At 39.0% G+C, this 115,343-nt stretch carries 107 protein-coding genes (2 of these 107 running past the window's edge); 52 read left to right on the forward strand and 55 right to left on the reverse strand.

Translation table 11 applies throughout. From position 1 onward, the window contains the following. The 3 genes in view from EHQ52_RS03355 to EHQ52_RS03365 are tightly spaced (at most 14 nt apart) and all read left to right on the forward strand, a layout consistent with a single transcriptional unit that may run on beyond the window. Positions 1–190: the final stretch of an MbnH family di-heme enzyme gene (locus EHQ52_RS03355; RefSeq protein WP_425269376.1), read on the forward strand. 956 nt of this gene lie to the left of the window's left edge; only the last 190 of its 1,146 coding nucleotides appear in the window; its start codon lies off the left edge, out of view; its stop codon occupies positions 188–190. 14 nt (positions 191–204) lie between these two features. Then, positions 205–1,074, forward strand: coding sequence for a hypothetical protein (locus tag EHQ52_RS03360; RefSeq protein ID WP_244244775.1), 870 nt, complete (start codon positions 205–207; stop codon positions 1,072–1,074). Beyond that, positions 1,065–2,096 carry an LIC11086 family outer membrane transporter gene (locus EHQ52_RS03365; protein WP_135613857.1) on the forward strand — a complete coding sequence of 344 codons (1,032 nt, stop codon included), beginning with the start codon at positions 1,065–1,067 and terminating at the stop codon, positions 2,094–2,096. Before EHQ52_RS03360 ends, EHQ52_RS03365 begins: the two co-directional genes overlap by 10 nt. A 177-nt stretch (positions 2,097–2,273) precedes the next feature. Here EHQ52_RS03365 and EHQ52_RS03370 read toward each other — a convergent pair whose 3' ends face one another. After that, a complete protein-coding gene (locus EHQ52_RS03370; RefSeq protein ID WP_135613858.1) occupies positions 2,274–2,555 on the reverse strand; it encodes an LIC_11321 family protein in 282 nt (93 codons plus the stop codon). Positions 2,556–2,700: 145 nt separating this feature from the next. Here EHQ52_RS03370 and EHQ52_RS03375 point away from each other — a divergent pair, with 145 nt between their 5' ends. Beyond that, a complete protein-coding gene (locus EHQ52_RS03375) occupies positions 2,701–3,699 on the forward strand; it encodes an LA_0442/LA_0875 N-terminal domain-containing protein (protein WP_135613859.1) in 999 nt (332 codons plus the stop codon). On the opposite strand, the gene EHQ52_RS03380 is transcribed toward EHQ52_RS03375, so the two are convergent. The 3 genes from EHQ52_RS03380 to EHQ52_RS03390 all read right to left on the reverse strand — a co-directional run bounded on the left by EHQ52_RS03380 (position 3,696) and on the right by EHQ52_RS03390 (position 7,484). Then, positions 3,696–4,676, reverse strand: a complete 981-nt coding sequence (locus tag EHQ52_RS03380) for a cysteine synthase A (protein WP_135613860.1) — start codon at positions 4,674–4,676, stop codon at positions 3,696–3,698. The two genes, EHQ52_RS03375 and EHQ52_RS03380, sit on opposite strands and share 4 nt — an antisense overlap. 143 nt (positions 4,677–4,819) lie before the next feature. After that, entirely contained in the window at positions 4,820–5,875 is a 1,056-nt protein-coding gene (locus EHQ52_RS03385) for a class I fructose-bisphosphate aldolase (RefSeq protein WP_135613861.1), read from the reverse strand. Positions 5,876–5,990: 115 nt separating this feature from the next. Further along, positions 5,991–7,484, reverse strand: a complete 1,494-nt coding sequence (locus EHQ52_RS03390; RefSeq protein WP_135613975.1) for an ATP-binding response regulator — start codon at positions 7,482–7,484, stop codon at positions 5,991–5,993. A 348-nt stretch (positions 7,485–7,832) separates the two neighbouring features. On the opposite strand from EHQ52_RS03390, the gene EHQ52_RS03395 reads away from it, so the two are divergent. The 3 genes from EHQ52_RS03395 to EHQ52_RS03400 all read left to right on the forward strand — a co-directional run bounded on the left by EHQ52_RS03395 (position 7,833) and on the right by EHQ52_RS03400 (position 9,206). Continuing rightward, positions 7,833–8,273, forward strand: coding sequence for a CBS domain-containing protein (locus EHQ52_RS03395; protein WP_086449248.1), 441 nt, complete (start codon positions 7,833–7,835; stop codon positions 8,271–8,273). A 247-nt stretch (positions 8,274–8,520) separates the two neighbouring features. Then, positions 8,521–8,697: a hypothetical protein gene (locus EHQ52_RS20030; RefSeq protein WP_167492164.1), complete on the forward strand. Its 177-nt coding sequence runs from the start codon at positions 8,521–8,523 to the stop codon at positions 8,695–8,697. An 8-nt stretch (positions 8,698–8,705) separates the two neighbouring features. After that, positions 8,706–9,206, forward strand: coding sequence for an LIC_12238 family plasminogen-binding lipoprotein (locus EHQ52_RS03400; protein ID WP_135613862.1), 501 nt, complete (start codon positions 8,706–8,708; stop codon positions 9,204–9,206). An 84-nt stretch (positions 9,207–9,290) separates the two neighbouring features. Here the strand turns inward: EHQ52_RS03400 and EHQ52_RS03405 are convergent, their stop codons facing one another. From EHQ52_RS03405 to EHQ52_RS03440, 8 genes are all read right to left on the reverse strand, one after another. After that, the gene (locus EHQ52_RS03405; RefSeq protein ID WP_135613863.1) at positions 9,291–11,231 is read right to left on the reverse strand and encodes a hypothetical protein; all 1,941 of its coding nucleotides are present in this window, start codon (positions 11,229–11,231) and stop codon (positions 9,291–9,293) included. Further along, complete coding sequence (locus tag EHQ52_RS03410; RefSeq protein ID WP_008591961.1) at positions 11,228–11,692, reverse strand: chemotaxis protein CheW; 465 nt, start codon at positions 11,690–11,692, stop codon at positions 11,228–11,230. The genes EHQ52_RS03405 and EHQ52_RS03410 overlap by 4 nt, the downstream gene beginning before the upstream one ends. A gap of 10 nt (positions 11,693–11,702) precedes the next feature. Next, entirely contained in the window at positions 11,703–12,434 is a 732-nt protein-coding gene (locus EHQ52_RS03415) for a hypothetical protein (RefSeq protein WP_135613864.1), read from the reverse strand. Between the two features lie 281 nt (positions 12,435–12,715). Continuing rightward, positions 12,716–13,777 (reverse strand): mannose-1-phosphate guanylyltransferase, encoded by a 1,062-nt coding sequence (locus EHQ52_RS03420; RefSeq protein WP_135613865.1) that lies wholly within the window; start codon positions 13,775–13,777, stop codon positions 12,716–12,718. Next, entirely contained in the window at positions 13,778–14,653 is an 876-nt protein-coding gene (locus EHQ52_RS03425) for a hypothetical protein (RefSeq protein ID WP_135613866.1), read from the reverse strand. Continuing rightward, positions 14,654–14,905, reverse strand: a complete 252-nt coding sequence (gene hfq, locus EHQ52_RS03430; RefSeq protein ID WP_008592014.1) for an RNA chaperone Hfq — start codon at positions 14,903–14,905, stop codon at positions 14,654–14,656. It lies immediately after the preceding gene. A 14-nt stretch (positions 14,906–14,919) separates the two neighbouring features. Beyond that, the gene (miaA, locus tag EHQ52_RS03435; protein WP_167492172.1) at positions 14,920–15,792 is read right to left on the reverse strand and encodes a tRNA (adenosine(37)-N6)-dimethylallyltransferase MiaA; all 873 of its coding nucleotides are present in this window, start codon (positions 15,790–15,792) and stop codon (positions 14,920–14,922) included. Positions 15,793–15,812: 20 nt separating this feature from the next. Then, the gene (locus tag EHQ52_RS03440) at positions 15,813–16,250 is read right to left on the reverse strand and encodes a TIGR02300 family protein (protein ID WP_135613868.1); all 438 of its coding nucleotides are present in this window, start codon (positions 16,248–16,250) and stop codon (positions 15,813–15,815) included. 114 nt (positions 16,251–16,364) lie between these two features. Here EHQ52_RS03440 and EHQ52_RS03445 point away from each other — a divergent pair, with 114 nt between their 5' ends. After that, on the forward strand, positions 16,365–17,111 hold the full coding sequence (locus EHQ52_RS03445) for a pyridoxine 5'-phosphate synthase (RefSeq protein WP_135613869.1): 747 nt from the start codon (positions 16,365–16,367) through the stop codon (positions 17,109–17,111). An 89-nt stretch (positions 17,112–17,200) separates the two neighbouring features. Here the strand turns inward: EHQ52_RS03445 and EHQ52_RS03450 are convergent, their stop codons facing one another. Continuing rightward, complete coding sequence (locus tag EHQ52_RS03450) at positions 17,201–18,079, reverse strand: hypothetical protein (RefSeq protein WP_135613870.1); 879 nt, start codon at positions 18,077–18,079, stop codon at positions 17,201–17,203. Between the two features lie 133 nt (positions 18,080–18,212). Between EHQ52_RS03450 and EHQ52_RS03455 the strand changes: the two genes are divergently transcribed. After that, positions 18,213–20,033 (forward strand): S41 family peptidase, encoded by a 1,821-nt coding sequence (locus EHQ52_RS03455; RefSeq protein WP_135613871.1) that lies wholly within the window; start codon positions 18,213–18,215, stop codon positions 20,031–20,033. 44 nt (positions 20,034–20,077) lie between these two features. Continuing rightward, positions 20,078–21,694 (forward strand): L-aspartate oxidase, encoded by a 1,617-nt coding sequence (gene nadB / locus EHQ52_RS03460; RefSeq protein WP_135613872.1) that lies wholly within the window; start codon positions 20,078–20,080, stop codon positions 21,692–21,694. A 1-nt stretch (position 21,695) separates the two neighbouring features. Here nadB and lsa25 (EHQ52_RS03465) read toward each other — a convergent pair whose 3' ends face one another. From lsa25 (EHQ52_RS03465) to EHQ52_RS03500, 8 genes are all read right to left on the reverse strand, one after another. Continuing rightward, the gene (gene lsa25 / locus EHQ52_RS03465; protein ID WP_135613873.1) at positions 21,696–22,382 is read right to left on the reverse strand and encodes a surface adhesin Lsa25; all 687 of its coding nucleotides are present in this window, start codon (positions 22,380–22,382) and stop codon (positions 21,696–21,698) included. A gap of 10 nt (positions 22,383–22,392) precedes the next feature. Continuing rightward, entirely contained in the window at positions 22,393–23,910 is a 1,518-nt protein-coding gene (omp85, locus tag EHQ52_RS03470) for an Omp85 family outer membrane protein (RefSeq protein WP_135613874.1), read from the reverse strand. A gap of 242 nt (positions 23,911–24,152) precedes the next feature. After that, complete coding sequence (gene lsa25, locus EHQ52_RS03475; protein WP_135613875.1) at positions 24,153–24,839, reverse strand: surface adhesin Lsa25; 687 nt, start codon at positions 24,837–24,839, stop codon at positions 24,153–24,155. A 10-nt stretch (positions 24,840–24,849) separates the two neighbouring features. Beyond that, positions 24,850–26,373 (reverse strand): Omp85 family outer membrane protein, encoded by a 1,524-nt coding sequence (omp85, locus tag EHQ52_RS03480; protein ID WP_135613876.1) that lies wholly within the window; start codon positions 26,371–26,373, stop codon positions 24,850–24,852. A gap of 225 nt (positions 26,374–26,598) precedes the next feature. Next, positions 26,599–27,078 carry an acyl-CoA carboxylase biotin carboxyl carrier protein subunit gene (locus tag EHQ52_RS03485; RefSeq protein ID WP_135613877.1) on the reverse strand — a complete coding sequence of 160 codons (480 nt, stop codon included), beginning with the start codon at positions 27,076–27,078 and terminating at the stop codon, positions 26,599–26,601. Beyond that, positions 27,075–28,550, reverse strand: coding sequence for an acetyl-CoA carboxylase biotin carboxylase subunit (locus EHQ52_RS03490; RefSeq protein WP_135613878.1), 1,476 nt, complete (start codon positions 28,548–28,550; stop codon positions 27,075–27,077). The genes EHQ52_RS03485 and EHQ52_RS03490 overlap by 4 nt, the downstream gene beginning before the upstream one ends. Beyond that, positions 28,547–29,344: a lysophospholipid acyltransferase family protein gene (locus EHQ52_RS03495; protein WP_135613879.1), complete on the reverse strand. Its 798-nt coding sequence runs from the start codon at positions 29,342–29,344 to the stop codon at positions 28,547–28,549. Before EHQ52_RS03495 ends, EHQ52_RS03490 begins: the two co-directional genes overlap by 4 nt. Before the next feature lie 198 nt (positions 29,345–29,542). Further along, complete coding sequence (locus EHQ52_RS03500) at positions 29,543–30,652, reverse strand: LIC11274 family protein (RefSeq protein WP_135613880.1); 1,110 nt, start codon at positions 30,650–30,652, stop codon at positions 29,543–29,545. Positions 30,653–30,786: 134 nt separating this feature from the next. Between EHQ52_RS03500 and EHQ52_RS03505 the strand changes: the two genes are divergently transcribed. Genes EHQ52_RS03505 through EHQ52_RS03520 form a run of 4 tightly spaced genes read left to right on the forward strand, consistent with a single transcriptional unit; the run spans position 30,787 to position 34,634 of the window. Then, positions 30,787–31,668, forward strand: coding sequence for a DUF2225 domain-containing protein (locus tag EHQ52_RS03505; RefSeq protein ID WP_100711437.1), 882 nt, complete (start codon positions 30,787–30,789; stop codon positions 31,666–31,668). A 58-nt stretch (positions 31,669–31,726) separates the two neighbouring features. Next, positions 31,727–32,554 carry a tRNA pseudouridine(38-40) synthase TruA gene (truA, locus tag EHQ52_RS03510; RefSeq protein ID WP_135613881.1) on the forward strand — a complete coding sequence of 276 codons (828 nt, stop codon included), beginning with the start codon at positions 31,727–31,729 and terminating at the stop codon, positions 32,552–32,554. Beyond that, complete coding sequence (locus EHQ52_RS03515) at positions 32,551–33,372, forward strand: hypothetical protein (protein ID WP_135613882.1); 822 nt, start codon at positions 32,551–32,553, stop codon at positions 33,370–33,372. Before truA ends, EHQ52_RS03515 begins: the two co-directional genes overlap by 4 nt. Continuing rightward, positions 33,369–34,634, forward strand: coding sequence for an LIC11270 family surface protein (locus EHQ52_RS03520; RefSeq protein WP_135613883.1), 1,266 nt, complete (start codon positions 33,369–33,371; stop codon positions 34,632–34,634). The genes EHQ52_RS03515 and EHQ52_RS03520 overlap by 4 nt, the downstream gene beginning before the upstream one ends. On the opposite strand, the gene EHQ52_RS03525 is transcribed toward EHQ52_RS03520, so the two are convergent. From EHQ52_RS03525 to EHQ52_RS03540, 4 genes are read right to left on the reverse strand one after another with little or no spacing between them, the layout of a single operon-like run. Beyond that, on the reverse strand, positions 34,631–35,626 hold the full coding sequence (locus tag EHQ52_RS03525) for an adenosine kinase (RefSeq protein ID WP_135613884.1): 996 nt from the start codon (positions 35,624–35,626) through the stop codon (positions 34,631–34,633). The two genes, EHQ52_RS03520 and EHQ52_RS03525, sit on opposite strands and share 4 nt — an antisense overlap. Positions 35,627–35,662: 36 nt before the next feature. Next, positions 35,663–36,571 (reverse strand): 50S ribosomal protein L11 methyltransferase, encoded by a 909-nt coding sequence (locus tag EHQ52_RS03530; protein ID WP_135613885.1) that lies wholly within the window; start codon positions 36,569–36,571, stop codon positions 35,663–35,665. Continuing rightward, complete coding sequence (locus EHQ52_RS03535; protein WP_135613886.1) at positions 36,568–37,350, reverse strand: PrsW family glutamic-type intramembrane protease; 783 nt, start codon at positions 37,348–37,350, stop codon at positions 36,568–36,570. Before EHQ52_RS03535 ends, EHQ52_RS03530 begins: the two co-directional genes overlap by 4 nt. Further along, entirely contained in the window at positions 37,347–39,026 is a 1,680-nt protein-coding gene (locus EHQ52_RS03540) for a TonB C-terminal domain-containing protein (RefSeq protein WP_135613887.1), read from the reverse strand. Before EHQ52_RS03540 ends, EHQ52_RS03535 begins: the two co-directional genes overlap by 4 nt. Before the next feature lie 114 nt (positions 39,027–39,140). Between EHQ52_RS03540 and EHQ52_RS03545 the strand changes: the two genes are divergently transcribed. Further along, positions 39,141–40,538, forward strand: coding sequence for a glycine--tRNA ligase (locus EHQ52_RS03545; protein ID WP_135613888.1), 1,398 nt, complete (start codon positions 39,141–39,143; stop codon positions 40,536–40,538). Here the strand turns inward: EHQ52_RS03545 and EHQ52_RS03550 are convergent, their stop codons facing one another. Beyond that, on the reverse strand, positions 40,539–41,357 hold the full coding sequence (locus EHQ52_RS03550; RefSeq protein ID WP_135613889.1) for a hypothetical protein: 819 nt from the start codon (positions 41,355–41,357) through the stop codon (positions 40,539–40,541). It abuts the gene before it with no gap. Positions 41,358–41,486: 129 nt separating this feature from the next. On the opposite strand from EHQ52_RS03550, the gene EHQ52_RS03555 reads away from it, so the two are divergent. Next, positions 41,487–41,969: a GNAT family N-acetyltransferase gene (locus EHQ52_RS03555; RefSeq protein ID WP_167492173.1), complete on the forward strand. Its 483-nt coding sequence runs from the start codon at positions 41,487–41,489 to the stop codon at positions 41,967–41,969. Between the two features lie 202 nt (positions 41,970–42,171). Here EHQ52_RS03555 and EHQ52_RS03560 read toward each other — a convergent pair whose 3' ends face one another. Beyond that, positions 42,172–44,286: a sodium-translocating pyrophosphatase gene (locus EHQ52_RS03560; RefSeq protein ID WP_086449276.1), complete on the reverse strand. Its 2,115-nt coding sequence runs from the start codon at positions 44,284–44,286 to the stop codon at positions 42,172–42,174. Positions 44,287–44,387: 101 nt separating this feature from the next. Here EHQ52_RS03560 and EHQ52_RS03565 point away from each other — a divergent pair, with 101 nt between their 5' ends. After that, positions 44,388–45,569, forward strand: coding sequence for a tetratricopeptide repeat protein (locus tag EHQ52_RS03565; protein ID WP_135613890.1), 1,182 nt, complete (start codon positions 44,388–44,390; stop codon positions 45,567–45,569). A 77-nt stretch (positions 45,570–45,646) separates the two neighbouring features. Next, on the forward strand, positions 45,647–46,291 hold the full coding sequence (locus tag EHQ52_RS03570) for an LIC12231 family lipoprotein (RefSeq protein WP_135613891.1): 645 nt from the start codon (positions 45,647–45,649) through the stop codon (positions 46,289–46,291). Positions 46,292–46,293: 2 nt separating this feature from the next. Here EHQ52_RS03570 and EHQ52_RS03575 read toward each other — a convergent pair whose 3' ends face one another. After that, positions 46,294–47,430, reverse strand: coding sequence for a hypothetical protein (locus EHQ52_RS03575; RefSeq protein WP_208653442.1), 1,137 nt, complete (start codon positions 47,428–47,430; stop codon positions 46,294–46,296). A 161-nt stretch (positions 47,431–47,591) separates the two neighbouring features. Then, positions 47,592–47,918, reverse strand: coding sequence for a TRL domain-containing protein (locus EHQ52_RS03580; protein ID WP_135613892.1), 327 nt, complete (start codon positions 47,916–47,918; stop codon positions 47,592–47,594). 486 nt (positions 47,919–48,404) lie between these two features. On the opposite strand from EHQ52_RS03580, the gene EHQ52_RS03585 reads away from it, so the two are divergent. From EHQ52_RS03585 to EHQ52_RS03600, 4 genes are all read left to right on the forward strand, one after another. Further along, a complete protein-coding gene (locus EHQ52_RS03585) occupies positions 48,405–48,899 on the forward strand; it encodes a DUF3015 family protein (RefSeq protein ID WP_135613893.1) in 495 nt (164 codons plus the stop codon). An 11-nt stretch (positions 48,900–48,910) separates the two neighbouring features. Continuing rightward, positions 48,911–49,390, forward strand: a complete 480-nt coding sequence (locus EHQ52_RS03590) for a DUF3015 family protein (protein ID WP_135613894.1) — start codon at positions 48,911–48,913, stop codon at positions 49,388–49,390. Between the two features lie 74 nt (positions 49,391–49,464). Then, positions 49,465–51,501 (forward strand): Lnb N-terminal periplasmic domain-containing protein, encoded by a 2,037-nt coding sequence (locus EHQ52_RS03595; RefSeq protein ID WP_135613895.1) that lies wholly within the window; start codon positions 49,465–49,467, stop codon positions 51,499–51,501. Further along, positions 51,467–52,342, forward strand: coding sequence for an alpha/beta hydrolase (locus EHQ52_RS03600; protein WP_135613896.1), 876 nt, complete (start codon positions 51,467–51,469; stop codon positions 52,340–52,342). The genes EHQ52_RS03595 and EHQ52_RS03600 overlap by 35 nt, the downstream gene beginning before the upstream one ends. Here the strand turns inward: EHQ52_RS03600 and EHQ52_RS03605 are convergent. Next, on the reverse strand, positions 52,339–52,878 hold the full coding sequence (locus tag EHQ52_RS03605) for a hypothetical protein (RefSeq protein ID WP_135613897.1): 540 nt from the start codon (positions 52,876–52,878) through the stop codon (positions 52,339–52,341). The genes EHQ52_RS03600 and EHQ52_RS03605 overlap by 4 nt on opposite strands. On the opposite strand from EHQ52_RS03605, the gene EHQ52_RS03610 reads away from it, so the two are divergent. The 6 genes from EHQ52_RS03610 (at position 52,877) to EHQ52_RS03635 (ending at position 60,370) form a co-directional block, all read left to right on the forward strand. Beyond that, complete coding sequence (locus tag EHQ52_RS03610; RefSeq protein WP_100707761.1) at positions 52,877–53,320, forward strand: hypothetical protein; 444 nt, start codon at positions 52,877–52,879, stop codon at positions 53,318–53,320. The two genes, EHQ52_RS03605 and EHQ52_RS03610, sit on opposite strands and share 2 nt — an antisense overlap. 3 nt (positions 53,321–53,323) lie before the next feature. Further along, positions 53,324–54,667: a class I SAM-dependent RNA methyltransferase gene (locus EHQ52_RS03615; RefSeq protein WP_135613898.1), complete on the forward strand. Its 1,344-nt coding sequence runs from the start codon at positions 53,324–53,326 to the stop codon at positions 54,665–54,667. Between the two features lie 59 nt (positions 54,668–54,726). Further along, positions 54,727–55,848, forward strand: coding sequence for a SpoIID/LytB domain-containing protein (locus EHQ52_RS03620; protein ID WP_135613899.1), 1,122 nt, complete (start codon positions 54,727–54,729; stop codon positions 55,846–55,848). Positions 55,849–56,158: 310 nt separating this feature from the next. Further along, a complete protein-coding gene (locus EHQ52_RS03625; RefSeq protein WP_135613900.1) occupies positions 56,159–56,866 on the forward strand; it encodes an ABC transporter ATP-binding protein in 708 nt (235 codons plus the stop codon). Continuing rightward, positions 56,863–59,370, forward strand: coding sequence for an ABC transporter permease (locus EHQ52_RS03630; protein ID WP_135613901.1), 2,508 nt, complete (start codon positions 56,863–56,865; stop codon positions 59,368–59,370). Before EHQ52_RS03625 ends, EHQ52_RS03630 begins: the two co-directional genes overlap by 4 nt. Positions 59,371–59,419: 49 nt before the next feature. After that, entirely contained in the window at positions 59,420–60,370 is a 951-nt protein-coding gene (locus EHQ52_RS03635; protein WP_135613902.1) for a hypothetical protein, read from the forward strand. On the opposite strand, the gene EHQ52_RS03640 is transcribed toward EHQ52_RS03635, so the two are convergent. Continuing rightward, positions 60,357–61,076 carry a hypothetical protein gene (locus tag EHQ52_RS03640; RefSeq protein ID WP_135613903.1) on the reverse strand — a complete coding sequence of 240 codons (720 nt, stop codon included), beginning with the start codon at positions 61,074–61,076 and terminating at the stop codon, positions 60,357–60,359. The two genes, EHQ52_RS03635 and EHQ52_RS03640, sit on opposite strands and share 14 nt — an antisense overlap. Continuing rightward, positions 61,076–61,633, reverse strand: a complete 558-nt coding sequence (gene pyrE, locus EHQ52_RS03645; protein WP_135613904.1) for an orotate phosphoribosyltransferase — start codon at positions 61,631–61,633, stop codon at positions 61,076–61,078. Before pyrE ends, EHQ52_RS03640 begins: the two co-directional genes overlap by 1 nt. Before the next feature lie 176 nt (positions 61,634–61,809). On the opposite strand from pyrE, the gene EHQ52_RS03650 reads away from it, so the two are divergent. The 5 genes from EHQ52_RS03650 (at position 61,810) to EHQ52_RS03670 (ending at position 67,007) form a co-directional block, all read left to right on the forward strand. Further along, the gene (locus EHQ52_RS03650) at positions 61,810–62,898 is read left to right on the forward strand and encodes an acyl-CoA desaturase (RefSeq protein ID WP_135613905.1); all 1,089 of its coding nucleotides are present in this window, start codon (positions 61,810–61,812) and stop codon (positions 62,896–62,898) included. A gap of 883 nt (positions 62,899–63,781) precedes the next feature. Further along, on the forward strand, positions 63,782–64,570 hold the full coding sequence (locus EHQ52_RS03655) for a hypothetical protein (RefSeq protein ID WP_135613906.1): 789 nt from the start codon (positions 63,782–63,784) through the stop codon (positions 64,568–64,570). Positions 64,571–64,818: 248 nt separating this feature from the next. Further along, positions 64,819–65,640, forward strand: a complete 822-nt coding sequence (locus EHQ52_RS03660) for an Ig-like domain-containing domain (RefSeq protein ID WP_135613907.1) — start codon at positions 64,819–64,821, stop codon at positions 65,638–65,640. Positions 65,641–65,649: 9 nt separating this feature from the next. Further along, a complete protein-coding gene (locus tag EHQ52_RS03665) occupies positions 65,650–66,099 on the forward strand; it encodes a hypothetical protein (RefSeq protein WP_135613908.1) in 450 nt (149 codons plus the stop codon). A 74-nt stretch (positions 66,100–66,173) separates the two neighbouring features. After that, positions 66,174–67,007, forward strand: coding sequence for a porin family protein (locus tag EHQ52_RS03670; protein ID WP_135613909.1), 834 nt, complete (start codon positions 66,174–66,176; stop codon positions 67,005–67,007). A 250-nt stretch (positions 67,008–67,257) separates the two neighbouring features. Here EHQ52_RS03670 and EHQ52_RS03675 read toward each other — a convergent pair whose 3' ends face one another. The 7 genes from EHQ52_RS03675 to EHQ52_RS03705 form a co-directional block, all read right to left on the reverse strand. After that, positions 67,258–68,163 carry a transglutaminase family protein gene (locus tag EHQ52_RS03675; protein WP_135613910.1) on the reverse strand — a complete coding sequence of 302 codons (906 nt, stop codon included), beginning with the start codon at positions 68,161–68,163 and terminating at the stop codon, positions 67,258–67,260. Next, on the reverse strand, positions 68,156–70,672 hold the full coding sequence (locus tag EHQ52_RS03680) for a circularly permuted type 2 ATP-grasp protein (protein ID WP_135613911.1): 2,517 nt from the start codon (positions 70,670–70,672) through the stop codon (positions 68,156–68,158). The genes EHQ52_RS03675 and EHQ52_RS03680 overlap by 8 nt, the downstream gene beginning before the upstream one ends. A gap of 33 nt (positions 70,673–70,705) precedes the next feature. Continuing rightward, positions 70,706–73,126 carry a TonB-dependent receptor family protein gene (locus EHQ52_RS03685; protein WP_135613912.1) on the reverse strand — a complete coding sequence of 807 codons (2,421 nt, stop codon included), beginning with the start codon at positions 73,124–73,126 and terminating at the stop codon, positions 70,706–70,708. Further along, on the reverse strand, positions 73,126–74,397 hold the full coding sequence (locus EHQ52_RS03690; RefSeq protein WP_135613913.1) for an imelysin family protein: 1,272 nt from the start codon (positions 74,395–74,397) through the stop codon (positions 73,126–73,128). Before EHQ52_RS03690 ends, EHQ52_RS03685 begins: the two co-directional genes overlap by 1 nt. A gap of 110 nt (positions 74,398–74,507) precedes the next feature. Then, positions 74,508–77,795 carry a transglutaminase family protein gene (locus EHQ52_RS03695; RefSeq protein WP_135613914.1) on the reverse strand — a complete coding sequence of 1,096 codons (3,288 nt, stop codon included), beginning with the start codon at positions 77,793–77,795 and terminating at the stop codon, positions 74,508–74,510. Between the two features lie 2 nt (positions 77,796–77,797). Continuing rightward, a complete protein-coding gene (locus tag EHQ52_RS03700) occupies positions 77,798–78,742 on the reverse strand; it encodes an alpha-E domain-containing protein (RefSeq protein WP_135613915.1) in 945 nt (314 codons plus the stop codon). An 83-nt stretch (positions 78,743–78,825) separates the two neighbouring features. Further along, complete coding sequence (locus tag EHQ52_RS03705; RefSeq protein ID WP_135613916.1) at positions 78,826–80,250, reverse strand: circularly permuted type 2 ATP-grasp protein; 1,425 nt, start codon at positions 80,248–80,250, stop codon at positions 78,826–78,828. Between the two features lie 432 nt (positions 80,251–80,682). Here EHQ52_RS03705 and EHQ52_RS03710 point away from each other — a divergent pair, with 432 nt between their 5' ends. From EHQ52_RS03710 to EHQ52_RS03730, 5 genes are all read left to right on the forward strand, one after another. Then, entirely contained in the window at positions 80,683–81,657 is a 975-nt protein-coding gene (locus EHQ52_RS03710; protein WP_135613917.1) for a hypothetical protein, read from the forward strand. Positions 81,658–81,796: 139 nt separating this feature from the next. Then, a complete protein-coding gene (locus EHQ52_RS03715) occupies positions 81,797–82,357 on the forward strand; it encodes a hypothetical protein (protein WP_135613918.1) in 561 nt (186 codons plus the stop codon). A gap of 788 nt (positions 82,358–83,145) precedes the next feature. Continuing rightward, positions 83,146–83,382, forward strand: a complete 237-nt coding sequence (locus EHQ52_RS03720; RefSeq protein ID WP_135613919.1) for a hypothetical protein — start codon at positions 83,146–83,148, stop codon at positions 83,380–83,382. 55 nt (positions 83,383–83,437) lie between these two features. Then, positions 83,438–83,629 carry a type II toxin-antitoxin system VapB family antitoxin gene (locus EHQ52_RS03725; RefSeq protein ID WP_135613920.1) on the forward strand — a complete coding sequence of 64 codons (192 nt, stop codon included), beginning with the start codon at positions 83,438–83,440 and terminating at the stop codon, positions 83,627–83,629. Then, the gene (locus EHQ52_RS03730) at positions 83,626–84,012 is read left to right on the forward strand and encodes a PIN domain-containing protein (RefSeq protein ID WP_135613921.1); all 387 of its coding nucleotides are present in this window, start codon (positions 83,626–83,628) and stop codon (positions 84,010–84,012) included. The genes EHQ52_RS03725 and EHQ52_RS03730 overlap by 4 nt, the downstream gene beginning before the upstream one ends. A gap of 13 nt (positions 84,013–84,025) precedes the next feature. Here the strand turns inward: EHQ52_RS03730 and EHQ52_RS03735 are convergent, their stop codons facing one another. The 3 genes from EHQ52_RS03735 to EHQ52_RS03745 all read right to left on the reverse strand — a co-directional run bounded on the left by EHQ52_RS03735 (position 84,026) and on the right by EHQ52_RS03745 (position 86,741). Continuing rightward, positions 84,026–84,925 carry a hypothetical protein gene (locus EHQ52_RS03735; protein WP_208653443.1) on the reverse strand — a complete coding sequence of 300 codons (900 nt, stop codon included), beginning with the start codon at positions 84,923–84,925 and terminating at the stop codon, positions 84,026–84,028. A gap of 1 nt (position 84,926) precedes the next feature. Continuing rightward, positions 84,927–85,601 carry a hypothetical protein gene (locus EHQ52_RS03740; protein ID WP_244244776.1) on the reverse strand — a complete coding sequence of 225 codons (675 nt, stop codon included), beginning with the start codon at positions 85,599–85,601 and terminating at the stop codon, positions 84,927–84,929. Positions 85,602–85,679: 78 nt separating this feature from the next. Beyond that, the gene (locus tag EHQ52_RS03745; protein ID WP_135613922.1) at positions 85,680–86,741 is read right to left on the reverse strand and encodes a saccharopine dehydrogenase family protein; all 1,062 of its coding nucleotides are present in this window, start codon (positions 86,739–86,741) and stop codon (positions 85,680–85,682) included. Between the two features lie 168 nt (positions 86,742–86,909). Here EHQ52_RS03745 and EHQ52_RS03750 point away from each other — a divergent pair, with 168 nt between their 5' ends. Continuing rightward, positions 86,910–88,244 carry a sterol desaturase family protein gene (locus tag EHQ52_RS03750; RefSeq protein ID WP_135613923.1) on the forward strand — a complete coding sequence of 445 codons (1,335 nt, stop codon included), beginning with the start codon at positions 86,910–86,912 and terminating at the stop codon, positions 88,242–88,244. A 62-nt stretch (positions 88,245–88,306) separates the two neighbouring features. Then, positions 88,307–89,077, forward strand: a complete 771-nt coding sequence (locus EHQ52_RS03755; protein ID WP_135613924.1) for a phytanoyl-CoA dioxygenase family protein — start codon at positions 88,307–88,309, stop codon at positions 89,075–89,077. Between the two features lie 2 nt (positions 89,078–89,079). On the opposite strand, the gene EHQ52_RS03760 is transcribed toward EHQ52_RS03755, so the two are convergent. The 3 genes from EHQ52_RS03760 to EHQ52_RS03770 all read right to left on the reverse strand — a co-directional run bounded on the left by EHQ52_RS03760 (position 89,080) and on the right by EHQ52_RS03770 (position 91,074). Further along, entirely contained in the window at positions 89,080–89,571 is a 492-nt protein-coding gene (locus tag EHQ52_RS03760) for an SRPBCC family protein (RefSeq protein ID WP_135613925.1), read from the reverse strand. A gap of 115 nt (positions 89,572–89,686) precedes the next feature. Then, the gene (locus tag EHQ52_RS03765; RefSeq protein ID WP_135613926.1) at positions 89,687–90,892 is read right to left on the reverse strand and encodes an LIC_12337 family protein; all 1,206 of its coding nucleotides are present in this window, start codon (positions 90,890–90,892) and stop codon (positions 89,687–89,689) included. Continuing rightward, positions 90,889–91,074, reverse strand: coding sequence for a hypothetical protein (locus tag EHQ52_RS03770; RefSeq protein WP_100711477.1), 186 nt, complete (start codon positions 91,072–91,074; stop codon positions 90,889–90,891). The genes EHQ52_RS03765 and EHQ52_RS03770 overlap by 4 nt, the downstream gene beginning before the upstream one ends. A 183-nt stretch (positions 91,075–91,257) precedes the next feature. Between EHQ52_RS03770 and EHQ52_RS03775 the strand changes: the two genes are divergently transcribed. The 6 genes from EHQ52_RS03775 to EHQ52_RS03800 all read left to right on the forward strand — a co-directional run bounded on the left by EHQ52_RS03775 (position 91,258) and on the right by EHQ52_RS03800 (position 97,694). Continuing rightward, positions 91,258–91,890 carry a TIGR04282 family arsenosugar biosynthesis glycosyltransferase gene (locus EHQ52_RS03775; protein ID WP_135613927.1) on the forward strand — a complete coding sequence of 211 codons (633 nt, stop codon included), beginning with the start codon at positions 91,258–91,260 and terminating at the stop codon, positions 91,888–91,890. Between the two features lie 179 nt (positions 91,891–92,069). Continuing rightward, the gene (locus EHQ52_RS03780; protein WP_135613928.1) at positions 92,070–92,879 is read left to right on the forward strand and encodes a hypothetical protein; all 810 of its coding nucleotides are present in this window, start codon (positions 92,070–92,072) and stop codon (positions 92,877–92,879) included. A 120-nt stretch (positions 92,880–92,999) separates the two neighbouring features. Beyond that, entirely contained in the window at positions 93,000–93,584 is a 585-nt protein-coding gene (locus EHQ52_RS03785) for an ABC transporter substrate-binding protein (protein WP_135613929.1), read from the forward strand. Beyond that, entirely contained in the window at positions 93,584–96,496 is a 2,913-nt protein-coding gene (locus tag EHQ52_RS03790; protein ID WP_135613930.1) for an efflux RND transporter permease subunit, read from the forward strand. Before EHQ52_RS03785 ends, EHQ52_RS03790 begins: the two co-directional genes overlap by 1 nt. Then, positions 96,493–97,131: an MXAN_6521/LA_1396 family lipoprotein gene (locus tag EHQ52_RS03795; protein ID WP_135613931.1), complete on the forward strand. Its 639-nt coding sequence runs from the start codon at positions 96,493–96,495 to the stop codon at positions 97,129–97,131. The genes EHQ52_RS03790 and EHQ52_RS03795 overlap by 4 nt, the downstream gene beginning before the upstream one ends. A gap of 281 nt (positions 97,132–97,412) precedes the next feature. Continuing rightward, positions 97,413–97,694 (forward strand): hypothetical protein, encoded by a 282-nt coding sequence (locus EHQ52_RS03800; RefSeq protein ID WP_100711483.1) that lies wholly within the window; start codon positions 97,413–97,415, stop codon positions 97,692–97,694. A gap of 48 nt (positions 97,695–97,742) precedes the next feature. Here EHQ52_RS03800 and EHQ52_RS03805 read toward each other — a convergent pair whose 3' ends face one another. Further along, the gene (locus tag EHQ52_RS03805; protein ID WP_208653444.1) at positions 97,743–98,660 is read right to left on the reverse strand and encodes an NAD(P)H-dependent flavin oxidoreductase; all 918 of its coding nucleotides are present in this window, start codon (positions 98,658–98,660) and stop codon (positions 97,743–97,745) included. Between the two features lie 82 nt (positions 98,661–98,742). Between EHQ52_RS03805 and EHQ52_RS03810 the strand changes: the two genes are divergently transcribed. Next, the gene (locus EHQ52_RS03810) at positions 98,743–99,054 is read left to right on the forward strand and encodes a putative quinol monooxygenase (RefSeq protein ID WP_008597036.1); all 312 of its coding nucleotides are present in this window, start codon (positions 98,743–98,745) and stop codon (positions 99,052–99,054) included. 64 nt (positions 99,055–99,118) lie between these two features. Further along, positions 99,119–100,126 carry a S1C family serine protease gene (locus EHQ52_RS03815; RefSeq protein ID WP_135613933.1) on the forward strand — a complete coding sequence of 336 codons (1,008 nt, stop codon included), beginning with the start codon at positions 99,119–99,121 and terminating at the stop codon, positions 100,124–100,126. A 189-nt stretch (positions 100,127–100,315) separates the two neighbouring features. On the opposite strand, the gene EHQ52_RS03820 is transcribed toward EHQ52_RS03815, so the two are convergent. The 7 genes from EHQ52_RS03820 to EHQ52_RS03850 form a co-directional block, all read right to left on the reverse strand. Next, positions 100,316–101,029 carry a pirin family protein gene (locus EHQ52_RS03820; RefSeq protein WP_135613934.1) on the reverse strand — a complete coding sequence of 238 codons (714 nt, stop codon included), beginning with the start codon at positions 101,027–101,029 and terminating at the stop codon, positions 100,316–100,318. A gap of 121 nt (positions 101,030–101,150) precedes the next feature. Then, positions 101,151–101,498, reverse strand: coding sequence for a hypothetical protein (locus EHQ52_RS03825; protein WP_135613935.1), 348 nt, complete (start codon positions 101,496–101,498; stop codon positions 101,151–101,153). Next, on the reverse strand, positions 101,495–101,791 hold the full coding sequence (locus tag EHQ52_RS03830) for a hypothetical protein (protein WP_135613936.1): 297 nt from the start codon (positions 101,789–101,791) through the stop codon (positions 101,495–101,497). Before EHQ52_RS03830 ends, EHQ52_RS03825 begins: the two co-directional genes overlap by 4 nt. Positions 101,792–101,833: 42 nt before the next feature. Beyond that, positions 101,834–102,982, reverse strand: a complete 1,149-nt coding sequence (locus EHQ52_RS03835; protein ID WP_135613937.1) for a DUF445 family protein — start codon at positions 102,980–102,982, stop codon at positions 101,834–101,836. After that, on the reverse strand, positions 102,982–105,459 hold the full coding sequence (locus tag EHQ52_RS03840) for a hypothetical protein (RefSeq protein ID WP_135613938.1): 2,478 nt from the start codon (positions 105,457–105,459) through the stop codon (positions 102,982–102,984). The genes EHQ52_RS03835 and EHQ52_RS03840 overlap by 1 nt, the downstream gene beginning before the upstream one ends. A 95-nt stretch (positions 105,460–105,554) precedes the next feature. Next, positions 105,555–105,689, reverse strand: a complete 135-nt coding sequence (locus EHQ52_RS20305) for a hypothetical protein (RefSeq protein WP_008589440.1) — start codon at positions 105,687–105,689, stop codon at positions 105,555–105,557. Between the two features lie 146 nt (positions 105,690–105,835). Continuing rightward, positions 105,836–107,881, reverse strand: a complete 2,046-nt coding sequence (locus tag EHQ52_RS03850; protein ID WP_244244777.1) for a PP2C family protein-serine/threonine phosphatase — start codon at positions 107,879–107,881, stop codon at positions 105,836–105,838. Between the two features lie 192 nt (positions 107,882–108,073). On the opposite strand from EHQ52_RS03850, the gene EHQ52_RS03855 reads away from it, so the two are divergent. From EHQ52_RS03855 to EHQ52_RS03870, 4 genes are all read left to right on the forward strand, one after another. Next, the gene (locus tag EHQ52_RS03855) at positions 108,074–109,123 is read left to right on the forward strand and encodes a sulfate ABC transporter substrate-binding protein (protein WP_135613940.1); all 1,050 of its coding nucleotides are present in this window, start codon (positions 108,074–108,076) and stop codon (positions 109,121–109,123) included. Positions 109,124–109,227: 104 nt separating this feature from the next. Then, positions 109,228–110,055: a sulfate ABC transporter permease subunit CysT gene (cysT, locus tag EHQ52_RS03860; RefSeq protein ID WP_135613941.1), complete on the forward strand. Its 828-nt coding sequence runs from the start codon at positions 109,228–109,230 to the stop codon at positions 110,053–110,055. Then, entirely contained in the window at positions 110,052–110,942 is an 891-nt protein-coding gene (gene cysW, locus EHQ52_RS03865; RefSeq protein ID WP_135613942.1) for a sulfate ABC transporter permease subunit CysW, read from the forward strand. Before cysT ends, cysW begins: the two co-directional genes overlap by 4 nt. 9 nt (positions 110,943–110,951) lie before the next feature. Next, on the forward strand, positions 110,952–112,025 hold the full coding sequence (locus EHQ52_RS03870; RefSeq protein ID WP_135613943.1) for a sulfate/molybdate ABC transporter ATP-binding protein: 1,074 nt from the start codon (positions 110,952–110,954) through the stop codon (positions 112,023–112,025). Between the two features lie 70 nt (positions 112,026–112,095). Here the strand turns inward: EHQ52_RS03870 and lfb1 are convergent, their stop codons facing one another. Both lfb1 and EHQ52_RS03880 read right to left on the reverse strand, forming a co-directional pair. Then, positions 112,096–112,455 (reverse strand): LIC10280 family protein, encoded by a 360-nt coding sequence (lfb1, locus tag EHQ52_RS03875; protein ID WP_135613944.1) that lies wholly within the window; start codon positions 112,453–112,455, stop codon positions 112,096–112,098. Between the two features lie 100 nt (positions 112,456–112,555). Beyond that, on the reverse strand, positions 112,556–115,343 hold the 3' portion of the coding sequence (locus EHQ52_RS03880) for a carboxyl transferase domain-containing protein (RefSeq protein WP_135613945.1). It continues 449 nt past the right edge of the window; 2,788 of the gene's 3,237 nt are visible here — the last part of the coding sequence; its start codon lies off the right edge, out of view — the gene reads right to left on this strand; it ends in the stop codon at positions 112,556–112,558.

Here is a 115,343-nt window from a genome sequence, read left to right on the forward strand (position 1 = left end):
TGATCTATTGGCAGTGGTAAATCATTACGTAAACGGTGGAACCGGGGATGGAACCTCAAATCCAAACAGAGATGTATTTGTAAGAAGTTTCTCATTAAGTGAATCCGAAAAACAAGATCTAGTGGAATTCTTAAAAAGCCTTACAGATACAGAATTTACAACCAACCCTAAATTCCAGGATCCGTTCTGAAATTTTAGATAAATATGATGAAGAATAGAATAAAATTCGAATATATCTTACTGTTCCTATTGTCTTTCCAGGCTTGTGCCTACGGAACTTTAGGAAATTCCACAGAAGAAAGGTCAACTGAACTTCAGGCGTTATTTCGTATTATGGACGAAAGAAGAGCGATCATTTCTCCTTGGTTATATTACTCAGATGACCAAGGAGATTCTGATATCGGTTCTTTTACATTAAGTGGAAGTTCCTCTTATCAGATACAACTCACCGGGAACGAAGTGGTTCTTGAAAGTATTTCCATGTTGTTTAAGGCTCCTGAAAGTTCTGTTTCGGTTTCTTCCACTTCCTCGGATGGCAAGGTTCATGTATTCCATTCAGGTGGATCTGAAACTCCTACTCCAGGGACTGGTTCTTATTCCAAAAAATATGGGATCAAAGGAAGTTTTTCTGCAGGGGATATTTCTACCTCTGATTTTAGCGCTTTAACCGGACCCGTGAAAAGGCAGAGTTTATCTCCTTTTCCAGCTGTGCCTTACGGAACCTTACAACATATTTATGGGGAATTTTCTGACCTTCTTCTTACATTCCAAATATCTAATGGTTCTACCACAAAGATAGTTCACGTAGAATTAAGAGAAGCAGAATTCCAGGTAGAAGCTTCCTGCGATTTAGAGATCCCCTATAAAAAGAATATTCCATTTTCTATAGGATTTAGAACGGATGGTCTACTCTCCCAAAGGGCAGGATCTTCTTTTTCTATTTTGGACGGGATCTTTGCACTCTCTGGTTCAGAGATCACAATTAACGATTTTCAAAACACAACCCTTTACTCCGAAATCAAGGAGAATCTGGAAACAAGCGGCCAGGTCTTAGTATTATATTCATGTTTCTAATATTCAAAAAACATCATCTACTAATTTTTATACGACTTTTTGCATTTCTATTTTTTGTCTTTTTAGGTGGGGAAATTTTTGCTCACCACGCAGGAGAAGGACAGAATATGACTTCTTCTACACGGTTTATTGATCCTTTTACGGGCAAAAGAGAGAAACCTTCTGATTATTTTTTGATCACTCAAGATTTTCAAAAAGGTACAATCGATAATTCTAATCTTCATACAACTACCGTCTTCGGTGAGTTCAATTTTGCGGGAGGTAAATTTGCCGCAAACTTCAGTGCTCCTTGGACTTATTATGAGCAAAAAGATAGAAGTGACGCTGCTCGTTACGGTAAGGCATTTGTAGGAGCAAAATGGAATCCTTTGATCGATACTGGCTGGCCATTCTTCATTATTTTGGAAGGCAGACTTGGTTTTCCTTCTGGTGGTGATACAGATAAATTTGCAGGTGGGGATTATTATTCTGGAATTGCAAATCTTACAGTAGGTGCTACTTGGAAACAGTTCTTATTTGTGTTGAGAGGTTCAGGAATTTTCCCGCTATCTAAAGATCATGCAAATTTAGATACTCAGTCCGGCCTTCCTTATTGGGCTCAAAGCACTACTACCCAAAACTCCGAAGAGCATCCAGAGATCCAAAAGATCACTCAATGGTTTGCATATATTACTTATTTTTGGACCAAAGATTTTAGTGTTTTTGGAGGACTTTTATACAGAACTCCTTATGTGAACGTGATCGGCGGTGGTAGTCTTTTGGAAGAAGATTCAGAAACCCAGAAAAAATTCCCAAAGGCCTTCAAAGAAGCTAGTTTAGGTTTTAATTATACTCTTACTAAGGGTACTTATCTTACAATTGCTGGCCGTCTTCCCTTAATTAGAGACCCTGAGATCCGTCTTTATGATTATGCGATCACTACTTCTATTTCTTTTGAAATTCCTGAATGGAGAGATTCTTCTAAAAAATCAGAAAAAGAAGCAGAAGAATTCGAATCAGAAGATGATTTGGAGAAAAAGTAAGGTTTCGCACAGAGCACACGGAGAACACAGAGGTTTTTCCCACGCAGAGGCGCTAAGGCGCGGAGAGATTATATAGTATCGGATCTTAATTTTGGGATGTCGGAGTTCCTACATCAGGCTTTCTCACCTCCGTGAACTCTGTGATCTCCGTGCGAAAAAATCTTATATTAAGAATTTTTAATCCCAAAGGGATTGGAAACAGAGTGCTGAATTCTTTTCAAAACTTTGAAAGCCTGACTTGGCCACACATTCTTCCTCGGTGGAAGGAAAATAATCTATCCCCCCACCCTCGTATTTGATCCTACAACACCCTTGGATCTTAGAAGGTTTTTCTTTTTTGGGTGATACTTCTTGGTTCTTGCTATCCTTGGGAGGTTCAGGAGAAACTCCCAAGACTGAAGTCGCAATCGAACAAATACAACTAAATGCGAAAACCAAGACCAGAGTTCTGAAATTCATTCTAGCTATTTTATCTCCAGAATTAGTTTCCAAGGCAAGGAAAAATCCCTGAATTCAAAAAGTGAAGTCAAGTTTTTACGTTGACTCGGCGGCCTTACGAAGGTGACAAAGGGAGAAAAGCTCAAAAGACCGAATAGGAATTCGAATGAAAAATCTCCGCTCAATTCTACCAGGACCAAAGTCCTTATCAGCTTCCGTTATCTTCCTTACGATTGCATTTAGCCAAGTTTCGGCGGAAACGATCCTTTTAAAAAACGGTGAAAAAACCTATGGAACTGTAATCGATCAATCTACAGATACTGTTACAATCCTAAAAGAAACCAAAAGACAAACCTTAGCCAAGTCCCAAATCTTAAAGATCATCTTCAAAGATATCAAGGATGAGGCGGAACTTGCAAAGTTATTCGATGCTGAAAAAAAGAAACTGAACAAAGACGGCAAAAAACCTGAAAAAGAGGAACAATTAGACACCATTCTTCTGGAACAAATGATCAAGGAGAATAGTTATAAGGCAGTTCAAAAACGTCTGGCATTGATCGAGAAGTATATAGACGAACAAGATTCTAGTTGGGAAGAATATATTTCTGCAAACAGAAATCCTTGGGAACCTGTTTGGAAATCAGCCATCCTCCCTGGTTGGGGACTTTCCACAATGAAGCATGAGAATTACGCGAGAGCTTATCAAGTAGCAATCGGTCTTTCTATCATTGTTGCGATCGGTGGAAGTCAAGCTGCAACAGAGCAACATAATAAAGCAGAGAATCGTCTGAACAAAATTTTATTCGAAGATCCAATTACTTATGCACAGATCCAAGGTGCAGGAATTACAGGTGCTTCTGTCCTAGTGACTAAACTGCAATCTGATAGTATCTCAGAATATAATTCCTTCAAAACTAAAGAAAGCCAATATGATACCTATAGCAGAACAGGACTTTATATGGGTGTTGGTTTATATCTAATTCAGTTGGCCCAAAGTTATTTCTTAGGCCAAAAATGGGCCACTCATAATATAATCCAAACTCCTTCCGGAGAAGCAGTGAAAGAAGGATTCAATTTTAAAGGTAATTATATGCCGATCGCTGCAGGTGGCGCGAGTAATCTTTGGGAATACCACACCGACCTGAGATATGTAAGCACTTTCTAAACTTCTGGAATAGAATATCCTTTCGATTTCAACCAGTCCTGGTCATATAACCTGGACTGGTATCTTGCTCCACTATCCGCAAGAATAGTGACTATTGTATGACCTGGTCCTAATTCTTTTGCAAGTTTCACAGCAGCTCCCACATTGATCCCGCTTGAGCCGCCTACAAACAATCCATCTTTGCGGAGAAGTGTATAAATATACTCCAAACATTCCCCATCTGTTATTCGGATCGCATCATCAAAAGGTGCATCTTTCATATTCTCGGTAATTCTTCCGTTACCAATTCCTTCTGTGAAAGAATTTCCTTCTGAACTAAGCTCTCCCTTCTTTACAAAATTATAAATTGCGGACCCATAAGGTTCCGCTGCGATTGTTTTGATCTTAGGATTTTTTTCCTTCAAGAACATTGCAGTCCCGCTGAATGTTCCCCCCGTTCCTAAAGATGCAAGCCAAGCATCTACTTTTCCATCTGTTTGTCTCCAGATCTCAGGTCCTGTAGTATGATAATGCGCCAAACGGTTTGCCACATTATCGAATTGGTTCGCCCAAATAGAATTCGGAGTTTCTTCTGCGATACGAGCGGAAACTTTTACATAGTTTCCAGGATCTTTATAAGGAACTGCAGGAACTGTTCTTACTTCTGCACCAAGTGTTCTAAGTAGATCTATTTTTTCTTTGGATTGAGTGTCTGGAATTACGATTAGACATTTATAACCTTTTGCATTACAGATATGTACTAAACCAATTCCAGTATTTCCTGCGGTGCCTTCGACCACAGTACCGCCCGGCTTTAAGAGTCCCTTCTTCTCTGCTTCTTCAATGATAAATAATGCAGCCCTATCTTTTACGGAACCTCCGGGATTTAAGAACTCTGCTTTTCCTAAAATTTCGCAACCTGTTAGGTTAGAATAATAATTTAAACGGATGAGAGGAGTGTTCCCGATCGCATCTGCAAAACCTTTTTTGATCTCCATAAGAACCTCTTTATTATAATATTTTCATGTATCTGCAAATAAAAAAAGGAAAGCAAATCCACTTTCGTGAACCCGCTTTCCCCCTCGAATTTTTCCGATTTTGTTTTTTGTACCGGAAAAATGATCTATGTTTTAATCAGCTGTTAAGCGATTGTTACGTCTTTAGAAAGATATACGTCTTGGATTGCATTCAACAAGGCAACTCCATCTTTCATAGGCTTTTGGAATGCTTTTCTTCCGGAGATAAGTCCCATTCCACCGGCTCTTTTATTGATAACTGCAGCTTTTACTGCATCACCAAGGTCATTAGAACCGGAAGGTCCACCAGAGTTGATTAGACCAATTTTACCCATATAACAGTTTGCTACTTGGTATCTCGCCATATCGATCGGATGCTCAGAAGAAAGATCAGTATACATCTTATCATCTTTTTTACCGAATTTCAGATCTCTGAATCCACCTAAGTTGGTTTCAGGTAATTTTTGTTTTACGATATCTGCCTGGATAGTAGCAGCCAAATGGTTTGCTTGTCCAGTAAGGTCAGTAGCGATATGATAATCTGCTTTATCATTTTTGAATCCATCGTTTCTGAGATATGCCCAAAGAATAGTTACTAGTCCTAGTTCATGAGCTCTGTGAAAAGCTTCAGAGATCTCTTGGATCTGTCTGGAACTTTCGTCAGAACCAAAATAGATCGTAGCTCCTACAGCTGCTGCTCCCATATCGAATGCCTGCTCTACATTTGCAAAGAGGATCTGATCGAATTTGTTTGGATAGCTTAGAAGTTCGTTATGATTGATCTTAACTACAAAAGGAATTTTGTGAGCGTACTGACGAGATACTAATCCTAAAACTCCAAGAGTGGAAGCAACTGCATTACATCCGCCTTCGATAGCAAGTTTTACGATATTTTCTGGATCGAAATAAGCAGGGTTTTTAGCGAAGGAAGCACCCGCACTATGCTCAATCCCTTGGTCTACAGGAAGAATGGAAAGATATCCTGTTCCAGCAAGACGTCCAGTGTTGTAGATGGATTGGAAATTTTTAAGAACAGAGTTGTTTCTGTCGGTCTTAGCAAAAATTTCGTCAACGTAATTGGGACCAGGGATGGTCAGGGTCTCCTTCGGGATGGTTTTAGAGACATGATTTAAGAGAGAATCCGCTTCCGCACCTAATGCGCTCTTGATTTTATCTAACATTCCAGTTATACCTATTGGTTTTATCGATCTGGTGACTAGTTTTGGGGCGAAGCCCAAAATTTCCATCGATTTTCGGCGGGAATCCCGAGGCAAAGAGAAGGTTAAAGCAGGTTCTTTATTTAGTTTGGACTGGAAGGCGGATATGGAAGTCAGTGCCTGAACTGGACTTTTGGACATCCAGTTTTCCATGATTGGATTGAATGATCCCATAACAAACAGAAAGGCCCATCCCTATCCGAGAATCATCTGATTGAATCCTTTCAAAAGGTTGGAAGGCATTCTCAGGATCCAATTCTCCGTTCAAGGTTCCTGAAAGTCGAATGTCCAGATACTTGCCAGAATCAGTTTTAGTATTTTCTACACCCGCGTTAAAATGGATCGTACTTCCTTTTAGATCGGAACCAACTCCATCCGCGAAAAAATACAACAGATAATATAATACTTCTTTAATTTGATTTTGCTTTAAGAATATATCCGGCATGTCTTCCGGAATGTTTTTGGAAATTTCCAGGTTTTTGGATTTTAATAATTCGGAGATAATTCCCTCTACCCCGGCTATAATATCATCCAGTTTACACCAAGCAGGCTCTTCATTATCAGAACGAGAGAATAAGATCAGATTTCGGATAATACCAGAAATCCTTTCTCCTTGTTCAATGATTACTCTTGCGTAATTTCGAATGTCTGTAGGAAGTTCTTTTTTATTACGAATAATATTCCCATAATTGATCACTCCCATAAGAGGATTATTGATCTCGTGAGCAATACCCGCTGCCAATTTCTGGATAGACTCCAATCTTTTTTCGGATTGGATCACCTTCTCCATTTCTGAGATCCTTTTTTCGGATACGGATAGTAGGTCCAATTCGGAGAAGGTTACGATACTTCCCACAATCCGATTCGCCTCATCTCGAATAGGAGAAACTCTGAATCCTACTCTAACCTTTCTGTCATCCTTTCTAACAAGGACCGCTGGGATGTATCTGAGGTTATGGCCTAGATTATCAGGATGTTCTCCAGAACCGATCTGGGTTTGTATAAAAGAAAGGACCACATCTCCGGGTTTTCCAAGAGCCTCTTCCAGACTCCAGCCGGTCAGCTCTTCTGCGGAATGATTTAGAAATATAATATTTCCTTCTCCATCCAGAGAAACTGCACCTTCTGAAATACTTTGGATCACATTCTTAAATTCTTTGCCACTTTCCTTAACGATACCCAAACGTTTTTGTTGGCGAAGTGCAATCTCAATAGAAGACTTAAGCTGATGGTTCTGAAACGGTTTAGTGATATAAGCATAAGTAGAAGCCGCGTCCATCGCTCTCATAAATGTAGAGTCGTCTGTGTATGCAGTCATAAAAACGATAGGAACGTCTTTGATCCTTTGGATATGTTGAGCAGTTTGGATCCCGTCCATATCTCCTTCGATAGAGATATCCATAAGAACTAGATCAGGATCAGTTTCCTTAAAAATAGATTGGGCGTCCTGACCGTTCGCAGCGACTCCCGCAACCTTATAACCTAAATTTTGGAGAGTCTTTTGGAGGTTGAAAGATAGAAGCCATTCGTCTTCGACGATTAGAATATTCGGTTGTTCTGAAGAAGAACTCATGTTCGATATTAACATATTCCTGAGGTGGTAAAAACTGCGGCTCTTCCGTTATGCTCCCACGTTAGGAGTGAATTGGGAAATCCTTTTTTAGGAATATAATTGTTTCCGCAAAATTTTCAAAACTTCTCCTTTGATCCATTTTAGCATTTTGGAATCCAGGAATAAATCACTGAATTTTCCAAACTCAAATCAGTCCTATTTTAATGTTTTTTTCCAAATTTAGTCCTCATTTTTCCGCTCATTCGACTAAAAGAACCAAAACCTTGTCATAGTTCCGACCTCTTTTTTCCAAAAAAAGTCCTTGAATCGAAGCTCCCTCAAAACTACACTTTGGGCCTAGAGGTAGCCATGCTGGTAAAAGATATCTTGGAAAAAAAGGACCGAAAGATCCTCTCGGTGGAACCCAGTACCACTGTTTGGGAAGCGATCCGATTTATGACCAAGTATGATATAGGTTCCGTGATAGTGCTTAAAGAAGGGAAACTCGCCGGTATATTTACAGAAAGGGATTTACTTCATTTCGCCTCCACAGATCGGGAAGCAGTATTCGATAAGACAGTGGCAGATCTAATGTCCACTACATTGACTACTATGCAACCGAATGACCAAGTGGACGAAGTTCTTTCCATTATGCTAAAAAAAAGGATCCGGCACATGCCTATTCTAGATGGAAATAGATTGGTAGGGATCGTTTCTATCGGAGACGCTGTAAAAGCCAAAATCGCAAAAACGGAAGAAGAGAATAAAAACTTAAAAAATTATATATATAGTGAATCCGGATTTATCTGATCCTTTTTTATTCCTTCTGCCGGGATATATCCCGATCATCGAACCTTGAAGATACTTATAGAAAAATGCCCCGCCTGGACTATATCCAGGGGGCAAGTGGCTCACATTCGGGTATTCCCGTTAATTCCTAAAAAGTAATACCATTACCCAAACCAGCAACTCCGTTTTTTGGAAATCGGGTTGCCGGAATCACTTTTCCGGTAAGTATAGACTAAGGCGGCATTCCTAAACCGAACTTAAATCAGAGATGAAACTCCTTTTAATTATATTATTCGCATATTTAACCTATCGTTTTTTACAAAGACTCATGTTTCCTCAGCGGAACGAAGGTTCAGGTTTTAGAGTGGTGTATCCAGACAGAGAATATTCTTCCGGGGAAAAAGATATCTCCGCGAAAGGAAGAGTAGTAGAAAAGGGAGAATGATCTAAGGAATGAATATCCGATTTTCCTATTTTATAATTTTGTTATACGCGTTTCTCTTTGTTTCCTGTTTAGGAATGAGCGGAGAATTCGGCTGGGCTTTGGTGGATGAGACCAAACAAAGTCTGCTGGAGAAAAAATTCACTACAGTTCAGGAATTTACTCTTACTAGGGAGAAGTTGATCTTTCCCACAAACAAAACATTAGTTTATATTTATAAATTTTCCAGGATGCCAAATCCAGAAGCAGAGATCTATGTAAGTTTGAGCAGATTCCAAGTTGGCTTTAACGAGATAGAAGTAAAACGTAAAAGGCCAGAAGTTTCCAGCTCCAGTATCACAGGTCGTTTCCAAGAATTGATCGCAGGCAAATATTTAGTCAAGGTCTCCTACGAGGGAGAAGTGATCGATCAAGTTGAATTCAGAGTAATAGAACCGGAAGAGAGAGAAGAAGAAAAAGAATCCGGTGACGATGTGGAAAAATACACTAAAGCAAAGAAGAGTTTAAATTAAGCACCTCTGCACAGGATGTGCAGGCGAAGGGGAAGGCAAAAATTTACTCCAAGAAGTTGTTTCGTTAAGTATTTCGGAAAGATCCTAATATGTATCTCCTGAAAGTGGATCCCTTGGATAAGGATCTCTTTGCATCCCGTCTTCTAAAATTTTATTGATCCTTTCTATATTTTTTAAAGCAAGATTGATCTCTGTTTGATTTCCCACTTTTAGGATCTCTTCATTCATCTTCTTGGATTGTCCGTAATCCTTATCAAATTCATATAATACGGATAATCTTTGCATTGCCCGCGGCCCAGGAGAAGTATCCAGCTTAGTTCTAATAATATCCATTTTTTCTTTGGATTCTTCCATCTCCAAACTTTTGAGTCTGTATTGAGCCATGTCTTGGTCGTTCGTTCTCTCTAGGAGACCTTTTTTGATCTGTAATAATTCCTTTTTGCCTAGGGAATATTTTTCTTCTTCTAATTTTAAATTTTCCCTAAGTCGATCGTATGCCTGGATAGATCTAATGAGTTCTTCTTTTTCTTTAGGAGGTTTTTTCTCATATCTGTATAGTTTAGAGATCCCTAAATAAGCAAGGACTTCCATTCGGATCCTTTCTTGTGAATCCGTAAAAGATAGATCAGAAGCAGTTGCTTTTTCCTGCTCTCTAATCTGCAGCCAGTCTTCGTAATATTTTTTGCCAGATTCTAAATTGCCTAGTTTACTTTCGAAAAAATTCCCCAGTTCAAATGCATAGATCCCTTTTTTCTTTGGATCGGGTTCTGAAAGATAATATTTTTCGTAAAACTCCGCAGCTAAAACATATTGTTTGAGTTCCGTATGTAAAGAAGCGATCGCACGATATACATAAGCAATCTCTGCTGGAGTTTTATTTTCTTTTAATGCGAGGGCCAAAAATTTTAAGAAGAAGTCTAGAGACTTTGCTTTTTTACCCGAGGATTTTAGCTCTTCTGCCAAGGCTAAAACTATTTGAGAATGTTCAGGATCTAAACGAAATGCAAGCTCGAGTAAAGCGGCATAAGCGAAGAAGTCTGTATTTCTTTTATAATCAAATAAAACAAAGATCCCCTGCCCGCTCACAGAGGTTTTATTCACTACTTTTAGCCTTTCCTTGTTTTCATTCTCCGAATCTTTTACGAATTTCGCTAAGGCAAAAACTATGTCCGCGTCTTCTCTAGACTTTCTTTTGAAAAATGGATAATAATTATTCTCGAATGAATCTTTATAAGCGCTGGCTGCTCCTTTTAATGAATCATCCGCAGTTTTTACATTCTGTTTTGCAAGACTGATATCATTTGAAGTAACCTTGCGAGCATTCGCAGGGGGATTAGATTCAAAGATCAGATCCTTCTCCCTTGCCGAAGAAGCTTCTAAAAGATGGACTCTATCCTTTGCATTTTCCAGATCTAGAGTTGCTTTTTCTAATTCTTTTTTGACCTTAGCGTGTTGTCTTGCTCTATCGACTTCGTTTGTATCGTATAATTCTCTCAGTCTTTCTTCTTTTGGAAATGATTCTTCTGTATGAGAAAAATCTCTATATCTGAGTGCCGCCAAGGCTTCTTCCAATGCCTTGAAGTTCTGTTTCTTCTTTGAATATTCTTGGCTGAGTAACCAATGTAGTTCGAATAAAATAGGAGAATCACGAAGTTGTTGTCCCCCAGTTATCTTTCCTAACATTTTTAAGATCAAAAGACGAAGAGTGTTTCGATCTGTTTTTTCTGTGAAGATACGACCAAGTCTTCTTTCTTCTTCCGTTCTTTTTGGATCCACGAATTGAGCATAGTAAGGATCTAAAACCTGACGGATCATTGTGATCGGATCAGAAGCAGTGTCAGAAGAATTGAGTAAGTTCTCCTTTAATGTTCGGAGAGTTGCTGGAGGGATTACCTCATGAGGAAGTTTATAAATACCTGCAGGATCTAGTCTTTGGTCCTGCTCATCCGCCTCGGTTCGGACGCCTACTCCTAACCCAAAAATGATCAGGAGTAACACGCCCACTATTAGGCGGGCTTGTTTCATTTCGCCCCGGCACCCAACTCCGCTAATTCTTCAGATCCTAGAATTTTTTCGATATCGATCAGGATGATGAACCTATCGTCCTTTTTACCGACACCCGTGATATAACGGGAGGAAATTCCTTTGATTGAAGGAGGAGGAGGATTGATTGTTTCTGGAGGAAAAAGAGCTACGTTAGCTACCTTATCAACTATGATACCGACGGATTCTCCGCCAATTTTTACCACGATCGCACGGTCATAACCTTGCTCATGGGAATGGGGAATATTAAGTTTTACACCTAGGTCCACCATCTTCACTACTTTACCACGGATATCCATGATACCTGCGAAGTAGTTTTTGGATCTAGGAACCTTTACCAGGTTATGGATCTTGATGATCTCATCAACGAGAACGATTGGAAGAGCGTATTCTTCCTCTCCCAAGCTAAATAGAATGTACTGGTGTTCGATTTCGGCGGACATTCCCCCTCCTTTAGAAACGGGTGAATCCGTAGTAATAAAAATACGATCCAGAACCTAAAAAGATTACAACTTTTGAAAAAAGCGGATCGCGTTTCCTCAGTATCCAGTCCAATCCGCCAAAAAGCAAACCGAAAACGGCGAGCGAAAATCCGAGCAAATAAAAATCCATGTACGCATACCAGATTCCTAGAGCGGATGCAAGGCCTAAAGAATAGTCCTGTAGATCTCCCCAGATCCTTCTTTTGATCCTGGTCCATAAGGGCTCTTTTTTCTCTCTTTGGAAAAATCTTTTCCAGGATCTAGGATTTCTATCGATCCCAAAAATATGATCGTACTTGGTGGAAACTTCCCAAGGTTTAGGAGTCCTTCTCTCCGGTCCCCCCAATGGTTCAGGAGAAACTCCGTACGCCCCGCCCATAATCTGCAAAGCATCCTTATCAGGAAGAGAAGATAATAAGTCTCTAAATGGTGCGAATCTGGAATAAAGAGGATAAGACCTACCTGTGGTTAGGTCGGTCTCTTTTAGGATGGATCCATCTCTAATAGTGGAAACATAAATGCGGCCATTCTCTCCGGCGGCTTCCAAAGTAAGTCTGATCTTACGATCATGAAAATGAAAGTCCGCCTGGAGAATATCTCCATCTGGAGTTTTAGCTTGGTAGGATTTTGTATATCCTTTGGCTGGAGGAAACTCGGGTTTCCACCAACGTCTTAAAAGAGAATAGTCCTGGAAGGAGGCCATACAGCAACATGATCGGCAAATTTTGAATTTTGCTTTAGGCTTTGATAGTTGCTAATTTCGAGTCGGGAGAGTTCCCGATGAGGATGGCGGGCGAAAAAGACCGGGTCTTCGATTCGATTTCCCGGTCTTTAGATATCAAAAGAATATCTTATTTGCCTTTCTTCTTATGACGATTCTGTCTTCTTTTTTTCTTCCTCTTATGAGTCGCGATCTTTCTTCGCTTTCTTTTTTTACCGGAAGGCATTCGGTTCTCCTGATTCTGTTCCTAACCTGTCAGGAAATTATTCGGTGTACTTTTGTAAACCTTTATTTTTACGGATCTCGGCTACCATATTCTTGATATCACCTATTCCTTCTTTAGAAGCAATGAAAAGAACGTCTTCCTCTTCAACGACTACGATATCCTGCACTCCAAGTAATGCAGTGAATTCTTTTCTAGTTTGAGTGACGTTGTTTCCGGATTTATAAAATAGAATTTCTTTACCGATATGACGATTGCCTTGGTTATCTCCAGGCAATACTCTTTCCAATGAAAGCCAAGAGCCAACATCGTCCCAAGAGAAACTTGCTTCGACCATTCGGATACGAGCACTCTTTTCCATGATTGCAATATCAACCGGCTCGGATGGTAGAAGTTTGAATGCTTCTCCCAGATCTCCCATCTTCTTAAATGGAAATCTATCCTTAAGAGGTTTTAAAATTTTAGGAGAATGTTTTTCGAACTCATCTAAGATCAAACTTGTCTTCCAAAGAAAGATCCCCGGGTTCCAATAGAAGTTTGCTTTTTTAATATACTTGAGAGCAGTTTTTACATCCGGCTTTTCGAAGAATGATTTTACTTCGAATCCATGTTTAGTTGGTTTTCCAGAAGCGATATAACCGTAACCTACTTCAGGACGATTTGGTTTGATACCAAGTAGAACCAAATGTTCATCTGCTTCTTTTAAAGCCTTTTGGATACTCTTTGCAAATTCTTTGTCTGAATTTACCCAAGCATCTGCAGAAAGTACAACCTGAATTGGATCTCCAAACTTCTCCTTAAAATATAAAGAAGCGAGAGCAATGATCGGTGCAGTGTTTTTTCCTTCAGGCTCAATGATAAAATTATTCTCTGGGAAACTTCTTTCCTGAGCAAGTATCGCTTTTTTTAAAGTAGCATTTGTTCCTATAAAAACTCTATCAGGACTTGTGATCGTATAAGCACGATTCAAAGTCTCTTTTAAGAGAGTGTTTTTAGAATATACTTTCTGGAGTTGTTTAGGAGTGGAAACTCTGGATCTTGGCCAGAATCTTTCTCCCTTTCCTCCCGCCATGATGAGTACTACGGGTTTGTCTTGTGTCATTTATTCCACCTCTTTAGGTTTGGGGGCGGACTTTTTCTTACTCAAAGATTTAGGATCTCCAAAAACTGTATCGGAAGGAAGAAGTAGAACATCCACATTCTCTCCGATATTATCGTAAAGTAGGAATTCCTTCATATCCGGATTCTTCTTTAGAAAATCCTTATATTGTTCCCATTTCTTTTTGGAAACTGCAAGTTTTGCTTCTTCTTGTATAGAGTAAGATTCCGCCTTTTTTAAGGCTTCTATTCTTTCTAACTTTTTAGCCAAAATATAGTTAGGATTACGGAATATATTCGCGATGAGTATCGGATCAGGAATATCCAGACTGATAATGCGAACCGATTCTATCTTAAGCCAGGAAACTTCATTCGAGAGAATTCTAACGATATCGTTCCTTAAAAAGGCAGAGATAGAATCTTTGTTTAAATTGATATTTTTCTCATCTTCTATCCCAGCTCTAAGCTTGGACTGAAAAATATTAGAGAGATATTTTGCTCTTCCTTGGTCAGTTCTTCCTCCGGAGAGAAAAAACTTTTTGGATCCTTCTTCCTCTAAATGAAAGGATAGGTCCAATTTCGCTCTGATCTTACCTTCTTCCGATTTTTCGGAGAATAATCCGGAAGAAAGATCGTGATGTATCTCTAACTCTAAAGCCAATGAGTTTAAGGATTCTTTACGAACGGACTTTTCCCAGAATTGGATCACAGCGGGCTCATAGGCAAAGCCCGGACCACGAATAAAGGAAACTAACTTAGAATCTTGTTCCCAGACAAGCAGGGCTTCTCCTTCTTTTATAAAAAAAAGCGGATAGGATACAAGTATGATCCCCGCTAATATAAATAGAATGAAAAGTGCCCGGCCTATCTTTCGGAACATTTAGGCGGAAGGAGCTTCTTTTGCTGCTTCTTCTGTATAAAGTTTGATTACTTTGGAAGGAATGATCGTGGAGATCGCGTGTTTGTACACCAAACTCTGCTTATTCTCCTGCTCAAGGACTATAGTAAAATTATCAAAACTTACCACTTTCCCTTTTAAAGGAACTCCGTTAAGAAGATAGATGGTCAATTCTAGTTTTTCTTTTCTAGCCGTATTGAGCAGTTGGTCCTGTATATTATTTTTAGCAGACATAGATTTTTATCCGTTTATATTTTTATCTTTTTATACGCTTCACTCGGATGGATCGGTTCCAAGATCTTTTGCTTTCGAAACCAAGTAATCTGACGTTTGGCGTAATTCCTATGAGACTGGCTTAAATTCCCAAAGAATGTCTCAAGGTTGGACGTTCCTTTAATATTTTCAAGCGCGAAATTATAACCTAAGGACTGAAGACCGGGACAATCTTCCCCGTATTTATCTGAGACCCTTTTTGCTTCTTCTGCCATTCCAGATTCTATCATTTTTTTGGCCCTGGAATCGATCCTGCTATACAATTCCTTTCGATCCAGATCTAAGAAGAAGGCCCCGAGTATATTCAAATTTTTGGAAATTAGGGCGCCCTTTCCCTCTTCCACTTTTAGTTCGGACCAAAGAGTTCCCATCCAATTTACTTCTAAGGCTCTTCCGTATCTGTAGTTATCGTTCGGAAAGATTTTTTGGAGAGCTTTGGGATCTAGCTTCTGGAGCTCCTTAATTCTTTCTTCCATACTTAAGGATTCCACTTTCCCTTTTATTTCTTCAGTGATTTTTGGAACGGGAAACATTCCGTACAAAAAAGCATTTAAATAGAACCCTGTGCCTGCTGTTAAAACTGGGATTTTGCCTCTGGAAAGTATATCATCCAGTGCTTCTTCTGCCTTTGTTACAAATTTTGCTGCGTCTATGGATTCGGAAGGTGAAAGAAATGAAACTAGATGGTGGGGGATTTTTTCGCAGTCTTCCTGGCTTGGGGCTGCAGTCCCAATACTTAACTCTTTGTAGATCTGTCTGGAGTCAAAGGAGATAATTTCAAAACGGGAAGGATCTAATTCTCTCACCAGAGCCGTTTTTCCGGCCCCGGTAGGAGCGGTGATGATCAGAATGGAAGGAAAAGGGGGAATTATTCCTCCTCCTCTTCCTCGTCTTCTTCCTCTTCAAGTGGTTCTTCTACGATACCACCTTCTTCTTCTTCGAAACCTGCATCAGAATCGTACTCTAAGTTTTCTTCTGGAAACTCTTCTTCTTCCACTCGAGCGACACGAGACCTGGATTTGGAAGGAGGACGTTTACTTTGATCGGCTCCACATTTAGGGCAGATTTTTACTTCTTTGTTTAGATCGTAGAACTTAGTTCCACAAGTATGACAGGTGAACTTTTTACCCAGAGGATTGAGGGAAGATTTGGATGCAGAAGACTTTTTGGTCCCTGCAGGCTTGCTTGTGCTAGCAACTTCCTTCTTTTTTGCCGGAGGAGTTTTTTTCTTAGGAGCACTTTTTTTCACCGGAGGTTTGGACTTCGGTGCAGCTTTTTTCTTAACCGTTTTCTTAGCTGTTGCCATCGGAATTGACCATGCTGGAAGACACCTATTCCGATTCAAGTTGAAAAAGGTATATTTTGTAAGTCCTTTTAAAAAAAACGTATAAAATGTAGCTCTTCAAAATATTCAAGGTTTATGGTCCATCTGAGCGTAAATGTAAACAAAATTGCAACTTTGAGAAACTCCAGAGGTGGAAATCATCCGGACCTGATCTATCTATCCAAACTAATTTTGGATTCCGGCGCTCACGGAATTACAGTTCATCCCAGAGAAGACGAAAGACATATAAAAAAAGACGACGTATTCGATCTGCGGGAATTTCTCACGTTCTACAATAGGGATAAAAAGAAGAAGATAGAATATAATATGGAAGGAGAACCTTCTTCCCGATTTTTAGATCTTGTTCTGGAAGCAAAACCGGACCAGGCGACGTTAGTTCCAGTAACTCCAGGAGAGATCACTTCTGATCATGGTTTCGATTTGAAGAAGGACTCCTCAGAATTGAAAAATTATATCCGAAGTATCCAAGATGCTGGCATCCGGGTTTCTATCTTCATGGAGACGGATTTAGAGAATCTTAAATTAGTAAAAGATACCGGCGCGGATCGTGTAGAATTTTATACAGGTCCTTATGCCCACGCTTTTGATCATTCTCCTGAAAAAGGTAAATCCTCTTTCGAATCTTTCAAAAACGCGGCTGAGTTCCTACAGTCCCAGAAAATAGGGATTAACGCAGGCCACGACCTGGATCATTTCAATCTTCCTCTATTCTCTCAACTTCCAGGTTTGGAAGAAGTGTCCATCGGCCACAGACTAATGTCTTACGCACTCGAAGTCGGGTTAGAGACATCCGTGAAGGAATATCTAAAGGCTCTTAGCTAATTTTCACGCGAAGCCGCGAAGACCGCTAAGGTTTGTTATCGATTAAGGGAAAAAACCTTCTTTCCTTTGCGACTTTGCGTGGAACTAGTTCATTTAACTTGAACAGGAGAGTCCGAAAGTTCTTTGGCGAGTTCCTTGAAAGAAGAATAATTCGAATCTTCTGAAAGTAGTAAAAAAGCTGCTTTTTTTAAATTCGCGGAGAGTAAGGAAGTCTCTGAGTTTGTTTTGGCTAATTCTTCTAAATTTGATTTAAAACTCAAAAGATGTTTTTTGGCAGAAACCTGGTCCTTTATAGAAACCGCTTTTTTGAGTTCTTTCCAGGATTGTGTGGCTTTATTCCCTGAAACCAGATCCTTGGGGGTCCTACCGAATTCTCCACTTAGGTCCCAGACCTTTTTATATGGATGGTTCTTTTCCAGAAATTTATAATATTCGGAAGAAGGTTTGAATGTGTTCGGTTTTGCTTTAGAGATTAATTCTTTGTCCAGTCCACATTCTGCAAATATTCCTTTGGTTAAGGATTCTTTGGAAATGGATTGAATTTCTATAAGTTTAGAAACGGATTCGGAAGCTTCTGCAATATTCCCTTTTTTGCATGCGGAGATTGCAGTTTTATACAAAACTTCTTCCTGGTCCGCGAGAGCAGATTTTTCGGATTCCAATTTTAAAGAAGAAGAGAATGCAAGTTCTTGGTAAAGAGGATCGTTTGGATCAGAATTTTTTGCTCTGACTGCGTATTCCCAAGCAGATTGATTTTCTCCCAAAGAATCGTATAAAATGGATAAATTATAACAAGCGAGTCCCCTATCTTTTCTCAGGGATCTGCAGGAAGATTTTAATAAATCTAAAGAAGATTTTCTTTCTTCTTCTGTTCCGTAAAAATCTAGGATTGCCTGTTCTTGTATGAGTTCCGACCCGAATCTTCCCCCGCCTGGGACGGAAACAGAAGTGCAGTAAAAAGTTCCCACAAAGCAGAAAAAACTAAGAATACAGAACTTTTCCAAAACTTTATAGAATAAGAGATTTCGGGGGAATAGATTGACAATGCTTGTTCCGGGTGGAAAATGATCGAAAATCAACCTTGAAAAAAGAGGACCCGATTTGAAAAGCTTGAGATCCCTCTCCTTATCCTTTCTTTCAGTTATCTTATGTACGAGCATCTTCTTCTGCCAACCCTCTTCCGGAAATTCCAAGACCACGGCAGATTTCACTCTCAAAGATTTTGACAGCGTAGTCAAGACTGTTGAGGGAAACTATATAGATAAAAATATAGATAAAAACCGTGCCTATAAGGACGCAGCGGTTTTTGCACTTCTATCTTTGCCTCATGGCCTCTATCTATATCCGGAAAGTTATTTTACTGATCGAGAAAAATACGAAGAGTCGGATGATATTTTCCCGGGCAAATCTTTCAAACTTTCTCCGGAGGACAAATTTGTTCTATTCGATCCGGATTATAAAGAAGTAGAGAAGATCCGAGACAGAAAATTAAAAGAAGAGTCTAACAAACCTAAACTTTCAAATGACGAGGTTCTCAAGTTAGTTGAAAGGGAGAAGGTCCGCAAAAAAGTTCTGACCGCTAAATGGGAACAGACCAATTTTTCCAAAAAAGACTTTGATAGAGTCCTTGCTTATCTCGAAAAAAATCTGCAAAACTATACAACTCCTCCACTCAAAGACCCATTTGGAGAAGAAGATACTAAAGATAAAGAGCCATTCAGCATCAAGGATGTATATCTAGCTGCTGCAAACGGTTATCTTTCTTCTTTAGATCCACATAGCCAAGTATTCCTAAAAGCTGCCTGGGAAGAATCCATGGCAAAAATCGAAGACGGAAGTTTCGAAGGAATTGGAGCAATCTTGAGTGGCGGCGGTAATAAAGAAGTTATCGTAGAAAACCCATTAGAAGGAAGACCTGCAGTTACTGCTGGTGTTCGCGCAGGAGATGTGATCCTTGCAGTGGATGGAAAATCCACAAAAGGAATGTTACTCGACAAAGTAGTCGAAAGGATCAAAGGAAAAAAAGGATCCAAAGTAATTCTCACCATCCGCAGAAAAGGTGTGGCAGGAACTTTGGCGATCGAAGTGATCCGAGATACTATCGAGATCCGAAATATTACGAGTAAGCTGATAGACAATCATCCTTATATCGGATATATCAAGCTAACTGGTTTCGTAAAATCAGATCCATCTGTTGATAAAGAATTCGTTCAACATTTTAAAGAATTAGAAAAACAATCTACTGGTAAAGGAACCAAACTAAAAGCGCTAGTTCTGGATCTTAGAAATAACCCAGGTGGTTATTTGGATCTAGCAATTGATCTTGCAGATATGTTTGTGACTAACGGACTTATCGTTTCCGTAAAAAGTCCGAACAGAAGTCCTGAAGATTCTAATGCAGGTAAAAAAGATCTAACTGATCTACCTGTTGCAGTTCTAATCAATGCAAAGTCTGCTTCTGCTTCTGAGATTGTAGCTTCTGCACTTAAACATCACGGTCGTGGTTTGATCCTGGGAGAGAGATCGTTCGGAAAAGCAACCGTTCAAAAACTACAAGAGTTAAGAGGAAACGGAGCTTATTATATCAAACTTACTCAGTCCAGATATTATGCACCTTCCGGAAATACGATCCAAGTAGTCGGAGTTAAACCTGATGTGGATGTTTCTTCCGAAGAGGATGGTAGTTTCCCATTTCATTACCGCGAAGAAAACATGTGGAATCACCTTCCAGAGTTACCTTCTTCTGCTGAAGAAAAAAGCCATTTCGACGTGAAAAAATTAGAAGGCTGGGTAAAATCAAACGGACAAGCGGAGAAGTTCATACAAGAACATAAGAACGATCCGATCAAGCCTGACTTTCAATTGATCCGTTCTATAGATTACGTAGATGCTCTTTTAAATACTGGTACAAAACGTAAGTAATCAATCTAATCTCGGCGGTGTAAAGCCGCCGAAAATCTGTATAAATGCCAAGAATTAAAACCGATTTTTTAGTCATTGGGAGCGGTATTACCGGCCTTTTCCAAGCATTAAAACTTTCTAATGTAGGCGAAACAGTGATCGTGACCAAAAAGTCCGATTACGAGTCTAATACCAATTATGCTCAGGGCGGGATCGCCTCCGTTTTTGCTCAAGGAGACAAATTCGAAGATCACGTAACAGACACACTGGAATCAGGAGCAGGCCTCTGTGATCCGGAAGCAGTCCGTGTTTTGGTAGAAGAAGGTCCTCCTCTAGTCAAAGAACTTTTAGAATACGGCGTTCCATTCAACCTAAACCAAGAGGGTGAATTCGATCTTCATAGAGAAGGTGGACATGGAACAAATAGAATTGTTCACGCTCATGACAGAACAGGTCACGAGATCGAAAAAACACTTTTACAGATCGTAAAACAAAACCCAAATATTAGAATATTAGAATACCATACTGTGGTAGATCTGATCACTCCTCACCATCTCAAAAAGAAGGGACTTATCTGTTTTGGAGCTTATGTTCTCTCCAACCAAACAGGAGAAGTAATCCCAATCCTTGCTAAAAAAACAATTATTGCAAGTGGTGGATCAGGACAGGTATATTCTCATACTACAAATCCTAAGATCGCAACCGGAGATGGAGTTGCCTGTGCTTATCGTGCAGGAGCAGAGATCCGAAATATGGAATTTTACCAATTTCATCCTACTTCTCTTTATCATGAAAAAGGTGATTCATTCCTAATTTCAGAGGCAGTCAGAGGAAAAGGTGCAGTATTGCTTGGAATGGACGGGGAACCGTTCATGAAAAAATACCATCCGATGGCTGATCTTGCCACAAGAGATATAGTTGCAAGAGCGATTGACGCGGAAATGAAGAAGTCCGGAGATCCGCATGTATGGTTGGATATCTCACATAAACCTGCTGCAGAAATTAAAGAAGCCTTCCCTTCTATTTATGCAAAATGCCTTGAGCTGGGAATAGATATCACTACGGATCCGATCCCAGTTGTGCCTGCGGCCCATTTTATGTGTGGAGGAATTGCAACTGACCTTTGGGGAAAAACTAGAATAGAGAATTTATTCGCTGCGGGAGAAGCTTCCTGCACTGGAGTACACGGTGGTAATCGTCTGGCATCTAATAGTTTATTAGAATGTCTTGTATTCTCCAATCGTATCGCAGAAGAGATCCGTAAAAATCCACCTGATTTCTTACCTGAACATAAACAAATTCCTGATTGGGACAAAGAGGGTCTGGTAAATACGGAAGAATGGGTATTGATCTCCCATGATCTTTCGGAGATTAAAAACACAATGTCCAATTATGTGGGAATTGTTCGCTCTAATCTACGTTTAGAAAGAGCAAAAAGAAGAATGGACCTGATCTATGCAGAAGTTAGAGACTATTATAATAGAACAATAGTCACAAATCCTCTATTAGAACTTCGTAATTTGGTTTTGGTGGCTGAATTGATTATTCGTTCTGCACTTGCCAGGCACGAAAGTAGAGGACTACATTATTCTACTGATTATCCAGAGAACAGATCCCCATCCAGACATGATACAATTTTGATCAATGATCTGGTCCATGGGGACCTGCAAGCGCCTCTTTAGATTATCTTACGCAGCGAACAAAATATCTGCTGGTTTTGCTAAATGTTTCGTCGTCGCCAAATTTATCTCTGGTAAAAGATACTGCTCTAGCTGTTTTACCTGCTATATCCTGCTCGTTAGCTGTGGAACTCCAATAGAAAGACTCTATGGTATCTGGAAATTTTAACAGCATGAAGTTGCGGCTATTTGAGCTTAAATATTTTAGCTCGATAAAACTAGCAACTCTCCAATCTGTATGACCACCTGTGTTATCATTTGCACAGGAATCATATGCTTCCGAACTACCTGGAATCCCTATCGGAGATACATTTGTAAGTGTTTGAGGAAGTCCTAAGGTATTACAAGAATTCAGATCTACATTACAATATTGTAACTCTTCTGCTCCGAAAGAACTAGGATTGGCAAGTGTTCCACTTGCTCCTCTACAATTGAAAGAATTTGCATCTCCGCTGAATACTTGGCCTTGGCTACAAGTCTTCCACATTAACCCGCCACTAGCATCAGTTGTTGTTCCATCTCCATTATTAGTGAAACTTTGGAAAAACAGTGCACCCGCGATTAAATCGCTATCATCTTCTTCTCTGAAGCCGTAAGGACTACGATCCAATTTCTCTTCACAACCCATCGCGAGCATACTAAACGCGAATAAGGTGAATAATGATCTTATTATATAATATACTTTTCTCATTTCTTTTTCCTTAGAACGCGTGGCTGAAGTTTACGAATAATTGTTCGTCTTCTTTTGATTTTGCCCAGTCGATCATAATGATCGTTGCCTGGTTCCAAGCGATCCTGAGTCCGAGACCATGTGAATATTTATAATCCTTAGTTCCAACCTTATGTTCGTCGTCCCAAACTCGTCCGAAGTCCATGAATGGCACTAAGTTAAATGCGAAGTATTCATCTCCTACTTTTAAGGATCCGAATTTCCATCTCACCTCCAGGTTACCCCAGCCCATCATTCTTCCTACGAAGCGGTCCTGTTTGTAACCACGGATGGTACGAATACCTCCGAGTCCTCCGATCAAACCTTCTGTTCCCCACATGTTACGGTATTCGAAGAATGGAACATCTCCTTCGGAGAGTCCTGCTCCAAAACGAGAAGCGATAACGAGTTTTTCGAAAGCTTTCGGAAATGGACTCCAGAAGAATTTTCCCTGAGCAAAGTATTTTTGGAAATTGAAGTCTGAACCGAAAGCCTTGCTGTTCTTTTCAAAGGTTCCTTCTAAGAAAACTCCGCTGTTTGGATCAGGTTCGAAGTCACGAGTATCATATACTAATGCAAGACGAACTGCATTTACGTATCCACCGTGATAACCTAAGATCTTTCCTGCTTCTGCGTCTTCGGTCAGACGGGTTTTGGCGTTAGGCACATATGCACCGTAATCCATACCTAAAACCGGATCGAAACCTTGTGCTTTTTTTCCATCGAAAGTTCTGATAATATTTTCAGAAATTTTCATCCCGGCGACTAAACGAACAGTCCCGCCGAAGAAAGATCTCTCAGTACTCGTATTAATCATTGGAGTTTCGATAATGTATCCGTTGTACATTCTGTTAGTAACAACGAATCCAGGCTGGCTCTGAACTCCGTAGTAAGTATTCCCACCAAAATTGACCGGATCTTGAGGACCTCCAGGTCTATAATAGCTATTATTTCTTTGTTGGTCCGCGAAGGTAGCGTTTGTGTAATAATCTCCGCCCGGCTGGTTACGGTCATAATAATTCAGAGTTTTTAGGGAACCTTCACCTATTCCAAAATAGAGAGTGGTAGGTGTAATTGTCAGAAACGCATCTGCACGAAGACGCCATTGCGTATTCGCAATAAATGGCATATCCAAACTGAGCTGATGGTATTGAGCATTTTTGCTAGTATTAAAATACTGAGCAAAGAACCTAAGTCTGTATGGAGTATAATCGAATAACGGATCTGATTTCAGACCGTTATTATAAGCATACGCACGAACACCAAAACCGACACCTTCAAGTGGATCTGAATTAATAAGAGGAAGTCCGGTAGGATACCAACCTTCCCTTTTAACTGCTAAGTCTTTTGCACAAAGCTGTTTAGATGTATCCATATGAAACGGTAAATTTTTGCGAGCAGCTGGCTTCTCGCATCCCGGTTCAGGAATATAATCATCGGCGCTTAATTCTAGAACGCCTGCCACAAAACAAATCGCTAGCACCAGCGATTTAATTTCTTTAATCCTCATGTACACTCCGGATTTAAGATTTTAAGTTCGTTAGTTATTGAAGTTGGAAGAGCTTATGTCAATTGAAAATTTCGAATTAGGGTTTTGGTGACCCCGTTCATCACGCAAAAGTTCCCTTTCATCACAGGGGTTATAAAAAAATTATCTAATTATACATTAGTAAAACACGATTTCGACTCAGATATAAGAGATATATAAGTAGACCCTCGTTTAGGAAAACGAGGGTATTATGAATTTGTAAATTATCTTACGCAGCGAACAAAATATCTGCTGGTTTTGCTAAATGTTTCGTCGTCGCCAAATTTATCTCTGGTAAAAGATACTGCTCTAGCTGTTTTACCTGCTATATCCTGCTCGTTAGCTGTGGAACTCCAATAGAAAGACTCTATGGTATCTGGAAATTTTAACAGCATGAAGTTGCGGCTATTTGAGCTTAAATATTTTAGCTCGATAAAACTAGCAACTCTCCAATCTGTATGACCCCCTGTGTTATCATTTGCACAGGAATCATATGCTTCCGAACTACCTGGAATTCCTATCGGAGATACATTTGTAAGTGTTTGAGGAAGTCCTAAGGTATTACAAGAATTCAGATCTACATTACAATATTGTAACTCTTCTGCTCCGAAAGAACTAGGATTAGCAAGTGTTCCACTTGCTCCTCTACAATTGAAAGAATTTGCATCACCGCTGAATACTTGGCCTTGGCTACAAGTCTTCCACATCAACCCGCCACTAGCATCAGTTGTTGTTCCATCTCCATTATTAGTGAAACTTTGGAAAAAGAGTGCACCCGCAATCAGGTCACTATCGTCTTCTTCTCGGAAGCCATAAGGACTACGATCCAATTTCTCTTCACAGCCTATCGCGAGCATACTAAACGCGAATAAGGTGAATAATGATCTTATTATATAATATACTTTTCTCATTTCTTTTTCCTTAGAACGCGTGGTTGAAGTTTACGAATAGCTGCTTATCTTCTTTGGAAACAGCATAGTCGAACATGATGATCGTTGTTTGGTTCCAAGCAATCCTGAGTCCGAGACCTCTGGAATATTTATAATCCTTAGTTCCAACCTTATGCTCGTCGTCCCAAATCCGTCCAAAATCCAAGAATGGAACTAAGTTAAATGCGAAGTGTTGTCCAGCAACTGAAAGGGAACCAAACTTCCAACGAAGTTCGATATTACCCCAACCCATTGCACGTCCCACGAAACGGTCTTGTTTATAACCTCTTAATGTAGTACGTCCTCCGAGTCCGGAAATCACACCTTCTGTTCCCCACATGTTCCTATATTCGAAGAATGGAGCATCACCTTCAGTAACGGAGAAACCGCCTCGCCCTGCGATAACCAATTTGTCGAAAACCTTCGGAAACGGACTCCAGAAGAATTTTGCCTGAGTGAAATATTTGGAATAATCGAAATCAGATCCGAAAGTTTTTGCAGATCTTTCGTAAGTTGCTTCTAAGAAAACACCTTGGTTTGGATCCGGTTCCAAGTCTCTTGTGTCATACACAACACCTAAGCGAAGTGTATTTACCATACCACCATGGTAACCTAAGATCTTTCCTGAATTATAATCTTCGGTGATCTTAGTAGTACCGTTAATCGCCTTTCCACCAGAATTGATCCCGAGTCCATCTAAGTAAGGATCGGAAGCATTCGCAAGAGTTCCGTCAAATGCTCTTACAATATTCTGGGACATACGCATTCCCGCAACTAGTCGGACAGTTCCTCCGACATAAGATCTTTCTCCACTGAGCATTGCTGTAGGAGAGATTAAATTATATCGGTTGTACTGAGAGTCTGTAACTCTAAATCCGTTCTGAGCCGGAAATCCGTTGTATACAGAACCGTTAATATCTACAGGATCGCCAGGGCCACCTGGTCTAGTATAAGCCAAGTTTCTTTGTTGGTCAGCAAAAGTTGAGTTTGTATGAACCGTCCCACCATCCTGGTTTCTATCCGTATAACTTAAGGTTTGTAGAGAAGATTCTCCTAAACCGAAGAATAACGTATTCGGGTTGGCATCATAAACACCTTCACCTCTTAAACGCCATTGTGTTCCGAACACATAAGGAGCGTCGAAAGCAACGTCTTGATACTGACGTTGTTTTGTAGTATTGAAGTATTGAGCATAGATCCTGAATTTGTAAGGTGTATATTCAAAAAATGGATCTTCTTTTTTTCCATTATTATATGCGAATACACGAATACCATAACCAATCCCTGTATTCGGATCTGAATTTAAAAGAGGAAGTCCAGTTGGGAACCAACCTTCCTTCTTCTTTTCTAGATCCTTTTTACAAAGTTGTCTTTTAGGACTTATGTAAAATGGTAGATCCGTTCTCTCGGGAGGTTTTTCACAACCATCCAAGAGCCCTGGATCAGCGGAGATATTTTGAGTCGATACAAAGGCCAATATAGCAATTATGCCAATGCGAATGAGGAAATGCTTCATGCAGTACCTGGAAATTTTTATGGAATTCGCAATGTATAATAGTGTCTGACCCAATGTCAAATTTATTCCTGGAACCTTTTCTTTTGATCAAGGGTCATGGGCTTCAACTTGAACCTTATTCTAAAATTATTATACCGTTTGTTCGAAATAAGAATTTAATTTTTAACAATACTGAAATGTTTCAGTCTCGGAAAACATTTCAGTATTGGCGCGCGTGGAAATTTGTTATTCGCCTAATTTGATCAGAAGCTGGTCTTGGGAAACAATATCACCTGGATGAGCGAGTACCTCTTGTACTTTTGCATCTGCTCCAGCCTTCAATGCATGCTCCATCTTCATTGCTTCCACAACTGCTAGAGTTTGTCCTTTTTTTACAGAATCTCCAGACTTCACTTCTACCTTGATGATCTTTCCTGGCATTGGACTTTTGATCTCTAAAGAAGCAGCCTGTGCATCCGAAACTTCTCTTCCTTTGATCGCAAATTGGAATGTTTTTCCCTTTGTATGGATGAAAAGTTTCCCGCTTCTAAGTAATGCAACACTTCCATCAGGTAAAGAATAAGAACCATCTTCTTCTTTATTCCAAGAATAATGAGTGAGAAGTGACTCCCATTTTTTTTCAGGACCAAATAGTCTGGAAGAAGGATCACCCAGATCCAATACATATTCTTTTTCTTTCCATTGGAGTCGAAACAAGCGGTTCAAGATATTTCTCCCCAAACTCCGTTCGGCCCAACAGCATCCCATACGGAGGAAGTTTTTACTGTACGGTTTGCAAGAAAAGAAGCGGTTCTCATGAGTGCTTCTTTTTCTTCTCCAAATTCTTCCCAAACTACTTTATGTTTTTCTAAAAAGTGAGTATCTGTATTTCCCTTTACGAATTCAGAATGTTCCAATATTGCTTTTAGATAATTCAGATTTGTGATCGGCCCGAATACGATTATTTCTTCGAGACCTGCGATCAGATTTTTACGTGCTTCTTCTCTTGTTTTGCCGATCCCTATCACTTTCGCAAGCATAGGATCGTAATAAAGAGAAACTTCGGAACCAGTCACTACTCCCGAATCAATTCTTAGGTTTTGGGTCTCAGGGAATCTTGCGAGTTCTATCTTTCCGATAGAAGGTAGGAACTCATTCTCAGGATCTTCTGCGTATAATCTGACTTCGATTGCGTGTCCGCTTTGAGAAGGAGATTTTCCGGAGGTGAGTTTTTCTATACTCACACCTTCTGCAATTCGGATCTGCCATTCGACTAGATCGAAACCAGTTACAGATTCAGTAACTGGATGTTCTACCTGAAGTCTCGTATTCATTTCCAAGAAGTAGAAGGATCCATCTTCTCCCAAAATGAACTCAACTGTTCCTGCGCCAATATAACCAATAGAAGAAGCGGCCTTAACTGCTACTTCACAAATCTTTTGTTTCAGTTCAGAAGGCAGATTTGGTGCGGGGGATTCCTCCACTACTTTCTGGTGTCTTCTTTGGATGGAACATTCTCTTTCGAATAGATGGATTACTCTTCCGGAAGAATCTCCGAATACCTGAACTTCTATATGCCTAGGATTTATAATATACTTTTCTAAAAATACTCTTGCATCCCCGAAAGCATTTCCTGCTTCTCTTTGGGCAGATTCTAATGCAGGTAAAAATTCTTCTTTCGAAAAGACACGTTTCATCCCCTTTCCGCCACCGCCTGCGCTTGCCTTGATCATGACCGGGAACCCGATCCTCTCTGCTTCTTTTAATAAAACAGAATGTTCCTGGGAATCCCCTTCATATCCAGGAACAACAGGAACTTTGGCCTTCTCCATTGCTGCACGAGAACGGATCTTATCTCCCATTAGGTCCACAGTTTCTGCTTTAGGTCCTAAAAAAGAAATTCCCGCTTTAGAAAGTTCTCTTGCAAATTCAGCCTTCTCGGATAAAAACCCATAACCTGGATGAACCGCATCCGCACCAGTTTCTTTGATGGCTCTTAATATATTAGGAATTACTAAATAAGATTTAGAAGGTTCTGACTCCCCTAAATAAAAAGAAAAATCCGCTGCTTTTACAAATGGCGCATCTTTATCTGCATCTGAATATACAGCTACAGTTTCAATGCCCAACTTTTTGCAGGTTTTTTGGATACGAAGAGAGATTTCTCCCCTATTTGCGATGAGTAGTCTTTTGATCACTTGGATTTAGAAGAGACAGGTTCACGCACTGTTCCGACCTCGGAATCTAATGCGATCTTTTCCTGGCTCATGGTTTCGTATAAGAAATCTCTAAAACTCTCCCAGGTCTCATGAGTCCAGGGTTCGTATCTTCCTATAAATTTATATCCCACTTTAGCAAACATAGGCTCCGTTTGGTAAGTTGTGATCCCTGATTTTAGGACAACTACCACAGGAATTTTATTCTCATATGCGAGTTTAATCATCCCTTTTTGCATAGGTTGTATAATTTCAGAATAAGAATTATGACCTTCTGGATAAACTATATAAGAAGTAGTAGAAAGTCCTTTTATTAAATTACGAACTGATACTGCGATTGTAGCAGCTTTAGAAGTTTCAAAAACCTGAGAGCCCATTGCCTTCATCCACCAATAAGCCACTAAAGTTTTTTTGATCACTTGGTTTGCAAGATACGGTTTATTTACTACTAGGCAATCATAAGGAAAATCTATTTCGTTTACATGATTTAAGAAGATCATATGACCCTTTTCAGGGATCTGCATTTCATTCTTTATCATTAGATCCGTTTTAGTCATTTTAATGACTGCGGTTCCCCAAGTTTTAGAACCCTTTAGAAAAGAGACGTACTGCTTTTCTCTATTACCTATGATCGCATAAAAAATCCCGGCGATCATATTCGGAAATGCTACCGTAAGTACCAGTCTTAGGGTTACGACATAGGTGCGTAATACCAGCTTACGATACTTCGGGGAAAACCTGCCCAAACGGCTTTCCATAAACTTGAGTGGATTCATGCGAACTATGCTTTAGTACATCACTGAACAAGGAAAGCAAATTCTTAGAAGTATTCAAAAGGAGAAACACGATTGCAATAAATCTTCTTGGACATAACTTACAATGTTCGCTTTAACTATAATGGAATTGCAGAAATAAAAAAGCCCGTCCCCTTTCGGAAACAGGCCTTTTCATTTTTTCAGAAGAATGGAAAGATCTTATTTATTCGGTTGGCTTGCCGCTGCAGCTTGTTTTCTTTTTGCAGCTCCTGGAGGAATTTTATCTCCCAGAAGTTTTTTACGAGTCTCAGCATCCCAACGAAGATACAGCTTATTGTCGATCTCGTCGTCATAAACTCTACCTAAAATATCTACAGCATCTCTACGGTAATCATCAGGAATTCTTTTATCGAATACAGGACTCATTCTATTATCTGCACGGACCAGTGGGTTAGTAGAGAAGTCATAAGTAACTCCTTCTACAGAAACAACTTCGCCAGGAGTGACCTCTCCGATCTCATTACGAGTCTCTTCAGACTTAGCATCAGATCTTTGCAGATAATAATTATCATAAGGATACTTAAGTTTGAAAATATTCATCGCATTGGCTCTTGCGTCCCTGCAAAGATTGATCGCTCCCAAATACATTTCGATACGATGTTTTCTATGCTCAGGTTGGAGCTTTTGGTGTTTTTCCAAATGTTTTTCTATTTTAAGTGCGTTATTCCTAGCTTCTTTGGCTTCTCCCAAGAATTGATAACCTAACTCCATATTTTTTTCGATGGTGTATTTATTCACCACGTAATGGAATTCTCTTGGGTTGTACATTCTGCGGGTATAAGGAGCTTCTCTATTCTCCTTAATGTCCGCGCGGATATAACTTGTTTTTCCGTATTCCACAGAAATATCCACAAGTGCTCTATCCATAGGATTGTTTGGATTTTTCTTTTCGATCGCTGTTTTTAGGATCTCTTCTGTTCTTTCCACATAAGCTTGAGAAAGTTCTTCCAAAAGAAGTTCCATTCCAAGTTGGGATTCCAAAAATCTACGATAAGAATTTACATAATTCCCTTCGAAGAAATACAAAAGTCCTTCTTGGTATAATCTTTTTAGTTCTTTGTATTTCGCGAGTCTTTCCCCATCTGCCTGGGTTTGCCCGTTTCCGGAGGATTTTACCTCTCCAGGATAATTTTTTACAACAGGCTCAATCGCTCTTAGATATGTTAAGAGTTCTATCCTCTTCTTATACGATTTCATAGAAACGGCTTCGCCGTGTAATAGAACTGGGGCGACTAACATCGCAATCATGAAAACGAGAAGTTTTTTCATTGGAGGACCTTTTCCTTAGCATCTTCCTGAGAAGACCGGGTTCAACCCGAAAATCGTGCTTTTCTTCTTAGTCTATCGGTTAGAATACGGTGAGAATTGACGCTTCCGGCTCGATTTTTCCGGAAATTCTTCGTATGACAGCAACTGCATTAGCCCAAGGCAAAAAAATCTCGTTTCGTAACAAAGAAGATACGGTCTGCCCTATCTGTAGCGAGGTCCACCAAAGAGAAAGTATGTTCCAAGGTGGAGGAAGGCTTATCGCAGGCAAACTCACCCAGGAATTACGTCGCTTATACGAAAAAAACAAAAAATTCGGCAGGGTCTCCCCTAACGATTACGTTCTAAACGTATGCCCACGTTGTCTTTATACTGCATTTCCTAAGGACTGGTCAAGCCTAGATGCGGATGAACTCGCAAAATTGAGAGAATCCGCAGAGATTCGACGTAAAAACATAGAGTCCATCATGGGACCTACTGATTTCTACCAGGAAAGAAACCTGATCCTGGGAGCTGCATCTTATCTATTAGCGATTGAATGTTACCAATCCAGAAAAGTGACAGTAGCTCCTACACCTAAAAAAGCGGTCTGTGCAGTCCGAGGTGCCTGGTACTTTGATGATGTAAATACAGAATTTCCAGGTTTAGGTTACGATAAGATCCGGGACCTTCTCTATCAAAAGTCTGCCGGCTGGTATACTGATACAATGGAAATCATGCAGTCCGGTTCCGAACCAGTGGATGCTGCTTCTTATCTACTCGGACCTGATACTGACAAAAACTGGGGATTTGACGGAGTTATTTATCTTTCCGCGTATCTCACAATGAAGTTCAAGGAAGAACTTGCCTCAGATGCTGCTTCTAAACTGAACCTTCTAATCCGTGCCAAAAGAACTCTCTCTAGACTGTACGGTTCGGGTAAGGCTTCTAAATCCAAACCTTCCGTGATCATTGATATGGCCAAAGAACTCTATGATGAATACAATAAGATCATAGAAGAAATGGGCGGAGAGAAATAAGAGAATTGTCTCACCCTTCTCCTCTTAGTCGTATTCCATCCCATTTTTGCTCCCGACTATGACAGAAGATCCTAGAAACTATGCCCTGCTGATTGAATTCGATGGTGGATGTTTTTTCGGATACCAAAGCCAGAAACAATCTCCCACAGTTCAGGAAGAAATAGAGAAGGCTCTGGAAATCCTGCTGAAAAAACAAACTAGGATCTGGGGAGCAGGAAGAACAGATACTGGTGTTCACGCTAGAGGAATGATCGTAAATTTTAAGACGGACTCCCCTATTTCCAACCTGTCGAAGTTCCTACTAGGAATGAATGCACTCACCGACCGGGGTCTGGCAATTCATGAGATCACAGAAGTTCCCCTGAATTTTAATTCTCAATTTTCCTGTACTGCAAGAGAGTACGAATACCTTTTAGTGAATGCAAGGTTCCCGAGACCAGTTTGGAAAAACAGAGCATTCTGGTACCAACATCGGATTGACGTTTCCCGCTTAAGAGAAGAACTGGAACTACTAAAGGGAGAGCATGACTTTCGAAGCCTGGCAAAAGCCACTTCGATGCGGAACCGTAGGACAACTACTCGGGTCATTTATGATGCTTGCCTTATAGAAAGTGAAGAAGAGCCCGGACTTCTTCGTTTACGGATCAAGGCAAACGGTTTCCTCCATAATATGGTCCGGATCCTGACCGGAACACTTTTTGAAATAGCGATCGAGAAGCGCAAAGAGACGAATATATTGAAAATACTTTCTTCCAAAGATAGAACCATAGCAGGGATCACTCTCCCCCCTTACGGATTGTATTTTCTAAAAGCGTACTACGATTCTGTTCCAGAAATAGATCGTATGTACCAAAGCAGAAAAGAATTCGGCGGGGTTGCTAGATGAAAAAACTACTGCCAATCGCATTTTTACTTTTTCCTTGGGCGCAAGCATTCTCTGTACCGGACCAACCGGATAATAAAGCTGTAAAATATCAGGGAGAAAGACCTATTTCTCCTCTTATAGATTTCAGTAAGATAGGGAATAGTTTTAAAAATGGAGAATTGATCCTGGCACAAGCTGGTGGAAATCTTCCTTCTTCAGGACTTACGCATTCAGATAAAAAAGACAGCACCGATGATGAGGAATTAGAGGAAGAACTTCCTACATTCTACGATAACAGAAAACCTGAAATAGGCGCCTGGGTCGGAGCTTCTAACCCATTCCCTGGATCAGAGGCCCAAAAATATTTAGATACTACTTTGGGTGGTGGATTCTTCTATAGAGTTCCTTGGCCTTGGATCTTTTATGTAGAAGTGGGAGCTTCTTATTCTAACTATTTGTCCAGGTCAGAAAGAGCGCTTACCACAATCCCAGTTTATTCTGCACTCTGTTATAAACTTCCTTTCGAACTTCCAATCACATTCATGGTCAAGGCTGGATTCGGAGAAACCTATGTGGTTGCAAGACCCGCAAACACTTCCCGTTGGAACGATACTTTATACGCTGGATTTGAAGCCAGTTTCGTGGCAGGCAAGAAGATCCGGATCGGTATCCGACTGGATTATAATAAAATTTATGAGTCAGATTTAAATTCACCTGCGGAAACAAAGTATCCTTATGTAGGTCCTACTGTAGATCCAAGGTTGAATAACCCGTATTATTATAATAAAGTGGATACAGAATTTTTCCATTTCGGTTTAATGGTGAGCGTATTCTTATGATTTCGAAAGCAAATCGCCTTCTATGTCTTTCTTCCTTTTTATTAACATTCTTTTCAGATTGTAAGGTAGGACATTGGGAAGGAAACGCCACAGATAATCCAGTGGTAAGTACTCTTTTCAATAGCAGAATGTTACTTCTAATGAAAGGAACTTACGCGACTGACAGTCCTTTAGATTTTTCAGAATACAATAATGGAACTGGGGATGTTTACGAAGATCCTTCAGGAGATCCTACATTCAACCTGTCAGCTCTTCCTAAGATGGAAAATCTTCCCATCTATATTGATATAGGTGAGATACGTATTTCTTCCAAGTACCAAGACGGTCTAAACAATCTTTCTCAGATCAGAACTGTTGCAGCTGCAAAAGGTTTCTGGGATAATGTTGCTCCAAACAGAGAAGTGTATTGTACCCAGCCTTATACATTGAATGCAAACACCTGCCGGTCTCTAAACGGTGAATTCAAAATGGTCCAATTCTTAAATGGAGAAGGAGCCGAATTCCCTTCTAACGATCCTACTTCTGGAACGAATACAGGACTTGCAAGCCAGTACTATTATACAGGAACTTATGTTCGTTCCTTGGTTACTGGTTGGGGAAATTCTCCAGGTGTAGACCTTACCAAAGTAACCTTCTTTGATAACTACGGCGTTTATGGATTTAATATAGTTCCAAGACTAGCATATGCTGCTGGAACTACTGACAAATCAGGTTATCCATTAGTATTCCCGCTTCTCTATGCAGTACAAGCTGGAGAATCGGACATGGATTTTAAACCTGGATACGAACCTTATATTTTCGAAGTAAGAATGAACCTTAAGGAAAATTTAATGGTTCACTCTATCAAAGCTGCTGATGGAAGCACTGCTGCGACTCTAATCTCTATCAGTGATTGGAAAACAAAACATGCAGGTCAATCCGATATAGGCGGAGGGATCTTATCCAGATCCAGAACGATATATCCAAGTAACGCTTCTTCTTTAGCGATTACAGGCGGTTCTGGAAGTTTAACTCATTACTTTGCGGTTTTCAGAGAAGGTGAAACGGATATTCTTGAAAAACTTCCGTTAGCCGCGACACCAGCAAGAAATGGGATCTCAAAAATCAAATATATCAGTTCAGGAACTCATAAATTATACTGTCTTTCGGACACTTCTTATGTGGACGGTTTTCCGGATACAATTGTAGGAACTCCGCTCACATTTTCCGTCCCTGCGAACGGAAATATGAGCACCGTTTCTTTATCTTATTCTTGTCCTTAAACTTTTCCTAATATTTCTTCCTGTCTTCCCATAAGTCTGACAGAAAGTCTAGGTCCGATCTCTTGTACAATCCTGGATGCAACATAATTTCCCCATCTTGCTGCATTCTCAGGTGAAAATCCATGAGTCAGTCCGTAAAGTACACCTGCAGCAAAGCAGTCCCCTGCTCCAGTAGTATCTAATAAATTCTGAGCTGGAAATCCACCTATATGACTGATAGTTCCATTTACGGAAACGAATGCCCCATTTGATCCGTCTGTCATCATTACATTTTTACAAATGGAAGAGATAAATTTTAAGGCGTCTTCTTTGGATTCGACAGCAGCCAGTGCCTTTGCTTCTTCTGCATTACAAAAAACTAAATCACAATAATCTTTTGTAAGTTTTAGAAAATCCTCTCTGGAACGATTTACACAGAATGGATCGCTGAAAGTAAATGCTACTTTTACTCCCGCTTTTTTGGATTCTTCCATCGCAAGAAGGCAGGCTTCCTTTGTAGAAGGTCCGTCCCAAAGATATCCTTCTACATAACTATAAGAAGATGCCTTCAGTTTTTCCAGATCCAAATCTTGTTTGGTCAATGTAGAAGAAATCCCCAAGTGAGTGAGCATTGTTCTTTCTGCATCTGGAGTAGTTAGGATTACGCAGGTTCCGGTATGTCCTTCTTTAGAAGGAGGAACTTCGAATAAGATACCCGCCTTCTCCATGTCCTGTTTGTAAAATTCCCCGTAAGTGTCTTCAGTTACTTTTCCGGTATAAGTTCCAGTTCCGCCTGAATTTGCGAGCGCGATCATTGTATTAGCCGCGCTTCCACCTGATCTTAATTCTTTTTTATGTCCATCCAGAGCAGTAAGAACTCCACCCTGCACTTCTGCGTCCACCAGGGTCATAATTCCCTTGTTCCAGCCCATTTTTTGTAAAAAAGAATCTTCGGTAGGGATTAGAATATCCACAAGTGCATTCCCTATTCCGAATACGTCGTAATGTTTCATTTTTTCTCCGATATTAAATATTAATAAAACGTTATATTACTTTCTGGTCCATTCTATCAATTCCCAGCCATTCCAGGAGGTCTCATATACAAGTTTACCCCTGACTTGGGAAGATAGAAGTTCCAGAAATTCTTCTTTTCGTTCGGTGATCACACCGCTGAAAAGAAAATGATCCGTATGAAGTCCTGCGATCTTTTCCATATTCGCCTTTAAGACTGCGAATGTGATATTAGCAACGCATAGATCAAATTTTTCGGAAGATACTTGTGGATGATCGAATCCACCCTCTTCTACTACTAAAACCTGATCCGATATCCCGTTTTCATCTCTATTAAAAGTAGAAGAGCGAACTGCATTCGGATCGATATCCACTGCGATAATTTTAGATGCGTCTAATTTTGCTGCTGCGACAGATAAGATGCCTGAACCAGCGCCAATATCTGCAACCTTCTTCCCTTTCAGATCAATTGAGCCAAGTCTGGATAAAACCAAACGAGTGGTTTCATGATGTCCTGTTCCAAATGCAAGTCCAGGGTTGATATACACTGGGAGTGAATCTTTTTGTTCAGACTTTTTGTTTTTTTCCCAATCTTCTTTTTCCCAGGTAGGTACCACCCAGAAAACTCCGACTGAAAACGGTTTATAAAATTCTTTATAAGCTTCTTCGTATTCTTTTGTTTCTATCCATCTGGATTCTGCGAAAGAATCTTCTGGCGCTACTGTTCGCAGATAGATCCAAATTTTTGCTTCGGATTGAACATCATCCTCTGCAAGATACACCCTGATTGGAGTATTGTCTGAGATGATCTCTTCTCCAGGTTTTCTGGGTTCTTCTCTATCAAATAGGATCTCGTAATATCCTGCCACCTGCCATTCGTCCAAGTATGCGGAAAATTCTTCCGCAAAATCTTTCGGAATGGAAACTCTGATCTCTTTGTATTTCAACGGATTATCTCTGGAACCGATTGGGAATATTCTTCCTCGCGGGGGTTTTCTTTATGTATTTTATAGATTTTTTCTTCTTTCAAATACACTCTTCTGTCTTTCACGATCCAAACCCAGATCCCTACGAAGAGTGCAGTCGCTGCCCAATGCCCAAATCTTCCGACTGGGATCACAAAAAAGTCGAATAGTCCATGCTGAACTACGGCGAGCAAGAACCCGGAAAGAATATACCAATACTTTTCCGGAAATCGTTTTTGATTACTTTTGATCAGACAAAGTGCAAAACATAAATTAATGAGTAAATGTGCATTCGAAGATTTTAATGTTCTTAAAATAAAAGTATGGATCCTATCATCTTCTTTTGCAGTTAGAATATAATGATAATTTTCTATTCCGGCAAAACCTAAGGCTACGAATCCACCTACTAAAAATGTTTCCGGAAGAAATTCTTTCTTCTTCCAATCATAGGCCAATGTAAGAGATAATAAAACGATCAGAATAGATTTACACAATTCTTCCATCATTCCTGCTTTTACAAATGCAAGAAATGCTGTTTGAGATAGAATTGATTTCGCTACCTTTGCATTGATCTCTGTTTCAGGCCAAAGCAAAGCACTTGCTCTAAGTACTAACTCAGTGGAGATCCAGCCTAAAACTAATGCGAAGAATATTATAAAAAAGAAACGTTTTTCCCTGCCAGTATTTGGTTGGGTGTAGATGAGATAAAATCCCCAAGGAAAAATACTTGCGACTGCAAGAAGAATTACTTCCAAACTCATAATTCCTCCATATAACGGCCATCAAACATATTCACCAATTCTTGTTGTAAAGGTGTTGGCATTGCCTTAGCATCCAGTGGTCCATTCCAGAAAAGTTCAGTGACTCGGATATAACCTTTGGTTCCAGGAGGAGGCATCATAGGAGATAAATTTTCAATCAGTTCCAAAGTTCTTTGGTCTTGTTCTGGATATGAAGAGTTTTGTACAAGTTCCACATCCACAACGTCTCCATCCGGAGTAATCGTATAAGCTACAACGCATGAATAATTTCGAGGAGCACTTCTCCAATAATCCATAAAGGATTCAAAAGTTCTCATTTTTGCGGAGATATAATTGGAATAAGTAGGAGGAAGTTTTTTTCCTTTGATCCTCTTAACTTCTCCTTTTACTCTTCCCTCATCAGAAACTTTCTCTTCCGGGATTTTTTCACCTTGGGTATTATTCGGAGTATCCGTTCCAGTGATTACTCCACCATTCAATCCTTTCACTTCATCAGGAAGATTTGGATCTATAAAATAAAATTCAGCCTGATTCTCAGGAGTAAAATGATCTGTAGGACGAGATTTACTTTCTTTTTGGAAAGCAATAGTAGTAGGCATAAGTAAAATTAAACAGAGCACTATCAAGTGAACAAGAACGCTCAATCCCAGATTGTTTTCGAAACCTGGACTTAGACCCAACAGTGGTGTTTTAGAATGGAAAGTCCTTCGAAGCAACCAACCAGAAAAAACATTAATAGAAATTAATACAGTTAAGATCGCAGACCAAATCCAAAAGGAGGAAGCTACTTCAAAAAACTTTTTATCAGAAAGCCCAGGTTTTAAACCTAAACTTGCAAGAAAGCGGATCCCCAATGCAGGTTCCCACCAAGAAAAGAAGAACGTAGCAAATAATAATAATCCAAGAAGGTATACAAACAGGATAGGAAATCCTCTCCATAAACGTCCTGTATAGATATGACCCCAACCAGCTAAGATCACATCTCTTACTTTTGCATTCCTACGTTTTCTGGCAGAAGCAGGTGAATCCCCTTCTTCCTCCGCAAATGAATCTCTAGTCTGCCTTACAAACCATGCCCAAGGTTTACGGAATAAGAAGAAAGGTCTTTTGCCTGATAGAAGTTCTGCAAGTCCGATCGCAGTAAAAAAGAAAATCCAAACACTTTCTGAGAATACGGCGAATGTCGCCATCTTCGCCCGGAAGATATCAGAATAAGTTAAATAATGAGTAAACAGAATTAAACAGAATACTGTTAGAAAGATCAAGACCGGATTTAGAATAAGAGGTCTCGCATCATTCGGTTTTAATTCTTTCCGAATATGTCTTGCCTGCAGAAAAAATAACGTGAGGCCTAATAAGAACATCAGAGTTAAAACAAGGAAACCAAACGTACTCGGATCTTCAGAACTGAGCAGAACGAATGCTGAAAATACCTCTTCTGCTTTTGGAAAAATTAAAAATAGAATTTCTAAAGAGAATAAGAATAGTCCGAGGATTACTTGTAAAAATACGGAATGAAATGCTGGCCTAAGGACCCTAGGCTCTTTCGGAAATAGGAAGATGACTCCCAGAGGAAAAAAAACCCCGAACCCAATCATAGAAATGGGAGAGGTCCAAGAGAGAAAATTGATCCCCCAAAAGACTAGTTTTTCCTTCTGCGAAATTTCCTTTTTCATTCCGAATATCCTTGTCCATTGGACCCTGGCTTGTTCCGGAAGCAAACAAGAATTGAAGGAATTCCTACGAATTTAATACTTTATCACGAATCCCATTCGAGAATCCTTGGACCTATGGAGAAAAAAGAAACCCTAGATTCCTCTCTCAAGGATATTGTATCCGTTTGTAAAAGAAGAGGATTTGTTTATCCCGGATCCGAAATTTACGGAGGACTTTCCAATACCTTCGACTACGGCCCTTACGGAGCCGAACTTCTCCATAATTTAAAAAGACTCTGGTGGAAACATTTTGTCCACTTGAGAGAAGACGTTGTCGGACTCGATTCTTCTATCCTTCTCAATCCAAAAGTATGGGAGGCATCCGGACATGTTTCTAATTTTACCGATCCACTCATCGATTGCAAAAATTGTAAAACTCGTATCAGAGCGGACAAATTTTTGGAAGATCAAAAAGGAGAAGGAGCCGCAACAGGACTGAACCTTGAAAAAATGAACGAGGTCATCAAAGCAGGAAACTTTGCCTGCCCAAATTGTGGTAATAGAGGAACATTCACTGAAGCAAGAGACTTCAACTTAATGTTCAAAACTTCTCATGGAGCTTCCGCAGAAGATTCACAAGATATTTATCTTCGTCCGGAAACAGCCCAAGGTATTTTTATCAATTTTAAGAACGTTATCTCTACAACCAGGAACAAGATCCCATTTGGGATAGCTCAAATCGGTAAATCATTCCGTAATGAGATCATGGCGAGACAGTTCGTATTCCGCACCAGAGAATTCGAACAGATGGAGATGGAATTTTTCTGCGAACCAGGAACTCAAAAAGAATGGTTCTCTCATTGGGTGGATTATTGTGTTAAGTTCTTAACAGACCATCTTGGATTAAAAAAAGAAAATCTAAAGATCAGAGAGCATGACAAGGAAGAACTTTCTTTTTATAGCGAAGCCACTTCAGATATCGAATACAAATATGGATTCGGATGGGGAGAACTTTGGGGTATCGCTTCCAGAACTGATTATGATCTTTCTCAACATGAAAAATTCTCCGGAGAAGATCTGAAATACCAAGACCAGGCTGCCAATAAAAAGTATGTGCCTTATGTGGTAGAACCTGCACTCGGCTTAAATAGATTATTCTTAGCCGTTGTTTCGGACGCTTACGCAGAAGAAAAACTGGCGGATGGAGAAACAAGAACAGTTCTTCGTTTTGCTCCTCAGGTAGCTCCTGTTAAGATCGGGATCTTTCCCCTAATGAAAAAAGACGGACTTCCTGAACTTGCAAAATCAATTTATGCAAATCTATCTTCTTTAGGTAATTTAGAATACGACGAAGGCGGCGCTATCGGAAAAAGATACCGCAGACAGGACGAGATCGGAACTCCTTATTGTATTACAGTAGATTATGATTCTTTAACAGATAAATCTGTTACGGTAAGAGAAAGAGATAGTATGTCCCAAGAAAGAATCTCTATCGATTCTTTGAAGTCGTACTTTGCGAATAAGATTCTTTAATCAAGGATTGTAGTTTCGAATATCGTCTCTACATTCCTGTCCGAGAATTAAAGGACTAGATGGGCTGAAAGTTTCGACCTTGGTGTCGCTTAAGGCCCAGAACATTCCGCAAGTTTCATTCGTACAATGATTTCCATGTTCTTTGTCTTGGTGAGAAGAATATAATGGGATCCCTGCGTTCACAAGGCCGAGTGCATGTCCAAGCTCATGTGTCACTGTCATTTGCTCAGCCTTCTCCGCTTTATCTACAGAAATGCCAGAGTTAAATTGATCTATCATATCCTTGAATACAAAGATTACTGGAGGGCCAATTCCTAAAGCTCCTGAAATTGTAACTGCGATTACACCTGGTGCATCCGCAAGCGCCCCTCTTACAAACATAATAAAGAAACTAGTAGATTGAAAATCAGAAGACTTCTTTCGGTATCTAGGTACCAGATCCAAAAGTTGGTTCACACTCCAAGTTGATCTATTTTGGTTCGGGATCTGATTCATCTCCGAAAGATCAGTAGGCACAGTGACAGCTACAGAGTAGCCTCTGTCCGCAAAAACATCCTGTAAATTACTATCAGTTACACTCCAAACACTGGAACCACCAATTGTATAATTTCCTGTAAAAGGTTCTGCATCTGTTTCATACCCAATCTCCAAATCAAGAGATCTTACTGTAGAAAAATAAACGGAAGAACGATCTGGATCCGTAAGAACTAGATAATCTAAAGTAATATATCCCAAAACTGCAGGCGGTAGTTCAGATTTACCGTTTTCACATTTGATAAATAAGAAGAAGGATAGAATTAAAAGTGCTCGAAAGATCATTTTGCCTTCGTATTGATAACAACCAGAATCGTTTCTTTTTTTTATATATTTGCAAAAAGAAGAGAAACTTCTCTTCTCCAAGATAAAAAATACTCCACAAACTCTGGTCATTTGCAAAGTTTTATTTTAATGTCTGAGAAACTTTTGGAGATAAAACCTGTCCTCCCCCAAAATAGGGAGGCCGCGATTGAATTGGTAAATCAATTTTTTAGAATGGTGAATAAACTCCCATTAGATGGAATATTCAAGATCCGTCCTAGAGCCGCTGCCAAAATGGTGGATATCTACTTAAAACTCAGAGCCACAGACAAAGTATTATTTATAGGTGGCTTCATCGGAGAAGAACTTGTTTCACTCTTAATCGCAAGAGTGGAAGAAAAACCATATCTCATCGAGGAGAAAAACTTATTCATAGACCTGGCCATTACTAAACAAGGTAAAAGAAAGTCAGGTTATATGAAACCACTTGTGGATGAAACGTTTCGGTATGCAAAAGAAAAAGGTATCTTAGCTGTAGAATTAAGAGCAATTTCTGAAAACGAAGGTGCGGTAGAATTCTGGAAGAAGATGGGATTTGATCCGTTCTATGTGAGATTTAGAAAGTCTGTGTAGGAACTCCTACATCGGCAAAGATCGCCCCCACCCTGCATTGGGTTTGGGGGGAGTGGCTCGTGGGAGCGCGCCTCCTCTATATCACAAAATCCGTCCTCTGTCAACATCCTCTTCCTATTCAAATCTATGTTGGAATTCCAACATAAAACAAAAAAGGGACCCTTTCGGATCCCTTTTTTACTATTAGAATTTTAGAAAATTCTTATTGGAACAAGCGAAGAAGTAATCCGCCGTGTTGAACGAAGAATTCAGCAAATACTAAGCTTGTAATCGCCATCAATTTAATCAAAATATTGATAGAAGGACCGGAAGTATCTTTTAAAGGATCTCCTACGGTATCTCCTACAACTGCAGCTTTGTGTTGGTCAGAACCTTTTCCACCAGCAGCTTTTTCGATATATTTTTTAGCGTTGTCCCAACCACCACCTGAGTTTGCAGAAGAGATTGCAAGAACCACACCCGCTACCAATGCTCCAGCTAAAACACCAGATAAAGATTTAATTCCGAATAAGTAACCTACTACGATCGGAGTTAAAAGAACTAAAAGTCCCGGAAGGATCATTTCTCTTAAAGCTGCAGTGGTGGAAATATCCACGCATCTTTTGTAATCAGGTTTTGCTTTTCCTTCCATGATCCCAGGAATCTCACGGAATTGTTTTCTAACTTCTTCTACCATGTCTACAGCAGCTTTACCTACTGATTTCATAGTCATTGCAGTGAAAACGAATGGAAGCATAGCTCCGAAAAGTAATCCGCCAAAAACTTCTGCATCTAAGATGTCCAGACCAGTAGTCTTGGTTCTTGTGATGAATGCAGCAAATAATGCCAAGGAAGTTAAAGCAGCAGAACCAATCGCAAATCCTTTTCCGATTGCAGCAGTAGTGTTACCAGCAGCATCCAAGGTATCTGTACGATTACGAACTTCTTTTCCGAGTTCTGCCATCTCAGCGATACCACCCGCGTTATCCGAAACCGGACCGTAAGCGTCGATAGTTAGACCGATTGCGATAGTGGAGATCATTCCAAGAGCAGCAATTGCGATCCCATACATTCCCGCCAAAATATTAGCAGTAACGATTGTGATAACAAGAAGGATCACAGGAACCACAGAACTCTGGTAACCTAATGCGAGTCCGTAAATAATGTTTGTAGCAGCCCCAGTTTTAGAAGCGTCTACAACTTCTCTTACAGGCTTATAAGAATGAGAAGTATAATACTCAGTGATCAAACCGATGAACATTCCAGAGAACAAACCAACGATCAATGAGATGTAAACATTCCATTTACCAATTGTTTTTCCAGCGATCTCGAAAGAATCCACCATGTATTTATCAGTTACAAAATACATGATCGCACCAACGATCAGAGTAGAAACCCAAAGTTGGATCTTTAGGACCTTCTCCACATTTCCTCCTTCTTTCACAGAAGCGATGAAGGAAGTTAAAAGAGAAGCAGGGATCCCGAAAGCGGAGATCAAAAGTGGATATAAAAGAGCGTCAGTATTTCCAGAAAGAGCAGTTGCAGTTGCGCCGATCACAAGAGCAGCACAAGTTGCCTCAGCACAGGAACCGAAAAGGTCAGCACCCATACCAGCAACGTCACCTACGTTATCTCCCACGTTATCAGCAATAGTCGCAGGATTTCTAGGATCATCCTCAGGAATTCCTTTCTCTACTTTACCTACTAAGTCAGCACCAACATCAGCAGCTTTGGTGTAAATCCCGCCGCCCACTCTTCCGAAAAGAGCCACAGCAGAACCACCCAGACCGAAACCAGCCAGAGCTTCCATTAGGAAAAGAGTTCCTACGTTTTGGAATAAATGAGTATAAAGTTGGAAAAGCCCGATCATACCGGAAACAGCAAGACCAACCAGACCAAATCCCATAACCGCGCCAGAATCAAAAGCGACTCTGAAAGCCTTGGTCATGGAAGTTTTAGCTGCTTGAGCAGTACGAACGTTTCCGATGGTCGCAATCTTCATTCCGATAAAACCCGAAAGGCAGGAGATAAGCGCTCCTGATACGAAAGCGATCGCAGTAAACAACCCGTCGTTAAAATCCGGAGTTTCCGGATTGTCCAAAAGGAAGAAGATCAGAACTGCCATAAAGGCGATAAAAAGAGAAATGGTCTTGTATTCTCTTATGAGAAAAGCCATAGCTCCTTCGGAGATTGCGGAAGAAATTTCGATTAATTTCTTGGATTCTTGGTCTTTTCCGCCCTCAGTTCCGATTTGGATCCTGGTGACCTTTAATGCGTAAACTACGGCGGTCAAAATAGCCAGGACGGCAAAAGCCAGAATAATGGTTACCGAATTCATTCAGGGAAACCTCTTGTTTTTTTTTAAAATTTCCGATGGATTAAAAAGATGGGACCTGTGTGTGCCAAAGCTAAGGAGAAGACCGAAGAGGGCTACCACTGATGAGACGTACACTTTCCATTTGGTTCTTTTTAGTTATTTGCACTATAAAATCGGTCCTGGCCTTGAGTTCAACCTTTTCTTGGGAAGAGCTGATCCAGCAGGCAGCGGAAGAAGCTTTACGAGGCAGATACCAACAAGCGTTAGAAAAATTACAGATCGCTGACGAAACAGGAGAGCCCAGAGACTTCCGTTATTATTGGATTTTAGGAAAATCCCAAAAAGGAAAGGGAGAAGAATTAGAAGCCCTTAAATCTTACGAAACAAGCCTTCGATTAAATCCGGACCAAACCAAATTATTGGAAGAAATGACGGATTTGTATGATTCACTCAGATTTCCAGATAAGGCACTTAACACCGCTCGGGTAATTTTATCCAGAGATCCAGAGAATAGAAATCTCAGATACAAGGCATTACTTTGGTCTTCTCGGATCGGAGATATTGAATATTATAAAGCTACTTTAAAAGAATTGGAATCTTCCAATCCATACTTAGCGGAAGAACAAGCTCTATTAGATGAGATCTCAGGTTTCCAAAAATCAGGAAAAATAGAAGATTCCATCGCAAGATGTAAAAGATTCCTCCCCTTCTTTCCCAGAAATAAAAATCTACATAGACTTTGTATCTTATCTTATAAATCCAAAGATCCTAATTTATATGAAGAAGGATTACTACAAAGAGCAAATATCTTTAGGGAAGAACCAATCTTTCATCATATCTTAAGTATGGAATATTTGGACCAGAGACGATTTGTGGAATCCGCAAGCCTAGCGAGAAGAGGACTTTTACTTTCTCTCAGAAAAAATCTTTTTCCAGATAAAGATTACCTTCTTCCTTTAAGAAGATATTATATACAAATTGGATCCGACTCTGGAGTTTTAGGAACAGAACTTTTAGAAGAGATTATTCGCACAAAAAAAAGTCCAAGCGTAGAAGAATGGAACGTACTACTCAAACATTCTTCTTACAGTTGGGAGGTATTGGCATTTGCACTCAGATCTGTAGCAGAAACAGAACCAGAAGAATCTGCTCTTATCATCTCCAAAGAATGGAAGGACATGTATAAAAATCTAAAAGTTTTAGAACTGGAGAAGGACCTTTCCAGATATGCAGGGCCTTATAGTTTAGACAAAACTTTTCAATTCTATTTAGAAACAGGTTATTCTCTCGCAGAAACGGAATAAGTTTTGGAATAAAATCCTTGCCTCTCCAACCAGTACATTTTCAATTATTTTCGTACTGAGAAAGACACATAACTTACATGAGAGAATTTATATTCATCCAAACGATCCTTCTTTTTTTATCAAATTGTATCATTAGCTACACAGACTTTCCTAAGAAGGAAAAACCTAATAATGGAATGATCTATTTCAGTATAGAAGATCCTAAAGATTGGAATCCTCACGAAAGAAGAAAAGAATTTCTAAAAAGAGGCTGGAAAGAATTAGAATTAGATCGCTCTCCACAAAAAGAGAAAGATCGTATCCATTTTTTGATCAGCAGATTTCCAGGTTTAAGTAGATCTGAATCTGATGTAAGACGTGCCCTCGCCGAAAAAGGTTGGAAAGAAATAGAAAATTATCCTCCTGAAAAAGGATATTATATTGATATGAAGTCTTCTCAAAAAGATCCTTCCTTGACTGCGATGATCTTTTTGTATCTATCCTATGCCAGTTTCACGATCTTACCTTCTTATAGCGGAAAAGACGGTGCAAATATTACATTTACCGTATATAAAGATAATTCTGTTTTAAAAACCTTCGAATATGAGATTACTAGAAAAGTATTCGTTTGGATACTCACACTGCCAGTTCTTTGGTTAAATTACATGTATCCTACAGAAGCAGAAGCATACCAAGCAGTGATAGACCAATTCGAGTCTGATCTATATTCTTCTAAACTATAATATTAAGGTGCAGGTGCCTTAGGGTCCAAAAGATATTCTATCATAGCAAGTATCCTTTCAGGAGGCATAGGCCTTGTAAAATAGTGATCATTTCGAAAAGAAGGATATACCAGGCTCCCAGGATGAATAGAATCTGATAAAAGAATGATTCCGTCGTTCGGACCGTAATTCATTAAGAAATTATAATATGGACGCGCCCTTTCCGTAACATGACGAAAAAGAGGAACCCCCACTAAATTGATCATCTTGATCCCATTGGGAAGTTTCCAATCTCTATCTAAAGGAGCATCTTCTCCCTTTCGGATAGATAAAAACCCATCCCAGTCATATCCTTTGAAGAAAAAATAACTCCTTACTTCTAGTTTGGTCCAAAAATCGTTCAGGATCCCTTCTATCATTCTGGAACCTTTTAAGATCCCACCTATACTATACCAGCCCTTGACTTTTTTAAAATAAGACTCATTTCCACATCTTTCGATTGCCATCCTAAAATCGGAAGAACCCTTACTAGGAGAAGCGACTATAACTGTTTCTTCTGGATTCGAAACCTCTAAGTATTCGCAGATAATCTTTGCATTTTCACGCACATCGCCAACTTGGCCTATAGGAATTAGATCGGAACGGATCCCTACAGAAGCCACCATCTTACGAATAGAAGCTCCATCCGCTCCTACACTTGGATTATCCGCATAGAACATTCCAGGGACCATTGCAAGTACGATCTTTTTGGAAGAAAAGTCAGGACGTTTTTTAGAAAATTCCTGCTCCTTCTTATCCAAATATTCAAGAAACTTTTTATTCTTTGGATCATTGATAATCCTATGATAAAAAATTGCGGCACCCTTATCTATATCCTCAGTCTCTTCTGAAACTTTTAAAAGATTTTCTTCCGTTAATTTATCTAATGAGTTTAATTCAGGATAAGATTTAGAAGCCCAATCCAAGTAAGCCTTCTCATCCTCGCAAAGATTTTTAACTCTATATGCAGGAGTATCACAGGAAACTTTTTTCATTTCAGGAGTTGTATCAGAAACCTTCAGGTCCCCATCTGCTCTTCCACTACAAAAGTTAGAAAAAAGAAATATAAAAAATAATAAGGATATATTAGAACACCAGCGTAGCATATTTTTGGGTTTCATCTAAGAAGGAAATACGAGAGGAGAAAATTAAGGAAATAGAAAAAAGGTCGTGCAAAATTAAAATTTACACGACCCTTAAAAACCGTTTCCAAAAAAGATCAGAAGATGATCAAATCGGAAACACCGATAGTTTTGTTCGTTATAAACGAACTAGGAGATAATTAATCTCCGTAAGCTATCGTACAGTTGGAAACGTAAACGGATCCAAGAACGTTAGATCTGTTGAAATCAATGGACTTAACCACTTTGATCCCGCCTTTTTTAGCAGCAGCTTTAATACCTGCGTCTCCTGTTGCGATCAGGCTTAAAATAGAAGATGCACAAGCTTCTCCTGATTTTTCACCGATTCCGTCTTTTTGAGAGTTGTCTCTGTTGAAGATGGTCGCGTTGTCGGTTACGTTAGTGTATAATGATCCGTAAACGAAAGGTATACAATTGGTTAAAGAAACCAATACTAACGCTGTAGCCAATAACATGATTTTTCTCATCGAATCTATCTCCGTGACTATATTACTTTTTGTTTATTTTCGCTTAGTTTTGCGTGATGATTTGGATCCGAAAATTTTTCGGGAAGAAGTAAAAGCATAAAAAGGAAACATCTTACCTTCTTTGAAAAGTTTTAAGAAGGTAAAAACTCAAGAGAGGATCATCTTTTTGAAAAGATTCGAGTCAAGATTTAAAAAAAGAAAAATAACAAAAAAACTACAAATACAGTATTTCGAATAGGAGACAAAAATCATATTTAAAAGTTTTATTCGAACTATCTGCAAATGCGGACGGAAGTTAGAAAAAAATTTTCCGATTATCCGCGATTTTGCGAGCAAACAAACCTCATAGCAAAAAATTCTTTCCAAAGGAGAGAACTTTTCCGTTATCACGAAGGCGAATGTTATGTTTTCTTTAATTCTGGTTGACATCTTCTTTTCTTAGGAATTTTATATTTTCCGATTAAAAAAGGAAGGAGAGGTTCATTTATGAAAAAAGAACTTCTATCGCTAGGATTAGTCGGATTACTCTGCTTGTCCTCGGGAATTTCAGTCTCTGCCGCAGACTACGGTGTAGCAGGTTGCGGATTCGGGTCTCTGGTTTTTAAAGAAAACAAAGGTGGTCACCAAATTTTAGCGGCTACTACAAACGGTACATCTGGTAGCCAAACTTTCGGTATCACTACTGGAACTTTGGGATGTGCTACTGATGGATTGGTCCAAAAAGAAAAAGTACAAGAAGTATTTGTTTCCCTTAACTTCAATTCTTTGGAAGCTGAAATGGCACAAGGAAAAGGAGAAAAATTAGAAGCACTTTCAGGACTTCTTGGCTGTTCCACTAACGGAACTGCACAATTGGGAGAATACACTAAGTCTAATTTCGACGTATTGTATACCCAAGAAACAACTCCTTCTTCTTTACTTAGCGCGGTAAAAGACGGGATCAGAAAAGACGCAGTGCTCTCTAAGAGCTGCAAAATTTAAGGAGATAACTCATGAAAAGAATATTAGCAGTATCTCTATTTCTCGCTTTAGTAGCTTCTCCACTTTACGTAGCTTCCGCTAAACATGGCGCTGCAGGTTGTGGTTTAGGTTCTATCGTAATCACTGAGAATAAAAAAATTCACCAAGTGATCGCGGCTACCGTAAACGGAACTGTTGGAAACCAGACTTTCGGAATTTCTACAGGAACTTTGGGATGTGAGACCAGCGGTTTTTCTCAAAAACAAGCTGAACAACAGATCTTTGTTCACATGAACTTCCAATCTTTGGAGCAAGAATTTGCAAAAGGTTCTGGTGAAAAAATGGAAGCATTCGCTTCTTTAATGGGTTGTTCCGATATGGGAACTTTCGGAAAAGTAGGAAAAGAAAAATTCTCCGCACTTTTCGACCAAAACACTCCGGATTCCTTTTTGGAAAAAATGAGATTCGAAGTAGCAAACAACTCTGCTTTAGTCGGAAGTTGCAAAATCTGATCACACCTTTTAAATAAGGCCTATTTCCCTTCTCCAAATGGAGAAGGGAATATTTGTTCAATCTAAAACTTTAAGTGCCATTCAAGTCCTATTCTCTTTTTATAATATTCATTCTATTCTCTATCTCCGGGATTTTCAGCTCTTCACATGCAAAGGGCACCGAAAAGATCCTAGAATACCAAAAATTGGCAGAGACCAAAAAACTTTGGGAAGATAGATACTGGATACTTCTATTACATTATACTAAAACCACATTCGGGAACTGGATAAGCGAGGCGGACTCCCCTTCTTTTTTTCTTTCAAAAGAAGGAAGAAAAAATCCTGAAGAAGAACTTCTCTCTGCGATCGAAGCATTTATGACAGAATCGTCCGCTCTTCCAGGAGAAGAAAATTGGATGCATCCAGCATGTAAATTCCCGGAAAGAAAAAGATGGATCCAAGAAAAACTTTCTATACCTGATTCAGATTTTGCAAAGGTTGATTGTACTAGATTCGAAAAATGGTTCTCAACTCTTAACCCAAAAGGTGCAAAAATCATATTCGCTTCTTATTATATGAATGCTCCAGCTTCTATCTTTGGTCATACTCTTTTAAAATTGGATTCAGGTGATCAAAATAGAAAAGAAATTTTAGAATATTCTGTGAATTATGCAGCAAACGCAGATCCTGAATCTACAAATGCGATCGTGTATTCTATTTTTGGTTTATTTGGCGGATATCCAGGGACCTTCTCCTTATTCCCTTATTATGTTAAAATTGCAGAATATAATGATATAGAAAGCAGAGATCTTTGGGAATACGAGTTAGATCTAAAAGAGGAAGAAGTTAGAAGAATGACAAGGCATCTCTGGGAATTGGGAGCTGCCACATTCGATTATTATTTTTTAGACGAGAATTGTTCTTATCATTTATTTTCTTTGATAGAAGTAGCAAGACCAAGTCTTTATCTTAGAGACAAGGCTCCTTTCGTAATCCCCGGTGATACTGTTAAAAAGTATATTGAGCAAGCAGGTCTTGTAAAAGATATCAAATATAGACCTTCTCTACATAGCAAAATTATCCAAAAACTCAGAAAGATGAATGATGATGAAAAAGATCTTTATGAAAGCGTAATGAATGACGGAAATATATCTCTTTTGACAAATAAGGAGCCTGACCCTAAGATCAGGACTTCTTTTCTTTCGGATACGATCTTAGATTCTTTTCGTTATAAAAAAGCAGAAGGAGATTCTCCTAAGGAATGGGACCAAACTTATAAACAATTACTTTTGTTCAGAAGTAAACTTCCAACTGATTATGAAGATTCAGGATATTCTACCATCACTCAAAGTCCTCATGTGGGTCATGGAAGTTCTGCATTGTATAATGAGGTTGGGACTTCCAGCTTAGGAAATTTTATAGGTTTCGGCTATAGAGCAGCAGTTCATGACCTTTTGAATACTGATCAAGGTTATATTCCAAATTCTTCTGTGGATTATTTTTCTTTTAAGGCAAGGTATTACAAGGATTCTAAAAAACTTCATCTAGAAGAATTTCATCTGATCAGACTTCTTTCTTTAACTCCTTATAATTCGCTCGGTCGTTCTGTTTCTTATTTTGTGGATTCAGGGACAGATTCTTCCGTATATGAAAAGAAAGGAAACAAAGAAGATAGACAAAATCTGGAATGGCAGGCATTACTTCGCCCGCAAGATCTTTCTTATACTCTCTATAGACTGGATGATGTTTCTAAATCTGAAAAATACGAAAGAGTTACGAATGCAAATATAGAAACCACATTTGGTTATAGTTTTCAGGACCAGTTTTCAGAAGGCCCTAAACGTTTTTTATTCTCTGCTCAGGCTGGAGCAAAAGTAAGATATAATGGTAAATACGATACGAATGCGATTGTAGCTCCTCAAATTGCAGCTTATTGGATCGCTAATTTTGATTCTTTTAAAGCAGTATTATCTTTGCATTATTATACTTTTTCCATTTACGGAGTCCCGGATGATTACAAGGCGCAATTAGGATTTCGTTATGCGATCCACGCCAATCATGAATTAAGATTAGAGGCGAAAGCCCAAAGGAATTATAATGAAGCCAGCTTCTCCTATGTGTATCAATTTTAAATATATATTATATTCCATTCTTCTTTTCTTCTTATTGGGGAACTGCTCTTCCATGTTATTCTATCCGACTCGGGATATGTACATCCCGCCTGAGAAAATGGGATTTCAGCCCGAAAAAATTTCTCTTAAAATGAAAGATGGAACAAATATCAAAATTTGGATCTTCAAACCTTCTAAAGTAAAAGCTAAAGCGAGTATTCTTCAGTTCCATGGAAATGGCGACAATATGTCTAGCCATTATATTAGCCTTGTTTGGCTGGTAGAAAAGGGTTATGAATTAGTGATCTGGGACTATAGAGGTTACGGTGATTCCGAGGGAGAAGCGGAGAAGGAACCTATATTAGAAGATTCTAAAGAAGTTCTGAAATTCCAACAAAATAGAGCAAAAGAACTTGGAATTCCTTGGATTATTTACGGACAAAGTATGGGTGGCGCGCTTGCAATCAGGGCAGTTGGAGAAATGCAAAACAAAGAAGGATTACTCTTGGTTGTCGGAGATGGCACTTTCGCATATTATTCTCATGTTGCGAAGACAGTGGCAGAGAGATTGTTTTTCTTTCCGATAGGACAGTTAGTTGGGCTCTTCTTCTCAGATCATTTAAGTCCTGGAGAAGTGGTAGATCAAATTTCTCCAGTAAAACTATTAGTAGTCCATGGAACAGATGACCAAATCGTTTCTTATCCAAATGGAATGGAACTTTTCCAAAAAGCAAAAGATCCTAAAATTTTCTGGGAAATCAAAGGTGGAAAACATTTAGATTGGATGGAAATGGGAAGATCAAAGGGCGCAAAAAATTTCCAGAAATTTTTAGATGAGCTAGTCTCTCACTGGACTCCTTAATTTTCAGAAGAAGTCCAATACATTCTTTTACCTTCCAATAAAGATCTAAGTGCATCTTCTGGTTTAGATTCTTGGATAAATAATTCAGGCATGGAGAAGTTCCCAGTATTATAAAGTTCTATCGATAAGAAGGTAATCTTACCTTCTTTCGCAAAAAATACCTTTTCGAAATCTCTACACTTTAGCGCATAAACTCCGGTAGATAACTCTAGAGTTTTATATTCTCCAGAATCCAATCCAAAGTTTTGGAATAATGTACGATTCCCTTCTTTGAAAGATCCTGGGTATTTATATAATTCTATAACAAAGGAGAATAAGGACTGAGCCTCTCTTTGCGGCCGAAGCACATACACAAGTGCCTTGTCTTCTTTTACTTTTTTAAGTTGGTCAAATCTCTGAGGACTTGCGCAAGATCCGAACCCTAAAACGACACAAATATAAAGTAAGAAGGTTCTAAAGTAGACGAAGCCCTGAAAAAATCTGGTAGCTCCTTGGGCTCTCCAGTTAAAATTGACCTTAATTCGAGGATTTTGCATGAAAATTGAGTTCACACCCGAGCAGTACGAAACCTTACTAAAATCCATCGCGATCTCCAGTTGGATGATCAATGCTTTTAATGAAGGTGACGAGGAATTAAATTCCTACGCTGAACTCGAGCAATACATACTTTCCTTTGCAAAAGATTTTGGGAAGCAGGAATTCGTGGACTATGATGCCGCCGACAATGTGTATTTCCCTACTCGTAAATTCGAAGACCAAACAGATATATTCGATATCATCTCTGATTACGATAATGAATTATTCTGGGATGAGTTAATCCACAGAATGGCCAGAAGAGATTTCCTACAAGAGTATGGAGAAACTGGCGTAGCTTCTATGGCTATAGAAGAAAGGATCGAAAAAGAAGCTCCTTATATCAGTAAATACGAAGAGATATTTACCAACCAAGGCCTGGAGAATATAGACATTCGTCCTTAATCCATGTTTGACCAGGAACCTTTCGGAGTTTTAGAAATTGAAACCCTTTTACCCAATCTAAGGGGAGAAGGTACATTAGGAAAAAAGAAAATAGAAATTCCTTATTCTCTTCCGGGAGATGTATACGAAGTATACAAATTCGGAAAAAGAAAAGTTTTCTATAAATGGAATCCTACCCACTTAGAGCCAAGAGTATCTTCTCCGCAATGTCCTAGTTTTGGAGAATGTGGTGGATGTTCCGGCCAACACCTGCCCTATCTTGAACAATTCAAATTAACATCTGATCCAATCCTAAAAGGATTACAAAATTTTAATCTAGTCAATAAAAGTATATCTCCTGCGGAATCTTCTTACTCTTACAGAAACCGTATGGACTTTGCTGTCTTTCCTGGACGGGTCGTTGGTTTAAGAATGTCAGGAAATTTCAGAAGGATTGTAAAAATAGAAAACTGCTCCATCCAAACGGATTGGGCAAATTCTGAAATGCCTCTTTTCCAAAAACTTTTGGAATGTTTTCCTGAATTAGAATACGATCGCAAAAAAGAAACAGGTTATCTGAAATATCTGACTCTGCGCAAATCCGTTTTCAATGATGACTCAATGAGCATTCTAACATTTACAGAAGATTTTAAGAATGAAAATCTGATGAATCAGGTGGCAGAAAAAGCAAAAGAGATACTAGCCGCTAAAAATATAGTATTTTGTTTTAACCGTAAAAAGGGAGAAATTTCTGCTTCAGGAGAAGCACTTGCGATTAGAGGAAATACTTATCTGATAGAAGAGATCTGGGGTAAAAAATTCAAAATTCCTTTTGATGGATTCTTCCAACCGAATCCTAAAGAGTTTATTAAAATTTTAGAATTTATTAGATCTAAAATTAAACCAGCTGAAAATCTTGCGGACCTTTTCTGTGGAAGTGGATTTTTCTCAATTCTATTCGGTGAAAAATTTTCTCGAATCCTGGGAATCGATATTATATCTTCTTCTGTATCAGCTGGCGAGGAGTTCCTACAAGATATTTTCCCGGATAAAAAAATAGAATTTTTGGCGTTTGACCTATTTCATAAAAAAGGTTTGGAGAAAATGAACTCCGCGAATCTTCCATGGAAGGATTCAGTGGTGATCGCAGATCCTCCCAGAAGCGGACTTTCTCCAGAATTATGCGCCTTCTTAAATTCTAACCCTGTTTCTCAGCTCATCTATATTTCCTGTAATCCTACAAATTTGCTGAGAGATGCCAAAATTTTGGAAGAATCCTATAAAATGGAGGAGTTCCTACTCTGCGATCCATTCCCTCAAACTCCTCATTTGGAAGCAGTATCGATCTTCTCCCCTAAAAATCGCTGAAGGGAATCTGATTTTTCTTCGATAGTAAGTACCAAAGGTATACGAAACCGAAGGTGCCCATGAAACGACTTTCTATTATCATTCTATCATTCTTAATTTTGGCGGTCTGGGGTTGTAATACAGTCATCATTCGTCCTTGGAATGCTCCGAATGCTCTTAAAACTTCCGAAAAGATCAGAGTCTTTTTAGGAAAGGCTGAATCTGATCTGATGATCAAAGCAGACGGGGTTATTTTCGTATATGATGTGAACGATCTTCTGATCAAACGCGCATATGATATGATCTCTCTGGACGCTAAAAAATTGAAGGCTCCTATCCGTTTCGTAGCGGACAATCCTGGTTTGGAATATAAGGGAAGAAAGTTCAGAGGAGAAATTTTACTCCAACCTGATAAAAATGGCAACGTTCTACTCATCAATAGAGTTCCATTAGAAGAATATTTATATTCTGTTGTTCCTTCAGAAGTTCCTGCTGGCTGGCCAACGGAAGCTTTAAAAGCACAAGCGATCTGTTCCAGAACTTATGCGATCAGAGAGATCCTGAATAAAAAAGATACCGCTTATGATGTTGAGTCCACTGTGAATTCACAAGCTTACTCTGGGATGGCTAAAGAAAATCCAAGAACCACTCAAGCAGTTCGTGATACAGAAGGTGTTCTTGCAGTTTATGAAGATGATCCTATCCATATGTTCTTTCATTCTAATAGCGGTGGGAGAACTGAAACTCCTGACCAAGTTTGGGGTGGCAAAAGGCTTCCTTACTTAGAATCTGTTGCTTCCAGGTTTGATGAGGCCGGCGACAATTTTGTTTGGAAGGAAGTTTTAAACCAAGATAAAATGGATCAAACTCTTTCTTCCTTAGGTGTCGGTTCTATCCAATCCGTACAAGTTCTTTCTAGAACTCCTTCCGGTAGAGTGGATCTTTTAGAAGTGATCGGGAAACAAGGTACTTCTAAAATTAAAGGAAAAGAATTTCGCAGCCTACTCGGAACTTCAGTGAAATCTCTTCGTTTTGGTATCAAAAGAGAAACAGAAGGATTTTTGATCAAGGGTATGGGTGCCGGTCACGGTGTGGGCTTAAGCCAATGGGGAAGTTTCGGTATGGCAAAGCAGAATTTTACCTACGCAGAGATCATTCGTCATTATTACCAAGGGATTGAATTCGCAAGGATTACTAGATAGTTAATTTCGTACTAGTTGTTTTTCACGCAAAGGCGCTAAGGGGGAGAAGGTTTTTTATCTAGTAGTCCCTAAAATCTTAGCGGTCTTGGCGGCTTAGCGTGAGAGAAAATTCCTAGTTCCCTTTCCTCAACTTCTGTTTGCCCCCAAACTTATTTTAAATCTATATAACTATTATATTCTTTAATAAATCCGCACTCTTCTCTCCGCGTCTTCACGCCTCTGCGTGAAAATTTCTTTGCGTCTAGTTTCCCTTTGTGCCTCTCCGTGAATAATCCCTTGCTTCTTCTCCTAGATAAAACAAAATAGGATCATGTCGAATCCGACAAACAAGATCCTAATCCGAAATTTAACCAAGTCCTATATAAATGGAAAACAGAACGTTCCAGTCCTGAAAGGGATCAACCTAGATGTATCAGATACTTTTTTGACTTTGATGGGTCCATCTGGTTCAGGTAAATCTACATTTTTGAATATTCTCTCTGGGATAGACCAAGCAGATTCAGGAGAAGTTTGGATCGGTGGTAAAAACCTAAGCAATTTTACAGAACAAGAACTTACAGAATATCGTAGGAATGAAACTGGGATCATCTTCCAATTCTTTCATCTTCTTCCTTATTTAAGCGCTTTGGAAAATGTGGCCTTGCCTCTTTATATCTCAGGTTTGGGAAAATCTAAAGCAAGAGAGGTTGCGAAAGAAGCATTGGAGAAGGTTGATCTTACTCATAGATTCAAGCATAAACCGGACGAACTTTCCGGTGGAGAACAACAGAGAGTTGCAATTGCAAGAGCGCTTGCAAAACGCCCAAGTATAGTTTTGGCAGATGAACCTACTGGAAATTTAGATACATACCACGCTCATAAAATTTTGGAACTTCTCTTGGAATTACAAGAGAAGGAGAAGTTTTCTTTATTCATAGTAACCCATGATAGAGAGATAGGAGAAAAAGGGAAAATACGACTTAAGATGAAGGATGGAATCATCCTACATGAACAAAATCCTGCTTTGGGTCTTGTATGAATTTGTATTTTTTATTCTTATACGAATATTTTAAGACACATCTTCCCAGATTCATATTTGCACTTTTAGGAATTTCATTAGGTGTAGGATTATTCTTATCCACTACAAGTAACGCAAACAAAGCAGAAAAGTCTCTAGTCGATTTTTCTATGGGATATTTAAAAGGAGATTTTAATTTAAAAATTTCTCCGAGTAGACCTGGACAAAGCCTGGATTGGCAAATCCTTTCCGAAATACATTCTAATCCTGATCTAAAAAATATTTCCGCTATCAGACCCAGAATACAACAAGAAGGAATTTCTTCTGATAATCTAAGAGTTCTGTATATGGGAATGGACCTCACCAAAGAATATTTAGGAATTCCTTTAAAGGAAGACACAAGTTCTGAATTTTCCGGTCCATTAGAAAAAACATATGTATCCAAATCCTTAGCGGATAAATTTAAAGGTGCCCCATTTTCTCTTCTTCTAAATGGAAAAAACTGGGAGTTTAAGGATTATATCTCAGTAGATATGGAAGGTGGTTTTTTGATCATTGAAGATATTTCTTTGATCCAAGAAAAACTCAAAGATATCAATGGAGCAGATTATCTTCTTTTAAAATCTTCTGACCCAAATCTTTCTCAGGTAAAAGAAAATCTGCAAAAGGTATTAGGTGCAAATGTCAAAATAGAAACATCAGAAGAGATCCAAGAAAAATCTGCAAATGCACTTCGCTCTTTTCAATTAAATCTCCTAATCATTTCTTTTATTTCACTTTTGATCGCATTCTTCATGGTTTCTAATACCATGACAGGTTTATATTTGAGTAGAGAAAGAGAACTGGGGATCTTAAGAACTTTAGGATTGGATGTAAGATCTTCTATCTTTCTTTTTTTAAGCCAATCTGTTTTGCTCGGAAGTATAGGTACTGTTTTAGGGATTGTTTTTGGTATATTCTTTTCCGGTTTAGATTTTTTCCGTCCTGAATCGGGGCTTGTAGATAAAAATTTATTATCAACTTATAGTTCTATTTCTTTATTTGATTTAGGTCTCGCTGCAGGGCTTGGGATCTTGGGTTCGGTTATTTCTTCTGTTTATCCTGCAATACGTGCGGGAAAGCTCCCTCCCCTTTCCATACTCAGAGACTCTCAAAAAGAAAAAAGGCAGATCCCAAATTCAAGACTCGCGATTTATGGTGGGATCATATTTTTTTCTTCTTTAGGAATCTCTAATCTTCCTTCTCCTTGGAGACTTCCTTTGCCTGGCTTACTTGGTGTGGGAGGTGTTACAATTGGGATCACATTCGCTTTTCCTTATTTACTTTCCTTATTCAGTTCTGGTGTTTCTAAAATTCTGGATAGAAGTGATAAAAGTTTTCCTTTTTTCAGGATTGGCTTAGAAGAATTAAAAGAAAATCCAGGAAGGAATACTTTGACTGCTGCAACTGTAATGCTCGCAGTTTCTTTGGTTTTATGTCTGACCATTCTCACAGATAGTTATAAAAAATCTCTGAATGATTGGGTAGATTCAGAATATCCTTCTGACTTTACGATCATCAATGATCGATTCTTCCATTCGGGGATCCATGGTGGGGTCCCTAAAGATCTTCCTGAAAAGATCAGAGATTTAGGTGTAAGTTCTTATCTGGATGGTTTTTTAGTAAATACGTCCTTTGAAACTGATAGAGGTAATTTTATCATTCACGCATATGATTTTTCAGTTTATCAGACCAAAGCGGAAAGAATAGAGAATGAAGTAAAAGAAGAAACTGATGTTTTAATTTCTTCCAATATGGCCCATTTAAAAAAATTAAAAGTGGGAGATGTGTTAATCGCTCAAACACCTTTCGGCAAAAGGAATTTTCATATCAAAGGGATCAAAGAACATTTCTTTTCGGAAAAAGGAACTGTGATGATGGATATCCATTCCTATAGGAAAAACTTCGAATTTAAGACCATAAACTCCATTAAACTTTTCTTAAAGAAAGAATATTCAGATACATCTGGTATAGAATATTCCAAAAAGAAAATTACGGATTTTATGAATTCTGATCCTGAATACAAAGATCTGATCTTACTCGATTCTGCACAACTCAGGGAAATTTATCTATATGAGATCAATAAAGTATTTCGAGTTTTGGATTCTCTTAAGGCGACTGCAATTCTAATCTCTGTCATTTCTTTACTTTCTTCTCTTGTTCATACTTTGTACGATAAGCGCAGGATCTTGGGACTTCTAAAATATTTAGGAGCTTCTCAGGACCAACTTGGAATTATTCTTAAAACGGAGTCAGTTTATCTGACAGGATTCGGTGCGTTCTTTGGGATCATCTCTTCTCTCATCATGTCTCCTATTATCCTTTATGTGGTGAATAAGAACGCGTTCGGCTGGACGCTCACCTTCTCTTTTTTGCCTGAAACCCCAATCCTGATCTTAGTTTTTGCACCTATCTTGGGTTGGATTTCCGCAGTATATCCCCTACGTTTATTGAGAAAAATGAGCTTCCAGCTCAGTCCAGAATGAGGAAAACTATCTTGATTCAAAACTAGCCCGGAAGTAAGTTATTCCTTCAATGGCTACTCAGCTGGAAATCGCCCTGGAACTTGCGGAAGAGATCAAAAAGATCAACCAGCAGGAAGACAATCGTATCCCTACTTCAGACACTTTTTTGAAAGATATGATCGCATTCTTTTCCAGGGATGTGCATGAAATCCGAGAAACCCTGGAAATGCTCAGGGAAGCCAAGTATCTTTTTATCATTAAGATCGTTCTTCCAGAACAATCCAAAAATTCCAGGGACCAAGACCAGGGAGTGGATGCTTATATCTACGCGGACCTAAAGATCGTAAATGAACTGAAAGGTTTCGCGGAAAAAAAATTGGAGAAGGCTTATGAGGCCACCTATTATAAAAGAAAATCTCCCTTTCAGATCACACGAGAATTATTTCCAAAGATAAAAGAGCATAATAATACTCCTTTGGGAAGGTTTATCAATATCGCAGTGATGTTGGAAGAATACCAAAGGGTTCTCACTTCTGCCCCAAATGATTACGACGATAATAGACGCAGAAATTTATTATCAGAGTTATTAGAAAGAAGCGGAACTCCTGTCGCAGTTGCTCGTGATATTCCAGATTATGAGATCACTTCTTTAGGCGGAGGAGGAGGTTCTCCCTTAGGTTTCAAAAGAGCTGCAGATGCTGTTGCGTCTAATGAAGTTTCTTTTAATCCAAAAAGCCCTTGGTCCAGACTTACTTCTAAATTTTCTGCCGAGTTTTTAATCCGTATTCATTTGAGAAAATATGAATTCGACACTGTGCGAAAACTGATCCTGGGCGGAAAATTAGTCAACTTTGATGATCTAAAATATGTAAGAGATAGTGTCCAAACGATGGAGAACCATATACATCTGGATCCAATCTTACAAAATTTTACAGAAGAGATGACTGAACTCAGAAGACTTGCTCAGAAAAAAATGAATATCCTGAAAGGTATTACCAATTCAGGATCTATCCAAAATTGACCAACTCGAAATACCGAGCAATTAGAGTAATCAATACTACCACTAAAATAAAGATATAACGTCTTCTCGCGGAATATCCTGTATCCATTCTATCTTTAGGAAAATAGATCAGGAACAAAAGTGCATTCACTACAAATATTATAAAAAGAGCATCTTGTTTTTCTTTCCAATATCCACTTACAAAAGCAATTGTTGCTCCTATAGAAGGTAAGAAAGTCATTAAAGTTTTCCAGCTTAATACCTTAGTGTCTTCTTCGAAGACTTTTGCTTTTTTGCCGGTTTTCTTCTCTAATTCGCTTAAGAACTGATCCATATTTTCTATATTTAATATAGGTATATAAGTTCCTTGTTTGGAAATGAGTAGAATTCTTTCGTAACCTCTAAATCTATCTTTCTCGATACTTTGTAAGTCGCGATATTCGAACTCCATACATTGGCCTTTCGCGTTCCATTGTTTTAAGGAAGAAGAGTCCAGTTCCACTTTGGCACCTTCTAATACTTTTAACTGTTTTCTGTAGTTTTTTAGAAGAATAAGTATTAGAACACCGCTTAAGAGCGCATACGCGGAAAGAAATCCAGATCTTTTATCTAACTCTACCTGAAAAAAACTGATCCCAATGAATATTACGAAAATCGAAACTACAAGTCCAGCTCGGATCAGTAGTTTTTTCTTAAAAACGGGAGAATCGTATTGAAATACGGACATTAATCTAAACTTCCGAATTCTGATTTTTTAAACAAAGGGAAAACTTTGATCCCTTCGTCTTCTATCGCTTTTTTGCCGCCTTCTTCTCTGTCCAAGATACAGATACAAGCGGTTACTTCTAATCCAGCGTCTCTCAAACTTTTGATTGCTTGCAAGGTAGAACCTCCAGTAGTGATCACGTCATCCACTACCACACAGGATTTGACTCCGTTTACTCCACCTTCTACCAAATTTTTGGTGCCGTGGTCCTTAGCTTGTTTTCTCACGATCAACGGGAATACATTCTTGGATTGTTTTCTATATTCTAAGGAGATCCCAAAACAGATAGGATCTGCTCCCATTGTGAGACCACCGAAGGCTTCTTCCCTGTCCAGACCGGATTCTGGAAGATGTTTTTCCACAATATACTTACAAAGTAATTCTAATCTTTGAGGATGAAGAGTGATTTCCTTACAATTAAAATAATGCCTGGATTTTCTACCACTGGCCAAGGTGAACGGTTCCTCTCGGAAACGATAGGCGTGGGTTTGAATGAGTTGAAACAATTCTTCCCTCAAAGCGGATCTCCCTCGGGCATCGCCCGGAATTCCATGATAGTAGGAACTCCTCAGGAAAAAACAGATTTTTGAGCCGGATCGGAGCCAGATGGAAAAATTCTAAATTTCTGAATTTTTTCGCAACCTGGGTCCTCAATTCCGCTCTTATCAGAAAAACCAAGACGGGAAAAACCGACATGGAACAAACGAAAAAGAAAATAGCGTTGAAGACCACAATCTTCTTAATAGCGACTCCGATCATCGGGGTCATCGGGACGGGTGCCTTATTATTAACCAGAGGTATTCCATTAAACACATGGCTTGTGTATCTATTTATGACCGCAGCAACCGGACTTGCGATCACCGGAGGATACCACCGTCTATTCTCGCATAGAGCTTATAAAGCTTCTTTGCCGGTAAAATTGTTTTATATTCTTTTCGGAGCGGCTGCGTTCCAACAATCAGTGATCGAATGGAGTTCTGATCATAGAATTCACCATAGATTCGTAGATAAGGAAGAAGATCCTTATGCGATCACAAAAGGGTTCTGGTATGCTCATATTCTTTGGTTATTCGAGAATAGAGATCATAGAACTCCAGTTAACGTGAACGATCTTTACGAAGACAAATGGGTAAAATTCCAAGACGATCATTATTACCCGATCGCTATTTTCATGGGATTTTTGTTCCCTACTCTTCTTTGCGCTCTTTGGGGAGATGCATTGGGTGGATTATTATTAGCAGGTTCTTTAAGAATTGCGGTAAATCACCACATGACATTCTTCATCAACTCCTTGGCACATTATAAAGGAGACCAACCTTTCTCCGATAAACATACTGCTAAGGACAATTGGGTCATCGCATTGTTTACTTTTGGCGAAGGATATCATAACTTCCACCACGAGTTCCAAGCTGATTACAGAAACGGTATCCGTTGGTTCGATTACGATCCAACCAAATGGTTGATCAATACTTTCGCATTTTTCGGTTTAGCAAGTGATAGAAAGACTATCTCTGAAGAACAGATCCTGCGCAAAAAAATGGTAATGGAAGAGAAGGCTCTACGCGAAAAACTAGAAGCTAAATCTCAAACCTTAAGCCAAGGATTCGAAGAAAGATTAGAGGTTCTGCGTAATTCCGTTCAGGAAAGCCAAGCCAGAATGATCAATTTGAAATCTGTGAAAGAAGAAGCAGGAAAAAAGGCAGTCAAAGAAGCTGAGTCGGATTACAAAGTGGCGTTAAACACTTGGAAAAGATTCGTTTCTGGAGATCTTGCTCCGGTCTGATATTATTCCCAGTACCTGATCCATTGCCCTCCTTCGGGAGGGCCTTTTTCATTTAAAGAATAAACTTAACTCATTCTTTTAACATAGGCCGCGTCCCTCGCGATTACCCTTAATTCGCTGACTTTTTTTATTTTTTACGCTCGGGTCAGGCTCTTCGCTTCAGTCAGCGAAGCACCATTCGATCTTTTTAAATTTGAAATCTTCCCTCTTATCACATGGTGCATCGCCGGATTTACGCTGCGATCCTTCGCGGGTTTTGAAAGAAATGTTTTTCGCTTATTCCAAGCCATTTTTTTACTTCAACCCGTGTGTCAGATTCAAGTACATTCAATTTCTCACGCAGAGACGCTAAGACGCGAAGGGTTTAAATTGCTTCTTCCACAAGCCGAACTTTTCTCAGCGTAGTAATTTTGAGAAAATCATTTTACATCATTCCCATGTGCATATTATGTGTCAATTGTGCGAAAGGTTGATATAAATGCGCATTGTTCCATTAATTATACTTATATTTTCCATTATTTCATGTAATAGACCGAAATCTATGGATTCTTCCTACTTCGGAGGGGTTGCGAATATCGGCGTAAGCGATTCAGGCGGCTCAAATTCAAATATTGTCTTCTCTCAGGATCTACAGGTTAATTCTGAGATTTTGGGAAGGGCTCCGAAATTATTTTTCGGTCAAGGGGCGACTATTGACCTAAGGGGGATCGAGGCAGTAGATGTCGCAGTTCTCGATCCGGGGAAAGGAGATTCGTAATTAACGAAAACACAAGAAACGCTCGTTATACTTGATTCAACGAGCGGGTCTATTTTATACTCTAAGGGTAGTAATTCTCTTTCTTATATCACCGATTCTTCACTTAAAAATGCTCAGGGTATTGCCTTGTCTGCAAACGGGGTCATATACGTTTTAACTGTCGATAAAAAGGTCTCAGATTTGTTCAGTTTTACCGGTGGTATCTTATTGAAGAATTCCACTCCTAAAGAAATATCCGGTCCTTTTTCCAAAATTAAATCTGGAGACAAGAAAAGAATATTATACGGTTTTCAAGGTGATTCAATTTTTAGATTTTCACCGAACCTAGAATCTTTCTTCGATATTTCTGCTTCTTTCGATCAGAAATTTTCCGGAGTCAATGCTTTCGATATTGAAGGCAACACCGCCGTCGTTTCGGATTCTTCCGGCACTAGAGTCCTTTATTTTAAAAAACAGGGGAATACATTCAAGCTACAATCTTCAAAGTTAAACTTAACAAAAACTTTAAGTGATGTGGAACTTTCACATATTGTTTCGGATATGGAACTTTTGAAAAATAACTTTGTGGTGATCTCATGTGTAGCAGATAACTTTCTGTTTGTGGCCGATCAAGATTTTCAATTGAAGGCAAGCTACATGTCTTTGCCGGATGTTCGACCTTTCAAAGGGGTAAATCCCATTTTGGGATTGGCTTTGGATAATGCTGCAGGCTCATTATATATCTACAATTACAAAGTTCTTCAATCGCTTAAAGAGTCTTCCGTCCAAAAAATTTATTCATCCAGATGGCAAACTCCCGAAATATCAGACACGCTTTATAATTCAGTGGTAAGTAGAGTCCTTGACGGAAGTTTTTCTCTATCAACCGATCTTCTTTCCTTACCGGAAGTTATAGATTTTTTAAATAAAAACTGAAATGCACAATCGGAAATCACTAATGAAAAGAATAATCATCGCCTTAAATATCGTTCTATTTCTATCGATCGGTATTTTCGGAGCGTATAGATGCGGTTCCAAGCCGAATACGATGGAAATTGTGCAATTGGTATTGACTCTTTGCTGGCCGATTCCTTTGGAAGATAGGCCGCAAATTTGTTTCGACGCCGCTAATTTATATATTGCTTTAACAGGCGGTTGCACTAGCTGTCCAGTGAATTATTCGATTGGACTATAATCCGGACGCTGTAGAGATCGGAAACGTTTGGGTAACGCAGAACGGAACTGGAAAATGCGGTAGAACGACTATTGTTTCGACAGGCGTTGTCACATCTTATGATTGCGTATATACCGCATGCAATAGTGTGGGTGCTCAATCTTCCGCAATGCTGGATTCTGCAGGAGCCTTTGCAACCGGGGCAGGGGCTTGTATGCCCGCAGGTGTAAGTTCCCTTTCACCTGCAAATGGAAGCGTAATTTCTACAAATACAGGAATATCCGTTACGCTAGACAAATCGGTTGATATCACCTCGTTGAACATTGGGGGAACACTCGGCAGTATTGATCCGAATTCTGTTCAAATTTCTCAAAAGAATCAGTTTCGGGATACGATTACGATCCCTCCACAGCCGGAATGGTTGACCGGAGCGAACAAGAATATTACGATAACAGGAACAGATTTAGACGGACTTCCTATTTCTTTGGATTTGAAATACAGTGTATACGCTAATAGTGCGAATCCTTCTCCCGATTTTTCCAACTGTGTTCCTAATTGCAAATTCGGTTGGGGAACTTCTTATTCCGTACAATTCCAAGCTACCGGTGGATTTCTCCCTTATACTTGGACAAAAGGTTCCGGGGCACCTCCCGGAGCAAATATGACGTCGGGTGGTTTGTTGAGTGGGCCTGCGACCAATAATGTATTGGGCCAATACACGTTTCCCGTAACCGTTATGGACGCAGCAGGCACGACGGTGACCAAGAACGTAATGATCGATACGGTCGATCTTGTTACCGCTTGCTTTTTGTTCGGTGTTTGTTCTTTATAAGGAATCAAAATGAAAAAGAAACTAGTGCCCTTTATTTTATTCTCCATTATCTTTTTGAACTGTGAAGGAGAAGCGGAAAGTCGTAATTTTGGAATGACTTCTTTGGAGGCATTCTATAGTACAATTTTAAGAAAACCTGCGGAAGTTCAGTTTCGAAACGATTCTTCGATCGTCCAAAATTACACCTTATGGCAGATGGACGTTTGCCCCGGATCTGACATGTTTAAAGTTCTGGAATCTGGAAATGTTAATCCGGGGGAGACATCTTCTCGATTTACTCTTTCACAAGTTAGTAATTCTGATATTCAATACTTTAGATTGGAAGTCAATTCAACTTGTATTCCGACAAATAACTCTCCCGGTATCTATTCCGTTTCTATTTATTCCGCTGCTACTGTGACATTATGTACATTTACTTCCGATGACGGGGCAACTTACTCTTGTGAGTTAAAGAACTGATCGGAGTTCAAATTCGATTATTCAAAATTGTTCTTATAATATCAGGATAACCTAGGAAGTTAAGCGAAAGGTAAATGAAAATCATACGTTTTATCAGCATCCTTTGCCTCGTTAGTACTCAGTCTATATATGCCGAAAATAATAATCGAGGTTCTTTTTTCTTTGAATTGACTTACGGAGAAGGGCTCTCCTATCCGAATGCTAAACCTTATAAATATGATCCAAATGCTATGAATAAGGAAAATAGTTATAATAACCTGGATAACTCGATCGGAAACTATATTTGGAATACCGGAACGGAAACAGATAAAGCCGCAAGCCTTTACGCGTTCGATCATTCTCCGAAACCGAAAGTTACCGGCCAAAATTATTCGTTTCTTTTCGAGTATGTCTTTAAGAACGGAATCGGATTAGGTGCGAATGTTAACAGTGCCGATTTCCAAGGTTCTAACCTGACGTTCTCCCGAGATTTAGTTATGCTTGGTGTTATTGCTCTGGATGATACATACGGAAACGGAAATTTAACTCAAAACGAGTTAAAAAATATCCAGATAAATTCTCCATACTATACATATCACCAGAATGATCTTTTGAAAATGAGGACATATGGTCTGAACGTAGCATATCATTTTCTGGAAAATTCTTCTTTCGATCCGTATGTGCGCTTCGGATTGGCATACGGAAATGAAACAACCGGCAACGCTAAAGTGGTTCAGTCTACAGTTTCGGTCGGAGCAAGATATATATTCGGACAGAACTTTTATCTACTGGTGGAACTTTCCGGAAATAATTACGACGGATATTCTAAGGCGACTGGAAACTTTGGTCAATATTTTGGAGGAAAAGAGGGATACTCTTGGACTTTGCAGGAATACACTGGCAAAGTCGGTGTCGGAGTTAAACTATAATATTATAAATTAATTAGTAATTTTGTTTCACAATGTATGCCGAAAGAAAGAAAGAAATCAGATAATCTGCAAAGCAAAATGAAATCGTAGAACCAAACTTTTATTTGCCCGGTTTCAATTTTTGAAATATAGCTTCGGTCTTTTTTGAGAACCTTTACGATTTGCGTTTGTGTCAAAGCAGATTCCTTTCCTGCGGAGAAAATTTTTCTCACTTTGCCCGCTCTGCGACTCCGCGCGATATTACAAAATTTTAAATATTATTTCCAATCGAGTTAGGATCTCCTAACTGAGAAACATCCACTTCTACCTTCAATTTATGTTTCCCGCCACCGAATAGAATTCCTTTCAAAGGAGAAACATCGGAAAAATCCCTACCTAAAGATGTATGAATATACTCGTCTGTGATCGCTTTTCCATTTGTAGGGTCAAAGTCGAACCAACCTTGGCCCGGGCAATACACAGAGATCCACGCATGGGTTGCATCACTCCCTCTTAATTTAGGTTTTCCAGGAGGAGGATAAGTTTCTATATAACCGGAAACATATTTACAAGGCAGCCCCATAGAGCGAAAAGCAGCCAAGGAAAGATGAGTGAAGTCCTGACAGACTCCTTCTTTTTTTTCCAAAACCTCGTCCAGAGGAGTATAAATATTTGTACTTCCTGCTTTGAACTTAAAATCTTCTCTGAATCTTTTTACATATTCCAAAACAGCTTCCGGATAAGGAAGATCCATCGGCAGATATTTTTCTAAAAAGTTCTTATAGGAAACGGAGCGAGTTACAAAAGCAGAATCTCCTACAAATTCCATTGCTTCCAAAGCTTCTTTTTCGGTAACCGTTTTCAATTTTTCTAATATTTCTGCTGCAGTGATCGAAACCTGCTTTTTTTTCTTTTCAGGTTCGGAAGTAAAAACTTTCGCTTCTGCAGTCACGGATAGAATATTATGAGGTGTTTCCACTGCAAAAGAATATACAGTATTTCCAAAATAGTCCGTTCTGAATTCTGTATATTTAGGTTTAGGAAAAATTTCTATTCTAAACTCTCTGCAAATCTGTCTTTCATTGGATGTAGGACAAAGATGAGCCAAATTCAAACAATGAGAGACTTCTTTCTCGTATGTATAATGGGTCAGGTGACGAACTGAATACTCAGCCATAAGGTCCTCCCAATCTGACTTGGTTTTCCACATAGCGGAAGTATTTGGTAGCAACTGCGTCGGAGACAGATTTCAATTGGGCAAGAATATCTTCGAGCCATCTTCGAAGTCCACCGGCAGGATCTGCATATTCGAAAAGTCGTTTTGCATCTTCTTCGCTGAATCGAACTAAAACATCTGTAAGTCTTTGGATCTCTTCTGAAATTTCTTCATCTTTTCCAGTAGAAGAGAATAATGTATTCTCTCTTAATCTTTCCAACTGAAATGCAAGTGAGCGCGGATTACTTTCGTCGAAGATCAGAATGTCTACTACTGATTCTGCTTCTACTCTGTATTTATAACGTCTTCTGTAAGTGATCCGAATATCATTCACATTCAAAAGACTTTCAAACATACTTTTATTATAGACCGAAGTTCTTTCGATCGTGGAGAGTAAGAGCCTTGCGATAAACTGCGCCCTCTCCAATCTTTTTCCCATATCCAGGAAGTAGTATCCAGTTTCACGGCTCATACTTTCATTTGCAAGACCAGAGAGAGAAGCAAACAGGTTTACTAATTTTTGTAAGTATTCCAACACTTCGTCGTAACTTGAATTTCGTGGAGTTTCTGATTCCAATCTAGAAATCAAATATCGAGTATCATCAGAGATCCTATCTCTAACTGCCTTTGTACTTCCTACGAAAAAATTCAGATCGTGGCGGATGCTTCCGGAAGAATAAGGAGAAGTTGCTAATTGGAATATCTTCTCTCGTATTGATTCCAAAGAATCCAATCCGTTTGTTTCAAAAAATCCAAGACTGTAGCCTGAAAGTTGATCCAAGATTCCGAGTAAAATAGAAAATTGTTCTTTCTCGTAAGACTCTTCTGCTTCTAAGATCTTATGGACTGTTTCTCTAAGAAGCCTGGACATATTTTCTGCACGTTCCGCATAACGTCCCATCCAGAACATATTGTCTGCGACCCTGCTCGGAATTCCGGAACCTTTTCTTTTGATAGGCATCCTTCCGATCTGGCCAGGAAGAAGACTAAACTCCTTCTTCTCTTCAGAAGCTAAGATCCAAAGATCCTTGGAAATAGCTCCTCTTTGGTTTGTGATAATAAGTTCATCCGCCTTAGGAGAAACCCTCACGAGTCCTCCAGGCATACAAGTATAACCATTCTCAGAAAGACAGGTAAAAGTCCTTAAGACAGACTTACCTATCAGCAGCTCTTCTGAATCTCCCGAAAAAATAGGAGATGTAGAACCTGCGAGAATTTCCTGGGCAACATAACGTTCTGGTCTTGCTTCTACCTTTGTTCTTAGTTCCAACATCTCACTTTCTTTAAGTGTAGAAAGAAAAACAGAAGGATCTAAAGGAGAACGAATTGCTGGTTTGATCGCGTATTTATGGGGATTGGTAAATACTTCTTTGCGAGAATTTTCATCTCCCATCCAAAGTGTAGGAACATTCGGAAGAATTAGATCTTCTCCCAAATAAAATTTACATAAACTTGGAAGATATGCGTGGATGGCCCGATTCTCTAAAAATCCAGAGCCGATAGGATTTGCAACAGTGATAGTCCCTGCTCGAACCGCTCCCAAAATACCTGGAACTCCCAAAAGAGAATCTCCCTTAAGTTCGAGAGGATCCATGTACCAATCGTCCACGCGACGAAAGATCACATCTACTTGTTGTAAACCTTCTATCGTTTTTAGAAAGACCTTATTATCTCTAACAGTTAAGTCTTCTGCTTGGGCTAAAGTATATCCCAGATATCCGGCAAGATAAGCATGCTCAAAATAGGTTTCGTTTCCAGGACCTGGAGTAAGAAGAATAGTAAGCGGTTCTCTATCTTTATTAGAAGAGAATGAATTTAATGTTCTTCTTAAAGCTCTGAAATATAATGCAACTCTATGGACTTGAGAATCTCTATAAAGAGAAGGAAAAATACGAGAAAGAACAATTCGATTTTCTAAAGCGTATCCTGAACCAGAAGGAGCCTGAATACGATCTCCAATCACATAAAAATTTCCCTGGCTGTCGCGGCTGATATCCGTGGCTAAAAATGCCAAACGGAAATTTGTAAAATCATAAACTGGAGCACATGCTCTTAAAAATCCGCCGGACTGGAATAGAACTTCGTGTGGGATCTTTTTTTCGTATAAGGATCTTTTAGGACCATAAACGTCCTTTAGAATTTCGTTAAGTAGTTCGGATCTTTGGGCCAGACCTCTTTCGATCCCATCCCATTCTTTGCTGTCCATGAGAAGAGGAAAAAGATCCAGTCCCCAGGCTCTTTCTCTCTCGTCCCCGTAAACATTATAAGTTACTCCGCTCTCTTTTAAAATACGGAGACTATCTTCTTTGCGCCTTCTTAATTCTGCGCCGCCGAGATTATTTAGTGAACGAAGTAAAAATTCGTATTTGTCCCTGGACTTTCCGTCAGGGAGGCATAGCTCGTCATAAACTCCTAGCGCAGGTTTATATCCGGAGAGAAGATTTGCAGCTTGGGAAGTTCTCTGATTCATCTTCCGAGAGACATTTTCAACTCCCGTCTGATTTTAATCCAGCTTTAAAGTAGCCCCAATATTGATTTGTCTGTATGGCCCTTGTTGGATCCCCACAGGAAGTCTTCCGGAAATATAGACTCTATCTTCTAAATTTTTTCCGTTCACGAAAATAGACCATCTTCCGCCGGGAGCCTCGTATCCAAAATCGGCATTCCAAATTCCGTATGCAGGAACTACACCCTGGCTTCCATCCGTGCTTTGGTTTTTGGTATTCTGCAAATCAGAATATTGTTTATCAAAATATTGATATTCCACTCTGGCATAAAATCCAGACGGGCTTTTCACTCCAATCGCGCCTATAAAAACATTCATAGGAACGTAAGGCAGATAATTTCCGTTTGTGTTTACCTTGATCAGATTTCCTGCAGAGTTCACTGCAAATAAAGGCTGATTTGTGATACTCACAGTTCCATCTGCATTTTGTATTGTGCCCACTGGAACGTAAGTTGTAGAAATTGCTTTTGTATAAGAGTAAGTAAATTCCAAAGGAATTTCCCATCTGGACTCAGCAAATTTTCCGAAGTCGAAAACAAAATTACTCTCCACACCTCTGTTTACTGATCTTCCCGCATTGATAGGGACTGCTCCAAGCCCAGAACCTGCTTCATTCGTATTTACGATTTGATTCGAAAAATATAATGCGTATGTACTAACTTGAGTGTAGAAGTAGCGGGTAATATTTCCTCTAAAACCTGTCTCATAGTTATTGGATCTTTCCGCACTAAGTTTATAACCTAAACCTAATGCAGGATTTTGGACAGTGGAGAATGTAGGAGGAGAGAATGCAGTGTGTGCACCAGCAAACCAGATAAACTTTTCTGTAATATCAAAAGTAAGTCCAATCCCTGGTAGAACTACTTTTGTATAAGTTTCGTTCGCATCATTTACTAAGATGGATTGTCCTACAGTATTCGCGTATCCTTTGGAAATATCATCTGCAGTCGCAAGTCTTCTATGAGTATAAACACCTTGGAAGATATGTTCATAACGAACTCCAGGGATCACCTTAAACTTATCAGTCAATTTGATAGAATCTTGGACATACAAAGCATACGCCCTTGCATTACGATTCTGTTGTTGTGTAGTAATACCTTTAGTAAGAGTTGGATAAGGGAATACATTATTCGCTGCGTTTACGGATTCATAATGCATTCTCGCACCAAAAGCAATCTCATGGTCCAAGCCGAATGTATTAAATTTACCTTCTACCTTAGTTTCCAGACCTCCAGTCTTAAAGAAAGAATGTCTGTTTGGAGTGGAATTTAACATGTAAATCACATCTCCAGGCTGATTTCCTATAATATCAGGAGCATAAACACCAAACGCATTTTCAGGAGGTCTTGCAGGAAAACCGAATTCAGTTAGATTATTATGAGAATAAGATTCTTGGCGAAATAAGAAGCCAACATTTGTCCAATATGCTCTTGTGATCATCTTCCAATTTTCATTAAAAGTATGATCATGACCAATCACTGCGGCCTGTCTATCGATGGATTTTTGGTCATATCTAGCAGGATTGATCCTTGGATTTCTCCAATACAAACCCTGTGTGAGTCCTAGATAAGTAGATTGAGCCTCTTGCTGGTAAGATTGGTACTTTAGAAAAACAGAATCTTTCTCTCCTAATTTTTGGATCAACTTTAGATTTAGATCGTTAACTCTAAAACCTTGGTAATCCCTAAAACCATTTCCTTGGTTACGCATATAAGAAATATCATAACCAGTATTCGTAGTTTGATTAGTCCCGCCATATTGCAAAAGACTGGAAGCATAACCGTTCATTCCACCGATCACCTTCGCACTAAACGTCGGTTTTTCAGGAGGTTTGCGGGTTACATAGTTTACAATACCGCCCAAAGTTGTTGGTCCAAAAAGAATAGAACCTGAACCTTTCACAACTTCTACTCTTTCCATTCTATCAATATGAGGCACAAAATAACTTTCTGGTTGTCCGTAAGGACTCAAAGAAGTGAAAACTCCATCTTCTAAGATCAAAGTTTTTCTAGATTCTTCGTTACTCACACCTCTGAACGCGATATTCGGAGTAAGACCAACTGCATCTTGGTATCGGATCGTTGCACCAGGAACCCTGCGCAGCGCTTCCATAGAATCGATTGGATTTGTTTCTTTTAAGATCTTTTTGCCGATCACATTCGCTGAACCAGGGATCTTTTTAATATCATCATCCTTGGCTCCGATCACATTGATTTGTCCGCTTTCTAAAAATCTTCTTCTCTTCTCTGCAAGAGTTTCCTCTTGTTTGGACATTTCCTTCTTAGAAGGATCTTCTTGTTCGTTTTCTGAAGAAGTTCCGTTTGCCCCATTATTTCCATTAGGCTGGGAGAAGAGGAAAGAATTAGAAAAAATTAAAATACTAAAGACAAGAGAGGAACGGAATCGTTTCTGGAACATCAATCTCCGTCCCCTCCTGGTCCACCGGAAATCGGACTCGAGCCTGTAAGAGCCGCGAGTTCAGTATTCAAAATAGTTAATAATTCACTTAAGTCCGCAATACTAGACTTGATTGCAGTAAAATTTGCAGAATTAGAACTTCCCCACGCAGCAGGTGGATCAGCAGCAGAAGGAGTGATATCTCCTAAATGTTCATCTAATTCAGCGATTTCATGTTTAATCTCAGAATCCAATGTAGGGCTATAAAATTTTACATAATCTGAAAGTCCTGCACCTGTTCCGTTACCAGTATAGATTGCTTTAAAAGTACTGAAATTATCTATTAAATTCTGGAAAGAGTCTCCAGAAAACCTGGACTCTGCACGATCTGATTTAGGAGAAGAACCATTCCCTCCTCCGGAAAGACCTTCTGGAATTTCCAGTTTTCCATCTTTCATAATACTTAAGAGTTGGATTGTTCCAGATAAAATAGCATCTAACGCAGCTCCGGAACTTGGAAACGTGGCAGAAGTCCCGTTGCCTGCAGTTGCAAGCTGTGTTCCCAAAGGATTTGTTCCACTTGTATCCCAAGCGCTAGTCACATTGAATGCATGACCGCTATATTCTAAAACTAATGCTCTTAAAAGTGCAGATCTTCCATTTGGAGCAGAAGGAAAATCGCCACAACTTGCTGCAGTTCCTCTATTTACTCCTGGTCTGCTAAAAAGAATATATTCAATTGCACTAATACCTTTAGCCTTATTTTTCATCTGGCCTATTGCCTGTTGTGCGTCGGAAAGATCTCCAACAGTAAATGTATCCAAATCATCCAACTCAGTTGTATTAGGTGAAGACTCTATTAGATAATTGATTAAGAACGGATCCATCCGAGTAAAATAAGCGAGAGTAGATCCGAAACGAAAAGGTTCCACTTTTTTCAGATCAGATTTATGAGCAATCCAAGCTGCTTGAGCACTAGACAAAGAATCAGAAGCACAAAGATCATTCGTTGCATTTACAAGATCCACTCTGCTCGCCTCTAAATTCACGAATAGAGGAGGAATGATATTATTTCCTAAATTCTGTAAAATAGATCTAGGATCGAATGAATTGAACATCTGGTAGAGATATCCATTCGTATTTGCTGCACCCGATGCAGAGTTTTTATGAGAACAAGAAATGAAAATAGAAAGTAAGAAGATACTTAGAATGATCCAAGCGGTAAGGATCAGCTTCTTAATTCGGAAAAACCTGCCGAATCGTCCGCTTCTAACAGAATTGTTTTGTCGCATCGTTCCCTCGAAACTGGGTTCTTTATCTTGAGAATCAGAATTATTTTTCTAGAACTGGTTGCAACTGTTTTTGAGATTAGATCTCACAAAGTAAGTTTGATAAATACTAATTATTCAATCCAACGAAGGTCCATTGTATAACCATTCGTATTCTTCAATCGTTTAGGTTCGGAGCCATCCAAAGCAGAATGACCATCTGCTAAAAATCTGGAGATCCTACGAGACTCAGCTTCATACGAATTCACAGGAAAAGTATCATAAGCTCTTCCACCTGGATGAGAAACATAATAACGACAACCACCTAAAGGACGAGAAGACCAGGTATCCCAAACATCAAATACCAAAGGAGTATGGACCGGAAGATTCGGATGCAAAGTGAATACTGGATTCCAAGCCTTGAAACGAATTCCTGAAACTGCTTCACCTTTTCTGCCAGTGCCTCTAAGTGGAACTTCATATCCATTACAGCTGAGAAGATAACGATCACTCCAACCTTCTACCTTTACTTGCAATCTTTCTAATGCAGAATCTACAGATCTAGAAGTTCCAAAAGAAGAAGATTCTTCTCCTAAAACATTCCAAGGTTCCAAGGCCATTCTAAGTTCTAAGAAAACTTCTTCTCTTTGGGTTTTGCCATATACAGGAAAACGAAATTCAAAAAATGGAAGGAACTCTTCTTCTTGGAATGCAAAGCCATGCTCTTTCAAATCTCTCAGAACATCTTTAAAATCACTCCAAACAAAATGAGGAAGAAGAAAACGATCATGCAGTTCTGTTCCCCAATAGGTAGGCGCTTTCACATAAGGTTTTTCCCAAAATCTGCAAACCAAAGATAAAACCAAAAGTTGTTGTACCACACTCATTTTATAATGAGGAGGCATTTCAAATCCTCTTAGTTCTACAAGACCCAAACGAGAACCCATTGGAGGATACAGTTTATCTATGGAAATTTCAGCTCTATGAGTATTTCCTGTTAGATCCACAAGTAGATTTCTAAAAAGTCGATCTACTAACCAAGGATTTGATTCTTTAATTTTATCTAATTGAGAAGAAGCTAATTCATATTCGTATAATATTTCGTCCCTGCCCTCATCCAGACGAGGAGCCTGAGAGGTAGGACCAATAAACAAACCAGAAAAAAGATAAGAAAGAGAAGGATGATGCTGCCAATAACTTACCAGGCTTCGCAGAAGGTCCGGTCTTCGTAAAAATGGACTGTCTTCCGGGGACATTGCACCTATGGTGATATGATTCCCTCCTCCTGTTCCAGTATGCCTTCCATCAATTAGGAATTTTTCTGCACTAAGGCCGAGCTCTTTTGCTTCTTCATATAAGATACGAGTTTTCTCTTCCAGCTCTTTAAAATTAGAAGAAGGATGTAAATTTACTTCTAAAACCCCAGGATCTGGCGTTATTCTAAATAGACCTAACCTTGCATCAGAAGGAGGTTCATATCCTTCTAATACGATTTGTACTCCAGATTTTTCAGCAGCAAACTCTATGGAAGAGATTAAATCTAGCCAAGGTTCCAAACCTTCTACTGGAGGTAAAAATACATGAATAGAACCAAGTCTTGGCTCAATAACCAAAGTAGTTCGGATCGGAAGATCTTTTCCGGTTGGAAAAAACTTAGGCTCTTTAGAAGATCTTTTTTCTAATTTAGAATCCAGATCTTTCCTGGAACTTAATTTTTTACTCTTAGACAGATCAGTAAGAACAGCATTCGGTCTGAAATTTTCGGAGATAGAAGAAAAAGGTAATCTAAATCCGGCAGGGCTATCTCCTGGGATCAAATATAATCTTTCTCTTTTGTATTTCCATTCAGAACTTTCCCATTCAGACTTTGTATAATTAAATTGTAATGGAATAGCGATCGCTTTTTTAAGTTTAAAATCTCTATCTACAAGTGAGAGAACCTTCTTCCTTTCTAATGCCTCGAAAGAAAAATCTTCTGAATTAAAATCTTCGCTCTTAGGATCTTTCCATTCAGGAAGTTGACCTTCTTTCCATAAATAATAGAAGCCGTCCTCATATAGAGGAACCATATGTTTGGGAGAAATTCCCAAAGTTTTACAAACTTCTTCCCCAAATTTATCAGATGATACTAATTCCTTATCTAAATCCTGTTTTTCTTTTTCAGAGGAAGAAGAGAATAATCCTTCGTTTTTCCATAAAGAATCTCCGTCCTTTCTCCAGAAAACATTTAGAGACCAACGAGGCAAAGGTTCTCCAGGATACCATTTTCCTTGAGTAACCTGAACCAGAGAACCAGGTGAAAATTTTTTACGAAGATTTGTAAGTAATGTTTCACCTAACTCCAGTTTTTCCTTACCGAGTGCGAGAGTATTCCATTGAGGATCTTGTCTGGATATGTCTGAAATAAAAGTGGGTTCTCCACCTATGGAAACACGAATATCATTTTTTTTGCATTTAGCATCCAGATCTTTGCCAAGTTTTAATACTCTGTCCCAAGTAGGATCTGTATAAGGTTTGGTAACACGAGGAGATTCTTGGAAACGTTTGACTTCCATCCTGAATCCAAACTTGGATTCAGCAGGATCAGAATATCCAAATACTGGAGAAGCACTTCCAGGTTCTGGAACTGCAGCCAAAGGAATATGACCTTCCCCCGCAAATAAACCAGAAGTTGGATCAAGGCCGACCCAACCTGCACCTGGTAGGAACACCTCCGCCCAAGCATGAAGGTCAGTAAAATCTTCCTTAGCTCCAGAAGGCCCGTGAATAGAAACTTCGTCCGGTTTCAATTGGATGAGATAACCGGAAACAAATCTGGATGCGAGACCGATATGTCTTAAAATTTGAACGAGTAAAAATGCTGAGTCTCTGCAAGAACCGGATCTTCTTTCTAAAGTTTGAGTGCAGGTTTGGACACCGGGTTCCATTCTTATCACATACGAAATGTCTTGGTATACTCTTTGGTTGAGGCCTACCAAAAAGTCTACCGTCCGTTTTGATTTTAAAATTCCGTCTTTTCTTAAACCTGAAATATAATTCGCAAGTGCGTTACTTCCATCAGTTGCGCTTAAATAAGGAAGAAGTTCCTTTCTTAAAGCATCCGAATAAATAAATGGAGTTTCTTCTGCATCAGGCTCTAAGAAAAAATCAAATGGATTGATGACTTGTATCTCTGCTACAAGATCCACTAGTATTTTTAATTTTTCAGTTTTCTTAGGAAATACTAATCTAGCTTGGTAATTCCCAAAAGGATCCTGCTGCCAATTTAAAAATTGTTCAGAAGGTTCTACCAATAGAGAATAAGAAACAATCCTGGTCCTAGAATGAGGAGCAGGCCTCAATCGAATGATATGAGGAGATAATGCAACGGGCCTATCGTATTCGTAAGAAGTTTCGTGAGTAAGAGAAACAAGTAAGGACATGATCAATTCCTAAAATAGGTTTCGTCCAATTGTGCAGCGATACCATTCAATCTTACTTGCAATTGGTCCAAATATTCATGCATACCTGAAGAAAAAATTTCGTCTATCGAGGCGTAATTCATTTCAGAAAGAAGAACACCTACCCTCTTCTCTGTTTCGTCCCCATAACTATCTTTTTCAGAACCACTTAAAATTTTCAGACTATCAAATGCCTTGGACAAACAAGAACGGATTGCTCTTGGAAAAATTTTATCTAAGATCAAGAACTCAGCGATATTTTTTGGAGTGATCCTTGTATAAAAACGGTTAAACATTTCATGAGCACTTGCAGATTTCAAAAGAGAAAGCCATTGGATCAGATCCAAAGTGGATCCAGCCTCTTCTCTTGCAGGAAGAAGTATAAAATATTTCATATCTAAGATACGAGTTGTCTTATCCGCTCTTTCTAATAATCTTCCGAGCAATGCAAAATGCCAAACTTCGTCATGAGAGATTGTGGCTTCTTGGCAACCGTAGAATAATAAACATTGGTTTCGGATCGCTTTGAAAAATTCAGCAATCCCAGGCATATCAGATTCTTCGAATTTTCTTTTGGATTTGATCGTAAGATAGAATTCGTTGATCACTTCCCACATAGGAGTGGAAATATTTTCACGGATGGTCCTTGCATTTTCTCTGGCACGGATCAAACAATTCATGATAGAATTTGGATTTTCAATATCCAAACTCATGAAGTGGATCACATTCTCTTTGCTTGGATTATTATACTTTTTAGAAAATAATTCATTGTCTCCGGTAGTGTATACCAAAGGCATCCATTGTCTGTTGGAGTCCTCGTTCAAATCTAAGGAAAGTTGAAAATTCACATCCAAAAAGCGTGAATAATTTTCGGCCCTTTCCATATAACGATTCATCCAGTATACGGATTCAGCGACTCGGCTTAGCATGTGGAAACCTCTCTAGTTTTGTGATATTTTTCGGTTCCGCTTGGGATATTCCCCTGATTGCCAGTTCTTTATCTTTTTTGATATTAACCCATCACCCAAGTATCTTTAGAGCCACCACCCTGGGAAGAATTCACAACTAAGGAACCTCTTCTTAATGCAACTCTAGTTAAACCTCCGGGCATCACATAGATCTCTTCTCCGTATAAGATAAAAGGTCTTAGATCCACATGCCTTCCTTCTAATTTATCCTCTATCAATGTAGGGATCCTGGATAAACTCAAAACAGGCTGGGCGATATAATTACGAGGGTCTGCCTTAACTTTTTCTACGAATTCTTCTTTTTCTTTTTCGCTCGCAACAGGTCCAATGATCATTCCATATCCGCCTGCTCCGTTAGCCGCTTTTACAACTAGGTTCCCGATATTCTCACAGACATATTTTAAGTCCTTCTCCCTGGAACATAGATACGTAGGAACATTAGGAATGATCGGCTCTTCTCCCAGATAATACTTAATAAAATCAGGAACATAAGAATAGATCACCTTATCATCCGCGACTCCAGTACCAGGAGCATTCGCAAGTGCAACATTACCTTTTTTGAATACTTCGAATATACCCGGAACACCCAAAAGAGAATCTTTACGGAAAGTTTTAGGGTCCATGAATGTATCATCGATCCTTCTATAAAGAACATCCACTTGTTTGAGACCTTTAGTGGTTCTCATATACAATTTATCATCTCTAACAGTAAGATCAGTACCTTCTACCAAAGGAACTCCCATACGAGACGCAAGAAAACTATGTTCGTAGTAAGCGGAATTATAAATCCCTGGTGTCAGGACTCCAATATTCGGATTCGGTTTATCAGAAAGATGTTCCAACATCCCACGAAGCCTGATCGGATAATCATAGATAGGCCTTACGGAAAGACTCGCAAAAAGTTCCGGGAAGGTCTTTTTCATTACTTCACGATTTTCTAATACATAAGAAACACCGGAAGGACAACGTAAATTATCCTCGAGGACCAACATCTGCCCATCCCCGTCACGCACAAGATCCGTTCCAGTGATATGGATCCAAATCCCCTTAGGAGGTTTAATCCCTTTACATTCTTTTAAATAACCGGAACTGCTATAAACGATCTCCGCCGGGATCACACCGTCTTTGATGATATTCTCATCACCGTAAATGTCTTGGATGAAAAGATTTAAAGCACGAATCCTTTGCTTAAGACCTTCTTCCATTTTTTTCCATTCGAAAGAAGTTACAATGCGAGGAATGATATCGAAAGGCATGATCCTCTCTTCTTCTTCCTCATCTCCATAGACATTAAAAGTGATGCCCAAGGATAGAAGTGCCTTTTCAGCGGAAGCCTTCCGTTTCAGAAGCTCTTTATCTTCCATCCCTTCGATTCTGGATTTTAAGATATGATAACTCTGGCGAATCCCCCCCTCTTCAGAGAACATTTCGTCGTAAAAGGAATCCGTTTGGTAATTTGTCAGGAGCATAGAATTCTCCCCCCATCTATCTGAAGGAGACGAATTTTGCCCCTAATAAACAAGCAGAAATTAAATTTAGCGCTTATTTTTTATACCGATTATTTATCAATGCTTAAGTTTTAAACATTTTACCTAGACAGAGGGCCAAGTGTTGGAGGAAGGAGCGGGTTTCAGGGGGAAAGCAGGAAAACTGATGGGTGAAGGATGTGAAGTGGTTTTGGGGAGTTGCGGGGTTGGAGTGGATTGGCGAGAGTGCGGTGGTGTGGGATTGAGGATATGCAGGGAGGATGGGAGGTGGCTTTGGGAATGGGGGGAGGCGAATACAAGCAATGTATAATATTATAAAAGTAGCAAGTTATGCGAATTCATTCCACATACCCAAATAGATGGCTTGACTAATATGCAACTACAAGTAACGTTATACGGAATTATGTAAAATTTATGAACGAAAAGAAAGAGCAAAAATACAGAACTGAAATCGCCTATACTAAGTACGTAAAAAACTATGTTTTACTTAGAGCGCATGAGATTTATATTAAATCCACATATGAGTCATATAAAGAAATACTTGAGAATAGTCATGTTTATCTTATCTGCTCAAGGCCAAGACTGAAGATTCGAGAAGAAACGTTTCACACCGATTTAGTAAATCTATATTTTGATATTGAACTCTGCTCCAGTCTCGATAAAAACTTTAAAACCGTATCTGTAGTCATAGAAAAATCTCGAATTGTCTCGTTTTCAGATGTTTCGTTTGAGATAGACAAAGAATCTGAAAGCGACATCATCATTAATCGAGAAGGATTTACTTCTGTTAAAACTTCTATACATTATTTCTTAAACCAAACAGAAGAATATCTTAAGTTAAAAGATGAATTAAATTTAAAAATTGAATATATTGGCCGCTCATATGGGGAAGATGGAAATCGAGTCTCGTTTTCTAGGATAAATGGCCATGAAAAATTACAAAGAGTATTAGCGGAATTCGCTCATAAAAATCGTAATTCAGAGATTTCTATTCTGTTTATTGAATTTTCTGATGCACAACTTATACTTTCGATTGATGGTATTGGCAATCCTACTACTTCCGATCAAGAAAGTACTAAACATGCAGCGGAAGCCATTAATCATAATTTTGACCCAAAGTTCGGTATTTACTTAGCAGAGGCTTGTTTGATTAGATACTTTGAACCTGATTATAATAAAGTTTATAAAGAAAAATTTCCATCAAAAAATTCAGCTACTTTATCCGAATTGGCAAACTTAGACATACAGTCTGCCATTATTGAAATATCTCTGAATAAAGCAAGTTTCATGCTTTTTAGCAATAAGATTGCAGCTCTTCAAGACCATATAATTAATTTTTCCATCCAGACCGAAAACGATCGAAAGAACATCTTTACAGAAATGATTTGATGCCACTTCACCTAACTATCTCTGCTGTCGTGACGCCGGAGGGTCACTTTACGACTTATACATACTGGCGTCATCATAAAACGTCGGCAATGACCAGTCGTTAGACGAAATGATTTTAATTCTATAATAAGAGGAAAATATGGAAGTTAAATTTGATATTAGTAATGCAGAGTTGACTGATTCTGATAAAGATATAATAAAATCAAGTCTTGGTCTAACTAACAATGTAGAATTGAAAAAGTCTTTGGAAAAGATTGCAAAAGCTTCGTTTTTAGAATACCGAAAAATGTTCATTGAGAGAGGCGTGCCAACTAAGGCCGACGAAGTTTTACAAGAAAAGTTATTCTATTTAATTAAACATTACTTTATAGAAAAGCTCCCAACTGAAGCGGGAATCTCTACAATATTTCAATTAACCCCTTCATCCAGCAAAACTCTCCTTAAAAATACAATTTCAAGATATAGGATTCATCTTGAAGAAATAATTAGAAATTCTATCAAAGAAGTATTAGGAGATATTGAGAGGACGGATGATAAGGTAAAAATTGTAATTCAGTCTGATAATATCAAAGACCAAATAAATATGGTAATAGCACAGAAAAAACCTACATTAAAAAAACTTATTTCAGTTAAGAGCTCAGCAGGGCAATATGAATGCCCGAAAGATACTTTTGCTTTTCTTGAATCTGAATTTTTGTAATGAAACTATCTGTTGACATTGGCGCTATTGCACTTGTCCTTACTTTTTTGACAGTATATTTAGAACTTATAAATAAAAATGCAGATATACTTTTATCCAAAGAAACCCCCTCGAGGAGTGAGAAGCAAGCATTAGCTGATTATGCGAATAAACTACTCAGGATTCTATTCTTCAATTGTCTGCCACTAACGATCGCGTGTATTGCGTTATTAATAATTCTTTCGAAAGAGTTTTATGAAACGTTAGGATCACATAGGATAGATTTTTGGGACATTGATATTAATGCTAGTTTATTCGTTCTTTCATATTTTTTTGTAGTGTCTTTTGTCATCTATTCTATACTGCTTTCCCTAAGGTTACTAAATAGGTTTTTGAAAGTCGAAAAGCAACGCACCTAACATCCCCCCCTACTGCCCCTTCAACTCCTTCACAATCATACACTCCTTCCCCACTTGTTTTTCACGAACGTAACCAACCACATGCCCAATGGTGGCTGCGGTGCAAAACGTAGTTCAAGAAAAATCTTCACTCACAACTCCGCCAGGGATGCGCAGGGCTTTTAGTCCCGAAGGGATGAGCGTTAGCGAACCCGTAGCAGCCCGGTCCCGCAAAGCGGGAGGCGGCCAAAACTATCTATCTTTTACGAATGGAAAGGCCTTAAATCATTTCGTTTCTATTACAAGTTACTGTATAGTTTGTCTATAAACTACCATGAGCTTATTATAAAATTATAAATCAGGTATGTGTTCTGGCTGAGTTTCAATCCATATTATGCGATAATGGTCGTTATGCGAGCAGATAAAAATAACGACCAAGGACTGCTAAAGTTTGCTTGGTTTGGGGGCGGAGGCTCTTCGGCAATAGCGCCTCCGGTTACTGATCCGAATGACGGAGAATTGCAGGAAATTTGGACTTCCGAGAGTATCGATTTAGATAATACAAGAGTTATCTTTTTCGGAAATGCGACCGTCACTTCTGCTCAGAAGCAAGTCTCTGATAATTTAAGATGTGTTGCGGGTCCTTAACGCTCGCAAAAATAGAATTTGACAATGCATATAAATTGGTCATTTTATGCATATAATGAGAACAACAGTAGATATCCCAGAGGAATTGTTTTTGGAAGCAATGAGGTTGACTCATTTAAAGACCAAAACCGACGTAATTAAGGAAGGACTTACTTCTTTAATCAGAAGGGAAAAATTGAAAGATCTTAAGAAGTATAAGGGATCTATTAACCTCGAAATTAATATCGATAATTTACGGAAACGATGACTCGCATTCTAATAGATTCATCTGTATGGATTGAATATTTCAGGAATGCTAATTCACCAATTTCTACCAAAGTTGATGAATTAATTGATAATGAAAATGTTTATACAAATGATCTCATTCTGGCAGAGTTAATTCCTTTCCTTAAATTAAGAAAGCAATCCAAGATTCTTACCTCTTTAGAAGCTATTGAACGTTTTCCGTTAGAAATTGATTGGGAACAAATCATTGAATATCAAATTTCAAATCTTAAAAATGGAATAAATAAAGTTGGTATTCCAGATTTAATAATTGCTCAGAATGTAATTCAGAATAAAGCCACACTTTTTACGTTAGATAAGCATTTTAAGCTTATGAGCAAGAATGTGAAGTTAAAAGTTTACTAAAGCTCGCCTCCCCCTACTTCTCCAACTCCTTCGCTATCATACACTCCTTCGGGATCCATTCCTTCTCCACTTGTTTTTGGCGAACATGACCAACTATATGACCCGTGGTGGCTGCAGCTGCGAGAAGTGAGTACGAATATAAAACCGTATAAGGAGAGGTTGGAAGTAAGTCAGAGATCCCACCTCCCACATAAGACCCGTAAGCTGGATATAATGTGCGATATGCGGTCATTTCTTCTGTTTTGTCGCATCGATATCTGAAGTATCTGATCGCGTCGTCTGAGGCTCTTGCTTCCGGGTAGAATGCCCCGAGGACAGGGACTGCGTAGCCGAGCGCATATAAAGAACGATATTCTCTTTGTGCAAAATCTTTGGAGTGTCCGCCTTCATGTATTACTACTGCTGGAATATCAGAATACACATGGATGGTATTTGAATATGGATTATAATGGTCTCCGCCAAAAATACGACCTACTAAAAGTACATCATTCACTACGTATGCGAATAAACCTATGGTCCATTTCAAAACTGGATGTACTGATTTAGAATCCCAAAGTCTTCTGAAATCATTTCCAGGAGAATACTGATTAAATCGCACCTTAACATCTTTCAGGTTATTATCTCTGATATAATCCATCAGATACTTTTTTGTTTCGAAAGATATTTTGTGACTTTGCATCCTCCTGTCCCAGATCATCAGTTTTGCGGCTAAACTTTCGATCCAGATCCAGCTTCCTATAAAGTCTAGGACTGAATATGGTTCTCCCTCTTCGAACTGAGGATTTTCTTTGTCAAAATACATTTGGTCATTCGGCTCGTATGGCTGAGCGACTGTGTATCTTTTTTCAGTAGAATAATAGCAGGATTGGAATATTGTACAAGTAAGTAAGAATATTAGAATTTTCTGTTTCATCTTACTTCTTTCCTTTTTTGTTTTGAGAATGTATGGGAGATGCAGAATGTTTTTTGATCTCATCCAAAAAATCTAAAAGAGCCACTTTGCCCATTTGATTTATTTGATCTTCTCTGCTTCCCCTATGACCTATATAAGGAAGATGTATAATCCATCCGAGTAAGACTGGAACTGTTGCAAGAGTTGCCATAAAATCAGTGACTCTGGATTCGATCCCATCCTTGAATTGGTAATGCCATGATTTTCCGGAAGAAATAATATCTGCTTCCAGCTCCACATTCACTTCGTTATAGGTCCAATGATCTATTGATTCCAATCTGAACTTTTGGATGATGATCTTATGTTTTCCTGGATATTCTTCCCTATGATCGTTTATTTCCTTTCGGATCAGTCTGGAAACCGGTCCGTATAAATTTGTATAATCTCGTCCGAGTCCTGTCCAAGAAGTAAATCCATCTTCGTAATATACGAAACGATAAGGCACCTCGTTTGGAAATTCAACTTCGATATCAGGATTCTCGGAATTATAATCTATAAAGCCTGCTCTTAGTTCCCCCCAATGTTCTTGGACTTCATGAGCACCTGAAAGAGATCTAGGAACATACACTTTGATAGAAGTGCAGGAAGAAAGAAATATTAGAAAAAGTGATAATACAAACTTAAGGCAATAAGACATGACGGATCGTTTGGTAATTTAGAATTGTGGAGAAGAATGTAAAGAATAAATTCTTAACTGAATGGAAGAGGTTTCTATTCAATTTGGAATATCTTTCCATTTTGATCCAGGAATTTCTAAAACGAATTCGGAACCAAATGCAAGACTTGGGGTCTTAAATCCTTTTCCCCCTTTTCCTGAAAGTACTTTGGAAACTGCTGCGAGAGATGATTCGACTGTGAATTCGTAACCTTCTTTACATTCCAAAACTTTGGTGAATTTTTTTCCTTCTTCCGATCGAACTTCTCCCCATACTGTCGTTTTGACTAGGGTCCTTGTTCTTTCTCCTGGGCCTTTGATCGTTTTTCCTACCAAAGCCTGGACTCCTTTTAATACAAAGGGAAGTTTTAATAAAGAGATGATGGGTTTAAAATAGCGTAACGCGTTTACTTGTCCGGAAGGAATATCTGTATACACATCAATATTTGGGATACCTGTAGAAATATAAGCAGTGAAAACATCTCCCCAAGGAATTCCATATACCTTATAGGTTTTTCCGTTAGCGCTCACCTCTCTGGCTCTACTTAGATGAGGAACTCCAACCATCTCCCCATCCCTTCTGATCTTAGATCCATAAGGCAATTGAGCGAGTGCACTTTTCATTGTGCCTGGAGAAACTTCGCTTAGTCCTACGAAGGCAAGTTCCAAAAACTTTGGCTTTGAAAGTGATTCTTTTAAAGAAGAAGCAAGACAATCTGTAGGAACAATATCAAATCCAACGCCAGGTAAAAGAAGAACTCCTGCTTCTTTAGCTTCTTCTCCCAAAGCTTGTAGAGATTCATATACAGGAATTTCTCCGGTGATATCCAGATAATGTACTTTTTTAGAAATACATGCCTTAGCCATCGGAACAGAAGTTTGGATGAAAGGTCCCGCGCAATGCAAAACGAGTTGGAACCCTTGTATATGCGAACCGACCTCGTTCGAATTATTTAAATCGAAAATTTTATATTCTAAACGGAGTTCGTTTGCGAGTTCTTCAATTTTGCCTCTGCTTCTTCCTGCGAGTACTGGTTTTAAACCACGAGACACTGCTCTTCTTGCGATCAGTTCTCCTGTGTAACCGTTCGCTCCATAAATCATCCACTTAGATACTGCCATAAGGTAGGAACTACGACATCGTTTCTGATTTAGTCAACCTGCATACCACGAACGAGTTAGTTTTTTTCACACAATTGATAGGTAAAGAATTTCCGTTTTGGAGTCTGTTTTAGTTTTAGATTGACCTAGTTATGGAACGAGGAATGATAGAGGTTACCGGCTTGTATTATGGAAAAAATAAATCTTATCACAATCGCAATTCCATTTTTCTTTTTGCTGATCGGGTTAGAGCTCGCATTCTCCTGGTATCATAAAAGAAAACTTTATCGTCTGAACGATTCTATCAACGATCTTAGTGCTGGTATTGCTAGCCAAATTTTTGGGATCATCTTCAAGACGTTCACATTCTTCGCTTACCTTTGGGTATATGAGAATTGGAGAATATTCAATCTTCCTTCTTGGCCAAGTGAACCTGTTTCTTGGATGCCTTCTTCTGATGTACTTGGACTTTCTGCTTCTACCTGGGCTTGGACAATTGTTCTAGCAGTTTGGGTCAGTTGTTTTGTTCTCTATGATCTTGCTTATTATTGGCTGCATAGATTAAGTCACGAGGTGAATTTCCTTTGGGCGGGACATGTGGTTCACCACCAAAGTGAAGAGTATAATCTTACTGTTGCATTACGTCAGGCAAGCTTTCACGGATTATTTACTTGGATCTTCTATATTCCTTTAGCGATCATTGGATTTTCTCCTATCGTAATGGTTCTGAACGGACAATTAAATTTGATCTATCAATTCTGGATCCATACAAAAGCGATCGATAAATTCCCAAAATGGTTCGAAGCAATATTCAATACACCTTCTCACCATAGAGTTCACCACGGTATCAATCCTAAATATATAGATAGAAACCATGGCGGAACATTGATCGTTTTTGACAGATGGTTCGGAACATTCCAAGCAGAAGAAGAAACTCCCGTATACGGAACAGTTAAACCTCTTCGCAGCTTCAATCCATTATGGGCAAACGTTCATTATTGGATAGAAATGTGGGAACAAGCAAAACAAAGCCCTCGTTTCTTGGATAAGATCAAAGCTTTCTTAGCAATGCCGGGATGGAGACCTCAGGACTTAGGAGGACAATACCCTATCCCTGAAGTGGATGAGAAAACATTCAAAAAATATGATGTAAATCTCTCCAAAAGTTTAACTGCTTATGCAGTGACCTGGTTTGTTCTTACATTGGTAGGAACATTCTCAATGCTTGTAAAAGTGAATTCAATACCGACAGGGCTGCTGTATACGATCTTCTTCTTTAGTATTTTCTCCTTAACTACTGTGGGAGGAATATTAGATCTAAAACGTTGGACTCTTTATTTAGAGCCGGTTCGTATCGCTCTTTTGGTAGGAACTGCTTTCCTTTTAGGAGTTTCTACAGGGACTGCGTTTATCGCAGCTGGATTCGGTGCACTTTCACTCGCATGGTTTTTCTCCCAGAGACATCTATTTGCTGAATGGAAGGACATTGATCCAATCAAAGAAATTCATAGCAAAGCCGCTTAATCAGTAATATCGCACACTTCTCCGCTTGGGATCAGGCATTGCATGCGGAGAAGTTTTCCTAAATGAATTCAAACAAAACCGTTTCCAACGGAAACGAATCTCTCCTCAAAAACGGATATTTTCTTTTTCAGAATTTTTTCGAGCAAAGTGGACTGGAGAATATTCGGGACATTCTACTGGATGCAAATTCAAAATGGAAAACCAGATTTCCGGATGCAAATTCAGTAAATAGCGCCTACTTAACCAGTCCCGATTTTTGCTCAGAAGAATCGGATCGACTTTCCTTTTTCCGATTCATTTCAAGCTCCAAGCTTGTAGAACTTGCAAAAAGTATAATACAAGAGAAGATCTATTTCTTAAATACTCAGCTATTCTTTAATCCGGCATCTCCGGACAAAAGAAACTATTGGCATAGGGATCTGCAATATTTAGGAGTTTCAGAAGAAGAGCAGAAAAGTATCCTGAAACATTCAAAAGTATTCCATTTTAGGATACCATTCTATCCGGATCCAGGATTGGAATTTATTCCTGGTTCACATACAAGATGGGATCATGAAGAAGAATACGAGATCCGTATGGAGAAAAATGGCCGCAAAAATTATGAAGATCTGCCAGATGGAGTTGTAGTTCCTCAAAATCCTGGAGATTTATTAGTATTCTCCGCTCATTTGATACATAGGGGAATTTACGGAGGAAACAGACATTCATTAGATATTCTTTATACGAATTTTCCTGACAAACAATCCAATGCGAAAATTTTCCGTCAATTTCCTGATGAGAAACTTCTTTCTAAATTAGAAAACCCTGAAATTTTCGAACAATCAGCTGATTGATCTTAAAACTGCAGAGCCTTTCCGGTCTCGAGTAAACTTTTGAGAGAAGAAAGAATTGCAGGCCAGCCGTTATTCAATCCTACAAACGTATCCGGATTTTCTATAAAATCTTCCGGCAAAAGATCTTCATGAAGAAGTGTAAGTCTCGTAAGATCTTTCATTTGTTTTAAAGAATAAGTAACTCGAGTAGGTTCTTTTGATTTATCCAATCTAGCTTTTAGTTCAGGCGGGATAGATTTGAAACCAGAAGGAAGTTCCCAAGTATAAGAAAGTAAATTTGGTTTTTCGCATTTTAGGATTTTACCAACAACTAATAGTTCTCCATTCGGATCCAAGAATTTGAATCCTCCTCCTACCTTCCAGTCCCCTTCTATATTACTTCCGAACCAATACTTTTGTGCATATTCAGAGCTAGTCAAAGCTTCCCAAATTTTTTCCGGACTTGCGGCGATGTATGTTGTATAAATAAATTTGATGTCAGATCCCTGTTTCATTTTTCGAATCCACCAACTGAAGTTTCTTATTATGTAATAGTATAAAGAATGTCTTCGGGCAATAAAAAACCCCCGAGATTCGGGGGTTTTTCGTAAAAGCAAGTTTAGAAGATTCTTATAGAGTTGGTGAAGCTTCAAATACGACATCCATATTATCAATCGTATCCTTTCTCAAGTCATCCCAAAGAACATCCATATCGTCCCCAGAATCCCCTGATTTACCTGAAGTTCCAATTCTTGCATATAAACCATCTACTCGAGAAGCAGGAACATATCCCGAAGGAATATTACTAGAGGCAACGACATCTTTTACAAAACCATTCACATTAAATAATCCATAATTTAATGAAATTCCGGTGCTGCAGAGTTCTCCATCTGTCGGGGTTATTGTTGCCTCTTCCCATCCTGATTTTGCAGTTACTTCCAGGTCACCTGTTAGTTTTTGACTGTATGCAAGTTTATAATATTCATCTCCGGTCGTACCTGCACAGAATCCTTCGTTTGGGTAGAAAGCAGGAACTAAATTCGCATTAGAGTCGATACGAACAAGAGCCTTGAAACAGAAAATGGTGCGATTGTCCATTTCTTCCAAAATCACTCTACCATGGCGAGCATGCAGAGATATTTGGTTATCGTTATTCAATTTATCGTCCCAGGAATATACTTGGACCAAACCTTGGACTACATTATTGTGAGTTGCTGGATCGTATTTTACATCGGTAAGTTTCGGGGAATATACATAACTTTCTATATCCGCAGTAGACCCACCATCTTGAGAAGGATTCAACATCTGCAAACGGTATTTCACAAGTGCACCTTGCTGATCAGAATCCCTTGGATCATCATCCCAATAAAATTGTAATGCGATGTCCGAAGTTGCAGTAGTATTTTCGTTTCTCAATTCCAAATAATTGGAGAATTCTTTCTGTCCAGTATAAGCGGTAGAAGAAGCCATAAAGGATCCACCAAGTTTGATGGAGATCTGAAAGTCAGTCCCGGAAGTAGTGGAGAAATTATCCTGCACGAATCCTCCAGGCTGACTTGCTAAGAAAACTAATCCTGTGTTTGCCTGGATAGAACCAATCACATCATCCATAAAGAGTGAATTCCCACGGGCCCAGGAAGCTGATCCTCTTACAAAACCCCATTGGTCTGCACTTGCGTGCAATGGTCTAAGCAGAGAAACATTTAAAGAAAACGGAATATGATTTTTTTCCTTATTAAATCCTGGGTTAAATTTAAAACCAGCAGTGATCCCGAAAAAAACCAATAAAGCCAGAACGACTTTTGGAAGAATAGAGCGACGATTTTGTAATTTCACTGTGCGATTCCTCTTGGAACGATAATAAAAAATCCAGTTTTGCTTTTTTCCAATTGGTAACCGAGATTGAATAGAGGGATGAATGGGTCTTTTCCTCCCGGTGCGCAGGCGGTCCCGACTAACCCAGTCAGGATGATCCCTAAGCTAATAAGCAGAATCCCTCTTTTTAGATTTAAGATCATAAGTATCTCCTTATAGAATAATGAACATTCGAGATTTAATTTTTTTCATCTTGCTTTGATTTTAAGAGCTTGTTCTAATTAATAAAGCATCGTATCAAAGGATAGCTTTATTTCGCTTAATCCTTGGAAAAAACGTCCCCCAAGGAATAGATGCCTTAATACAATAATATCCCGGAGACAAAAATGAAAGGTCCGATCTTGAATATATTTCTGAAAAACCCAGTCCCGGGAAAAGTTAAGACACGTTTAGCCAAGGACATAGGAGAAGAAGCAGCACTCGAAGTATATCAGGCCTTGGTCGAAAAAACTAGATCAGCCTGCAAAGACTTGGATGTACCTAAGGTTCTATGGTTCGATTCTTATCTTCCGAATCCTTCTGATTTGGGAAGTTGGGGACATTCTCCACTTCTCATCCGCAAACAAGAAGGTAAAGATCTAGGGGAGAAGATGCGAAATGCATTCTTATATTGTTTTCAAAATGGTTCCGGCCCTGCGATTCTCATAGGAAGTGATTGTCCTGAGTTGGATCTACTACATTTAAAAGAAGCATTTCAGATCATAGATCATAAAGACGTTGTTCTAGGTCCTGCGAAAGATGGCGGTTATTATCTGGTAGGACTCAAGTCGGATACTCCTGAACTTTTTCATGGAATAGAATGGAGCACTGAAACTGTTTTTGCGAGAAGTTTGGAAAAACTACAATGGGCCAGAAAACAAGTCGGACTTCTTCCTGTATTATCCGACCTGGACGACGTCCAAGATCTGGAATATTTCGAATCAAATGGGATTTGGGACTGGAAAAAGAACGATTCCTGAATTTCAAGTCACACAAAATACCTCACGCCTCATACATTAAAAAAATAGAATATAGTCTGTAGACTTCGGTCTCGACCTATGTCCAGAGAAGGATCTAATATTTTCTTCTCCATTATGTAATTATTTGCGTACTTACGCGGAATCCCAGGTCTCATATATGTAATTGCTTGATTACATATATGAGCAGTAAAACTAACTTTATATTTCTAAAATTTTTGGTGTTCGGATTTTCCGTTTATTTTCTATCTTCTCTTATTCCTTTAAGAGCTTTTGGGAAGAAGGGCCCACATACTCATATTAGTATTACCCAAGAGGCATTTTTAGAATTTGCAGATAAGACCAACTGGGATCTAAGAGCGGATTGTATGGAGCTAATCGTTCAAGGAAATCTAAGAGCAGACTCCGCCTTCATGAACAATGATGCCTATCATTGCGATAATGATAATATACTTGGATGTGCGGATCGTTTCCGGACTTTAAAGGATGATTCTTATAGGGAAAATCATATTACTGGGCTAATTAAATTAGGAATGGCTCTGCATATAGCTCAGGATTTTTATTCTCACTCAAACTGGGCAGAAAATTATCCAATGGTGAGTATCCTTGCTCCTATAGAACATCCTTGGATTTTTTTAAGTATGAAAGAGATCCAAACAGGTTATTTTAATCTTCTTCCAATCGTAGAACATACAGAAGAAGCAGGAGATTGTTTTGATGCAGAAGATGGTCTCCACGGAAATTATACATTCGCGACCCACGCTTGCCTAAACAAAGATGCCTCAGACAGTCACAGAAGTCTCAAAACTGTTCTACCAGGGATACCGATCAGTTATCATGATTGGGCGGCAAATCTTGCAAAAGAACATACAGCTCAAATTTTAGTGGAACAATATAAAGCAAAACATCCCCTACTCTTAAGTTGCCTAACACCGAAAGTTTTATCATTTTCTTGCGGAAGCCAGGCATATGATTTTCTCCGCCCGGATTGAGTCTAATTTCCGTTGACTTAAGCCTTCCCCGTACATTACTGTAAATTTATACGGCCAGTACGCAGTCTGTTTTTACCAGATTGTAAAACTCCCGGATCGATCCTTCCTTAGGTAATATCTGTGAAACTATTTCAAATTTTATTGTTTTGTTTACTTTCCTCGGGTTTTCTTTACGCCCAGGATTCCCAAACTACTAACGAAACCCAAACTACTTCTCCGGAAGTTTCGGCAGAAGAGCAAACGTTATCCGCCGTTAAAAAATTGATCGGTTTTATCCGTTATAAAAAAAATGATAAGGCAATCGCTCTGATCCATGTGGGAAAATTCTCAGAAAAACTTATTGGAGATCATAAAATTTCTGCTGCCGAAAGAAAAGAATTCGAAGAAGCAATTTCAGAATATATAATCAACAAAGCATTTCCAATCGCATTAAAATATTTTGATAAGATTGATATCACTTACGATAAACCTATTGTAAATGGTAAACAAGCAAGGATCGGCTCTTCTATTCTTTACAAAGGTTCCGATCAGATCAAGTTCGCTTGGATACTTTCCGAATCGGAAGGCGCTTGGTACATTAGCGACTTCGAAACAGAAGGTAAACTCGCTACAGAGATCAACCGCACTAAAAACATAGAACCGTCTATTAAGAAAAACGGAATCAAGGGGACAATTTCCCTAATACAAAAAGCAGCTAAGAACTGATGAGAAAATTTCTTTCTAAAGCGACCGAGTTGGTGTTAACCAAACCGGCCGCTTCTTCCGCAATCCTATTTATCTTTCTGGTGATCTCAGGCTTTTTAGCTACCAGACTTTCCATTAACAGCGATAACCTACAACTTCTACCTTCCGATAACCCTTCTGTTGTCCAAACAAAACGTGTCATCGAAATGATCGGTGGAAGCGGATTCTATACTGTTGCTCTTAAATTCAAAGACGACAAGGGAATGACGGAACATCTTACTAAGGCATTTCAGGCCAAACGTGATGGTGATCCAGAAACCCAAAAGAAAGAATTAGAACTAGCTGATGAGGCAAAACGTAAGAACATTACTTATTATAAAGCGAGAGAGATCGCGCTCAAAAAAGCCTCTGACAAATTAGCCACTGAAGTTTTAAAAGACAAAGAATTAGTACGGTATGTTTCTTATAGATATAATGTTTCCTTTTTACAGGATAGACTTCCCTTATTCTTAAAAACAGAAGATCTAAAAGAAGTCCGTAAAAGAGTAAAACGTAAGATTGATGACGAAATAGAAAAAGCAAATCCATTCTTCATCAAACTTACTAACGAAGAATATAATCCGGATTTCACTGATATCATTTCCAAATACCAAAAACTCGCAAAAAGAGATATATTCGACGAATATAATATTTCCCCTGAAAAAGGAATGCTCATCGTATTGATTAAGCCAACCGGCTCGTTCGTAGACATTGAATTTTTAGAAAAAATAGATACAAGAGTTCAAAGTTTAGTAAAAACTTTAAAGATAGAAGAAGACGGAATTTACGCAGGTTATACTGGAGCTTATAAGCTTAACCAAGATGATTATGAAACCTTGGTGAAAGCGTTAAAGCCGATCGGGATCGCTTCTTTTGTAGGAATAGGACTTCTACTTTTATTATTTTTCCGTAATCCACTTTTTATCATAATCCTTCTATTCTCTCTACTCAGCGGATTACTCATGACCTTTGGGTTAACTGGACTTCTGATTGGTCAATTGAATAGTATCACGAGTATCATCGGCTCCATTCTCATGGGACTCGGGATAGACTATGGTATCCAATTCTTATACAGATTCAGAGAAGAATTTACTAAGAAGCAGGATATAGTAAGAGCGATCAAGGACACGATCTATCATACAGGGATTGCTTCTTTTAGCTCTGCGTTAACTACTACTTCTGCATTCGTAGTTCTTTCCTTCTCAGAATTCAGAGGATTCAGCGAATTTGGAATTATTGCAACTTACGGGATCATTTTGATCGCAGTTGCTATGTACGGTGTAACTGCATTACAGATCGCTTTACTTTTAAAATGGTTCCCTTCCCTTTCTAAAGCTTTTCTATTAAACGAAGACCAACAAACTCCTTCCGGTCTATTAAGAAAATTTTATTCAAGACCAGGAATTCTATCCATTAGCGTTTTAGTTATCGTTTTACTCTTTGGAGTTTTTGCTCCTAAAGCCCAATTTGACGTAAACGGAAGAAACCTTTTAGTAGAAAATTTAGAATCTGTGAACTTATACGACGAGATAGCTGATCGTTTTGATATTTCTTCGGATCCTCAGGCAATCGTAGTAAAAACTTTAGAAGAATCAGAAGCAGTATTTGATTATCTGAATCCTGTCCCTGAATCAATCGCTGGTTCCGTGGATCAGGTGGTTTCTCTCTGGAATTTTGTTCCTCCCTATTCTCAACAATTAGAAAACCGTAAAGTTTTAGACCAGCTTGCAAAAGATATGAAGCCTGTAAAAGCTTCCTTCTTAAAGCCTGAACAAAGAAAATATTTGCCTAAAGCAAAATTATTCTTATCAGTTAAACCTTACGATTATACCGCTGTTCCGGATTATTTTTCTTCTCAGTTCAAGGAAGTTGCAAGTTCAAAAGAAAAAGGACATCTATTATTCCTCTATCCTAAGGTTGCTTTATGGCATGGCGGAAAATTATTAGAATTCTTTGCTGCAATAGGAAGATTAGAAGTTCCTAAAATTTCCAGAAGGACCTTGAATACAATTTTGTATTCAACAGGAACTCAAAAAGAATCTGAAATTGATCCTGTTAAAGAGAATTATTCGCCTGCTGAAAATAAAATTGTATTAAATGCACTGAATACTTACTCAAAAGAAAAACTTCTCTCTATAAATATCCTACCAGGGACAGTGGATACTATCTTGGAGCATCGACCTTATAAGGATATTACCCAAGCTAGATCTTACACATTCCAAACGGACACTGCAGGAAGTTTGATGTTGTTTGCACAGCTTATCATGATCGTACAAAGGGAAGGTGTTCTTGCATTCGGTATCACATTAATACTTGTGATCATAGTTTTAGGACTATTCTATAGAGCTGTTTTGCCTGCGCTTCTGTCGTTGATCCCACTTCTATTAGGACTCTTGGTCACAGTAGGGGTCATGGCGATCATAGATCTTAAATTAAATTTTATGAATGTTCTGGTATTCCCTGTCATTATAGGATACGGAATACAAAACGGGATCTATATCTATTATAGATTCAGAGAAGATCATGATATTGTAAAAGCGATGGCAATGGTTGGACCTGCGGTGATCGCATCTACATTGACTACTTTGGTTGGATGGAGCGCATTACTTCTTGCAAACCAAAGAGGCCTACATTCTATCGGGAAAGTAGCAACAATCGGTATCGGCGCATGTTTACTCATAGCACTTACTCTTCTTCCTGCAATTTTGGAATTAGCATACAGAAGCCGTAAACAAGAAGAATCAGAAAGAATTCCATTCGGATTAGAACCAGATGAAGAAGGTTCCGAAACAGTTTCTGAATTTGTAATTGAAGAAACTTCTCCAAAACCTAAAGCCAAAAAAGTCGCTAAAAAAAAGGCAGCTCCTAAAAAGAAAACTGGGAAGAAAAAATGAGATCTAAACTAATACTTCTATTTTTAATTTTTTCTTCCTTTGTAAATTGTGCGGTAAAACAAATTAGGAGCGCGCCTAATTTTGAATCTTCTTTAGATAAGTTCAAAAGATTAACTGTAGCGATCGATTCCAGTTCTAAAGTGAATCAAGTGGAAGCAAGCCTGGTAAAATCCATGGCGGAACAGGAATTGGCCCACCATAAGGAATTTATTGTTTATCCGGACCCTTCTAGCAAAAACCAAAATTGCAAATCTCCTGTCGGAAAGTCCCAAGGAGTTCTTACTCTTAAATTAGAAGAGACCTTGAAAGGAACCACCCCATCTTTTTTGGTTTGGTTAAGCCCTGCCACATTCGGGCCTTCTTTCGATGGGATCAAAATTTCTATCCAGGCACAGATCCAAAAATGTGATACTAAGGAAACCCTTTGGGAAGGAAATGCTTCCTCTTCTTACCCTATGGGAGGAGATGAAGAAGCAACACTTCGGACCAGCTACGAGAACAAATTCGGAAAATCTGTAGGACCGAAAGTGCTTCCATATTACGATATTCTAAAGTCACTTTTGGATAAGATTGCAAGCCCTGTTTTAAACGAAGCTGAGCAGGATGAGAAGATAGAAGTAGAATCCGGCTTTTGAAATAAAAGGCGGCCCCCACCCTGGTTTGGGTGGCGGAGGAGGGCCAGTGGGAAACCCCTGGCTCCCTATATCATAAAATCATTATATTCGCTATTCTTATCCGAGATTCCCGCGGAATTTTCATTCCAAGTTCATGTTAGCAACAATTTCTAATTCATAAACGTCCTATTTTATTTTTAAATAACGAACATTGTTTCTATAAGATCTTGTTCTAACTTCTTCTTGACCAAAATCTCTGTATCGATTGCTATACTCGGAATCGATTTTTCGTGAGGGAAAGAATGAATTTAGTGAATAATATATCCAAGGCTTCCACAGCTGCATTCTGGCTTTTATGGTTGGGAGTATTGAGCGGAATCGTACAACTCGTAAATTTACATCCAAGTCTGGATGGAATTGTTCTCACTCTAGGTTGGGTGATTTTAGGGATCCATATTTTAGAAGTTGGTATCTATTCCTTTCGTGCTGGAGATAGAGGCGGATTCAAAATCGCAGACGCAGCCCAAGTTTTTGTATTCGGGGTATTCCACCTAATTCCTGTAAGCTTTTCGGATAAGAAATAGAAATTACAAAAAACCCCCGGAACCGGGGGTTTAGAATATTCTAAAATATTAAACTAATTTAGGTAGTTTATTTACGATGTCTGCGTATTCTGCAGCCATACCTTTTATAACATCTCCCGCAGGAATGATGGAATCGATCTGAGCCACTCCGTGACCCGCAGACCAAATGTCTCTCCAACGTTTGAATTCCTGATCAATATCCGTACTACCTTCGTTATGGAAATTATCTCCTGCTTTTTCTACGGAACGTTTTAGCCAATTAGCAGGAATTCCTGAAATTTTTTCGGTATAAACGATCTCTTCAGGTGCGGACTCAACGATCATCTCTTTATATTCTTGAGAAGCAGCAGCTTCTTTGGTAGCGATTAATCTTGTTCCGATATAAACTGCATCTGCTCCTAAGGACATTGCAGCAGCCATTTGTGCACCACCGCTGATCGCACCCGCGGCAAGAACAGGAAGACCAATCTCTTTTTTCAGATAAGGGAATAAGCTGAAAGGAGAAATATTTCCAGCATGTCCACCAGCACCTTGGGCAACCGCAACTAAAGCGTCTGCTCCAGACTTAGCGACTAAATTCGCATGTCTTAATGTAGTTACGTCACAGAAAACTTTTGTGCCTACTGATTTTGCCTCGTTAATAATGGAACGAGGACTTCCTAAACTGGTAATGATCAATTCTACTTTGAATTCTAAAAGTATTTCTAAGTGTTTTGCCCAGTTAGGGTTATGAGCCTTATGTAAAATTAAGTTAACGCCGATCGGTTTTTTGGTCCTGGATCGGATATCTTCCAAACCTCTTCTTAATTCTTCAACGGTTCGGTAGTTTTGAGAAGGAAATGTTCCAAGGCCTCCGGCTTCGGAAACTGCAACAACTAGATCAGGGTATGAAACGAGAAACATGGGAGCCCCGATAATGGGTAGATCGATTCCAAGCATCTCCGTTACGGGAGTTTTTATTTTCATAAGAGGAAAGCTTTCATTCTGATCAGATTCCATCTATCTTTTTTTTCTGGCAGAAGAAAATCAGATATTGAAACTGGGGACTATGATCGTAACAGTCTCTTCTTACAAAATACTTCCGGAAAGGATCCAAGAATTTCAGGAAATCAGCAGTGAACTTTCCAAAGAATCTCTCAAAGAGAACGGTGTTCTTAGATTTGATCTGCTTCAAAATGATGGAGACGAAGGTAGATTTCTGATTATAGAAGCGTATGAAAGCGAATCTAAACGTAAGTCTCATTTAGAAACCCCTCATTTCGTAAATTGGAGAAGAACAGTGCCTGAGATGTTCTCACAAGGAACTACCACCGTTTATTATAAACCTGTATCTCCCAAACCTGAAGATTGGAAAAAATAATTAAGATATAAACCGCTCCGCGCTTTTAGGGACTTTATTTTTGGACACGGAGTCCAAAAATATTATGGTACTATATACAAATACAAGCGCTGATTTTATTTCTTCTTTTGGTCATAACTCTCATCATAAAGATCATTCCGAAGTGAATGAGTCTGAAATTTTAGACGCCTATTCCAAATCTGTCATACATGCAGTGGACTCTGTTGGTCCGAGTGTAGTTCATCTACAAGTCACAAACAAAAAAGGAGAAGGAGGAAGTGGTTCAGGATTCTTCCTCACTCCTGACGGATTTATAGCAACCAATAGCCATGTGGTAGATGGCGCTGTTAAAATTAAGGCAAACCTTTCGGATGGTTCCAGTAAAGAAGCGGAACTCGTAGGAAACGATCCTCATACAGACGTTGCTGTCTTAAAAGTTCATGGAGGATTGTTTCCTCATTCTAGTTTTACAGACTCCAAAAAACTAAAAGTTGGACAACTAGTGGTCGCGATCGGGAATCCTTACGGTTTCGAATCCACAGTCACAGCAGGAGTCGTAAGTGCACTCGGAAGAACATTAAGATCTCGTAATGGACGCCTGATAGACAATGTGATTCAAACAGATGCTGCTCTAAATCCTGGAAATTCAGGAGGTCCACTCGTAGACTTCCAGGGAAGAGTTGTAGGTATCAATACTGCGATCATTCTACCTGCCCAAGGTATCTGTTTTGCAGTCGCCTCAAACACCGCAGAATATGTGATCACACGCCTCATCACAAATGGTGCAGTCAAAAGAGGATATTTAGGAATTGCTGGGCAAAATCAAAAAATCCCGCCATTCACCAAATCTCTAAACAAGTTAGGCTCAGAATCAGGGATTTTAGTTTTATCCCTGGAACCAAGCTCTCCTGCAGACCGCGCTGGGATACGGAACGGAGACTTGATCATAAACCTGGATGATAAAGAGATCCATACGATAGATGACCTTCATAAGATCTTAGATGAGACTTCGATTGGGAAAAAATTGGGAATTCGATTATTAAGAGACGGGTCTATCAGAAGTTTTTTCATCGAACCAGGCGAACTGAAATAAGAGGCGCAGAGTAAAAGGAGCTGTATTTTTTTCACACACAGAGCCGCCGAGACGCTGAGGATTTCCGATTGATTGTCAAAAGAGATTTTTCGATTTCCTTTCTAAAAACTCTCTGCGACTTTGCGCCTCTGCGTGCCTAATCTCGGCGTCTCTTTTAACTCTGTGTCTCTCTCTTAACTCTGCGGCTCCTTACTGGATCTCAGGAACATCCATTAGAAGAAGTTCTGAATCTTCCAAAGCGTTTACTTTCAGAAGGTCTGTTCTCGGAAAACCTGCACCATCTCGAGTCGAAAGTTCGGTCCCGTTAATATTCACTTTTCCTGATATTAGAAAAGCGTAAACTCCACCACTCTTATTCCTGGACTCATATTGCAGTTCTTTTCCTGCTTCTGCATTCCCTAAAGAGAACCATGCATTTTGGTTGATCCAAAGGCCTTCTGCAGATTCTTTAGGAGATACAACCAGTTGGAATCTATTCTTCCTATCTTCCGGAAGGAATTTTTTCTGATCGTATCTTGGTTGAGCTCCCCTTTTATCAGGTATCACCCAAATCTGTAAAAAGTTCACAGGATCAGTTTCAGAATGATTGTACTCTGAATGAACGATGCCTGTTCCAGCAGACATTACCTGAACTTCGCCGGAATTGATAACTCCAGATGTTCCGATGCTATCTTTATGTTCTAATGCGCCTTTGATCGGTATAGAGATGATTTCCATATCTTGGTGAGGATGCGGATCGAAACCTCTGCCCGGGGCAACGATATCGTCGTTCAATACTCGCAAAGAACCAAATCTGATCCTTTCCGGATTCATATAGCTTCCGAAAGAAAATGTATGATTCGATTTCAACCAACCGAAATCCACTTTCCCTCTCGTGCCTGCCTTATGAACTACCGCTTCCATTTTTATCTCCTTTCCCCTTTTCGGGGTGAATACTTTTTAGACCGACCCTGTCTCAGATAGTTCAAATTTAAAGTATCTTGGCTTTATTTAAAACCAAGATGGATAGGAATATTTTAGAACCTTAATCGAAACTAGGAGTCCCGGATACTACGATACAACGGAACAAGAAGATAGGAGGAAGATACAAACCTTTTGTGTATACTTCTCCGCTTGCAAGTGATTGGGTTCCTGGAGGCGCCTTGTCCATCGCATGATTGTATGCGCTTTGTAGATCAGGAACATATCTTGCGAACATAAAAGGAAAAATTTGTACTACACAATCTTCTCCCTCTACTTTTTTAGAAGAGAAGACTGGTCTTTCTTTTGCAGGTACAACTCTTTCTACACGATAGATCATTGTTTCAGCGCCGCTGCAGTAAGTGAATAAAAATAGGAAAACGGATAAGATCCCAAATCGTAAAACTTTCATTGAGATATCTCCAAACCATAATAGAGCCGATAACATGTATCGAACATTCCTTGGTCATACTGAAAGATCTCCAAATCTCTGATATGAGTGGCTGTAGGATTTTTTTCAGGAATTCTTTGTAGAATATTACGGATATTTTCATTACATCCTTTTTCATTCTGTTTGTATAAACTTTGCTCTACCTGAGGGGGAAGAGGTTTCATTCGGATATTTTGGAAGAAGAAGATAGTCTTCGAATAACATCCGCTAAATACTACACAGAGTAGAAGAATATAAATCCGCTTGAATTCCATGATCTTGAATATTAAACAATAACCTGCAAATTATGCAAGAGATTATAATCCTAATTTTCCTTCGAATAATAAGACGATACATCCTATTGCAGATCCAACTAAAAAACCCAATAAACTTCCGTTGATCCTGATCTTCTCTAGTACTCTTCTGGTTTTTAGTTCTAAATTTTCCCTGAATTGTTTGGGTTCCAATAATTTCAGCCCTTTAGAGATCTGTTCCCCCACATATTGCGAAACGGATTCGTTCGTTTTAGAACTTAAAAATTCCAAGAAGGAGCGGATCGGTCCGTATTCTCTTAGATTTTCTAATTTAGAAATTTCTTCTTTATGTGTCAGAACAACTTCACTGATCAATCGATTCAATTGTTCTCTGCCGAAATCCGCTAAGGCACGAACAGCTTCTTCTCTTCTCTCAACTGGAAACTCGTTCCAGGAACCTATATATAATTCTACACATTCGGAGAATATGGAGTATAATTCAAATAGGACTTCTTCCTCTTCAGTTTCAAAATCTTTTCCTTCTTTTAGGCCTTCTCCGAATTCTTTGATCCTTTTTTGTGGATCGATAAGCCAGATCAAAGGTTTTGCAAGAAAAGAAAGTCCTTTAGTAATTCTTTGGACCCTTTCTCCGAAATCCTGATGATCTGAAACCTTCATCAGGGTTTCTCCCACCAAGAACCGAACAGTGGAGAGTATTTCCTTGCGACTATTCAATTCATGTAAGATTTGTTTATCTGCACCTGAAAATTTAAAATTAGAAACATATAATACTATATCTTCTTCTATTTTGTCCCAGATCAGATTTAAGAATTCTCTGACTTCTTTTTCTCCTTTCAGATGTTTGTCTAAAAGTTCTCTGATCGCCTGGATATTTTCAGGTTCATCCAAGATCCCGTCTAAATAGGATTTTAATTTATGTTCACTGATCAGGTCAGAAGAAACCCAGCGGCCAATTTCTTCTGCGATTGTTTCACTTTCGGATTCAACTGCTTTATAAGTTTTCCAAACAGCAAACCAATCACAAATCGCTCCGACGAGTCCACCTTCTAAGCCGTGAATGAAAATATTCCCCCAAATATAAAGGCTCCATTTTTGCCAGAGCCCTAAAATGAGAATACTTCCGAACAACACTAAAAGTGAATTCGAAACGAATTGAAGTTTAGAGTACGGTTTATTGCCGTACAGTTCCATTAACGGAAAAACCACCTTCCTTTCACAAAGGAAGAGAATATAAAGAAAATTGGCAGAAGGAAAAGGACGATAGTCAAGAAGACTGAATTCCCCTTAATAAATTTCAGATCAGAATTCTGTTTTTGAGAACAAACCAAAATTTCATTCCTCTGGGTCTGGAATAATATTCCACCTTCCGCATCTTCCCAACTAGGAAAGAAGGATCTTCGAATAAGTTTACAATTATGATTTTCTAATGTAGATTGTTCCTGCTTTTCTGCAGAAGAAATTTCAGGTCCTGCAAAAATTTCTTCATCCGAATAAATACGAGGTAAGATCGGGAGTTCAGGTAATAATACTGGTTCTTTAGGTTTTTCTTTTACAGGGAAAAATCTGCCTAAAAATTCATTTCTATCTGAGAATGAAAGATCTCCGTATTTGGATTTGAATTCTTCCTTCCAAGTATTATGCTCTTTAGGAACATTCAATACTAGCAAACCCTGGAACCAATTATTATAATTAGGTCCGATTGCTTCTATTTCCTTTTTGCCGATACGAGCGAATACGATTCCTGCATCTAATCCTTCGTGCAAGATCGCTTCGTTTGTATTATACAAGAATCTTTTTGGGCGAAGTGATTTACCTCCGCTCAGTTCCTTATAATCAGCAACTCCCCAAGGTTTTTCAGTCAGGACCGCAATATCTGCACCTGGATTTTTTACCTTAAATAGGAATAAGAAAGATTTATTCTCCAATTCTTTTTCGTAAGTTTCAGAAGGAGAATCATTTGTGCGCAATCCTTCTCTATTCACCCAACCTCTTACTAATTCAAAACGAGTCGGATTTAGTTTTAGGATTTTATAAAGTTTTTCAGTGGAACCTATAATATAAGAAGTTCCGTTCGCCTGCAAAAATCTGTGGAGCCCAATACCTGCATCTTCCAAAGAAAGTTCTTCTTCATACCCTGGATTTTTTTTCCAAGCAGTCCATGGGAGATAGCGACTTAAATAAGGTTGAAGCGCAAGAGAAGTCAAAGAAGCATCCGCTTCCATTCCTAATAAACTTCTATGACCTGCTCTTCTGATCAACAGTCCCAATGTAAAAGGACTGTCCCCCCATTTTCTATGAGAGTCGATTTCTGGAAAAATTTTAGAATCTTTAGGAAGTTCCGAAAGTGCAACTTCTACATCTTTCATTTCCATAGCTGAGAAACTGTCTTTTAAGAATGTAGTATTCTCTTTCCATTCTAACTCTGGATGCCATAAGAAGAATCTTACTAATGCAAAGAACAAAAGTGCAGCGACTGAATATTGCGCGGTCAAAGAAGAAGTTCTATTTTTCAGCAAATGAACTGCAGTTTCCAAACCCGAAAAAGTTAAAAATAATAAAGAAAGATCTAATGCTCTATACCAAGGAAATCCTAAACCAGGGAAAAATTTAGAAAGAGACGTATCCACGCCGATCCAATAAAAGATCAAACTCGCAAAAAACACAAACCTGGAAGCAGGTGGAAAAATTTTACGTTTTAGAATAGAACGAATTCCTAATAGAAAGAGCGCTGGGAATACTACCTGTATCCAATGTAATCCTATGATAAAATTCCATAAGAAAGCGATCACTCCACTTCCTTCCCAAATCGGCTTTAATGCTCCTGAGCCTAAAATAGAGATCAGTCCGGGAGTCGTATCCATTGGGAAAGTTTCCGCACGGTACGAAGAATATTTCAAAAAATTCCACCAAACAGGCGTAGCTACAATCAATGGAATGAAGAATGCGATGGAAAATGCTCTTTTCCCAAGCTCTTCTCCTAAGAATAAGAAATAGATTAAAAGGGAAACTAGATAGAACAAAGAAGAAGGAAGATCCGAATAATAAACGCAAGCGCTTACTACCAGATATTTAGAAAGAGAGGATAATTTTCCCGTGGTCCTATATTTTTCTAAATAATAAAAACCTAATAAACTCCAACCGAGTCCGAAAAATCCTGTCACAGAACCACTGAATAAGCCGACTAAGGAAAGTCCGAACGGCTCTTCTCCCGCGCATAAAAAGAAGAACAGAAGCCCTGACATTGCAAGCATCACAGTATTTGCTCTATGATTTGTCTCACTTAGGAGCAAAAGACTGAACTTGATAAATGCATACGTAAAAAGTAATATAGAAAGAAGAACTCCTATATTAAAAGAAAGAGAAAGTGAGGACCAGAAGAAGACAGTTTTATGAAGTACGGCGACCATAAAATAGAAGAATGGAGGCTGAAAGTAGAAGACAGGCATCCCAGAAAACCAGCGGCTATCATAACCCAAAGATTGTCCATTATCCAAAAATGAATCGTAGATCTCTGCCAAATGGGTTTGGGCATGAAGGCTCCAACCAGAGAGAGTATCTTCGCTAAATAAAAATCTGAATTTGATAATAAGAACTAAGAATGAGGCGAGAAGTAATAAGGGCCTTCGCCAAGCCGGAGCAAGTCTCCATTTTTTCTGAAAAAAAGGCATGCCGAGAGGGTAAGGAAAACCCCTGGAATTGACAAGCAAAAGAGGATATTAAGGGGAAGGATTCGCCCCGAGAGCTCGGGGCAAAAAGAGGAAGACTATTCCTCTTTTACATTCTCTTGAACGTACTTTCTAAATTCAGCTTCGCTCATCTTGTCCGCATATAATGGATACAGAGCCGTAATCAACTCTTCCAAGGTGGGGAATTTTGCCCCGTCGAGCTTGAATGCCATAGGGTCCTCTACAAGGTAACGATTTCGGGATCCATTCTTAAAAGTATGGACCCGTTCACCTTCTCTCTAACCATGATTTTCGGGGTCCAATACAATAAAACTAGAAAACGTTCCGATATTCCCGAAAGAATAAATGTTTTTCTAACCTAGGAACGTTGGTCTTCTATTCCCAAGACTAGTATATCGTCCTTGGGTTCAGAAGTTCCTAAAAATCTGAATAGATCTTCTTGGATGCCGCTTAATAATTCTTCTAAACTTTGAGTGTCTCCAGTTCTTAGGGAGGCGAGCACCCTTTCTATTCCATAAAAATCTCCAGGAAGTCTGGAAGATTCAGTGAGTCCGTCCGTAAAACAGAGAATCCTAAAACCTGGAGTGAGTAGTATCTCCTTATCTTCGAAATGGAAATTTTCTAAAAGACCTACTAACGGATTTTCGCATTCGATGATATGTTCTTCGTCTTTTGTCTGTACTAAAACTGGAGGAGATCCTGCCAAAGAAAGAGTGAGATTTTTTCCATCAGGTGAAATTTCTAAAATGGATGCGGAGAAGAATGTGGAAACATTTCCATACTTACCATGGAATTGGGAGCCAATCTCTGAGAGTAATTTTCCAGGACTTTCTTCTTTTAATCTAAGGTCTTCGTAAACACTTCGGATCAGTATTGTGATAAGTGCTGCCTGTATCCCATGTCCGGTTGCATCTGCTAAAAAGATGCGGATCTTTCCGCTTGGAAGTTCTGTGATATCATAAAGATCTCCGCCTACTTCTGCCAATGGTTTATGGAGGATCCCAAATTTGATTTGCCCTATCTTCTTTGCAGTGGCATCTTCTAAATTTAAGAGTCCTTTTTGGATCTCTCTTGCAACATTCAGATCATTTTGGATAAGACGAAGTGCATTTCTAAGTTGTTTGGTCCTCTCTTCTACCCTTCTTTCTAAATTCCTGGAAAGATCCAAAAGTCTGTCCAAACTTTCAGAACTTCTGATAGATAAGAATACAGACTGAGCAACTATAAATACGAATGCGCCAATATTTGTAAAATATCCTGTATCCAAATAGAATGTCGCGTATAAGATATCGTGGATCATCGCAGCATATACAAACACGAAACCAGCTAGAATGATGAGTGCACCTTTTCTTCTTCTTAAAGAAGCTTTAGTAAGAGAAAATAATCCGAGTGTTCCTGCAAGAAACGCCACCAGATAATAAATAGTAATGGTGAAAGTGAATATTCTGACAGGAAATACTAAAACTACAATACAAGCACCAATCGCGATCCACCATACAAGATCTACAAGGATCCGTTTTAACTCTCTAGGAAAAACGGAAAGTATATAACTTAAAAAAACAGGGATTGCTAGGTAAAATGTAACGTATTCTATCCTGACATAGTGATGGTATTTTAGAAAATCAAGATATTCTGAAATGATCCTTGTGCCTGAGAATAAACCTCTTGCCGCCATGATCACGCAGTAGGTCCCAAAATACATGGAGGCAGCTTCTCCCCTTCGCACAACAGCATAGATAAGATGGAGTAGACCTATACAGAATAATCCTCCTGCTAAGAATAGATCCAAAAATCTTTCTGCATTCCATGTCTTCTCTACGGTAGAAGCAGTTCCAAATCGAATAGGTGCCCAAAAACCTCCCAGTCTATGGTCCCTATTTGCGATCTGCATGTCTATATGCAGATCCTCTCCCTCAGGAGTGAACTTCACTAGTTTATTACACCAGGCAGGTTTGACTTCAAAAATGGTAATATCAGAAGAAGAAGGAAATTCCACTTCTCCGCAAGAGGCTAAAAGTTTGCCATTCACATACAAAAAGTAAGAAGAGCTTTGCTCTTGTAAGATAAATGCAAGTTCTCCATAATTTCTATTTAGTTTAAGATTAAGTTCATAGGTTCCATAACCTTCCCCCAATCTAGATCCGTTCTTACCATTCCAGGAAGAAGGTACACTGACTATCTCGTAGGAGTTCTGACTTTCTGATCCTGAACTTTTCCAGTACAACCATTTGAATTTCCAGAGCCCAGAAAGTAGAATTGGCCCCTGCTCTTCCAAATCATAATTTTTTAATTCAAGTACTCCCTGGACAATAGAAGGATGTTCTACTTTTGAAAAAGATTCGGAACATCCAGAAAAGAAGAATGGGAAAAATATCAGAATTAAGAGTGTGAAGGCCTTATTCATTTTTTGGAAAATCCGCTTTAACCGAAGTCTGAGGGATCGAATCAAAAAAGCGTTCAAAATAGGAAAAAAATGTTTTAAAATATAAAACCCTTCTTGACAAAAAGAAAGGCATTCCGACTATAACAGATAAATATCCAATTTATTGGATAAAAATTCCGACTTATCGTCGGAAGGGACGTAAAAGTGAACCTTATGAAAGCAAAATCTAATAATTCTGTACTACGGTCAATTGCCAAAGGAATCGGCGCCCTGGCCTTAACCGGTATCTTCTCTTTATCCGCTTACGCGAATGACACCTTATTAAACGTTTCTTTCGACCCGACCAGGGAGCTTTACGAAGAAATTAATAAGAAATTCGTAGAATCTTGGAAGAAGAAGTCTGGCAAAGACCTTACTATCCAACAATCCCATGGCGGATCCGGAAAACAAGCTAGAGCGGTAATCGACGGATTAGAAGCGGATGTAGTAACTCTTGCACTCGCTTATGATATCGATAGCATCGTTACCAACGGTGGATCTGTTTCTAAAGATTGGGAGAAAGCATTCCCGAACCATTCTACTCCATACTACTCTACAATCGTTTTCTTAGTTAGAAAAGGTAACCCTAAAGCGATCAAAGATTGGGACGATGTTGTAAAACCAGGGATTGGAGTGATCACACCAAACCCTAAAACTTCTGGTGGAGCTCGTTGGAATTATTTAGCAGCTTGGGGATTCGCTAAGAAAAAATACAAAACAGAAGAAGCTGCAACTCAGTTCGTTAAAAATCTCTATAAGAACACTTCTGTCCTGGACACTGGTGCCAGAGGATCCACTACTACTTTCGTTCAAAGGGGAATCGGTGATGTTCTTCTTGCTTGGGAAAATGAAGCAGAACTTGCTCTATCCGAGTCCAGAAAAGCAAACGGTGGAGTCGCTCAGTTCGAAGTGGTTTATCCAAGCACAAGTATCCTTGCTGAAACTCCTGTAGCAATCGTTGAAAAAGTGGCTGCTAAAAAAGGAACCACTGAAGTAGCAAAAGCTTACCTGGAATTCTTATACACTAAAGAAGGCCAAGAAATCGTCGCTAAACATTTCTTCCGTCCAAATGATGCAGCTATCCTAAAAGCGAATGTTGCTAAATTCCCTAAACTTCAATTATTCGATGTAAGAAGTATTGAAGGTTCTTGGGCGGCAGCTCATAAAAAACATTTCGCTGACGGTGGTCTTTTTGACTCAATCTACGGCGAAGCAAAGAAGTAAGTAGGAACTCCAACTGACATTGATAAAAAGGGAGCCGCCTCAAGGCGGCTCTTGGTTTGACGAAATAGAGCGTTTCTCAAGAATCGACTCAAAGGGTTTCCTGTTTGAAGCTAATTTTTCGTCCTTATTCTAAAACAAGCTTTGGTCTGTCCTTGGGGCTCACTGTCTTCTACCTAAGCCTTCTAGTAATCATTCCATTATCCGCATTATTTTTCAAATCTGCAACCTTAGGTGTTTCTGGACTTTGGGAAGTTCTTTCTGAGGATCGAATTAAACAGGCTCTGTATTTAAGTTTTGGAGCGGGCGGAGTCGCAGCCGTTATCAATCTATTCGTAGGATTTTTATTTGCCTGGGTTTTGGTTCGTTATGATTTCCCTGGTAAAAAAATCTTAGATTCACTCGTGGATCTTCCATTCACTCTTCCTACAGCGGTTGCTGGTATCGCGCTTACCACAATCTATGCACCTAACGGTTTTATAGGAAAATATTTCGAAGCTTATGGGATCAAGATCGCATACACCCCGATCGGGATTGTGATCGCTTTGGTATTCATTGGATTTCCTTTCGTAGTTAGAACTGTTCAACCAATCTTAGAAGATCTTCCTAAAGAACTGGAAGAAAGTGCATATTGTTTAGGAGCGAATAGATTCCAAACATTCGCAAAAGTTATTTTACCAGAGTTGATTCCTTCTCTACTCGCAGGAACCAGTATGGCGTTTGCAAGAGGGATTGGAGAATACGGATCAGTTGTTTTTATTTCAGGAAACCTTCCAGGAAAAACTGAAATTCTTCCGCTACTCATAGTTACCAAATTGGAACAGTACGAATACGCAAAGGCCACCGGGATCGCGGTACTAATGCTCGTTCTATCCTTTACGATCATGTTTGGGATTAACTATCTGCAAAACAGAGCCTCTAGGAGACTAGGATGAAAGAAGCAGAATCTGTTTGGATCCGCTTAACTCTGATCGTTTCGGTCTTAGTGCTTGCGTTCATCATTCTAATCTTACCGATCACAGTAGTTTTTTTAGAAGCATTTGCTCAAGGTTGGGACGCTTATTTACAAGGATTACAAGATAGCGACACGATCGCCGCAATGTTAATGACATTGAAGGTAGCAGCGATAGCAGTTCCTTTGAATACTGTATTCGGATTGATAGCTGCATTTCTATTAACCAGGTTCGAATTCCCAGGTAAAAATATTTTACTTACCATTATAGATTCACCTTTTGCAGTTTCCCCCGTAATATCTGGTCTTATCTTCCTATTACTTTTTGGAAAACAAGGATGGATGGGAGATGTATTAGAAGAATGGAATATTAAGATCGTATTCAATACTCCAGGCCTTGTAATAGCAACTGTGTTTATCACACTTCCTTTTGTTGCAAGAGAACTAATCCCTTTAATGCAAAGTCAGGGAAAAGAAGAAGAGGAAGCTGGGATTTTACTCGGTGCTTCTCTCTACCAAACATTTATCAAAATTATTATCCCGAATATTAAATGGGGACTATTATACGGATTAATTCTTTGTAACGCGAGAGCGATGGGAGAATTCGGAGCGGTTTCCGTATTATCAGGGCATATCCGTGGAAAAACGAATACATTGCCTCTACAAATAGAAATGTTGTACAATGAGTATAATTCTGTGGGAGCATTTTCTGCGGCTTCTGTACTTGTATTCCTTTCCTTACTTACCCTACTCTTAAAAACAATTTTAGAAAGAAATCTTCATCGAAGAGAAGAGATAGTGATTCCTGAAGAACTTGTCGGGGAAAAAAATTCAAAAAAAAAGAAAGGTCCTCAGGATTTTCAGATTTAGGAGTATAGAATGTCCATAGAGATTCGAAATGTAAGCAAACGATTCGGAAAATTCCAAGCCTTGGACCAAGTGGACCTTACCATTCCTGAAGGAAATCTGGTCGCATTACTTGGACCTTCCGGAAGCGGCAAGACCACTCTACTTAGGATCATTGCAGGCTTAGACACTCCTGACGAAGGCGAAGTATTATTCAATGGAGAAAAATCCAAATCCAAAAATTCCAAGGACAGAGGAGTAGGATTCGTATTCCAACATTATGCTCTCTTCCGTCACATGACAATTTTTGAGAATATCGCATTCGGTCTAAAAGTCCGTCCAAGATCTACAAGACCTTCTAAACAAGAGATCCAAGAGAAAGTATTCCAACTTCTGAAACTTGTTCAGTTAGAAAATTTCCATGCAAGATTTCCTTTCGAGTTATCCGGAGGGCAAAGACAAAGGGTGGCATTAGCAAGAGCTTTAGCAATTGAACCTAAGTTTTTACTTTTGGACGAACCTTTCGGAGCCTTGGATGCAAAAGTTAGAAAAGAATTACGCACCTGGCTCAGAAGACTTCATGATGAGATCCATATTACAAGTGTGTTCGTAACTCATGACCAAGAAGAAGCATTGGAAGTCAGCGATTCTATCGTTATCTTAAGATCCGGAAAAATCGAGCAGATCGGTACTCCTGACGAAGTATATAATAAACCTAAAACTCCTTTCGTATTCCATTTCTTAGGCGATGTAAACCTATTCCATGGAAGGATCCACGAAGGAACTGCAAAGATAGGCGATCTAAATGTAGAAACACCTGAACATTCAGACGTGGTAGATAAAGAAGGAGTTGCTTACGTTAGACCTTATGACGTAGAAATTTCCAGAACTTCTTCCCAAGGTATTCCTGCAGAAATCCAGTATATTCATTCTACCGGTAGAAATGTAAGAATAGAATTAAAACGTTTAGATTCAGGAACTCTAATCGAGTCATTATTAGACCAATCTGCTTTTAAAGAATTGAATCTATTACCTGGTGAAACAGTTTATTTAAGGATCAGAAAAGCCAAAGTATATGTAGAATATTTGGAAGATTTTTCGATCTAATTAGAAAGAATTAGAAAAGAATAATAAAGAAAATCCCCGCATTACCGGGGATTTTTTGTATCAGTAGATCTTATTTGGTCAGTATCTCAGTACCTGTTCCGTTCCCCCAAGTACCTTCTAATCGATTTCCACCATTTTTAACAGTATAGATAACTGGGTAAGTATCGCCCCAATCTACTGTTAAAGTGCTTCCACTCAAAGTACCTGTTCCAGAAAAACTATTTCCTACAGACCATTCAAAATTGTAAGACCCATCCTCATTTAAAGTGATCGTAACACTTCCTTTGTATTTACTTCCGTTCGGATTTGTACCTGTTACCTTATAAGTTCCGTAAACGTTCGAAGTTTGAGCACTCAAATAAGAGAAGGAAATGGTCAAAGCGATCACGGTGAATAAAGCTATAATTTTTGCTTTAGGGTTTCTAAACATGAATACCTCCCAGGTTGAGGGGAAAATCTAAACATAGATCCGGATCTAATCAAGATCTTTATGCGAACTCAGAAAACATTTATTTCCAACTGGAATCTCTCTAAATACAGGAATTGTAGCCTCGGACAATCCATTTTCTGGATTCTGACGGGTCAATCACCGCGTCTATTTCTAGATAAGAAGCCATATTGATCGCCTTTCCTCTTTCGTAAGCTTCAGAAACTAAATGTTCAAATAGAATTTGTCTCTCTTTCCAATCTTTCACTTCTGAAAGTTCCTTTTGATATCCTGTTCTAATTTCTCCTTCAATGCCCATTGCACCAAACTCACCAGTCGGCCAAGAGATTGTAAATACGGGAGAATGAAAACTTCCAGCAGCCATAGCCATTGCACCTAATCCATAACCCTTTCTGAGAATAATCGTGAACACTGGAACTTGTAAAGAAGCACCTGCCTCAAAAAGTTTCGCAGCTTTACGCACGAGTCCTTTCTTCTCAGCTTCCGGTCCTACCATAAAACCAGGTGTATCACAAAGAAATAATATAGGAAGTTTATTAAGGTCGCAAAATTCAGCAAACTCAGAAGCCTTTTCTGCTCCTTCTGCATCGATTGCTCCACCTAAATGAGTTGGATTATTGGCAATCAAACCTAAAGACCTCCCTTCTATTCGGATAAGAGAAGTCACAATTCCTTTTGCAAAATCCTTTTTGAATTCTAAAACAGAATCAGTATCCGCCAGGGAAGAAATGACAGAACGAATATCATAAGACCTCAAACGATTTTCTGGAATTAAGGTCCTTAGGATCTTCTGGTCTTTATATTCGAATTTTCTGATATTTCCTTGGAAATAAGAAAGAGCCTTTTTAGCTGTAAAAACTGCCTCTTCTTCATTCTTCACAAGAATATCAATTACACCATTTTTGGTTTGGACATCTGCAGGACCAATTTCTTCCGCAGAAAAATTACCAAGTCCTCCACTCTTAACCATAACTGGTCCACCCATTCCTATATTAGAATCTTCTGTAGCGATCCTAATATCGCTTGCGCCGAATAATGCAGCATTCCCCGCAAAACATCTTCCTGCAGCGATGGCGATCCTCAGACTTTTTCCTTTTAAACCTGCATATTTACGAAATGTATGTAGATCCAAACCAGCAACTGCTGGCACATCCACTTCTCCGGGACGACCTCCCCCGCCTTCTGTAAAAAACACCAAAGGAAGTTTTTGGCTTTCTACCATTTCCAGAAATCGATCCGTTTTTTTATGGCCTATTGCACCTTGGGTTCCCATAAAAACTGTATAATCATAAGCTAATACAGAAACTCTTGATACATGAGGCTCAAATAGTTCTGCATTCACTGTGCCAAGTCCTGCAATCAGCCCATCTGCAGGACTTAGTTTGATCAATTCTTCGAGAGTTCTTCTTCTTCGTTGGGCAGCAATTGCGAGACTTCCGTATTCTATAAAACTTCCTGGATCACAAAGATCTGCCACATTCTCTCTTGCAGTCCTTTGCCCTCTTTTATGACGTTTGGAAACTGCCTGGGTCCTGGAAATATCTTCATTCAAATATAAACGATCTAAAACTTCTTTCAGGTCAGGACGAATTCGATTCGGATCGATCTCCTCTTCATTTTGCTGTGAAGAATGTTCCAAATCTTCTGCCCGGATCCAAACCAGTGTTTCTCCTTCCGAAACAACCTTTCCTGGCTTGATCAAAACTCTTTCAATGATACCAGTAATTTCAGAATGCAAAAGATGTTCCATCTTCATGGAAGAAAGAAGTGCAATCTTTTCTCCTTTTCTGATCTGCTCTCCTTCTTTAGGATAAATTTCGATCAGACTTCCGGTCATGGGAGAATGAAAAGAATGTAATCCTTCTGGAATGTCTTCTTTAATTTTAGAGTTTTCTAAAACTCCGTTCTGCGCAGGCTCAAAATTATATTTTTTATGTTCTATTGAATTCAAGTTTAGAAGCGTTGAAATATTCTCTTCTATAAACTTAGTCCAAACAGAATATGATTCTAATTCTTTGTTTTTGAATACATTTAGAAGAAGAGGAAGATTTGTTTTGATACCTTCTATCCTAAATTCGGATAATGCGCGATACGCTGAATGGATCAGTTTAGAGAATGTAAGACTTTTAGAATGAACGATCAACTTTGCAAGTAGTGAATCAAAATTAGGACCTAGCTCATAACCTGAATACGCAGAACTATCGACTCTGATCCCTGGACCTGAACTTGGCTCGAATACTTTTATTTTTCCAGAAGAAGGAATGATCTCTCCTTTTTGATCCCAGCTTTCTGAGTTAATCCTGATCTGGATTGCATAACCTTTAGGAGATCCTATGTTTTTCTGATCTAAACCAATCTCTTGGAAAGATTTTCCAGAAGCAATCTCCAGTTGAGCCTCTACAAGATCTACTCCCATAATTTCCTCAGTGATCGTATGTTCCACCTGCAATCTAGGATTGGATTCTATAAAATAAATTTCAGAATCAGGGTTGATCAAAAATTCAAAAGTGCCTAAGCTTCTATAAGAAAGATGAGAAGCAATTTTTAAAGAATAAGTTAGAATCTTTTCTCTGAGTTTTGGATCTAAAAAAGGAGCAGGCGCGATCTCGATTAATTTTTGATTTTTCCTTTGGAGAGAACAATCTCTATCCCAAAAATGCAAAATATTCCCGGAACCATCTCCTAAAACCTGGACTTCTACATGTCTTGCGATCGGTAGATATTTTTCAGCGTATAAATTGGAATTTCCGAATGAATGTAAAGCTTCCTCAGAACAACTCTTGAATATTGTGGCTAATTCTTCGGAGTTATTTACGATCCTAATCCCTCTTCCACCACCTCCGGAAATCGCCTTTAAAAGAAATATTCCA

Source organism: Leptospira koniambonensis (assembly GCF_004769555.1).
Classification (GTDB): Bacteria; Spirochaetota; Leptospiria; order Leptospirales; family Leptospiraceae; genus Leptospira_B; species Leptospira_B koniambonensis.

Bases quoted from the DNA above. Each gene is read 5' to 3' on its own strand.
- EHQ52_RS03360 (WP_244244775.1), top strand. From the start codon at position 205: ATGATGAAGAATAGAATAAAATTCGAATATATCTTACTGTTCCTATTG.
- EHQ52_RS03365 (WP_135613857.1), top strand. From the start codon at position 1,065: ATGTTTCTAATATTCAAAAAACATCATCTACTAATTTTTATACGACTT.
- EHQ52_RS03370 (WP_135613858.1), bottom strand. From the start codon at position 2,555: ATGAATTTCAGAACTCTGGTCTTGGTTTTCGCATTTAGTTGTATTTGT.
- EHQ52_RS03375 (WP_135613859.1), top strand. From the start codon at position 2,701: ATGAAAAATCTCCGCTCAATTCTACCAGGACCAAAGTCCTTATCAGCT.
- EHQ52_RS03380 (WP_135613860.1), bottom strand. From the start codon at position 4,676: ATGGAGATCAAAAAAGGTTTTGCAGATGCGATCGGGAACACTCCTCTC.
- EHQ52_RS03385 (WP_135613861.1), bottom strand. From the start codon at position 5,875: ATGTTAGATAAAATCAAGAGCGCATTAGGTGCGGAAGCGGATTCTCTC.
- EHQ52_RS03390 (WP_135613975.1), bottom strand. From the start codon at position 7,484: ATGAGTTCTTCTTCAGAACAACCGAATATTCTAATCGTCGAAGACGAA.
- EHQ52_RS03395 (WP_086449248.1), top strand. From the start codon at position 7,833: ATGCTGGTAAAAGATATCTTGGAAAAAAAGGACCGAAAGATCCTCTCG.
- EHQ52_RS20030 (WP_167492164.1), top strand. From the start codon at position 8,521: ATGAAACTCCTTTTAATTATATTATTCGCATATTTAACCTATCGTTTT.
- EHQ52_RS03400 (WP_135613862.1), top strand. From the start codon at position 8,706: ATGAATATCCGATTTTCCTATTTTATAATTTTGTTATACGCGTTTCTC.
- EHQ52_RS03405 (WP_135613863.1), bottom strand. From the start codon at position 11,231: ATGAAACAAGCCCGCCTAATAGTGGGCGTGTTACTCCTGATCATTTTT.
- EHQ52_RS03410 (WP_008591961.1), bottom strand. From the start codon at position 11,692: ATGTCCGCCGAAATCGAACACCAGTACATTCTATTTAGCTTGGGAGAG.
- EHQ52_RS03415 (WP_135613864.1), bottom strand. From the start codon at position 12,434: ATGGCCTCCTTCCAGGACTATTCTCTTTTAAGACGTTGGTGGAAACCC.
- EHQ52_RS03420 (WP_135613865.1), bottom strand. From the start codon at position 13,777: ATGACACAAGACAAACCCGTAGTACTCATCATGGCGGGAGGAAAGGGA.
- EHQ52_RS03425 (WP_135613866.1), bottom strand. From the start codon at position 14,653: ATGTTCCGAAAGATAGGCCGGGCACTTTTCATTCTATTTATATTAGCG.
- hfq (WP_008592014.1), bottom strand. From the start codon at position 14,905: ATGTCTGCTAAAAATAATATACAGGACCAACTGCTCAATACGGCTAGA.
- EHQ52_RS03440 (WP_135613868.1), bottom strand. From the start codon at position 16,250: ATGGCAACAGCTAAGAAAACGGTTAAGAAAAAAGCTGCACCGAAGTCC.
- EHQ52_RS03445 (WP_135613869.1), top strand. From the start codon at position 16,365: ATGGTCCATCTGAGCGTAAATGTAAACAAAATTGCAACTTTGAGAAAC.
- nadB (WP_135613872.1), top strand. From the start codon at position 20,078: ATGCCAAGAATTAAAACCGATTTTTTAGTCATTGGGAGCGGTATTACC.
- lsa25 (WP_135613873.1), bottom strand. From the start codon at position 22,382: ATGAGAAAAGTATATTATATAATAAGATCATTATTCACCTTATTCGCG.
- omp85 (WP_135613874.1), bottom strand. From the start codon at position 23,910: ATGAGGATTAAAGAAATTAAATCGCTGGTGCTAGCGATTTGTTTTGTG.
- lsa25 (WP_135613875.1), bottom strand. From the start codon at position 24,839: ATGAGAAAAGTATATTATATAATAAGATCATTATTCACCTTATTCGCG.
- omp85 (WP_135613876.1), bottom strand. From the start codon at position 26,373: ATGAAGCATTTCCTCATTCGCATTGGCATAATTGCTATATTGGCCTTT.
- EHQ52_RS03495 (WP_135613879.1), bottom strand. From the start codon at position 29,344: ATGAATCCACTCAAGTTTATGGAAAGCCGTTTGGGCAGGTTTTCCCCG.
- EHQ52_RS03500 (WP_135613880.1), bottom strand. From the start codon at position 30,652: ATGAAAAAACTTCTCGTTTTCATGATTGCGATGTTAGTCGCCCCAGTT.
- EHQ52_RS03505 (WP_100711437.1), top strand. From the start codon at position 30,787: ATGACAGCAACTGCATTAGCCCAAGGCAAAAAAATCTCGTTTCGTAAC.
- truA (WP_135613881.1), top strand. From the start codon at position 31,727: ATGACAGAAGATCCTAGAAACTATGCCCTGCTGATTGAATTCGATGGT.
- EHQ52_RS03515 (WP_135613882.1), top strand. From the start codon at position 32,551: ATGAAAAAACTACTGCCAATCGCATTTTTACTTTTTCCTTGGGCGCAA.
- EHQ52_RS03520 (WP_135613883.1), top strand. From the start codon at position 33,369: ATGATTTCGAAAGCAAATCGCCTTCTATGTCTTTCTTCCTTTTTATTA.
- EHQ52_RS03525 (WP_135613884.1), bottom strand. From the start codon at position 35,626: ATGAAACATTACGACGTATTCGGAATAGGGAATGCACTTGTGGATATT.
- EHQ52_RS03535 (WP_135613886.1), bottom strand. From the start codon at position 37,350: ATGAGTTTGGAAGTAATTCTTCTTGCAGTCGCAAGTATTTTTCCTTGG.
- EHQ52_RS03540 (WP_135613887.1), bottom strand. From the start codon at position 39,026: ATGAAAAAGGAAATTTCGCAGAAGGAAAAACTAGTCTTTTGGGGGATC.
- EHQ52_RS03545 (WP_135613888.1), top strand. From the start codon at position 39,141: ATGGAGAAAAAAGAAACCCTAGATTCCTCTCTCAAGGATATTGTATCC.
- EHQ52_RS03550 (WP_135613889.1), bottom strand. From the start codon at position 41,357: ATGATCTTTCGAGCACTTTTAATTCTATCCTTCTTCTTATTTATCAAA.
- EHQ52_RS03555 (WP_167492173.1), top strand. From the start codon at position 41,487: ATGTCTGAGAAACTTTTGGAGATAAAACCTGTCCTCCCCCAAAATAGG.
- EHQ52_RS03560 (WP_086449276.1), bottom strand. From the start codon at position 44,286: ATGAATTCGGTAACCATTATTCTGGCTTTTGCCGTCCTGGCTATTTTG.
- EHQ52_RS03565 (WP_135613890.1), top strand. From the start codon at position 44,388: ATGAGACGTACACTTTCCATTTGGTTCTTTTTAGTTATTTGCACTATA.
- EHQ52_RS03570 (WP_135613891.1), top strand. From the start codon at position 45,647: ATGAGAGAATTTATATTCATCCAAACGATCCTTCTTTTTTTATCAAAT.
- EHQ52_RS03575 (WP_208653442.1), bottom strand. From the start codon at position 47,430: ATGAAACCCAAAAATATGCTACGCTGGTGTTCTAATATATCCTTATTA.
- EHQ52_RS03580 (WP_135613892.1), bottom strand. From the start codon at position 47,918: ATGAGAAAAATCATGTTATTGGCTACAGCGTTAGTATTGGTTTCTTTA.
- EHQ52_RS03585 (WP_135613893.1), top strand. From the start codon at position 48,405: ATGAAAAAAGAACTTCTATCGCTAGGATTAGTCGGATTACTCTGCTTG.
- EHQ52_RS03590 (WP_135613894.1), top strand. From the start codon at position 48,911: ATGAAAAGAATATTAGCAGTATCTCTATTTCTCGCTTTAGTAGCTTCT.
- EHQ52_RS03600 (WP_135613896.1), top strand. From the start codon at position 51,467: ATGAAGCCAGCTTCTCCTATGTGTATCAATTTTAAATATATATTATAT.
- EHQ52_RS03610 (WP_100707761.1), top strand. From the start codon at position 52,877: ATGAAAATTGAGTTCACACCCGAGCAGTACGAAACCTTACTAAAATCC.
- EHQ52_RS03605 (WP_135613897.1), bottom strand. From the start codon at position 52,878: ATGCAAAATCCTCGAATTAAGGTCAATTTTAACTGGAGAGCCCAAGGA.
- EHQ52_RS03615 (WP_135613898.1), top strand. From the start codon at position 53,324: ATGTTTGACCAGGAACCTTTCGGAGTTTTAGAAATTGAAACCCTTTTA.
- EHQ52_RS03620 (WP_135613899.1), top strand. From the start codon at position 54,727: ATGAAACGACTTTCTATTATCATTCTATCATTCTTAATTTTGGCGGTC.
- EHQ52_RS03625 (WP_135613900.1), top strand. From the start codon at position 56,159: ATGTCGAATCCGACAAACAAGATCCTAATCCGAAATTTAACCAAGTCC.
- EHQ52_RS03630 (WP_135613901.1), top strand. From the start codon at position 56,863: ATGAATTTGTATTTTTTATTCTTATACGAATATTTTAAGACACATCTT.
- EHQ52_RS03635 (WP_135613902.1), top strand. From the start codon at position 59,420: ATGGCTACTCAGCTGGAAATCGCCCTGGAACTTGCGGAAGAGATCAAA.
- EHQ52_RS03640 (WP_135613903.1), bottom strand. From the start codon at position 61,076: ATGTCCGTATTTCAATACGATTCTCCCGTTTTTAAGAAAAAACTACTG.
- EHQ52_RS03650 (WP_135613905.1), top strand. From the start codon at position 61,810: ATGGAACAAACGAAAAAGAAAATAGCGTTGAAGACCACAATCTTCTTA.
- EHQ52_RS03665 (WP_135613908.1), top strand. From the start codon at position 65,650: ATGAAAAAGAAACTAGTGCCCTTTATTTTATTCTCCATTATCTTTTTG.
- EHQ52_RS03670 (WP_135613909.1), top strand. From the start codon at position 66,174: ATGAAAATCATACGTTTTATCAGCATCCTTTGCCTCGTTAGTACTCAG.
- EHQ52_RS03675 (WP_135613910.1), bottom strand. From the start codon at position 68,163: ATGGCTGAGTATTCAGTTCGTCACCTGACCCATTATACATACGAGAAA.
- EHQ52_RS03680 (WP_135613911.1), bottom strand. From the start codon at position 70,672: ATGAATCAGAGAACTTCCCAAGCTGCAAATCTTCTCTCCGGATATAAA.
- EHQ52_RS03685 (WP_135613912.1), bottom strand. From the start codon at position 73,126: ATGTTCCAGAAACGATTCCGTTCCTCTCTTGTCTTTAGTATTTTAATT.
- EHQ52_RS03690 (WP_135613913.1), bottom strand. From the start codon at position 74,397: ATGCGACAAAACAATTCTGTTAGAAGCGGACGATTCGGCAGGTTTTTC.
- EHQ52_RS03695 (WP_135613914.1), bottom strand. From the start codon at position 77,795: ATGTCCTTACTTGTTTCTCTTACTCACGAAACTTCTTACGAATACGAT.
- EHQ52_RS03700 (WP_135613915.1), bottom strand. From the start codon at position 78,742: ATGCTAAGCCGAGTCGCTGAATCCGTATACTGGATGAATCGTTATATG.
- EHQ52_RS03705 (WP_135613916.1), bottom strand. From the start codon at position 80,250: ATGCTCCTGACAAATTACCAAACGGATTCCTTTTACGACGAAATGTTC.
- EHQ52_RS03710 (WP_135613917.1), top strand. From the start codon at position 80,683: ATGAACGAAAAGAAAGAGCAAAAATACAGAACTGAAATCGCCTATACT.
- EHQ52_RS03715 (WP_135613918.1), top strand. From the start codon at position 81,797: ATGGAAGTTAAATTTGATATTAGTAATGCAGAGTTGACTGATTCTGAT.
- EHQ52_RS03720 (WP_135613919.1), top strand. From the start codon at position 83,146: ATGCGAGCAGATAAAAATAACGACCAAGGACTGCTAAAGTTTGCTTGG.
- EHQ52_RS03725 (WP_135613920.1), top strand. From the start codon at position 83,438: ATGAGAACAACAGTAGATATCCCAGAGGAATTGTTTTTGGAAGCAATG.
- EHQ52_RS03730 (WP_135613921.1), top strand. From the start codon at position 83,626: ATGACTCGCATTCTAATAGATTCATCTGTATGGATTGAATATTTCAGG.
- EHQ52_RS03735 (WP_208653443.1), bottom strand. From the start codon at position 84,925: ATGAAACAGAAAATTCTAATATTCTTACTTACTTGTACAATATTCCAA.
- EHQ52_RS03740 (WP_244244776.1), bottom strand. From the start codon at position 85,601: ATGTCTTATTGCCTTAAGTTTGTATTATCACTTTTTCTAATATTTCTT.
- EHQ52_RS03745 (WP_135613922.1), bottom strand. From the start codon at position 86,741: ATGGCAGTATCTAAGTGGATGATTTATGGAGCGAACGGTTACACAGGA.
- EHQ52_RS03750 (WP_135613923.1), top strand. From the start codon at position 86,910: ATGGAAAAAATAAATCTTATCACAATCGCAATTCCATTTTTCTTTTTG.
- EHQ52_RS03755 (WP_135613924.1), top strand. From the start codon at position 88,307: ATGAATTCAAACAAAACCGTTTCCAACGGAAACGAATCTCTCCTCAAA.
- EHQ52_RS03760 (WP_135613925.1), bottom strand. From the start codon at position 89,571: ATGAAACAGGGATCTGACATCAAATTTATTTATACAACATACATCGCC.
- EHQ52_RS03770 (WP_100711477.1), bottom strand. From the start codon at position 91,074: ATGATCTTAAATCTAAAAAGAGGGATTCTGCTTATTAGCTTAGGGATC.
- EHQ52_RS03775 (WP_135613927.1), top strand. From the start codon at position 91,258: ATGAAAGGTCCGATCTTGAATATATTTCTGAAAAACCCAGTCCCGGGA.
- EHQ52_RS03780 (WP_135613928.1), top strand. From the start codon at position 92,070: ATGAGCAGTAAAACTAACTTTATATTTCTAAAATTTTTGGTGTTCGGA.
- EHQ52_RS03790 (WP_135613930.1), top strand. From the start codon at position 93,584: ATGAGAAAATTTCTTTCTAAAGCGACCGAGTTGGTGTTAACCAAACCG.
- EHQ52_RS03795 (WP_135613931.1), top strand. From the start codon at position 96,493: ATGAGATCTAAACTAATACTTCTATTTTTAATTTTTTCTTCCTTTGTA.
- EHQ52_RS03800 (WP_100711483.1), top strand. From the start codon at position 97,413: ATGAATTTAGTGAATAATATATCCAAGGCTTCCACAGCTGCATTCTGG.
- EHQ52_RS03805 (WP_208653444.1), bottom strand. From the start codon at position 98,660: ATGAAAATAAAAACTCCCGTAACGGAGATGCTTGGAATCGATCTACCC.
- EHQ52_RS03810 (WP_008597036.1), top strand. From the start codon at position 98,743: ATGATCGTAACAGTCTCTTCTTACAAAATACTTCCGGAAAGGATCCAA.
- EHQ52_RS03815 (WP_135613933.1), top strand. From the start codon at position 99,119: ATGGTACTATATACAAATACAAGCGCTGATTTTATTTCTTCTTTTGGT.
- EHQ52_RS03820 (WP_135613934.1), bottom strand. From the start codon at position 101,029: ATGGAAGCGGTAGTTCATAAGGCAGGCACGAGAGGGAAAGTGGATTTC.
- EHQ52_RS03825 (WP_135613935.1), bottom strand. From the start codon at position 101,498: ATGAAAGTTTTACGATTTGGGATCTTATCCGTTTTCCTATTTTTATTC.
- EHQ52_RS03830 (WP_135613936.1), bottom strand. From the start codon at position 101,791: ATGGAATTCAAGCGGATTTATATTCTTCTACTCTGTGTAGTATTTAGC.
- EHQ52_RS03835 (WP_135613937.1), bottom strand. From the start codon at position 102,982: ATGGAACTGTACGGCAATAAACCGTACTCTAAACTTCAATTCGTTTCG.
- EHQ52_RS03840 (WP_135613938.1), bottom strand. From the start codon at position 105,459: ATGCCTTTTTTTCAGAAAAAATGGAGACTTGCTCCGGCTTGGCGAAGG.
- EHQ52_RS20305 (WP_008589440.1), bottom strand. From the start codon at position 105,689: ATGGCATTCAAGCTCGACGGGGCAAAATTCCCCACCTTGGAAGAGTTG.
- EHQ52_RS03850 (WP_244244777.1), bottom strand. From the start codon at position 107,881: ATGAATAAGGCCTTCACACTCTTAATTCTGATATTTTTCCCATTCTTC.
- EHQ52_RS03855 (WP_135613940.1), top strand. From the start codon at position 108,074: ATGAAAGCAAAATCTAATAATTCTGTACTACGGTCAATTGCCAAAGGA.
- cysW (WP_135613942.1), top strand. From the start codon at position 110,052: ATGAAAGAAGCAGAATCTGTTTGGATCCGCTTAACTCTGATCGTTTCG.
- EHQ52_RS03870 (WP_135613943.1), top strand. From the start codon at position 110,952: ATGTCCATAGAGATTCGAAATGTAAGCAAACGATTCGGAAAATTCCAA.
- lfb1 (WP_135613944.1), bottom strand. From the start codon at position 112,455: ATGTTTAGAAACCCTAAAGCAAAAATTATAGCTTTATTCACCGTGATC.